Consider the following 115,343-nt stretch of genomic DNA (forward strand, 5'->3'; position numbering starts at 1 on the left):
AGAAGAGTAGATCGCCTGGTTCAACGAGTTGAGGTACAGTTTGAGCGATTTGGACTCAATGATTGCGGGCGAGGCCGCCGGGAAAACAATCTCCGCCCAGGCAACGTCCGGTAAGCCGCTTGGACGCAGCCAGGAGATTTCCCAAGCCTGCCACAGATCCTCGCCAAACCATGGCCAACGGCCATCCTCCAGACCAAGGCGGCGGCGATTTTCCTCTCTCGCCACCGGGAACAGCAGCCCAGGATCGTAGCTGTCCGGGTAGTCGCTTGTCTTGCCAAGCGGGGCGTCGTTAAGTGCCATAGTGGTTCCTGAAATCAGTGGCGAATGCCTTTACCACGCTCCAGCATTCTGAGAGCAATGAATGCCAGCACGGAGATGAAAGCCAGAATCATACCAAGAGAAACAAACGGATTAACGTCTGACACGCCCAGAATGCCGTACCGGAAGCCATTGACCATGTAGAGGATAGGGTTGACCATGGATACGCCCTGCCAGAACCCCGGCAGTAAATCGATGCTGTAGAAAACGCCGCCCAGATACGTCAGCGGCGTCAATACGAACGTGGGCACAATAGAGATGTCATCAAACTTGGTCGCCAACATAGCGTTGATAAAGCCACCCAGGGCGAACAGTGCCGAGGTCAGAAATACCGTCAGAACCATCATCGGCAAGTTGTGGATCGACAGGCGGGTAAACGCCAGTGACAACAGCGTGACAATCAGGCCGATGCCGAGGCCACGTGCCATGCCACCCGTCACATAGCCGGCCAGGATCACCCAGTTCGGTACCGGCGACACCAGAAGCTCCTCGATGCTGCGCTGGAACTTCATGGAGAAAAACGAAGACACCACATTGGCGTAAGAACTGGTGATCACCGACATCATGATCAGCCCCGGCACAATGAAAGACATGTAGTCGAAGCCGCCCATCTCCCCGATTCGGGAGCCGATGAGGTTGCCGAAAATAATGAAATACAGGGTCATGGTGACTGCGGGCGGCAACAGGGTTTGCGCCCAGATGCGGGTAAACCGGCGTATCTCCCGGACAACGATGGTACTGAAGGCGGTGAAGAGCGCTTGTGGAGTCATGCTGCACCCTCCACGGTTTGAGTTGACTCCGCAGCGTTCTCTTCGACCATTCGAATAAACAGTTCCTCCAGCCGGTTAGCCTTGGTCCTCATGCTGACCACTTTTATGCCCAACCGCTCAAGCTCCACGAACACCTGGTTGAGCCCCTGCCCTTTCTGCACTTCCACCTCGAGTGCACCTTCTCCGTCCAATCGAGTCGGGAAACCATTCAGGTCAGGCGCGTCATCAAGGCTCTTCTCGGTGTCCAGGACAAAGGTTTCCAGGCTTAGTTGCTGCAGCAGGGCCTTTTTGCTGGTGTTTTTCAGGATCTTGCCATGATCGATAATGGCAATATTGCGGCAAAGGGCTTCCGCTTCCTCCAGATAATGGGTGGTCAGGATAATGGTGGTGCCCTGACGATTCATTTCTTCCAGAAAGGTCCACATGGACCGACGAAGCTCAATATCCACGCCAGCAGTCGGCTCATCCAGGATCAACAGCTTGGGCTCATGAACCAGGGCCCGGGCAATCATCAGACGACGCTTCATACCGCCGGACAGCATGCGTGCCGGGGTGTCCCGTTTCTCCCAGAGTCCGAGCTTTTTCAGATACTTTTCAGCCGATGCCGAGGCCTGTTTCAGAGGAATTCCGTAGTAGCCCGCCTGTGTCGTGACAATGTCGAAGACTTTCTCGAACTGGTTGAAGTTGAACTCCTGCGGCACAACACCAAGGTTCAACTTGGCGTCCGAGAGATGGGTGTCGGTGTCACATCCAAACACCCGCACCTTTCCCGCTGTTTTGTTTACCAGGGAGCAAACGATACCCAGGGTGGTCGATTTGCCGGCCCCATTGGGCCCCAGCAAGGCAAAGAAATCCCCCTCGGCGACGTGCAGATCAATCCCCTTGAGAGCCTTGAAGCCGTCACCATAGGTTTTGGTGAGGCCCTCAATTTCCAGTGCATTGGTCATAACTCATCCCGATTCGGTGAAAAACGGCAAAGAACGGCCCTCGCCGCCAGCCAGAATTTAGATTGCTATTTATTGTGACAAAGTCGCTGATTTCAAGGCCCTTATCGGCCGGAGGCATCCCCGGACCAATAATGGAAACTGCGACAGGAATCCCGATATGAGGCAAATCACGCCCCTATAATGCGGTTACAACAATTTACAAAAGGGGCTGCTGCACGCTGGGTGCAGGCGCGCTGAAACGAAGGGAATGTACGACCAACCATGAGATCCGTTCACCGCACCCGACTTACGTTCACCCTGCTGGGCGCACTTGTTCTCTCCGGCTGTCTGGATGACGGCGGAGGCTCCGGCGACGACACGAGCACCGGCCGAATCAATTTCAATGGTTTTAACGGTCTTTCCTATCAGACCGCCAGTCAGTCCGGCACCACCAACACAGCGGGAGAATTCCGCTACTACCCCGGCGAAACCCTCACGTTCAGGGTTGGAGAGCTGCCGCTGGTTAGCGATGTACCGGCCAGGCAATACGTAACCCTGCTCGAATTTTTCGAGACCACCCGCACGGGGCTGCAAACGCCAATGGTGGATGATGAGGGCTTGAGCACCCACACGCTGACTGAGCAAAACGTTCTGGAGAATACAACGCTGATGAACCTGTCCCGGTTCCTGATGCTCCTGAACTGGAGCCAGAATGTTGCTGAGGGCGATGGTATCGATATCCGCGACCGGGTTATTACGCAGTTGAACGCGGCCCTTCCGGGCCTGACAGCGCCGATTGATTTCAGTGTCAGCGAATCCGAATTCACGGCCAACAACCCGATGTCTCCCGCCAACCAGCTGCTTGCCGCGATCTGTTTTTACCCCGAGGACGATGAACTCTGTGAAGAGCCGCCCACCCAGGAGGAAATCGACAACGCACCGCCACGACCGGAGAATGATGAGGATCGCGATCCTGACATTGAATACAGTGAAGACCTGCAGGCCAAAAAGGACCGAATCGAAAATGCCGTGCGAACCATGGAAGACATCGATTCGGAGGATGCCCAGACCTATCTCACTCGGGAACTCAAGGCGATAAGTACAACCGTCGCAAACCGATATTTCCTGGATGAAGACGTTGCCAGTCATCCGGCCACTGATACAGCCCTGAAGCAGGTTGCGGTTCGAAAAATAGGGGGCGGACTTTCCCTGGCGGAGCTGGAGGCCATCAGCACACGCCCGCAGGATATCCAGATAAATTCAGCCGACTGGCAGAGCGGAGAGGTGGAGTATTTTGTCGCTGGTCCCTCCGGCGGTGAGTCCGAGCTGCTGCTCAGCTTCCGTCCGGAGGATACCTATCGGTGGGTTCGCAAACAGCTGCGAGTGCTTATCCGCTGATCAGGCGCGAGAGGCTCCAGCGTGATTCCACACCGGTCACGTCGTAATAGGAAGGATCAAGCCCTTCCGTACCGTGCGGCAGACAATCGCGGACCCGCACGGTTTCTGGCGCTTCCTTGCCTTCATTGTATCTGGCCAGATCAATAATTTTGGCTGTTTTCAACGGCCTTGAGGCAGCATCGGTCATTACCATTACCCGCGGCCACAAACGGCGCTCAGGGGAATGGGAAACCACAATACCGCGCTGACCATCGGTCAGCTCGACCAGACTCCCGGTGGGATAGATACCGATTGCCTGGATGAAGTTCTCGACCAGGTCCTCCTGGAACTCGATATTGCGCATTTCATAGAGCAGCGTGACCGCTTTTGCCGGCGTCATCGGCTCGGCATGAGACCGGGGCGCTATGAACGATTCGAAAAATTCCGCGATACCGGCAACCTTGGCCAGCAATGGAATCCGATCGCCGCGGACACCCTCCGGAAAGCCGGAACCGTTATGACGTTCCCGATGCCCCTGAACCACACTCAGCACGGCACGGGAGAGCCCGCTGTTTTCAAGCATCCTGACTCCACGGCCAACGTAACTCCGGTAGGTCAGATACTCCTCTGAGCTTAACTGGCCTTCCCGCGCCAGCAACTCGGCAGGCAGCGTGGTCTTGCCCACCTGGGACAGCAGACAACCCAGGCCCAGATGGTTCAGAAGCCCCTCGTTCAACCCGAGATGGCGCCCACACACCAGGGCCCAGACAGAGGTATTCAGTGCATGCCGGTACAGGTAGCTGTCGTGAGCACGGGTGCGACTGAGCCACAATAGAGCATCTGGCTGGCGAACAACGCTACTCACCATTTTGCTGGTAATCGCAGCGATCGGCCGGAGATCGGGCACTCCATCGGCACGAAGTGTCTCGAAAAGCTGATCCAGCGCGCCTTCCATATCGTCAAGCAGGCGCTTTGAGGTTTTCATTTCCTTCTTGAGACTGGTAACGGTTTCATACGTCACTGGCTCGCGAATACTCAGAGGCGGCAACTGGAGCTGCTCCCGCCCACCCCTGCGCTTGCCTTGCAATGTTCCGAAAGCCGGCTTGCTTCCGCCTTTTACCTCTTTGGATTCCCTTGCTTCCGCCACATCGACCAGAACCCATTTGCAGTGGGATACCAGTGCACGAATGTCATCCTGGGACCGGATATGGAAACCCTGAATAGGAAAGGGGGTCTGATGCCATGGCCTGTCCAGATCAGACACGAACATGCCCACTTCCAGATCATGCACTGCGACTTTTTTCTGTTGGACACCCACGGGCCACCTCACACAACAAACTTTTCGATGGCTACCATTCTGACCGAACCGCCGGAAGACACAATTACAATATCGTATCGCCAGGTAACCCAAACGCGACAAAACGTAACGCTAATGTTCAACAGGAAACAAAATGTAGCAACGTGATGGGAGTCACATATCAACGTCAGAAAGTGTCACTCTGCGTCACATACCGATTCATCAAATTCAGGCAACCGGGAACGCATTGAACCCCGCGGCGCCTTCCGGACATAAACCGTGTATGGAACTGACGAGGCTCTCAGATAGTCAAGGTTCAGGGCGTCATCACTCTCACCCTCTGCCACGACGGCAGGGCTACAGGACACCAGCAACTCCAGTTTCCCTTCTATTTTTGCAATACGGGCATCCGGATCCGCCGGATTGATGGACATGCAACTGATTGAGCCGCTTGCCGGCTGCCCTGTCTGCGCCACCAGATCCCGGCGCGCTTCGCCACAGGCACGAATACCCTCGCCGCAGCCTCTCGCCTCTTCGTCATCGCGGAGGCGCCAGACACGGTCGCTGCACTGGGTTTCCAGTTTCACGGACGTGGCTTTATCGCCGGCAAACCACCAACCAGGATACTCCGCGCTTTGCCAGGACAGCCGCACGTGTCTTGGCTCACCGGATGAATTCTCAGCCGGAAACATCGCAAAATGTGAGTAATAGCTGGCACAGCCCGACACGGAAACCAGGACAAGGCTTGCAATAATTGGCTTGTAAGCTCTGGAAAAGACTGAAAAGATCATCTGGCTGGTGCATCCCTGACAGCGGCTGGTTGAACACTGCCATTATCCACGGCAGGCGCAATCAATCCGCCTATCAGTCACCATTTTGATCAAACTGGAGGCCATACCCGTCATTGGTTTTGCGCACTACCACCATTTCAAGTATCGGTGCGGGAACAGGTAACCCCTGTACCTGCACGGTAACTGTATCGCCAAGGCTTGGCGCAAATGGCTCAGTGTCGACAACGATAAAAACGCCGCCGTCGGAGATATCGCGGGTCGAGAATATAAACTCGCCCAGCTCCTCATGAACCACCTTTACTTTCGCACTCATTGCCGTGCGTATGTGCTCTCTTCGATCGTTCCCATCCATCTGAGGATTCCACTACTTTTTGCATAGTTTTTATAGTCTTCCGAAGCATAACACCATTTTCAGAAAAATATGCCAACGGAGAGATTGACTATGGAGTCAATGGAAATGAGAATGGTTGACGTTTTTAAAAACTTGCCAATCCTGGCAAAGGCTAATCAATACTGGAAACACCCGAAAGGATGGGATTATGCGAATGAAACTGGCTGCTACCGCAGCAATCGCCCTCTCTGCCATGCCCATGGCCGCCTCGGCAGATGGCGAGGTCAATATCTACTCATACCGTCAGGCATATCTGCTCGAACCGCTGCTGAACGCTTTTGAACAGGAAACCGGCATCAAGAGCAACGTGGTCTTTGCCAAACAGGGTCTGGCCGAGCGACTGGAGCGCGAGGGCCGCAACAGCCCGGCAGATGTGGTGATGACCGTGGACATCTCCCGTCTCAACGAGCTGGTAGAACGTAATCTGGTTCAGAACGTAGACAACGAGACTCTGGAAGAGAACATTCCGGAAAACCTGCGCCACCCCGACGGCAAGTGGTTTGCTCTGACCACCCGAGGGCGCCTGATTTTCGTTTCCAAGGACCGCGTTGAAGAAGGTGAGATCACCACCTACGAGCAACTGGCAGACGACAAGTGGAACAACCGTATCTGCACTCGCAGCGGCAAGCATCCCTACAACATCGCCCTGTTCTCCTCCATGATCGCCCACCATGGTGAAGCCGAAACCGAGAAGTGGCTGGAAGGCCTTAAAGATAACCTGGCCCGCAAACCCCAGGGTGGCGACCGTGACCAGATCAAGGCCATTGCCGAGGGCGTATGCGACATCTCCATCGGTAACAGCTACTACTACGGAAACATGCTGCAGGACGAAAACCAGCGTCCGATCGCCGAGCAGGTTCGTCTTGTATTTCCGAACGCTGAAGGCCGGGGCACTCACGTAAATATCAGTGGTATTTCGCTGACCAAGAGCGCGCCGAACCGCGAGAACGCCATCAAACTGATGGAATTCCTGTCTTCACCGAAAGCCCAGCGTATCTACGCCGAGGCCAACACGGAATACCCGGCAAACCCGGAAGTTAAGCCTTCCGGACTGGTTGCCGAGTGGGGTGACATCAATCCCGACAACCTGTCACTGCAGGAGATTGCAGATAACCGCAACGCCGCAGTCAAACTCGTTGACCGCGTCGATTACGACGGCGAGTAATCGCCAACAGTGAGGGTGGTTTGACCACCCTCACATGCCCTTCGGCGGGCGCTTCCTTCTTCCGGTATGACACCAGTCGTTGCAGGCATCAGGTCAGGTGACTACAATCTGCAGCCTTCAATTGGGCAGACTCCACATCCAGGCGCAGGGACACTATGAGCGAGGCCGCAACCAGCGTTAATCCAGGGCTATCCCAGCCCCTGCTGGCTAAGCGTACCTCTCCGAAATGGATGATCAGCGCCCTACTGACCACCGCCATCGTCGCCCTTCCGGTTCTCTCCGTTATTTTTCTGGCGTTTTTTCCCGAAGAGAACATCTGGCCACACCTGATCCAAACCACACTTCCCCGGTACCTGACAACCACGCTCAAACTGATGATTGGGGTGGGCGCGCTTACCCTGGTTATAGGCCTGGCGTCGGCCTGGGCAGTCACCATGTGCGAGTTTCCGGGCCGCAAATTCTTTGAGTGGGCGATGCTGCTACCATTTGCAGTGCCCGCCTACGTTATTGCCTATGTGTACACAAGTCTCCTGGACTACGCTGGCCCCGTTCAGGGTGCGTTGAGAGACCTTTTCGGGTGGAGCAGTGCTGCAGAATACTGGTTCCCGGAAATTCGCAGCCTCGAAGGCGCCACGCTGATGATCGGACTGGTCCTGTATCCCTACGTTTATTTGCTGGCCCGTGCTGCTTTTCTGGAGCAGTCCCCGTCTCTGTTTGCAGTCAGCCGCAGTCTCGGCCATTCCGCGCTCAGCACGTTCTTCAGGGTGGTTCTGCCCATCGCCCGGCCGGCGGTAGCCGTCGGTCTGTCTCTGGTGCTGATGGAAACCCTGAACGATTTTGGCACCGTGGACTTCTTTGCCGTTCAGACCCTGACCGCCGGCCTGTTTGATACCTGGATGAACCTGGGCAACCTCGGCGGGGCAGCTCAAATAGCCACCACAATGCTGATCTTCGTGGTAATCCTGGTTACCCTGGAACGCTATTCCCGGAGACGCCAGCAACAGTTCGCAGCCCGGGACAACCGTGAGCCGATCCAGCGTTTCACCATGTCCTTTCCGCGCCAGATGATTTGCGTGGCCGTGTGCGCATTGCCGGTGCTGTTCGGGTTTGTGATTCCCGGAGCCACGCTCGGCCTCTACGCCTGGGAATATTTTGGCGAAAGCTGGAACCCGGATTTTGTTCGCAACACCTTCAACAGCTTGTTCCTCTCTGGCACGGCAGCGCTCACCACTCTGCTGATCGGTGTCACGCTCGCCTACAGCCGACGCCTGCACAACACTCGCAAAATGCAGGTACTGATGCGTCTTTCCAGCCTGGGCTATGCCATGCCCGGAGCAGTGCTCGCCGTTGGCGTGATTGTACCCCTGGCGGGTTTTGACAACTGGCTGGATGGCCTGATGCGGGACGTATTCGGAATCAGCACGGGCCTGTTACTGAGTGGCTCGGCCTTCGCCCTGGTGTTTGCCTACACCGTGCGATTCCTTGCCGTTTCGGCGGGCAGCGTGGAGAGTGCGTTGCAGAAGATTACGCCGAGCATGGACATGGCGTCCCGCTCTCTGGGCCACACCCCGGGCAACACCCTGGTCAGGGTTCACTTGCCAATGTTGCGAGGCACACTGGTAACAGCGGCGCTGGTGGTTTTCGTGGATTGCATGAAGGAATTGCCGGCCACCCTGATACTCAGGCCCTTCAACTTCGAGACACTGGCGACCTACGTGTACCAGTTTGCCTCTGACGAGCGCCTGTACCACAGCGCCCTGCCCGCACTGATTATTGTTCTGGCCGGCATCATTCCGATTATTCTGATGAGCCGCTCAATCTCCAACAGCCGGTCAATTGCCTGACAAGCTCAGAACGTTACCCGGCTTTTCACATCCTGAACCACGAACCGCCCCTGGAAAACCGCCACAGGATCCCCCTCAGGCATTGTGTTTGGTTCACCGCAAAAAACCTCAGCCGTCAGATCCAGCCTTCCTTTGCCATGCCGAGCCAGACTTTTGCGAAAACGTTCCGGCACCTCCTCACCGGGCAGTCGGCAGATCACATAGAAATCGGAAGACACGGGCTCGAGGTAGTCGATATTCCCGCTCTGCACCACCACATTGCCCTTCAAGCCAAGATCCCATAATGCCAATTCAGTCAGGCCCCAGGCCGCAGTAACCGCCGCAGAATACACGCTGCCTCCGAACCCCGTGCCCTGGTGGTTCTTGTTGGGTTCCAGCGGCGCGCTGAGCAGCAGAGAATGGCCATCCCAGGAATGCAATTGAATCCCCAACGCCCGGGAAAGGGGAATTTCGTCCTGGATACGCTTCTGGAAAAGGGACAACTGGCTCATAACATCCTCCTGATATCCTTCCAGTTTAGGCCCGCTTCACCCTTTTCCCTATGCGACTTATGTCGGTTTTTTCCACTACAAAAAAGGCCCGGCAGAGCCGGGCCAAAACATCTTCACCTGTAATCGAAAGCTTTACTGCCAAATAACCGGCTGACGCTGCGCATACCACTTGTCGACTTTCTCCTGGTATGCGTCTTCAACCACATTACGCTTGAGCTTCATCGTCGGCGTAAGGAAGCTGTTCTCGATCGACCACTCGTCGCTCACCACCGTGATGAACGCCAACTGCTCGTGTGGATCCACAGTCTTGTTCACATCAGCTATCAGCTTTTTGAAGCTCTCTTCAATCTCCTGCCGAAACGCCTCATCCGCCATTTTTGGTCGAGCCTCTTCGCCCAGCATTATGAGGGCAAAGGGCTGGGTCTGATTGGCACCGGAGACACACACCATCTCGATGGCATCGTGGGACATCAGGCGGTTCTCGATGGGCGCAGGGGCAATGTACTTGCCCTTGCTGGTTTTGAAGATTTCCTTGATGCGACCAGTGATCTTGAGCCGGCCCATCTCATCAATCTCACCCTTGTCGCCAGTCTTCAGGAAGCCATCCTCTGTAAAGGTCTCCCGGGTTTTCTCCTCGTCCTTGTAGTAGCCCATCATGGTGGCCGGGCTCTTGATCTGAATCTCACCCTCCGGGCTGATACGGGTTTCAACCCCCGGCGCGGACTCACCAACGTAACCTGTTCTTGATCGCCCTGGCTTGCTCATGTGGGAATAGGCAAAGTTCTCGGACATGCCGTAACCTTCCAGCAATTCGAGGCCAAGGTTGCGGTACCAGTCCAGAACGTCGCTCGCCAGGGGCGCCGAGCCACTGCCCGCCAGTTTGACCTTGTCGAGCCCAAGCCCCTTGAGGATCTTCTTCTTGATCAGTTTGTTGACCACCGGAATCTTCAGCAGCCGATCCAGCTTCTTCTTCGGCAGCTTCTGGAGCACACCGTGCTGGAATTTCACCCACAGGCGCGGTACCGAAAGGAACAGCGTTGGCTGGGCCCGCCGTAAATCTTCCACGAAAGTATCCAGAGACTCCGCAAAGAACAGGTGGAAACCGGCATAGAGCGACGCCAGCTCAACAAACGTACGCTCGAACACGTGAGCCAGCGGCAGGTACGACAACATGCGCTCCTCGGAGCTCACACCGAGTACCTCCATGCCTCCCTCTGCCGCATAGGCCATGTTGTAAAAGCTGAGCATGACGCCCTTGGGTTTACCGGTGCTGCCAGAGGTGTAGACGATGGTAGCCAGTTCGTCGGCATCACGCTGAACGTTTTCTTCCAGAGGCGGATACTTGGCGACAATATCGTCCCAGGTTTCGAAATCATTGGGAGGGCTCAGCGGGAAGGAGATGCAACGCACGGATTCTGGCACGCCCGGTTTCATCATGTCCCAGTCATCCAGCTTGCCGACAAACACCACCTCGCACTCGGCGTGGTTAAGGATGTAATTAACGGTGTCGGAATTCAGGGTGGGATACAACGGAACGGAAATGTGACCGGCCATCCAGATGGCCCAGTCGGTCATGATCCAGTGGGCGCAGTTCTTGGAGATCAGGCCGATGCGGCTCTTCTCAGGGAGGTTCAGCGATTTGAGGTAAGACGCCATGCGCCGCGCCTCATCCACCGCCCGACCCCAGGTATAGTCGACCGTCTTGCCGTCGCCGATGGGCTGGGTCATGTATACGGAGTTCGCCTTGGCCTTCTCCCAGTGATAAACCATATCCAGGGGAAGCTTGTTTGTTGTGTCCATGGACCTTCCTTGCAGTTCGTTATTCGAGTTATAGATGACTTATTATTAGACTTTCGTAGGGTATTTCAACATAGTATGAGCGGTCAAAACGTGACACAAGCAAAATAATTTCCAACTGCATCTATTGCAAGCAAAACGCCGCCACCGGCAACATCCCCTACCCCTTGAACCCCTTGCCTGTGGTAAACTTCCGCCTCTTCAGATTCGCAACATATCAGTTAACCTACCCGGAGATGGGCATATGGCCAAGACAACCCTGCGCACCCTGTTCGGTGCCACCCTGCTGGCGTTGGCAACACTTGTTCAGGCACAGGAACCCCGTGTTGTAGCCATCACACAGATTGTGGAGCACCCGGCACTGGACGCCGTCTACCAGGGCATAAAAGATGAACTCGCCGAGCGCGGCTTCAAAGAGGGCGACAACCTCGAAGTGATGCACGAAAGTGCCCAGGGCAACTCTGCCATTGCCTCCCAGATTGCCCGCAAATTCGTTGGTGAAAGTCCCGACGTGATCGTGGCGATTGCAACGCCTTCCGCGCAAACCGTTGCCGCTGCGGCCCGCAATACACCGGTAATTTTCTCCGCTGTGACCGACCCGCTTGGTGCCAAGCTGGTAAGTAATCTGGAGGCGCCTGGCGCCAACATTACCGGCGTAAGCGACATGCTGCCCATCGACAAACACCTGGACATGCTGCAGCGCGTAATGCCCGATGCAAAACGCATTGGCACGGTATACAACCCGGGCGAAGCCAATGCCGTTTCCCTGGTGGAACTGCTGGAAGAGCGCCTCGCGGCTCGTGGTCTTGAACTGGTAAAAGGTGCTGCGACCAAAACTTCCGAGGTTCTGGGCGCAGCCCGCTCCCTCGTGGGTAAAGCAGACGCCATCTACCTGACAACAGACAATACCGTGATCAGTGCTGCCGAAGCCGTTATCTCTGTCGGAGAGCGCGCCAGCATTCCGGTATTCGCGGCAGACACCGCTACCGTTGAGCGCGGTGCCGTTGCAGCACTCGGGTTTGATTACTACGACCATGGCCGCCAGACCGGTGTGATGGTTGCCCGGGTATTGAATGGCGAGAAACCTGGCGAAATGGCGGTTGAAACCATGGAAAAGCTGGACCTGTTCGTGAACCCGGCCGCCGCAGAGCGCATGGGCATCACCCTGTCAGATGATGTAATCGCAGACGCGAAGAAAGTCATCAACAGCGCCAAGTAATCCCCCTGAACCCAACGGGCGGCCCTCACAAGGGGCTGCCCGTTTTATCATTGGTGATACCCGACCATGCTGAGTAACATCGCTCTTTATGGTGCCATTGAGACCGGCCTGATCTACGGCCTGGTCGCCTTCGGCATCTACCTCTCCTTCCGGGTGCTGGATTTCCCGGATCTCACTGTAGATGGCAGCTTTCCCCTCGGCGCGGCCGTTGCCGCCGTACTGATCATTGAAGGCTGGAACCCGTGGTTAGCCACAGGCTGTGCCGTCATGGCCGGCATGGCCGCAGGCGCGGTAACGGCCCTGCTGAATGTGAAACTCAACATTCTGAATCTGCTGGCCTCGATCCTGACCATGATTGCGCTCTATTCAGTCAACCTGCGCATCATGGGCCGCCCCAACGTGGCCCTGCTAACCGAAGAAACCGTGCTGACGCCCTGGTACGACCTGGATCTGGCCTACCACCAGGTACCGGTGCTTCTTTTCGTTATTGTGGTCTTTGTTGCCCTTATCCTGCTGTGGCGTTTCATGAAATCCGAAACCGGCCTGGCCATGCGAGCCACTGGCGCCAACGCCAGAATGGCCCGGGCACAGGGCATCGCCACCGGCGCCATGATTGTTCTCGGCGTCGCCGTTTCCAACGGCCTTGTCGGGCTTGCCGGTGCGCTCTTCGCCCAGAGCCAGGGTGCAGCCGATGTCACCATGGGCGTTGGCGTGATCGTCATTGGCCTTGCCTCCCTGATTGGCGGTGAAGCCGTGGTGACTCCCTCTACCGTGGTACGCGCGCTCATCGCGTGCGTGGTGGGCGCAATCATCTACCGACTGGCCATTGCCTTCGCTCTGAATGCGGATTTCCTGGGACTGCAGGCCCAGGATCTGAACCTGATTACCGCGGTTCTGGTCACCCTGGCCATCGTGCTGCCCGGCGTGCGTTCTTCGATTGCCGCCAAACTTTCCCGCAATTCTCCACGCAAAGGCGCCTGAGGAGGCAAAATGATCAGTGCAACCGATCTCCGGCTTACCTTTGGCAAGGGCACACCACTGGAAAACCCCGCGCTCCGCGGTATGAGCCTGACCGTTAACCAGGGAGAGTTCGTCACGGTAATAGGCAGCAACGGCGCCGGCAAATCCACCTTCCTGAATGCCCTGGCCGGCGAAGTGTTGGTAGACAGCGGCGAGATCATCGTGGACAACCTGGACGTAACCAAACTCCCAACCCACAAACGGGCCGGCCGTGTTGCCCGGGTATTCCAGGACCCGCTGGCCGGTACCTGCGAGGGCCTCAGCATCGAGGAAAACCTCGCCCTGGCCATCAAACGTGGCCAACGCCGCGGCCTCACCAGCGCCGTAAAGAAGCAGTACATGGAACAATTCAAGGACAGCCTCTTGTCCCTGAATCTGGGTCTGGAAAAACGTCTTGGCGACAAGATGGGCCTGCTCTCCGGGGGTCAGCGCCAGGCCGTGAGCCTGCTGATGGCGAGCCTCACGCCCTCGAGCATCCTGCTGCTGGACGAACACACGGCCGCGCTGGACCCGAAAACCGCTGCATTCGTGCTGGAACTCACCACCAAGATCATCGAAGAGCAGAAGCTCACCGCACTGATGGTAACCCACAGCATGAAGCAGGCACTGGAAGTCGGCAGCCGCACGGTGATGCTTCACCAGGGCCAGGTGGTGTTCGATATCGCAGGCAAAGACCGCGAAGGTCTGGAAGTGAAGGATCTGCTCGAGCTGTTTGAAAAGCAGCGTGGGCTGGAAGTGGACGACGACAGCCTGTTGCTGGGCTGACAGAAAAACGGGGGCCTGATTGGCCCCCGTTTTCGTTTTCCACACAAAAGTATCAGTGGCCGTAGATCCTCATCGCCGTGTTGGTCACTGCAAGATCATCGAGGAAAACACTGCCAATCGTTTGCTGCCCCACTATCACCTCACGTATACCGACATCGGCTCTGAATTCCGCCATGTCGATTGCCAACGCCGAATCCGTTCCTGAAAAACGGCTGCCCTCGTAAACATCAAGCTCGACCTCCGCAAACAGATCCAGTGGGCTTGGACGTCGGAGATCATAGTCGGCACCGGTTACCTGCAAACCGCGAACGCCAAGCGCAAGAAACGGAACGTCAAAATCCATCACCTCAATCGCAAACGCGCCACGGAAATTCAGCACATCGGTAGCCGTATCGATCTCAATGGATCCACGCCCGATCGCACCCTCAATGAACATATTGTCCATTAAGGTTGTCTGCTGATTGCTTCCATCGGTGCTCAACAGCTCCCACGCTCCCGTGGTGACACGGAAATCGACGGCAGCGAACTGAATTGGTAAAAGGTTGATTACAGCGTCGCCGTCCGAATAGACATCGATATCGATTTTGATGTTATCGAGACGATCCGTACCAGTCGGCCCGGTCAGTCCGTTGTATCCGAAGAAATCTGTCCGCTCGGCGCCGCCAATGCTGATATTACTCACGGAAAGTGAGCCCTCGTCGGTGTACACAAAACGGTCAAGATCAATCTTTGTTTCCAGCTCGATGGTCACACCGGCCTGGCCGGTGATCATGCCCATCGCCGAGTCATCCAGCATCTGGATCTCGGCTACGGCTGCAGGTGGAACACCCGCAACGCAGAGCGCTAGCAAGGTAGGTTTCAGGCCTTTCATTATTATTTCCTTGTTTTTGGTCTCTTTCACATCCTGTGGGCCACTGCAGTTTTCGACACCACGTCCATACTTTAGCGACACGTTCAAACCGGGTACGTGCAGGGGTCACAATTCATGTGACTTTCCTATCTGATCTGGGGCAGTGGCCTAGGGCCTGGTTAATTTTTAAACCACAACATGTAGTGGTTTTGAACCTTTAGCCCCAAACCGCTGTTTTAGAAAAAATTTCCCGGATTCAAGCCGGTTTTGATTGATTTTCTTTGCCTCGAAGCGTCTATCAATAGTTGCGTTCTTATTCACAGAACACTATATCCTGTTATACTCATCTCGAATTCAACCCATATCTAGTGGTTAAAAAGAAAACAGGCCCAAGGCCAAAGACACGATTCTCAAGGGGAGTGGCGCCGCCGGTACAAGGACTGGTGCCACAAAAAGAAGACATACCGGAAGACAGAGGGTGGAAATGAACGCTAAGGCACAGGCAGTGGTAACGACAATCCCGATGCAGGAAGCCTCGATCGACATCTGGCACAGCAAATACCAGCTGAAGACCAAGACTGGCGATCCCGTAGACAAGGACATCAACGCAACCTACGAACGCGTTGCCAAAGCCCTTGCCGAGGTAGAAAACAAATCCGTGCGCACCCAGCACATGAAGAACTTCATCTGGGCCCTGCAGAACGGCGCCATCCCCGCCGGCCGGATTACCTCCAACGCCGGTGCCGAAGCGCACAAGCCGGCAACGTCCACCATTAACTGTACCGTTTCCGGCACCGTTCAGGATTCCATGAACGACATCCTGGAAAAGAACCACGAAGCCGGCCTTACCCTCAAGGCAGGTTGTGGTATCGGTTATGAATTCTCCACCCTGCGCCCGAAAGGCGCTTACGTCGCCGGCGCCGGCGCGACTACGTCCGGCCCGCTGTCGTTCATGGATATCTTCGATCGCATGTGTTTCACCGTGTCCTCTGCCGGTGGCCGCCGCGGCGCGCAGATGGCGACCTTCGATGTGCACCACCCGGACGTAATCGACTTCATCCAGGCCAAGCGTGAAGATGGCCGCCTGCGCCAGTTCAACCTCTCGCTGCTGATCACCGAAGATTTTATCGAAGCCGTGCGCAACAACGACGACTGGCACCTCTCCTTCCCGGTTACCCAGAAAGAAGTGGAAGACGAGGAGCTGGACCTGAGCGACGAGAGCCAGTTTGTCTACCGTGATTTCCCGGAGCAGAAAGGCTATGTGGTGAACGGTGAAGGCAAAGTCGCCTGTCGCATCTACCGCACCCTGAAAGCCCAGTTTATCTGGGATACCATCATGACCAGCACCTACGACTACGCCGAGCCGGGTTTCATCCTGATCGACAAGGTCAACCAGATGAACAACAACTGGTTCTGCGAAGACATCCGTGCCACCAACCCCTGCGGTGAGCAGCCCCTGCCCCCGTACGGTAGCTGCCTGCTGGGCTCCGTGAACCTGACCATGTTCGTGGACTACCCGTTCACCGACAAGGCCAGCTTTAACTACGAGAAGTACCGCAAGGTTGTGGCCATCTTCACCCGTATGCTGGACAACGTGGTTGAGATCAACGGCCTGCCGCTGGCTGAGCAGCGCCACGAAATTACCTACAAGCGCCGCCACGGTATGGGCATCCTTGGCCTGGGTTCCACCCTTGCCATGCTGCGCATGCCTTACGGTTCTGCAGAATCCGTACAGTTCACAGAAGAAGTCGTGCGTGAAATGGCCGTTGAAGGCTGGCGCCAGTCCCTCGCCCTGGCCGAGGAAAAAGGCGTTGCGCCGATCATGGACGACGAGTTCGAGATTACCCCGAAAATGCTCACCAAGTGCCCGCAGCTGTCTGAAGACGGCTACAAACTGGGCGACAAGGTGAGAGGCCGCATCCTGCACGCCAAGTACAGCAAGTACATGCAGGAAATTGCCAAGGTAGAGCCGAAACTGGTGGAAGAACTGGCCGAGAAAGGTGGTCGCTTCACCCACCACACGTCCATCGCGCCGACCGGTACCATCAGCCTGTCACTGGCCAACAACGCCAGCAACGGCATTGAGCCGAGCTTCTCGCACCACTATGCGCGTAACATCATCCGCGAAGGGCGCAAGACAAAAGAGAAAGTCGACGTATTCTCCTTCGAGCTGCTTGCGTACCGCCATATGGTGAACCCGGGCGCCATGCCGTTCTCCGATGATGAGGACAAGAAGCTGCCGGCCTACTTCACCACCTCCGACGATGTAACGCCGTCGCAGCACGTAGACATCCAGGCTGCCGCCCAGAAGTGGGTAGATTCCTCGATTTCCAAGACCGCGAACGTTCCGACAGACTTCGCTTATCAGGACTTCAAGGACATTTACCTCTACGCCTACGATATGGGCCTGAAGGGTTGCACCACCTTCCGCTTCAACCCGGAAGCCTTCCAGGGCGTACTGGTGAAAGAGAAGGATCTGGAAAACACTCTTTACGAGTTCACCCTGGACGATGGCAGCAAGGTCACCCTCAAGGGCAACGAGCAGGTAGAGTACGACGGCGAAATTCACAACGCCGCCAACCTGTTTGACGCGCTTAAAGAAGGCACCTACGGCAAGTACTGATCCGGGAACCGACACAGGACAACGAACATGACAGTTAAAATCAGCAACAAAATCGTCGGCTACCGCGTAAAGAAGGCCGACCCTGAAGCAGCCGCCGAACACCAGGCACCGGTGCACGCAGAAACCAAGCCCGTTCAGATGAACGAATACATCGAACGGCCGGACTTTCTGCTGGGCACCACTTACAAGATCAAGCCGCCGGTAGCCGAACACGCGATGTACATCACCATCAACGACATCCTGCTCAACGAAGGCACCGACCACGAGAGCCGGCAGCCGTACGAAGTGTTCATCAACTCCAAGTCGATGGAACACTTCCAGTGGGTTATCGCCCTCACCCGCGTTATCTCTGCGGTATTCCGAAAGGGTGGCGACGTGACCTTCCTCGTGGAAGAGCTGCGCAGCGTGTACGACCCCAATGGCGGCTACTTCAAGAAAGGCGGCGTGTTCATGCCCTCCCTGGTCGCTGAAATTGGCGCCGTGATCGAGAAACACCTGAAGGCCATCGGCCTGTTGGAAAGCGAGGAAATGAGCGAAACCACCAAACGCATCCTCGCCGAAAAGCGCGCCGAGTTTGAAGCCAGCCACAGCACGGCAACGAACGATGAAAAGGCCAGCGACTTCCCGCCCAACGCCACCATGTGTGGCAAGTGCAGCACCAAGGCGGTAATCGTGATGGACGGATGTGCGACCTGCCTATCCTGCGGCGATAGCAAGTGCGGTTGAGGTGATTGAATGCACTAAGTGACGAGAAGGCCTGGAGTAAGAACTTCGGGCCTTTTTGTTTTCTGCGAAGTAATGATCACGCTGACCGAAACTCAGCTGACACAGGGAAAACAGTCGTAGTAATCGTTTGTATCCAGTGACTTCAATCGGGACTGGGCTTTAGGAAGTTTTCTACTTTGAGTCAGCGAGTGAGAGACATCAAATTCTTTTTGCGGTACTCGGTGGGGGTGCAACCGACTTGTTTGCGAAAAGCAGTATTGAATGTTGATTTCGAGTTGAACCCCACCTCATAACAGATCTCAGAAACACTCTGGGCTGTGTCATTCAGCGCTTCACAAGCCGCTTTGATACGGTAACCATTGACCCACTCATAGAAATTCGAACCGGCACATAGATTGATGGCAGCCGACGCCTGATGAGTCGTGGTGCCACAAGTCTCGGCGAGAGTTCTAAGGGTCAGTGTATTTTCTCTGAAAAGCCCCTTTTCCATGGCGTGCCCAAGTTCTTTGAAAAGAGTTACGTCGGTCTCGTCAACAAGCGCTGGATTGCTTTGTTCAGTTGATCCCTGTGATGCCAACGGGACAGCGGCCGTTCGCTGTATGTGCATGGGTGGGTGAGCATGGGTCAACAGCAGGTAGGTTAGATAGGCCGTGGTTGGCGCCAGTACAAAGGCGACGGAAAAGCTTTCACCAATGACAAAGTAGACAATGATTCTGAAGGTCATACTGGCAGCGATAATCAACTGGATGAGCTGAAGATGTCTCACCCACTCACGCACAGCTGCCTTGCGAGTATTGATGCCCTTTTTTCGTTGCAGCCACCAATAAAAGAGACTGGAAGCACCAATAACGGCCAGATAGGAATTGCCATAAAGCGTGATCGGTTGCCAGAGCGATTCAGCAATTCTGCCCTGAAACATCCAGTAAACCTTGAGTTCCCCCGGCATGCTCCAGAAAGGTATCGCAAGCACAGCGACCAGAATCATCGGAGCGGCATGTAGCCACCAATCCCCGGTCTTGTTCAACGCGTTATCGCCCTGAATGGCTCGAATATAGCCGAAGATACAGAAAGGCATCATCACGATAAGCGGATCGAACAGCTTGAGAAAGAACGGAAACCGTTCCATCAAATTGCTGGCCTGGTACATGAATTCCAGAGACTGAAGGATAACGAGGCACACCAGAGCAAGCAGGTATGCCATTGGAAGCCTGTCCTGCTGCCTGTTCACAAACCAGCTCAAACTGGCGAAAAGCAGGATAACCCCGATGCAAAGGCATATCAGTGCGACAGTTCCCGTCCAGTAATTCATCTCGTCTCCACGTGCGAATCGATCGATTCGAACTCACAGGCTTTTGTTTTTTAACGTTAAATAAAAAAATATTCGAATCTATCGATGCGGACGACCCAATCCGACGGATGCCGTTAAATAGACCTCGCAGAAACACAAAAACAACGAGGACTCCTCTATGGAAATTCGCTCAAGCACTGCCCTTCTCGTACTTGGCACGATTATTTTATCAGGCTGCAACGGTGGGTCGGATAACGCAAGTGCTTCGTCACCATCGGATCAGGCTCCGCCCTATCAAGCTGATATCCGCTACACCGCGTATGGGGTGCCTCACATTACCGCAAATGATTATGGCTCTCTCGGCTACGGTGTTGGCTATGATCATGCAAGAAACAATCTCTGCACACTGTCCGAACAGTTGGTCAAACTGAAATCCCAGAAGTCCCGTTACTTCGGGCCTGGCGAGCAGAATGGAAACCTGCTGACGGACGTTGGCTACAAGGCTCTCGATTATCCGGCCCAGGCCGCTGAATTATTCAAAGAACTGTCTCCCACGTCCAGCGAACTTTTGAAGGGTTACGCCGCAGGCTTTAATCGCTCTCTGGCGGAACGTCAGGGTCCCGGGGACTACCCATCACCCTGCCGCGGTGCCGAGTGGGTTGAGCCAATATCGGCCCAGGACTTGCTCGCCTACCAGTTGGATCTTGCGGGCCTGGCCAGTTCCCGGAACTTCATCAAGGCGATCGCCGCCGCGCGTCCACCGGCCTCCAATACAGCCACATTCAACGTGCAGCTGGATCCTGCCAAAGTGTTTACTTCGGAAGGCATTGGCAGCAATGGCTGGGCTCTGGGGAATGAAAAAACCGAAGGTGCCAACAGTATGCTGTTGGGGAACCCGCATTTCCCCTGGGATGGCGAGCTGCGTTTTTACCAGAACCACCTGACCATTCCGGGCGAACTTAATGTCAACGGCGTCACGATGATTGGTTTGCCGGCGGTGGTGATTGGTTTTAATGACAATCTGGGATGGACTCACACAGTCTCCCAATCCAAGCGGTTTACCCTGTATCAACTGGAACTCGATCCCGCTGACGCAACCCGTTATAAGTACGATGGTAGCTACCGTGATATGGCGACAAAAACCGTGGAAATAACGGTGAAACAGCCGGATGGTAGCCTTGCTGATTACAGTCAAACAGTCTATTTAAGCCACTATGGCCCAGTCGTGAATCTGGCGTCTTTATCGCCATCTTTGGGTTGGAGTGAACAGTCTGCAGTTGCGTTTCGGGACGCCAATCTGGGCAATACCCGGATGCTGGATCAGTGGCTTGCGATGGGCAAGGCAGACAGCCGTGAGACGTTCTTCAAGGCGTTTGAAGAGAATCAGGGCATTCCCTGGGTAAACACCCTGATGATCGACCAGGAAGGTACCGCCAATTATGTTGACGGCACACTGGTACCCAACCTCACTCCACAGGCCAAGCAATACTGGCGAGAAGCATCGCAGTCTCCGCAATTGGCGCCAATCTGGCAAGATGGTGCCGGCAGTGTCCTGCTGCCCGGAAACAGTTCCGTTTTCGAGTGGGTGGATACCGGTGAAACTCTGTCACCCGGATTAGTTCCGTTCGCCAACGCGCCGCAACAGACCCGCAACGACTATGTCTTCAATGCCAACAGCAGCCACTGGCTCTCGAACCTTGAGCAACCGCTTGAAGGTTTCAGTATTCTTTACGGGCCGGAAAAGACCATTCGCAGCACACGCACTCGTTTCAATGCAAAGCTGATCACTGACACCAGCAGTTCCGGGCTGGCCGGTTCAGACGGCCGCTTCTCCCTGGAGGAGCTCAAGAGTGTGATGACTCACAATGGCTCGCTGTTCGGTGGTGAGTGGAAAAACGCTCTGACCCAGCGTTGCACCAACTACCCGACGGTTAACTATCAGAGCGCAGCATTCAATCTCACCGCTGCCTGTCAGGTCTTGATCAACTGGGATGGCCGCTACAACACCAATAGCACGGGTGCGCACCTGATGCGGGAGTTCCTTGCAGCGTTTCGTGTGTCGGGCCACCGGGAACTGGACGACGACCTGTTTGCATCGGGCTTTGATCTCAATGCGCCGGTAACAACGCCATCCGGTCTGGCGCCGATCGACCCTGTTGACGCGACCAATGATCCGGTGCTTCAGGCGCTGGCGGCTGCGGCGGCAAGGTTAGAGGACAATGATCTTTCGCTGAATGCCTCTTTGGGTTCGCTGCAGTATGTCCTCAAAGCTGAAGGTGAGCAGCCTATTCCTGTCTCAGGGGGTTATTCGTTTGAAGGCGTGTTCAACATGGCAGAGACCAAAGCCAATTCCCGAAGCACGTCGGACCTGGCGAACACGCTGACGGGCCAGCCCATTCAGGGTAGCCCTCTGTTCGCACTGGACGAAGACGCCGATGGTCAGGATGAACTGGCTTACCGGATTAACTATGGCTCCAGCTTTGTAATAGCGCTTCAGTACACGGATGAAGGCCCTACCGCTGATATGTTCCTCAGCTATAGCCAGGACCATGATCCCGAAGCAGAACACTTCAAAGATCAGACACAGCTATACAGCGATCTGAAGTGGCGACCGATTCTGTTTAACGAAGAAGACATTGCCGCAGCGGTGGTGGAGACCATTAATTTGCGTGAGTGATTCAGGCGCCTGCGGCCCTTCATCGGGGCCGCTTCTCATAAGACTGTAACCAAAACTCCATTTCGAGGCCTTGGGGCGAGTGTTGCGAATTGCTGCAAGGACAAACGTCCGACCCAGCCAGATATCAACGGAAAGCCGAAACGATGAACCCTGAAATCTGTGCGTCAACGCCTTGGCAGCCAACGGAGTTGGTCAACACTCTGCTGTCCAGGAATGCCCGGAATGTGGTTTGGCACTGGATTAGCCAGAAACAGTTTCTGGATATTCATTCACAGCCCAGATCTCTCTTTTTTCAAAGTTCTGACGATGCCGATTTCAACAGTTTGATCAACCAGGTCCAGCCCGATCTTGCCGCCGCCGTTGTGTTTAACGAGTTATTGCGCAAAGACATTGTGGTAAAACATGATGATGGCCGCTTGCTACTTCGTCGAAGTGCTTATGTCTCCGGCGCAGCTTTCGTTGGGCTGCATGACTGTAGGTGTAATGACGCCATCAAGGGGTAAACTGAAAAGTGACCATAACTGCGGAGGCAGTGACTATTCAATTTAACCCGGCCCTTCACTCATGCAATAACCGGAAAACGCTTATGACAGCCTACGTTATCGGAAACATCACCGTAAAAGACCCCGACAAATGGGCAGAGTACCGCAGCCTGGTTCCGGAAACGCTAGCGCCCTGGGGTGCGGAACTGGTGCTTCGGGGTAAAGAGGCGAGGGTGATAAGCGGGCAATATCGGCACACCGATACAGTTGTTATCCGCTTTCCGGATGCGGGTTCCGTCGCCGATTGGCACAACTCCGCTGCCTATCAGGCATTGGTGCCGTTACGCACCAAGGCGGCGGATGTCGATCTGGTGACTTTCGAGGCCGATCAATAACTACTGCCACCGCCAGCACTCTGGCGCTTATACTGGATAGCAAACCACCAGAGAAATGCCATGGAACCCGAATCAACAACACTGAGCATGACCGTGCTGATGACGCCGGACAAAGCCAATTTCTCCGGCAATGTGCACGGCGGCACCCTGCTGAAGTATCTGGATGAAGTCGCTTATGCCTGCGCCAGCCGTTACGCGGGGACCTATGTTGTTACCCTGTCCGTCGACCAGGTGATGTTCCTTCAACCCATCCAGATTGGCGAGCTGGTCACCTTTCTGGCCAGTGTGAACTTCACCGGCCGTACCTCAATGGAGATCGGCATCAAGGTGGTTACCGAGAACATTCGCGACAAGTTGGTTCGCCATAGCAACAGCTGCTTTTTTACCATGGTGGCGGTTGATGACAACGGCAAAGCCGTCGAAGTGCCGCAACTGGTTCCGCGCACCGATGATCAGATCCGGCGATTTGCCAACGGCAAGGAACGCAGGGCCATTCGTGCCGAACTGGAGGAACGCTACAAGGCGCTGCATAAAAAATGAGTCCGGTGCAAATAACTGAAGCAGATTTATTTTTTCGAATTTGAACGTGACGTGGTCGTAGTAGATTTACTCGCTCTCACAATGATCATTTGCTAACGTGCAAAGCGTCCAGGAGGACGTTATCTCTCAGTAAACAAAAGGAATTGGATCATGGATCACAGTGACCGTGAGTATGTCTCTGCTGCCATCAACTTTTTCTGGGGCGATGGCACGACCTCACCTGAATCCGTCAATGAACGATCCGCTGAGGTCGTCTATACCGCAGTAACCGAGTCGCAATCGTGCTCAGCTTCCATGGACCTGGTTCCCAGACCGACCGGCGGCAAGCCAGGAATCTCCTATATCGTGAAGCAAGTGGCTGGCATCGGTAAAAACATCGCTTCCGGTAACAGTCAGACTTATTACATTTGCAAGCTGCAAGTCAGCCAGAATTTCCGCTCTGAAATCCACATGGCATTAAAGGGAATTTGAGATGTTCAAAATTGGATTGATCGCTGTTGTTTTAAGTTTGTCCGTTGCTGTTCATGCCGGTAACCGAATCGAGCTTGTGTACTCGGACTTGAGATTCAGCATTCCGGCGGGTTTCACCGCTGTTGGCGATATTGGCGACAGCCAGAACATGTTGATCTTCCGATACGGCGACGAGCACGGTAAACGATTCCTGGCATTCGCAGACATGACCCACGATGAAACATTGGAATACGGCTGCCCAGCGGGCACTTTCTTTGAGGCTGTCTTCTTTGAGACAGCGGCAGCCGATTGTGACCAGATGTTGATCGGGGCCATGCACGAGAATTTTGTCAGTGGCAGAGATGTTGCCACCTGGACGCAGGATTCCTATTCACTCGCCTACTCCGACCACGGGAACAAAGCCTTCCTCTTTGTGATCGGCAAAGATGCAAAGCTGCTAAAGATTGACTCCGATTTTCTTGATGGCGAATCCCTCAAGCGCATCGCTGAAGACATTTAATTCCAGCAACAAATAAATCAAGGAAGATTATGAGACTATCCCCCCTCCCCCTCATCGTTCTCTGCCTGTTTATGGGCTTCACCTTTTGGGTGATGGCCGGCGCCGAGCAATCGCTCCTGGCCTTCGGCGCCCAGTTGATGTCGAGCCCCGATACCGCACAGGTTGTTATTGATCTCTACATTCTCGCGGTATTGGCTTGCATCTGGATGTACCAGGATGCCAAACGTCGAGGCAAAGGATTGGTTTACCTGATGCCGTTTTTCGTTCTGACAGCAGTGTTTGTCTCCGCAGGGCCCTTGCTGTATCTGGCTCTTCGAGGTGGGCGCGAGACTGAAACCGGCAGGCTTTAACCGTAAGCCTCAGCCAAATCAGCGTCGGCCATCTTTGAGCACCCGAGCTACAATGCTAACGTTGAGTGGTTTCAGTCAGCCAGACTTCGGAGGGCCCCATGGCAGGCGGATGGTCTCGTGATGGTGCGGTTCAGGAACAGATCGACGCAAGCGTTGAGGATGAAATCCAGCGCGCACGCAGCCAGTTGGCCAAAGGCGAGAGTGCCGAGGAATGCGATGAGTGCGGAGCACCAATTCCAGAGGCCCGGCGCAAGGCCATTCCCGGTGTTCGTTTGTGCATTGACTGCCAGTCGGCCCATGAAAAGGAGCACAGCCAGTCTGGCGGCATCAATCGCAGGGGCAGCAAGGACAGCCAGCTGCGATAGAGATGGCCCACAAAGTAGCCTGGGCGTCGGTTAAAGAGGAATACCACAAGGGGGGCGACAGGTGGGTCAGAGGCAAATCCCGACAATGAGTCGCCATTGTATTCCCTCCCGGAGTAGCGATTGAATATGGACATTTCAATCGAACCGGGGCGGGTTGATCATCTTGATGGCATTCACGCTCTGGTCCTCGAATGGGGTTACACAGCCAGCAGGCTCCGAACGAAAGAATGGCTCGAGGCAATCGCTAACTCTCCCGACCATCAGCTTTTCGTCGCCCTTTCCGGGGGTTTGGTCGTTGGGTGGATAGCAGTGGAAAAGCGCCTGTTCCTCAGCGAGCTGTTTGTCGCGGAAATTACAGGCCTGGTTGTAGGCTCCCGCGCACGGAGGGCTGGCATCGGCCAGTTATTGGTCCAGTCTGCTGAAGACTGGTCCAGCTCTATGGGACTCCCGCGGGTGGTGGTACGCTCTAATGTAGCGCGCCTGGAGTCTCATCGCTTTTATCCGGCGGTTGGTTATACGCAATCCAAAACAACGCATGTCTACACCAAAGACCTCAAGCAGCCCGGATCGGAGCCCTGAACGCCCCGGCCTGAAAAACGGCGCGCTCCCAGCAAAGGAAACTGCATGAAAATCTATGGCGATACCCAATCCGGTAACTGCTACAAGGTTCAGCTCGTTTGCCAACTGCTGAACATCGAAAATCAGTGGATTGATGTCGACATTCTGGCGGGCGACACAAAATCCGATGATTTTTTGAAAAAGAACCCGAATGGCAAGATTCCTCTGCTGGAGCTCGATAGCCGCGAGACACTGTCAGAGTCCAACGCCATCATCAACTTCCTCGCGTTCGGCTCTGATCTGTACCCGAATGACCGCCTCGCCCAGGCCCGCGTTCTGCAATGGCAATTCTTCGAGCAGTACAGCCATGAGCCGTTTATCGCCGTTGCGCGCTTTATCAACAAGTACCTGGGACTGCCGGCAGACAAAGCCGACGAGTATGCCGCCAAGCAAACCGGCGGGCACAAGGCCTTGCAGGTGATGGAGCAGCAACTGGCACAAACGCCATTTCTCACGGGTGAGAAGGTCACTACTGCAGATATCTCACTCTATGCATACACCCACGTCGCGGATGAGGGTGGTTTTGAGCTGGAAGCCTACCCTGCGATTCGCGCATGGCTGGATCGGGTTGCGGCATTGCCGAATTTCAGGCCTATGGTTTAGGAGTACTTTGTAATTTCCTGCCAATCCCCGAATGAAACCCAAAGAGTTCGAACAGGGTCAAGACAATGAGTCTGAGAACAAATTTCGAATTGATGGCCGCCTACAATCAGTGGATGAACGAAAAGATCCATGGGGCGGCAAGGGGCCTTGAACAAACCGAGTTGGCCAAGGATCGTGGCGCGTTCTTCGACTCCATTCTCGGAACGCTGAATCACATTGTTGTTGGCGACACCATTTGGCTAAAACGGTTTGCCGTGCACCCAACGTTTAGCATTGCACTGAAGGAAGTCTCAGAGCTGCCCTCACCCAACAAACTGAACGATATCCTGTTTGAGGACTTCGCCGCACTGTCGGAGCGGAGGGCCTGGCTCGACAACCATATTATTTCTTGGGTCGGCACGTTGTCGGATGACGACCTGAACGTGGTTCTCCGTTATCAAAACACGAAGGGGGTTCCAGCGAACCGTCGGTTCTCCAGTCTTCTTCAACACTTTTTCAATCATCAGACCCATCATCGCGGGCAGGTTTCTACGTTGCTCTCACAGGCCGGGGTGGATATTGGCGTGACGGATCTACTGGCTCTGATCCCAGACCAATCTAAGGAATGAACAATGAAAGGCGAGTGCCTTTGCGGCAGAGTGAAATTCAAGATTGAGGGCAATATCCCCAACCTCTACCAATGCCACTGTTCCCTCTGCCGGAAGGTGACGGGATCGTCCGCGAATGCGGCAACTTTTGTGACGCAGAAGGATTTTCTCTGGCTGTCTGGTCAGGACAAAATCTCTTCTTTCCAGAAGCCAACAGGCTATCGCAGTGATTTCTGCTCGCTATGCGGTAGCCCGGTACCGAACCAACTGAGGGGCACGGAGTTGGTTTGGGTTCCTGCAGGACTCCTGGAGGAGCCCTTTGAAGCGGCCGTGGCCGTGAACGTGCATCTTCACATGGCCTCAGCTGCCTCGTGAGAGCGTGACTCCGGGGAGTGCGTCCGCCTGGAGGCAGGGCCCGAGAGCCTTGCTGTTTTAGAGGGCGCGCTCAACCGGACCTGAGGCCCAGAAGTCCGGGGGTAAATAACTGGTAAAAGTTTTTCCTATCGAATGGCACACGAATAGGTTGACGTTGACATGAAACAAGCCGTTGCAGTGGCATTGCTCCTGTTCCTTGCGGGCTGCGTCTCCTCAGAAGTCACGGAAAACGACTCAGGGTTCGCAGAATCGCAAGGTCTGGAAGCCTTTATTGGTTGTTACAGGAACTGCAGCAATCCTTCGGACGGCTCAGCGCCCGTATGTTTGACCTCCATCATCTGGCCCGACCAGTTTACGGCTGAAACGCGCCCCCAGGCCGTTCACATTCAGAAAGGCGATGGTAAGAGTCTGGTCGCATCTGCTATATCGGATGGCGCTGTACTCAAGCAGTCCCAATTTCGGGAAGGCGAAGATTTCGAGTTCAAGGCCGGGCACATTGAGCTGAAAAGGGACTACGTTGCCTCCGGCGCTCGGGAGCCGGGGAACCCTTTCATCGGTGTGGTCACCAGTAAAACGCTGCTGGGGTTGGATGACTCTCGCCAGGGCCGCATAAGCCAGTCGACCGCCTTCGCCGGCACTGGTTTCCTGATAATACCCGTTGCCGGAAAAACGTCGATCACACAGAAGATTGAACGGGCTCCATCGCGTCTGTGCAACGTAGACTGAGCGTGAATACGATATTTAATCTTAGAAAGGACAGTCCTCTTGCCTGAACTGAAAACCATCGGCCTTTTTCTCGTTACCGCGCTGGCTGAAATCGTTGGCTGCTACCTACCCTATCTCTGGCTTCGCGAAGGAAAGAGCATCTGGCTTCTGGTGCCCGGAGCCCTGAGCCTTGCGGCATTTGCCTGGTTACTTTCCCTGCATCCCACCGCCGCCGGGCGGGTTTATGCGGCCTACGGCGGTGTGTATATCTTCATGGCCATTCTCTGGCTCTGGGCTATTGATGGTATCCGGCCAACCGCCTGGGATCTGGTGGGATCCGGCGTAGCACTGCTCGGCATGGCGATCATCATGTTTGCGCCTCGAAGTGCATAAATTTGCATCGCGTACCCGATAATCACCACAGATCTGATTAAGCCGTGACCTCCTCTGGGCGCGCTGACGTACAGTAGTCATATGATCGACGTTCCACTTACCAAAACGAAAACGCTAGCGCCTCCTCACACTATGCAACGCTTTTCATATTGGCTTTTCGCACTGCTGCTCCTGGTGACCCCGCCAAGCCACTCAGAGACGGCCGACTGGCAAACAGAGGTGTCCAGAGAGGGTGCTAACCTTGAGCGCCTTCACTCCTTGGTTGTTGTCCATGAGGGCCAGGAAGTTCTGGCATTGGATTTGAAAAGAGCCGGGCTCGACACGCCAACCAACATCAAATCTCTCTCCAAGACAGTACTCGCCGCGCTGGTGGGTATCGGCATCGAAAAAGGTGTTTTCGAGGGAACCAATCAACCGGTTATTGAAACGCTCGGTGACCGCGTACCCGCCTCCGCCAGCGAGGGCGTAGACCGGATAACTCTGGGGCACCTGCTGTCTTTGCAGGCCGGGTTGCAGCGGACATCTGGCCGTTACTATGGCCCGTGGGTGAACAGCGATAACTGGGTGCACCATGTGCTCACCCGGCCTTTTGTGGATAAGCCAGGCGGTCGCATGCTCTACTCTACCGGCAGCAGCCATCTGCTTTCAGCCGCGCTCACCGAAAGCGCCGGACGCAGCACCCTCGACCTGGCGCGGGAATGGTTAGGCGGGCCACTGAATATAACCATTCCGGTCTGGGGCCGGGACCCACAGGGGATCTATTTCGGTGGCAATAATATGGCTCTTTCGCCACGGGACCTCGCAAAAATCGGTGAGCTTTATCGCAATGAAGGCCGCCTTGGTGATCGGCGTTTGTTTTCTGAGAACTGGGTGCGCGAATCCTGGACTGAACGCGCAAGGTCGGCCTACACAGATGATCCCTATGGCTATGGCTGGTTTCAGCAGCCGCTCGCCGGCGAAATGGGGTATTACGGGCGGGGGTACGGAGGTCAGATACTTTATGTGATGCCCGCTCGTAAACTGACCGTGGTGATGACCTCCGACCCTACCCCACCCTCGCCGGGTTCAGCCTTTTTGCGCCGCCAGTTCCAGTTAATTGAGGACCACATAATTCCTGCCCTGGAAAACTGAAGCGGCCGTCACACGTATATTTCCTCAACTATACTCACTGATGGCAAACACCAAGGAGGAAATGAAATGAACAGGATCGCAATTACTCTGTTTTCAGCTCTGTTGATCGCGCCAGTAGCAGCGATTGCAGAGAGCATGATGTCTGAGGCGCCGGCCAACGCCGACGTGTATTTCGTGCAGCCAACTGACGGCGCAACGGTCGACCAGACTTTCAAAGTCGTCTTTGGTCTGCGGAACATGGGCGTGGCGCCCGCTGGCGTGGAAAAAGCAGGCACCGGGCATCACCACCTGCTGATCGATACCGATGTACCGTCAGATTTGAGCCAACCGCTTCCGGCTACCGATCACGTGAAGCACTTCGGCGGCGGGCAAACCGAGACCGAAGTTACGCTGGCGCCGGGAAAACATACACTGCAGCTTTTGCTGGGGAACTATGCGCATGTACCGCACCATCCTCCTGTGATCTCCGAGAAGATCACCGTGATGGTCAAGTAAAGGGCGTCCGGGGAGGTATTGTGCTTTCAGGCATAGCCTCCTCGGCGATACCGGTTGAAAAAGGAACACCATGTACCTGACATGTCGCAGTCTTCTCAATGCTCTGGTTGCAGCGTGCTGCTTTGCGGTCGGTCTTAGTCACGCAAAGGAACCCCCCGAGTCTTCCATCCTGTTCGAGAACGTTCGGATATTCGATGGCAAAACGACCACGCTTTCCCCGCCGTCAAATCTTCTGGTTCGCGGTAACACGATTCAAAAGATCTCAGCCGACCCTATTACACTGGAAGGCCAGGCAGGCACGGTCGTTATCAAGGGCGAAGGCCACACCCTGATGCCCGGTCTAATCGATGCCCACTGGCATGCCACCATGGCCGCCTTGCCATTGCAGGTTCTGATGACCGCGGACATCGGCTACATCAACCTGGCGGCAGGCAAGCAGGCTCAGGCTACGTTGATGCGAGGATTTACCAGTGTTCGTGATCTGAGTGGCCCCACCTTTGGTCTCAAGCGGGCCATTGATGACGGTCTGGTGGAGGGACCACGCATCTGGCCCTCAGGAGCGATGATTTCCCAAACCGGCGGGCACGGTGACTTCCGCCTACCCTACGAAGTGCCAACCGCGCGAAACGCCCCTCTTAATCGAGGAGAAGCCATCAACGGCGGTGTGATAGCAGACGGTCCGGATGAGGTCCGAAAGCGTGTTCGGGAACAACTGATGTTGGGGGCTAGTCAGATCAAGCTTGCGGCAGGGGGAGGTGTTTCCTCCTTTTACGACCCGATCGACGTCTCACAGTACACCGAAGCGGAGTTTCGAGCTGCCGTTGAGGCGGCCGAAAACTGGGGCACTTATGTCACTGTGCATGCCTACACCCCACGCGCCATAAAAACTGCCATTGCCGGCGGCGTTAAATCTATCGACCACGGCCATTTGCTGGACGAAGAAACGGTAAAGCTGATGGCGGAGAAAGGCATCTGGTTAACCCTCCAACCCTTCCTCGACAACGAATTTTCCAACCCACAGACCGGCGAAGCCCGGGTCAAACAACTTCAGGTGTACGCAGGTACCGACAATGCCTACAAACTCGCGCAAAAACACAATCTCAAGCTCGCCTGGGGCACCGATATTCTCTTCAACCCACGTATGGTGAACCGACAAGGGGCCATTCTGGCATCCATGACACGTTGGTACGAACCGGCCGAGGTGCTGCGCATGGCCACAAGCACCAACGCGGAGTTGCTCCAGCTTTCAGGCCCCCGCAACCCCTATGCCGGAAACCTCGGCGTGATCGAGGAAGGCGCTCTCGCCGATTTATTGCTTGTCGATGGGAATCCGATAGACAACATCCAGCTTATAGCCGATCCGGACAAGAATTTTGTGGTAATCATGAAGGACGGGAAAGTCTACAAAAATTCCGTCAAGCAATAACGCCATGCAAATCATCCAGGATTTCAACATTGCGGTATCGTGATAGTCTGAGCGCCTGACTAATGGAACGGATCAAGGCATAACCGATGCGAAAGAACATTCTGATTACCGGTGCCAGCACCGGTCTTGGAGAAGGCATGGCCCGCGAATGGGCGGCCAAAGGCTGTAATCTGGCGCTCTGCGCGCGGCGGGCTGACAAGCTGGAGGCTCTGCAACGGGAATTGCAGCAGGCCTATCCAAATATCCGGGTACTGGTCCGAGGCCTTGATGTCTGCGATTACGATCAGGTGTTCGAAGTGTTCCGAGGCTTCCGGGATGAGCTCGGTAGTCTTGATCGGGTGGTGGTTAACGCAGGTATTGGCAGCTCACAGCCCATCGGCCGTGGACATTTTGCCGCCAACCGTCACACCGCCGAGACCAACTTCATCGCCGCTATTGCCCAGAGTGAGGCAGCCATGGAGATCTTCCGCGAGCAGAACAGCGGTCACCTGGTTTTGATGTCGTCAGTCAGTGGTGTTCGCGGCTTCCGCGGGCCACTGAACGTATACGCTGCCACCAAGGCCGCCGTAGCCTCTCTGGCGGAAGGCCTGCAACTGGATACCAGGGGCAAGCCCATTAACGTCAGCAACATCATGCCGGGCTACATTCTCACCGATATCAACCGCGATACGAAAAATGCTCCCTTCCGGGTGGATCTGGAAACCGGCGTGAAGGCCCTGGTAAAAGCCATTGAATCCGAGAAACGCCGGGCCTACGTGCCCTGGTGGCCATGGACGCCGCTGAGTTACGTGATCAAATCCCTTCCCTTTGGGTTATTTGCCAGAGCAATGTAAGCAGCTTGGAATCATTCAGAATGATCAAATCCTTTGCCCTGGCAGCCTTAATTGCCGTTCTGCTAGGGTTCCTCGGCTTTCAATACTACATCACCTCGGTGCCGGATCTGGCAGAGCCCATTGCAGTGGAGGAAACCCGATTCATCGAGCAGGACCAATCGCTCCTGGTAACGCTAAGGGGTGGCGAGGGCCGCCAGTTCACCGTAGGCCTGCGTGGAGACATCGCCAACGAGCCGGAACAAACCGCTTTGTTCTTCATCAGCAATCCGGATCTGGTGCCCTATGTTTACTGGCCGGGTCTTCGGAGCAACGACGAGAAACGGGTACTGGAGCTGCTGGAAGACATGGTTGAGAAACAAGAGCAGGGTGAAGCGGTCAGGCAGATTTACGAGGTGCTCAAGAACCGGAACTGAAGCCGCCGGATTCTGGGCGGGCTGGAAAAATGGCTGGGAAAGCGGGTCCAAGAACTCCCCCAGCCAGCGCCACGGTTGTGGCGACTTTCTAGCGCACTTTTGAAAGGAACTTCTGGGTGAGCGGGTTTTGCGGATCGGTAATCACCTGTCGTGCTTCACCGATCTCTGCAATCACACCCTCGTGGAAGTAAGCCACCCGATCAGAGACATCCCGTGCGAACCCCATTTCGTGGGTCACACAGATCATGGTCATCCCCTCTTCTGCCAACAGGCGCAGGGTATCCAGAACCTCGCCGACCAGCTCCGGGTCGAGCGCAGAGGTCACCTCGTCAAGCAGCATGTAGTCAGGCTTCATGGCCAGAGCACGGGCAATCGCCAGGCGCTGCTGCTGGCCGCCGGACATTTTCGTGGGATAGACGTCGAACTTGTCACCCAGGCCGACGTGCTCCAACTCTTTCTTGGCAATTTCAATTGCCTCTTCCTTGCTCATTTTCTTGACGATTCTGGGCGCCAGTGCGGCGTTCTCCAGCACAGTCATATGAGGAAAGGAATTCCATTGCTGAAAGACCATGCCCAGTTTCTGGCGCAGCTTGTCCTTATTGGTCTCTTTGGCATGGACATCCACATCATCAACGAGGATCTTGCCCTTGTTGATGGGCTCAATGGCATTGATGCAATACAGGAGGGTCGACTTGCCACTGCCGGAGCCCCCGATAACGCTCACGACCTCGCCTTTCTTTACATCCAGGCTGACGCCTTTCAGTACTTCAAGATCGCCGAAGGATTTATGGACATTCTGTACGCTGATCATATTGCCATTTTCCTCTCAACATACCGGCCGTAATGGGACAGCGGGTACGAAATAATGAAGTAAAAGATACCAACACCGATCAGGATCTCGAGCGGTTGCTGGGTTCTTGAAATCAGTTGCTCCGACGTGCGCAGCAATTCCATGTAACCGATGACCGAGACCAGGGCCGAGTCCTTGATTACACTGAGTGCAACACCCAGCCACGAGGGGAACACAGCACGCAAACCAATCGGTAACCGAATGTGGTAGATGGTTTGCCATTTGGTCATACCCAGTGAGCGCGCTGCCGTCTGCATTGAGGGACTGACGCTCTCAAAGCCACTGCGGAATACCTCGCTCATGAAGGCCATGGTATACAGCGAAAGCACAATGGAGCCCGCAACAAACGGCGCCAATGGATTCCCCATCGCACCGACAAAGGTGGAGAACAGAATAAGCTGGATGATCAGGGGAACACTTCTCAGCACGTCGAGCACGCTACCGAAAAGGACGTTTACGGCCTTGTTGCTCTCGGCACGGAGAAAGCCGACGATCAATCCCAGAATAGTGCCCACCACGATGGCGAGAACAGAGATGATGATGGTATTCCAGACGCCGGTCAGGATTAGACCGCTATCGCTCCAGGACAGGGGTGTGAATAAAGAATTCATCAGATTTCCCCCTTGAAGAGTCTACGAGCAAGCAGTGATGACCCAAACAACACGAGCTTGGTGATGATGAAGTACATCACAGCCGCCACAATGAAGAACTCCAGCGTTCGGAACGACAGTGACTGCAAACGCTGAGTCGTGCCAGAAAGCTCGCTCATGCCCACGAGGATGCCCAGAGAGCTCATCAGGATGGACCAGACAAACTGGTTGGTCATCGGGTGGTAGATGCGTCTCAGCATCTGCGGAAGGATGATGTATCGATACGTCTGGATACTGGTCATGCCCAGCGACTTGGAAGCGCTGTACTGGGTGCTCGGGATCGACTGGAAACCACCCCGGAACGTCTCCGTCAGGTAGCCCGCGTTGATGAAGACCAGTGCGCTCAGTACCGCCACGTAGGGGCTGAGGTGGATACCAAATGCTCCAAGGCCAAAATAGGCCATGTAGATCTGGAACAGAGCCGGCGTATTCCGGGCGATTTCGACCCAGACCGTAGCAACCTGGCTGAAGAACCTCGTGTTATTCATTTTGGCGATCGCCAACAGTATTGCGATCACAACGCCCAGAAGCATCGCCAGAACGGACACGTGCAGGGTAACGAAGGCACCGTTCAGCAGCTGGGGCATGTTCTGGAACACAACGTTCCAGTGAAATTCGTAGTCCATACCTTGGCCATTTTATGAATGGTAGGAAACTCGACCAGAGCCCGGTAAGAGGGGCCTTGATCAGAATTTTAGGTCAGGACACCCGAGGGTGAGTGCCCGACCCGGGAACCAATGCAATGACGGCCGCCTGTTTGGCGGCCGTCGGTTCGGCGCTTACTTGTTGTCCCGGAGGGACTGAATCAGATCGGCCGGCGCATCGGTACCGAAGTGCTTGTTGTAAGCTTCGTTCATGTTGCCGTCGCGAATCTGGCGTACCAGGAACAGGTTCAGGTAGTTGATCCAGGCAACCTCATCACGCTTGGCAATGATGCCTACAACGTCATCGTAGTTGGGAACGTAGGGGCCCGCTTCAAAGTCTTCGAACTCTTCGCTACGCAGTTTGGTCGCGATGTTGGTGTTGGTAGAGATGATTGCGTCGACCTTGCCCTGGTAAAGACCCAGGTACGCATCGTTCTCGGATTTGAAGGAGGTGTAGTTGTCCTTGCCCCAGCCCTGCTGCTCGGCATAGGCGAGGTATTCGGTTTCGTAGGTGGTGCCGAGTGCCGCGCCGACTTTCAGGTTCTTCAGGTCGTCGAAGGATTCAATGTTCTTGTCCTCGTTGGCGATAACCTGGAATTTGAACACGAAGTACGGGTAGGTGAAGCCAACGGTCTTGGCGCGCTCCAGTGTATCGGAGGTAGAACCGATAACCACATCAGTCTTGCCGGAAACCAGGGAGGGAATCCGCTCGCCCCAGGTCAGGTTGAGAACGTTGACGTCTACGCCCAGAGCCTCGCCCAGGTCGTTACAGTAATCGACGTCGAAGCCAGCCGCCTCGTTGTTCTCGTCAAAATATCCCATTGGTGGAAAATCAAGAACCACGCCACAGTTCAAAGTGCCACGTTGAATCACGGTGTCCAGCTGATCGGCTGTCGCGCTTACGGAGGTTACCGCAGCACAAGCGAATACAAGCGGTGCTAGTTTGCGAATCATAGTTATTCTCTCTTTTTCTTTCGTGGGCGAAAAGTGTGTGTCCATCATGCCTACACAATACGAGTTATGTGCAAAAAGCATACGTAAAAATACTACCGTAGATTATTTAGTGAAAATTTTTGAAATTCGCCATTTGGTAGGCAATTTTCCTTAATTTCCTCAATATAACCGGAATTTTTGAGCCTGCAACTCGTGATGACGGCCAAATAACGAACAAACGGTCATTTTTCATGTTCTTAGGTCTATGATTTAAATGATGTTTACACCTCCTTAATGAAAAAGACGAATTTATTACTATAGCAGGCCTTTTTAACTGTCTCTGAGCAACACCGCGGGATTTAACCGCATTGCCCTGAGCGTGGGCAGGAGTCCACCCAGCAGAGCCAGCGAGCTGACACCTCCGGCAATCAGCGCCCCAACCCACCATAAATCGCCGGCCGGCAGCTTCAAGGCGAGGTCAGCCACAGGTAGAGCAATTAGCGCACCAAGCGCCGTTGCGAAAACCGTTGCCAGGAAGGTCAGCAAACCGGTTTCCAGCAGCATGGATTGGCGGATCGCTCCGTGACGGGCGCCCAGGCAGTGCAACAGGTTGGCCTCGTAGAGCTGCCGCCTGCGGCTGACACTGACCACGCTGGAAAGCACAAGCAGGCTGGCGAGAAGACTGACCGATGCCACAGCCGCCAGGCCCGCGGCGGCCTTGTTCAGCAGGTCACCGGCGGTTTCCAGCCATTCAGCGGTGCGCAGCGTGATTACATTGGGGATATTCTGTGCCAGCCATTGCTGGGATTTCCTGGCCGCCTCATCGCTTTGGTAGACCGCACCAACGTGCAGGCTGATCAAGTCGTCCAGTGCGCCTTGCTGCAATATGCCCTCGAACCAGAATCGGGTCTGCAGCCCTTTTTGCCGGTAAATTGCACGGATTTCGACGTCGATGCTCTTATCCTGTGCAGTGAAGGTGAGCTGGTCGCCTACCCCCAATCCAAGCTGGTAGGCCTCCCGATCCTCCATCGCCATGTACGCGGGCTCCCCCTCGGGGGCCGGCGATTCCCACCAGTTGCCTTCTACCAGTTCCAGTGCTTCGGGATTTCCCGAGAGATAACTCAGTTTGTATTCATCCCCCATGGCTTCGCGCCGAGCTTCAGCATCATCAGCAAGAACTCTGGCAATTGGCCGCTGATTGATGGTGTCCAGGCGGGATCGGACCATCGGAAGCAGTTCAACGCGGCTGGAAGCGTCCAACGCTTCCAGGCCGTTTTGCAGCGGTTCCATCTGGTCCGGGAACACTTCATAGAGAATCAGGGCCGGCGACTGTTCCGGTATGGTGGTTTCCAGCGCCCTCAGGAGGGTGGTAACCATCAACGTGCAGGCCACCACAAGAGTCAACGCGGTTCCCAGTGACAGCAGGGTTGCCCGGAGCGGCGAATCCGGCCGATGCAGATTGGCCAGGGCCAACCGTCGGGCAAACCTGCGGTCAGCAAAACCGCCGTTTTCCAGAGCCTTGGCACCGCGGCGCAACCCCTTGATCAAACCTTCCAGAAGGCCCCAGAGCAGCATAACCGCCAGCAGGAACAGAAAGCCCAGATGAGGCGATGGGAGCCAGAACAGAGTAGCGCCGATGAAGACGGCCAGCAGCAGATAGCTGGCAATCCGCCAGCTGCGAGGCTCGTTGGGAGCCGCCTCAACCTGTCCCCGGAAAAGCCCTGCCGGCGCAGCAGCCAGGGCTCGAGCGAGTGCCGGCAGTGCAAACACGTAAGCAGTAAGAACAGCGAACAGCCAGCTCAGCAGCAAGGGAACCAACCACAAGGACAACCAGCCACCGGCCCCATCGGGCCCCGCCAAAGCAAATGCATCGCCCGCCAGGCTGATCGCCAGGGCAGAAAGCCCCAGCCCGACGCCTCCGCCAATAAGCCCCGCGAGGCTGCCCAATACACCAATCTGCAGGAGGTATATGCCGGCAAGCGGCTTGCGACGCAGGCCAAGTGTTTGCAGAGTGGCAATCGTGCCCAGCTTTTCATCGAGGTAGGCGTGGATGCTGTTGGCAACGCCGAGGCCACCGATGAACAATGTAGTGAAAGCGATAAGGATGAGTGCTGTGGCAATCTGGTCCAGACGCTCGGAAATCCGTTCGCTGCGCTCGGCAAACGTAGTGATTTCCCATCGCGCATCCGGGAATGCCTGCTCGAATTCCTCAAGCCAGGTTTCGAGATTCTGTTCGGTTTGTACCCGGTACTCGTAATCCACGCGGCTGCCCGGGCGAATCAATCCGGTTGCCTCCACGGCCTGCTCAGAAATCATGATCGGCAGACCTCGCCAATTGGCGTTCAGGCTCCGATCCGGTTGCTTCTCGATAAGGCCGCTGATTCGAAAGGTGGCGGCGCCAATCTCAATCTGGTCACCCACCGACTGGCCCAGGCGTTCTGCCAGCAAAGGATCGATGATAGCGCCCCACTGCCCTCCTCGCTGGTCTGTAAGCGCAACCAGGGGTTCATCCGGCGTTAGCTTTAGCTCGCCGTAGAGGGGATAGAGAGCATCCGGAACCAGTATCTCGGCCCGGAAGAAGCCGTCGCCGCCGCTTCCACTGACGATGGTATCGAATTCCCGAACCAGTGAAATCTTGCCGGTGGCGCGAATCCATTCGAGCGCATCATCGGGCAGCGGCTCACTGGTATCCAGCTCCACATCGCCACCGAGCAGCGCGCGGGTATCTGCCAGCAAGCTTTGCTCGATCACCCGGTAGAGGCTGGCTGTGGCCGCCACGAGGGTAACGCCAAGAATCAGGCAGGCCAGAAAAATCTTCAATGCAGAGATACGTGACCGCAGATCGGTAATCGCGAATCGGAGCATCCAGAGCGGGTTTGCGGAGCGTTCAGGAGGCATAGAGCCGCCCACCGTCCATCCGGACCCTGTGCTGACAACGCTCGGCAACACGCTCGTCGTGGGTCACCAGTACCAGCGTGGATTTGCTGTCCTTGTGCAAGTCGAACAGCAGGGAGAGCACTTTCTCACCGGCTTCGTGGTCCAGATTGCCTGTGGGCTCATCCCCCAACAACAGGCTTGGCTGGTGAACCAGAGCCCGAGCGATCGCTACCCGTTGCTGCTCGCCGCCAGAAAGCTGCCCCGGGTAGTGCTGCAGCCGATGGCTGAGACCAACTGCCTCCAACATGGCGAGAGCTCGTTCCCGCGGCCTGGCCTCGCCGGCAATCTCAAGCGGCAGACTGACGTTTCCCAGGGCCGTGAGGCCAGGCAGCAGGTGAAAGGACTGGAAAATAATGCCAAGGTGCTCACTTCGCCAGTCGGCCAGAGCATTGGCGTCCATGTCGCCCAGACGTTGATCGCCGACCAGAATTTCACCACTGGTCGGTCGCTGCAGGCCGGAAAGCAACAAAAGCAGGGACGTTTTCCCGCTGCCAGAGGGGCCTGTGATTGCCAGTGTTTCTCCCGGGGGCACCATGAGGGAGGCATTTTTGAGTACGGCGACCTTGCCGGACTCTGTGGGGTACTCGAGAAAAATGTCGGTCATTTCAACACTGGTGGACACTGGCGCTCCTCTGGTTTGATGAATTTCCTGCTCTGTTGCGTACTGGTAAATGATCGGCATCCGCATAAAGTTTAGAGTACGAACCCTTTTTAAGAGTGGCGCACTCACGTTTTTTGGCGCCTCCACGGAAAAACAGGAGTCCTGACCATGAACGGACCACTCGATGGCATCCGCATTATCGATCTGACAGCCATGATTTCCGGGCCTCTCGCAACCATGATACTGGCGGATCAGGGTGCCGAGGTTATCAAGATCGAGAATCCGGCGGGTGGCGACTTTACGCGCTCAGCAGCCAATCGGCAGGGCGATATGTCGGCGCTGTACCTCAACAACAACCGCAACAAGAAATCAGTGGCACTGAACCTGAAAGAAAAGGCGGGACGGGACGCGCTTCTTCGCCTGGTAGCGTCTGCCGATGTCTTTGTGCAGAACTTCCGGCCGGGCGTCATTGAGCGGATGGGGCTCGGCGAGGAGCAGCTGCGCAAAGTGGCCCCGGATCTCGTGATGGTATCAATCAGTGGCTTCGGTGATACCGGCCCCTATTCCCAGCGACCGGTATACGACCCGCTGATTCAGGGCCTCTCCGGATTGGCCACCGTGCAGGCGGGCGCCGATGAACTGCGTCCGCAACTGGTGAGGACCATCCTGCCCGACAAACTCACCGGTGTAACCGCATCCCAGGCGATTACCGCAGCTCTGTTTGCCCGGGAACGCACCGGGGAAAGCCAGCATGTCCGGCTGTCCATGCTGGACGCGATCATCGCGTTTCTCTGGAGCTCTGACATGGGCAGCCAGACCTTTGTTCACAGTGAGGTGCCACAGCAGGAGGCTGCGAGCCTTCAGGATCTCATCTATGAGACCACAACCGGTTACATCACCATTGCGGTTCAGAGCGATCGAGAGTGGCAAGCCCTTATTCGTGCCGTGGACTGCCCGGAGTGGGCGGAGGATCCAAGGTTCCAGACTGCCCGGCTGCGCCAGGAAAATATTGATGCGAGGCTGGAGCTGATCCAGTCGGTTATCAAAACCGATACGGCCGAACACTGGCTGGCAAGGCTTGAAGCTGAACAAGTCCCCTGTGCCCCGGTGTTGACCCGCACTCAGGTACTCGACCATGCCCAGGTACTGGCCAACGATTTGCTCTCCCACTACGACCACCCCCAGGCCGGCCGACTCCGCCAGGCCAGGGCGCCGTCGCGATTCTCGGCCGCACCAGAGCAGCACTGGCAGGGAGCTCCGCGGCTTGGCGAGCAAACCGGCGAACTGCTGGCAGAGTGCGGGTATTCCGCCGAAGAAATCCAGGCGATGTGTGATTCTGGCATCGCAGCCGTGCCTGCCAAATAACATTCTGACGTCGCAAATCCACTGCAGCCGGACGATCAAATGCCCGTACCCGTAGTTCACCATCCAGACTACAGCTTCCCATTCCCGGCAAAGCACCGATTTCCCATGGAAAAATTCGGGCTCCTTGCCGATTACGCCCGCTCGAGAGGGCTTCTCACTCAAGCCAATAGCTTTCGCCCTGCCCCATGCCGGCAGGCGTGGCTGACCCGTACCCACTGCCCGGATTACCTCGCCCGTTTCGCCGGCGATCAACTCTCGGCGCGGGAGAAACGGCAGATGAATCTGCCCTGGAGCAAGGGCCTGGTCCGACGCACTTTCCTGGCTCCTTCAGGCACGGTTCTGACAGCGCAGTTGGCCCTCCAGCATGGCATTGCCTGTCACCTGGCCGGTGGTACCCATCACGCCCATTACGATTACGCTGCCGGCTTCTGCATCCTCAACGATCTGGCGATCGCCGCCAATGTGCTGTTGCAACAGGAGGGCATTGAACGTGTGCTTATCTTCGATGTGGATGTGCATCAGGGTGACGGTACTGCTGCATTGTTGGCGAACGAGCCGAATGCCTTTACCTGCTCGATTCACTGTGAGCGCAACTACCCGTTCGAGAAAAAGATGAGCGATCTCGATGTCGCCCTACCGGATGGCCTCGACGACGGGGCCTATCTTGAAGTTGTCAGCGAAACGCTGAACAAAGCACTTGCGTTATCCCGGCCGGATATCGTGCTCTATGACGCGGGCGTGGATGTATTCAGGAATGATCCCCTGGGCCGGCTGAAAATTTCCGAACAGGGAATTTTTGAGCGGGACTTTCAGGTGCTCAGTGAATTGAAACGTCGGGACATTCCAGTAGCGACGGTGATTGGCGGCGGCTACGATGATGACCGGGTGAAACTGGCCAAGCGGCACGGGATTGTTGTGGAAGCCGCCAGCCGGGTGTTTTCAACCAACTAACAGTGTCGCTCGTGTTCAAAGCGGGCTCAGTCCTCATCACTGAAAGCAGACCGATGGAACTCCGCTGCCTCCTCGGCCTCCGGTACACCGATTTCATGCACTTCCGGCACCTCCCCTCCGGCCAGCACTTCGAGCACGGCGTGCACCCCCTTGGACAGCGAACTCAGGCTGTAGCCACCTTCCAGAACCAGCGCTAACCGTCCCTCACAGTGTTTGTCGGCAATCGCCTGAACAATACCTGTGATTACTTTGAAGCCATCGTAGGTGAGGTTCAGGGCCATGTCGTTTCGATGCGGATCAAAGCCGGCAGAGACGAGTACCAGATCCGGCTTGAAGTAATCCGCCGCCGGCATCAGGATCTCCCGGAACACTTTCTCAAAGGCAACGTCGCCAGCCGTTTCCGGCAGTGGCACGTTGATAGTGTAGCCCTCCCCGAGCCCATCACCGACCTCCTCCAGGTGACCGGAACCGGGATAGAACGGCGCCGCGCAGTGGGTATCGAAAAACAGGACATCGGGGTCTGCCCAGAAAATGTCCTGGGTACCGTTGCCATGATGGGCATCCCAGTCGATGATCAGAATCTTCTCACAGTCGAGTTTGGCCTGGGCATGGGCCGCAGCAATGGCTACATTGTTGAGCAGGCAGAATCCCCGTGCCCGAACCGGTTCGGCATGATGGCCGGGCGGGCGGATCAGGGCAAACGCGCTGTCACACTCCCCTTTTACAACGCTTTCAACGGCGGCAATGGCGTTGCCGGCCGCAGCCGTGGCGGCTTTGATGCTGTCGGGTGACACCGCCGTAGTGTCTTTATCAAGCCACGCCCGTTTACCGTCCAGTGAGAAGATGTGGTCAAGGTAGGAGGTGGTGTGTACCCGTGCCAGCTGATCGTAGGTTGCGGCAACCGCACCCGATTTGAATTGAGTACCTGCCACAGGGTTTTCATCCAGATACGTCTTGATGGCGCTGATCCGCCCCGGGTGTTCCGGGTAGCTCCATTTGAAGTCCAGCCCCTGAAGAATGGATCGCACCCGCTTTTCCACCCGGCTGGGCATGAACGGAAGGTCCACCTCGGGGTTATGCCCGAGCATGATCTCATCGTAAAACACATTCACACTGCGATCGCCGATCATGGCCTGTTTCCTTTTCTTATCCTTATGATTCCGCCAGCGCCTGCTTAACCATCGAGGTGAATGCCGCCGCGCGAACCCCGGTCGGTTTGAAACCCAGCTTGGTCCAGGCAGCCTTGGCTTCCTTGTTCGAAGCAGAGTATTCGAGGATCAGCTCCGAGGCGTGATGCTCCTCCGCAAAAGTCACAAGATCCCGCAACAGTGCCTTCAGGATACCAAGCCCCCGGAAGTCCGGCTCTACCCAGATATCATCAATAACGCCAGACTTGAATTCTGCCGCTTCCGACTGCTCCCAGATGCCCTGGCTTCTCCAGATATACACATAACCCATGCCCACGAGCCCGGCGCTTTTGCTTTCGGCCACAACGAGTCGTCTGTTGGGATCGTCCAGGGCAGAGTGCAGGGTTCGCAGAAGCCGTTTGCACTCGCTTTCCTTCAAGTCATGGGGAGGCGCACCCGAAACATGCAGGGCCAGTTTGGCGAGGAAGCCCACCATCTCGGGCAGATCCTCTTCCCGGGCCTCCCTGATCACAAATCCACGCTTCGCTTGATTTACCGCCACTTGCAACTCCCGTTCGACCTTCGCCAAAAGCATGCCAGCCCAATCCCGGAATGATCTGCATTTTCGGGGCGTATACATTTGCGCTACTCTCCAAAGCGTAGTCGCTGGTTGATCGAGCTACAAAAGCGGCAACCCCTACACGGTTCTTTTACTCATTCCTGCCCGGGGTAAGTTTCGATGAGAAAACTCCTGTTGATTCTGGGGATTTCGGTGATCCTTGCATTGTTGTCGACGGTCACATCCCGGCCCATGCTGATTGAAGAGCGGCTGATCCAGATTCAGGCGGAAGATACTCTCCGGGAATTCCCCGGGATAGAGACAGAGCCACTGGAAGTGCAGGCAGCTTTGCTGGATATGGCAGACGACGAACTGCTGCTACTGAAGGCCCGGGCAGCGTATTTGCGATACCCGGCAATGACACGCGAGGTATTTCCCCTATATGGTCCCGAACCGGAATTCCGGGAAGTTCTTCGGCTCTATGGCGAAAACATTCTTCCGCCGATTCACTATTTCCTGAGCAAACCTGTTGGCTCTATCGAGCTGATGAACGATCTGGCGAGCAGATATCAGGCGGCTCTTGAGTTCTTTACCGGAGGCGAAGAAACCGATAACAGTGCCGGCGGCCAACAAAATACCTCCCGAAAGGAAAAGCTGACTCCGGAAGAGCGCGGGTGGTACGCCGTGCGCTTTATTCAGGAAGAAGGGCACGATTTCCTGGGCCAGTTCGTATCAAACGAGCAGGGCGACGTCATCTGGGTTCGAACCGAACGGGTGCTGGAGAACATCAACCAGTTTTTCGCAAGTGGTATACGCAATCTTGAGATTCAGCACCGCACCGGTGACGACGTGACCGCCGCTGATATCGGCTGGGCGTCGGTGGATGTTCTGGTTTTTGCCAGTGCATTGAAGGTACTTCGGGTAGGACGGGCTGTCGCTGTTTCATCCAGAGGCGCTGCCAGGGGTACCCGGTCCGCAGCACTGGCCGCTCGCCTCACGACTAGCGGGCGCATGCTGATGACGACCGCCCGCTACGCGAAACGGCCCGCCGTGATTGGCGTGGGGTATCTGGTGGTCACACACCCCGGTATCATCAATGACGTCCTGGCAGAGGTAGCGGAGGTAATGGGCTACCCGGTAAAGCTGGTGCAGTTTCTCGGGTGGATGCTGATACTACTGCCGGTGTTGTACATCGGCAGTTGGGTATTCCGGTTGATTGTGCGCCCTGCCCTCGGGTTGCTCGGAACCCTGATTATTGGCCTGTCGCACATTGGCCGGAAAAAATCACTTAACACACTGGACTGATTCAGAGACCGCTATGTCCTTTTCCCGCATCTACGAACAGGCCGTTCTTCAGAAAGGCGGCGAGAGCGAGGTTCGCGCACGGCTGCCGAGAGTGGCGGCACCCGGCGAGCTTGAGGCTTTTGGTGACGATCGATACCTTTCGGAAATCACCCGGTGCATCTTCAAGGCCGGTTTCGTCTGGCGGGTGATCGAAAACAAATGGCCGAAGTTCGAAGAGGCGTTCGAAGGCTTTGTACCGCTTTACTGGCAGCAGGTTTCTCCCGAAGTGCTTGAGCGTTTGGCGAGCGACGAACGGATCGTCAGGAACGCTCAGAAAATTCAGACCGTTCCCGAAAATGCGCGGATGATTGTCGATGCCTCCCGGGAACACGGCAGCTTTGGCAAGTTCCTCGCCGATTGGCCCTGCAGTGACCAGGCCGGCCTGCTGATGTGGCTTAAACGCAACGGAGCGAGGCTCGGTGGCAACAGCGCCCAGTACTTTTTGCGGCGAGTGGGTTGGGACGGCTTTATCCTTTCACGGGATGTTATTGCCGCGCTGCATAGAGAAGAGGTTTTGGATGCCTCACCCACCAGCAAGAAAGGGCTGATGCAGGCGCAGGAAGCGTTTAATCTCTGGCATGAGGAGAGTGGCCTGCCCTACAGCCACCTCTCGAGAATCATCTCGTTTACTATCGACTGATCTTGTCACGCGATTTCACTACCTCTTGTTTATTTAATGATAATTGTTATCATTCGCCTCCGCATTAACAACGAAGGCGCATTTTTGTATGAAAGTCATCCGCTCCCGACGCTGCAGCTCTGCAGCACTGGTTTCACTCCTCGGCGCAAGCTCTATGGCCATGGCGCAATCGCAAACCGACGACGCGACCACACTCGAAGCTCTCGAAGTGGTTTCTGATGCGATTACCGCTCCGGACTATATGCCTCTGGAAAAAACGCCGGCCGTTGGAAAACTGAACGTTCCGGTTGAAGAGCAACCCTATTCAGTCTCAATCGTCGATCGCAGTTTCATCGAAGATTCCGGCGCCAAGAACATTCAGGACGCCCTGCTCTACACCCCCGGGGTTAACGCGGGCAACTTCGGTTTTGACACCCGAATCGATTCCGCAAAAGTGCGTGGAGTAGACGCCGGCCGCTACCTGGATGGCTTGCGTCAGATCTACGGTTCCTACAACACTGTTCGCACCAATGTGTACGCGCTCGAGAGCATCGAAGTGCTCAAGGGCCCCTCCTCCATGCTTTATGGCCAGAGCGATCTGGGCGGCATCATCAATGGGGTATCCAAACTCCCGGAAGAGGAACAGGGCGGCGAGATCTGGGCTCAATACGGCACCTTTAATCGCAAGCAACTGGCCGTGGATGTAACCGGCCCCGTCAACGAGAGCGGTGATTTGTTGTACCGTCTGATCGCACTGGGACGCGACAGCGACACACAGGTGGATTATGTGGAAGACGATGGCTACGTGCTCTCCCCTTCACTGACCTGGCGCGCCACCGATGATACAAGCATCACCCTGCTTCTGAACCGTCAGGAGAATAAAGGTCAGGTGTCTGCCCAGTTCCTGCCACAGGCCGGCACCCTGGAACCGGGTTCTCAGGGTTTCATCGGATCCGAGCGGTTTGTTGGCGAACCGGGTTGGGATCGTTACGACCGGGAGAAGACCGAGGCTACCCTGTTTGTCGATCATCAGCTGAATTCCAACTGGGCGGTTTCCGCTACGGCCCGTTATACCAATTCCAGCGCAGAAACTCGTGAGCATTGGATCACTATTCCAAGCGTTCCTGACGCCAACGGTGAGGTATCACGAACCATTTACACGGCAGACACTGAAACCCGCATCTTCAACTTGGACGCTCGTCTCGAGGGCGATGTTGATCTGGGCATGACCCGCCACCGTCTTATTATCGGAGCCGACCGCCAGGATGCCCTCTGGGAACAGGACAACTACTTCTACGGCTATGGTCTGGGCGGAACATTCGATGTTTACGACCCACAATACGGCAACCTGAATGACAGCATCATCAACCCATCAGACCGGCCAGACAACGAGATTGAGCAGATTGGCCTCTACGTTGCCGATCACATTGAAATCGGCCCTGTTGTCGTTTCCGCGGGCCTTCGCCACGACTGGGCCGAGAACCGCAGCCTGGCCGTCTCCGGATCAGACACCGTCAGTGATGAAGAAGCCACTACCGGTCGCGCGGGTCTGATGTACCGGTTTGAAAACGGAATTTCTCCGTACATCAGCTACGCTGAAGCCTTCAGCATGAACCTCGGTACCGACGGCACTCCTGAGGCTAATACCCTGAAACCGACAACCGGCGACCAGCAGGAAGCCGGCGTGAAGTATGTTTCCCCGGACCAGTCCCTCGGCATAAGCGCCGCGTATTTCGATATTACCCAGGAGAACCGCGTCAGTGATGGCAATACGCCAGGAGGTGTCGAGCAGACCGGCGCCGTGATCGACGGCTGGGAACTGCAGGTGAACAAACGCTGGCAGCGTTTCGAAACCCAGTTGACGTACACCGACATCAGTGCCAAAGACGATGGCACCGGCAACCGTCTTCCCTATGTGGCCGAGCGTCAGGCTTCCTGGTGGAACCAGCTCTATATCGCCAGCAACTGGCGGGTCGGTGCCGGGGTTCGATATGTGGGCGACAACGTTGGTTCTGGCGGCGGGCCCGTCGTGCCTTCCGTTGCCCTTTACGACGCCATGATTGGCTACACCTGGCAAAACTGGGACTTCACCGTCGATGCCAAGAACCTGGCCGATGAAGAGTACATCACCTGGTGTCGCTCCGAGGGCGCAGACTGTGGCTATGGCGAGCGGCGCACAGTAACAGCCAACGCAAAATATCGTTTCTAAACGACCAACTCCAAAAAGCTGACCGCAGCAAAAAGGTTTAATCTGCAGCGGTCAGCTTTTCTTTTTCTTCTTCTTTTTTGCCTTCTCGTACAACTCTCTCAACGCGGTAGGATTCTTCCCCTTACCAGAACCGTGAGATTCGAGAATGCGACTCCAGATCGCCTGCTTCTGTTCCGGTGACAGCTGTTTCCACTCTTTCTTCTCTTGACGGGTTCGGCCGCAGGCTTTGCAGATGGCCTTCTTGTTGAACTCGCAGACGTCGATGCAGGGTTTCTTGGTGACGGGTTCCATGGATCCTGGTTCCCCCTCCTTCTTTGAGAAGTGGCTCTTCTTAACACTGTAGACATCGACCCCTGGATACAAGGCGTGGCACCAGTGGAAAACCGAGACAAGCTCCTAGTAGGGAATAAACGCTTCCTCATCACCCACGACTTTGGCAAACCGCCCGGCCCTCCAGTCATCTTTGGCCGTGTCTATTCTGGCTTTGGTGGAAGAAACAAAGTTCCACTCAATAAACCGCTTACCAAGGGGCTCACCACCGATCACAGCGATACGCGTTTCTTCAGTAGCAGCGACGTCAACGCCGGAGCCTCGGGAAAAAACCGTCATGCTATGGGCAGGCAGTTCGGAGCCGTGAGCTCGCAACGCCCCACTGGCGACATAGACGGCCCGTTCGGCCGCCTCCGGCAACTCCAGGGTCTGACCGGCTTTCAGGGTCGCCTCAAGATACAGCGTGTCGCTGAATTGGCGCACCGGTGAGCTTACGCCATAGGCACTGCCGATCATGACCCGGACCGGGACACCGTTAATGTCGATAGCCGGTATCTGATCGCCCGGATAATGATGAAAGCCGGGGTCGGTTTCTTCATGGGATTCCGGCAAGGCGAGCCAGAGCTGGAGCCCATGCAGACGATGATCCTTGGCCGTCATTTCAGGACGCTCCCGCTCGGAATGGGCGATGCCACTACCGGCCACCATCAGGTTGATATCTCCCGGTCGGATGGGCTGGTAGCTACCCACCGAATCCCGGTGCAATATTTCGCCTTCAAACAGGTAGGTTACGGTGGCAATGCCAATATGCGGATGCGGCAATACGTTGATGCCCTCGCCGGCCGGAAATGCCGCCGGCCCCATCTCATCAAAGAAAATCCAGGGGCCGACCATTTTCCGTTTTGCCGTTGGCAACAGGCGGCGCACAGAAAAGCCACCCAGATCCGCAACCCGGGGGCTCAAAATGACTTCAATGGCGCTGCACGGCGCATCGGCCGAATCACAGCTCTGTTCGACAGAATTCATCAGATTGCTCATGCATCGCTCCCGTTTTTCTCTGAACCTGCTACCGGTGCTTCCTGCAGCCAATATAGAAGCCAGAATACTTCTGCGGGCATCGATATCCGCCCTGGCCATTCCCCGGCCGCTATAGTTACCGTAAGAAATTCAAGCAATCGCAACAGTCTGGGGCCTTGAGTGTTTCCATCACTGACTACCGGGATCATCGCTTTTGCCATCGCATCCGTCGTTATTGTGACAGCCGGCAGCCGGCTTGCTCAGGTAGCGGATGAGCTGGCCGATCGAACGGGCCTTGGAGAGGCGTTGTTCGGGATCTTTCTGCTGGCTGGAGTAACGTCACTACCGGACTTCGCCGCCACCCTCAGCGCTGCGCTCGATTCAAGGCCGGACCTGGCCATGAGCAATGTCATGGGCAGCATGGCTGCGAACCTGGTATTTCTGGGCATTGCCGACATCATGTACCGGAAAGCCAACCTGGAGCACGCGGCTGCATCTTCAACCAACCTGATGCTGGCTGCGTTGTTGATCGTTTTGCTCGCTTTGCCACTCCTGGCGATTGCCAGTCCACCGGTTTCCGTGTGGGGCATCCATCCAATCACTCCCGTGATTACCGCAGCGTACCTGTTCGGCCTGCATCTGGTTCGCACAACCGACAGCAAACCCATGTGGTTTCCCCGACTGACCCGCCAAACCGTTCCCGACAAGCCTGGCCATTATCTTCACGGTGGCCTTGTCCAGGCCTGGGTCAGCTTTATTATTCTGGCCGCAATTACAGGCGTCGCCGGCTGGGTATTGATGGAAGGTGCCAAGGTGATCAGCGATGAAACAGGCCTGTCGGATACACTGATCGGCGGTCTCTTCACCGCCATCGCTACGTCTTCGCCGGAGTTGGTCACCACCCTTGCGGCCATCCGCAGAAACGCGCTGACATTGGCAGTGAGCAATATATTCGGCACCAACTGTTTTAACATGCTGGTGATTGCTTCAGCCGATGTGGGCTACCCTGGCGGTTCCATATATCACGACATTACCCCGATACAGATGACCTGGGGCCTGGTGAGCATTCTGATGACGGCCACACTGCTTATGGGCATGGTCCGACGCCAGCGCTACGGAATCGGAAAGATCGGATTTGAAAGCGCGCTGATGCTGACGGTTTACGCGGTGGCGCTATCCATCGTTATGGCAAGCGGATGACAGCTTTTACATCTGCTTGAAGAGATGGGCATTGCTGCGACTGACCGGCAGTCTTCTGCCAATGCCATCCATAAACACCTCATAGTGTCCTTCTTCATCTCGTTCCACCCTGGAAATACGGCCAACCTGAACTATGATCGCCCGATGAATACGCCAAAACTGATCACCATCGAGGGTTTCCGTTAATTCTTTGATGGTTTTGCGAATGAGGAACTCCCCGTTCTCGGTCACCACTGTTGTGTACTTGTCCTCGGCGATAAAGCAACAGACGTCGTCCAACCGTATAACATGAACCTGCTGGCCGCGGGTGGCGTTAATCCAGCGAAGTTCGCTGGAGCCTGCAACCGGCATTAGGCGTTTCAGCTGCGCAGCATCCAGCTCATACTTCACTGTTCTTTCATCACGCTTTCTCAGTCTTTCAATGCACTGATACAAGCGGTCCCCGTGCACGGGTTTAAGCAGATAGTCCACCGCTTCATGTTCAAATGCCTCCAAGGCATGTTGATCGTAGGCTGTAACAAATACGAGGTTCCCGGAAAATCCCATATCACGCAGGACACCCGCTGTCTCAACGCCGCTCATACCGGGCATCTTGATGTCCAAAAACACGGTATGCACATCAACTTCATTGATTCGTTCGACCGCTTCCACGCCCGACCCCACACAGATCACCTGCTCTGCTTCATCCCAGAGATCCGTGAGCAGTTTCTGAAGGTGAAATCTGAGTAAGGGTTCATCATCAACAACCATAACGTTCATGGCGAGTCCCCGGAATTAATCGGCCACCGAACCGTAGCAACGCAACCGGTTACTGAGCCCTTTTCATCAGTATGGTTGGCCAGTATCAGCGATGCATTCTTTCCATAGAGCAGCGACAAACGCTGATGAATGTTGTCAACGGCGATTCCATGCCCGACGCCATTGTTCTTACGAGAATCCTTTCGCAATCCCAGCCCCGTATCACGGATGGTAACGCAGCACCGCTCAGGTCCAACATCTACCAGCACCCGGATATGACCGCCTTCAAGTTTAGGTTCAATGCCATGGATAACCGAATTTTCAACAAGCGGCTGCAGCGTAAATGGCGGGCAGCTCACTCCAGCGATGTCATCCTGAACGACAACTTCAAAGGTCAATCTGTCTCCCATTCTAGTGCGCTGTATCGAAAGGTAAGCTTTCACAAACTCCAACTCTTCAGACAGAGGAATGAGCTGACGCTCAGCCTTGGTCATGGAACCTCTGAGCAACCCTGTAAGGTCATCCAGAACTGTTTTCGCCGTCTCCGGTCGCACGTCAATGAGTACACGTATATTGGCGAGTGTGTTGAATAGGAAGTGCGGCTCAATTCTTGATTGCAACACCTGATAGTTGGATTCCGCCAGCTGCTTTTCCTGCTCAAGCGTCCGCATTCGTTGAGCCTGTAGTTCTCTGCGTTTACGGGTCAAACGATGTGAGTTGTAGAAAACGTAGGTCACCAACAAACTGAACAGGATCTTGAGTATAAGATCCGAAGCAGGCGCCTCCCGCACTTCTTCGAAGGAGCCATAAAGCTGATAAAACAAGTGGACGATTCCAATAACGACTCCCACCAGGTAGCCAATGACCGTGGCCACCAATATGGAAGTCCGGTTTTCAAGATAATGAACACTGACCCGTATCGCACACAGGCAAGACACCCCGAATACTAGAGCAACCTGCAGTGTCAGCCAGAACTCGCCCGCGTCCGTTAGCCAGATTACCATCGAAATTGCGTAGCAGATTGCAAGCGTCTGAAAGGTATCTCGGAGCAGGTCATGGCGCTGCCAGAGACGTTGAATCTCAGTAATCATGATGTCTGCCCTGCTCCATTAAAAGCCAGATGCATACCCGTGGCCACGAACCAGAGAATGCCGCCAAGCCCGAATACCGCACCGCAGAACCCTGCCAGTTGCGGCAGTGCAGTAGCCGTGCCGGCAAAACCGACCAACAGTGCGCTCCACTGAATAGCCTCTGGCAACGACTGTTTCTGCCGTGAGGCAAAAAAAACCAGAATCAGCCATACGCCACCTACGAGTTCGTTCCCGCCTCCTAGACCGTTGACGACTATATGGAGCGACACAAAGACCCCCGGCGCGAGTTCCGGATGGGCTTGTGCAAGAGTGATCACCATATTATGCCCTACGGTCGCCACCAGCCCCGCTGAAATCACGAGACCTGCCCACAGGTACGCCACGAGCGATGCAGCTTGGCTCAGGGTTGTTCTCGGCAACAACGCCGACAATCCGAACTGCATGTTGAGCAGCGCAAAGCCGAACACGAGGTAAATAACAAAATACCATGTATACAGAAAACCGCTGTGCTCCTGCAGGTAAATGAGCTGGGAAGTGATGTCTGCCGATAGATTCCCGAACTGAACTTCCGTCAAGAGCGCGAGGTAAAAGACCATCCCGAACAGAAACGTTAATCCGGCAAGGATACCGGCAAGCCCTCCCGTTCGTTCGCGAGAAGAGAAACACAGCTTCATGTCGTTTGCTCCTAGAACTGATAAAAGATTGCAACACCACCAGACCAGAAGCCCTTGCGCTCCACGATTGAACTTTCGCCAGCCCCGTCGCCAAGATGTTCATAACCAAACGCGAACACCGAATGCCAATCGCTACCCAGTTTCTGGACGTGAGAGACCGACGTCCGCATTACGACCGATTTCTCTCCTTCGTATGCCGCAATATTTGCAGACGCCTCTTGCTGGCTAACGCCGTAGTAGTAATCAACCAGCCTTCGCGATTGCTGACGCACGTCAATGCTTGGCACCAGCGCTCCCCCCCATGCGTGCAATTCGCGGGAAACTGCAATACCCCATTCATGACCGCCATGCCGGTCCAACACATCGGCCGACGCAAAAATGGCAAGATCAACCCAGGGGGTCGCCTGCTCCCATTTGATCAGTAATTCACCGGTGTCATCCCGGTCGTCCAATGCTGCCAGCACCTTGTTATCATCCGGGTCGAACACAGACTGGCGTAACTTCACCATCACCTTGAGCCTGCTAGAAGACGTGGGCGAGGTAACAAGCCCGATACCTTCCGGGTTTGCCATCATCATCCCCCACCGCAAATCGGCATAAGGTACGACGACATGCTGATCATTCTCCCCCTTTACATGGCGCTGGATAGAGCCGCCCGAAAGGCCAAGGCTTGCTTCCCAGTCGGAGGCGCTGACAGGGCCTGCAAGAATACACAAGACAAGTGCTGTAAAAGTGAGCCTTGACCGGAGGGCAAGGTGAGTCGCTAACGGGTTCATTTCAATGATCTCCATGTGAATGAATTCAGGGGTGGAATACCCGGAAGCACGGACTTTCACACGGATGGAGAGTCTCCAAGGAAGCGTGAGATAAACGGTTGGTATGGACGACAAGCCGGCGTAAATTGAGATGGACGGTAACGCGCATTCGACCGCACTAGACTGTGCTAGAGTCGTTGGAAACTCTGTTCTGGGATTTCATGTATGAAAACCATTGGCCTTCTCGGCGGCATGAGCTGGGAATCCACGCAGACCTATTACCGGCTTATCAACGAGGGCGTTAAAAACCGCCTGGGCGGGCTGCATTCAGCCAAACTGGTGCTCTTCAGCGTGGATTTCGCCGAGATTGAAGCGCTACAACACAAAGGCGACTGGCCGGCCACTGCCGACATTCTTGCCGGGGCCGCTTTGTCAGTGCAGAAGGCCGGCGCGGATTTCCTGGTGATCGGTACCAACACCATGCACAAGGTTGCTCCGGAGATCGAACAGGCGATCGGGATTCCATTGCTGCACATCGCCGATTCCACCGCGCAGGTACTGAAGAAAGATGGTGTGACCCGAGTAGGCCTGCTGGGCACCCGCTTTACCATGGAGCAGGCGTTCTACAGGGAACGACTGGAGGCGGCCGGTATCGACGTTCTCACCCCGGATGAAAGCCATCGGGATGAGGTGCACCGTGTTATCTACGAAGAGCTTTGCCAGGGCGAGATCAAGCCTGACTCGCGCCACACCTACCTGGATATCGTTTCGTCGCTTTCCGGGCGCGGGGCCCAGGCGGTGATTCTCGGCTGCACCGAGATCGGATTGCTGATCACCCAGGCCGACACCGAGGTTCCACTTTACGACACCACGGAGATTCACGCCGCCCGAGCCGTGGAGCTGGCGTTACATCATCCGTAGAAGACCGACCAAGACGAACACCTGCAAAAACTGGATAATGGCCGCCATTAAAAGCCATGGCGCGCCAAATTCTCCGATCCAGGACTCTTTGCAATGGAAATCAACGTCAACTTTCTCGAGAACCTCAGACTTGAAGCCAAGTTTGACGATTTCACCGTCGTAACGGACCAGCCGATTCGCTACAAAGGCGACGGTTCGGCGCCCAGCCCGTTCGACTACTTCCTGACTTCCTCTGCCCTGTGTGCAGCCTACTTTGTCCGGGTCTACTGCCTGGCGCGTGACATTCCCACCGAGAATATCCGCCTGTCCCAGAACAACATCGTGGACCCGGAAAACCGATACAACCAGATCTTCAAGATTTCGGTGGAACTTCCCGAGGACATTTCGGAGAAAGACCGCCAGGGCATCCTGCGCTCGATCGACCGCTGCACTGTGAAAAGAGTGGTCCAGACCGGCCCGACCTTCGAGATTGAAACCGTCGAAAACCTGGACGCGGACGCCCAGGCACTGCTCATGACCCAGCCGGAAGGCGGCACCCAGACCTTTATCGAAGGCAAGGACCTGCCCCTGGAGCAGACCATCGCCAACATGACTGGCATCCTTGAAGACTTGGGCATGAAGATCGAGATTGCCTCCTGGCGCAACATTGTGCCTCACGTGTGGTCCCTGCACATTCGCGATGCCGCCTCACCCATGTGCTTCACCAATGGCAAGGGTGCCACGAAGGAAAGCGCCCTGTGCTCTGCGCTGGGCGAATTCATCGAGCGGCTCAGCTGCAACTTTTTCTACAACGATCAGTTCTTTGGTGAGGACATCGCCAACAGCGACTTCGTCCACTACCCGAACGAAAAGTGGTTCAAGCCGGGCCCCAACGACGAGCTGCCGGAAGGTATTCTGGATGAACACTGCCTCGCCATCTACAACCCGGACGGCGAGCTTGGCGGCTCCAATCTGATTGATACCAACTCCGGCAGAGCCGACCGGGGCATCGTCTCCCTGCCCTACGTGCGAAAATCTGATGGAGAGGTGGTGTATTTCCCCTCCAACCTGATTGAGAACCTGTTTCTCAGCAACGGCATGAGTGCTGGCAATACCCTGAACGAAGCACAGGTTCAGTGTCTGTCGGAGATTTTCGAACGGGCGGTAAAGAAGCAGATTATCGAAGAGGAGATTGCCCTTCCGGACGTGCCCCGGGAGGTACTGGAAAAATACCCGGACATCCTGGAAGGCATTGAAGCCCTGGAAGCCCAGGGTTTCCCGACTCTGGTAAAGGACGCCTCCCTCGGCGGCCAGTTCCCGGTAATGTGCGTTACCCTGATGAACCCGCGAACGGGCGGCGTGTTCGCCTCTTTCGGCGCTCACCCGAGCTTTGAAGTGGCCCTTGAGCGAAGCCTGACGGAACTCCTGCAGGGCCGCAGCTTCGAGGGCCTCAATGATGTGCCGGCGCCCACCTTCAACAGCCTGGCAGTGACCGAGCCAAACAACTTTGTGGAGCACTTCATCGACTCTACCGGCGTTGTCTCCTGGCGGTTCTTCAGCGCCAGGTCCGATTATGATTTCGTTGAATGGGATTTTTCCGGCACCAACGCCGAGGAAGCCGAGTGTCTGTTCGGTATCCTCGAGGAGCTGGGCAAGGAAGTCTATGTCGCCGTCTATGAGGAACTGGGCGCGCCGGTCTGCCGAATCCTGGTTCCAGGCTATTCCGAGGTGTATCCGGTGGAAGACCTGATAATGGACAACACCAACATGGCTTTGGACTATCGGGAAGACATCCTCAACCTGCACCGCCTGGACGATGAGCAATTGGCCGATCTGGTGGAGCGCCTGGAAGCCAGCCAGCTGGACAACTACATGACGATCATCACCCTGATCGGCGTGGAGTTCGATGAAAACACCATCTGGGGCCAACTCACGATCCTTGAGCTGAAGATCCTGATCTGCCTTGCCCTGCAGTGGCATGAAGAAGCCCTGGAATTCGTCGACATGTTCCTTCAGTTCAACGACAACACCGTTGAGCGCGGCCTTTTCTACCGAGCGATGTATGCGGTTCTGGAAGTCACCCTTGACGACGAAATGGAGCTGGGCGACTACATCACCAACTTCACCCGCATGTTCGGCAAGGAAACCATGGAAGCTGTTGTTGGCTCAGTGGATGGCAGCGTTCGTTTCCACGGCCTGGAAGCCACGAACATGCAACTGGATGGGCTGGAGAAGCATCAGCGGTTGATCGAGAGCTACCGGAAGCTGCACGCGGCGCGTGCAGCCAGGGCGGGCCTGCAGCAGTAATCGGACGCCGAGCGAGCCGCGCCGCATTGGCGGCGCGGTCAGTCCTGATCCACACTTGATCATTACAAGTAGCCTATTTGCGTTTAATGCCCGTACACCCTTGTACATTTGTGGCATACGCCAAACAAGGAGCCTTGCAATGAGCAATCCGGTGATCGCTGATAACAAGCCCAAGAAAGTCAGCCTGAAAAAAGGCGAGGAATACGCCTTCTGCGTTTGTGGCCGTTCCAACAACCAGCCGTTCTGCGACGGTTCCCACGGAGATACGGGGTTCAAGCCCAAGGTCTTCAAGGCCGAAAAAGACGAAGAGGCGGTTCTGTGCCAGTGTAAACAGACCGGAAGCGCGCCTTATTGTGACGGCACTCACCAGCAGTTCAGCGATGACCAGGTTGGCAAGGAGGCGCCGGAGTCAGACGATGATGGCGACGAGGAATCCGGTGATGCGCCGAAGGCCAAATCCACCAAAGAAGAACCCACCGTTGAATTTATTCATCAGTTGGCCCGTGAGGGGCTGAGCAGTATGGGCCACCATGGTCCGACAACTGCCATGGGCGTGCCCCGCCACACCCTGCCCCACTGGGACGACCTCCAACTGATGGTGGCGCAGATGGCCAGTAAGCCGCTGGCAGACGACGCCGACGTCTCGACCGAACTGGTAATCGGGCCTGAAGCCCGCAAGCCACTGACACTGAGCATGCCGCTATTCGTTTCCGACATGAGCTTCGGCGCGTTGTCGGAGGAGGCCAAGATTGCCCTCGCTCGTGGCGCCGAGCTAGCCGGCACCGGCATCTGCTCTGGCGAGGGCGGCATGCTGCCCGAGGAGCAACAGGAAAATTCCCGATACTTCTACGAGCTGGCCAGCGCCAAGTTCGGTTACAAGGAAGAATTGCTCAAGAAAGTGCAGGCGTTTCACTTCAAGGGTGGCCAGGGCGCCAAGACCGGCACCGGTGGCCATTTGCCGGGCAACAAGAACACCGGCAAGATCTCAGAGGTGCGCAATATTCCTGAGGGCGAACCGGCCAACTCCCCACCCACTTTCGACGATTTGCGCTCAGTTGAGGATTTCCAGCGCTTCGCCAGCCATGTTCGGGAAGTGACCGGAGGTATTCCCGTCGGCTTCAAGCTGAGCGCCAATCACATCGAGCGGGATGTGCAATTCGCCCTGGATGCCGGCGCCGACTACATCATTCTCGACGGCCGTGGCGGCGGCACCGGCGCTGCACCCGAGATCTTCCGTGATCACATCAGTGTGCCCACCATTCCTGCCCTGGCGCGTGCGCGGCGCTATCTGGATGACCGCGGCGCAAGCGGACGGGTCACATTGATCGTTACCGGTGGCCTGCGGGTCCCTATCGATTTTGTGAAGGCCATGGCGCTGGGCGCTGACGGTATTGCCGTTGCCAACAGTGCCATGCAGTCCATCGGCTGTGTTGCAGCCCGTATCTGTAACACCAACAATTGCCCGGCAGGCATTGCGACCCAGAACAAGGACCTGCGCCAACGGTTGAACGTCGACCAGTCTGCCAAACAGCTGCGGAACTTCCTTGAGGCCTCTGTCTCACTGATGCAGGTGATGGCACGAGCCTGTGGCCACGACAGCCTGAGCAAACTGAACATAGATGACCTGTCCACCTGGCATCGGGAGATGGCCCTGCTCAGCGGCGTTCGCTACGCCGGTGTGCTTGATCCTTCTGCCTGAGGTGCTTCTTCGCTGGCCGCCAGGACTCGAACCCGTTCGAAGTCCTCCTCGGTGAACACACCGTTCACCCCGGAAATGGCGGCCAGCTTCATGCCATGCTTCAGTCCCAGCTTGTAAATCTCCCGCACTTTCTCCCACTCGATGTTCCGCCCGAGAGTGAAATTCTCGAAACGCGCTTCCAGAGCAAGCACAATGGTTTCCGCCAGACAGGCATAGGCAATGCCTTTCGGAAGCCCGATGTCTTTCATATGCACTTCACCCGGTAGCTGAATCTCGCCAGATTCGATCACCAGCACATCCGGCCGCTTGGCGACATCCTCCGCCGGGATATCCAGTGGGCGGGCGACGTCGGTTATGACGCAGCCCGGCTTCACTTTCATGATATCCAGGATACGTTTGCCGGCCCCGGAGGTGGCGGTCACGATCATGTCCATGTCGGCCAGATCGCGTTCGGCAGAGCCGGCAACATGTACGATGGCACCCGGAGTTTCCTGTTCGATGCTTTCCTTGAGAGCCAGCAGTTTGGCCGGCTCCGGTGCCGCCAGATAAATCTCGTCCACAGCCTTGGCCAGCAATCTGGCGCAGACAGACCCGATAGCACCCGTAGCGCCCACCACCATAGCCTTGCCGGCCGCTTTGCCACTGGGGCCAATACTCACCCGCCCTATTTTCTTCATGGCGTCATGGGCCGCCCACAGGGCACCGGATGCGCTGTAGCTGTTGCCGGTCGTGATCGGCAGCGGCGCCCGCTTGGCCACCGTTATACCGGCATCACCCACCACCTTGGTAAACGCACCCAGGCCCATGATCTGGGCGCCGAGTTTCTTGGCCAGTTTGGCCGCCTGCAGCAACCGGGCGTAGGTAAATTCCGGCCCGTGGGCCATGATTTCCCGAGGGGTGCCACCAACGGTAATGAGCCAGCCCTCCACCTCATCGCCATTGGGTGACCGGATTCCGGATACCTTGGAGTAGATGAACGGTGGCGAATACGCGATGGCCTTTTCCACCAGGTTCATCACCACAGGCGGCGATACGTTGGCAACCCAGTCCAGGGGCGGTGTTTTGGTGAGGTATTGCTGCGACAGGGGGTGAATGACAAACGCAAACCGGTTAACCCGGCGATAACCGTTCGGGTAAAGGATTCGCGGCTCAATCTGCAGGCTCTGAATAACATCCAGATAGTCATCGGGGCCCAACTGGTCCGGTGTCCTGGAAAGCGCCGCACTGATCATCGCCTCCATCACATTCACGCCAACGGGGCGGCCCTCCAGCCAGGGACTGTAATCCACTACCATGGCAACCTTGCGCGAACGCATCCAGTCCATGGCCGCGTCCGTTACCCGCGAGGTAATCACGGTTTTTCCATCCAGCTCTTTCGCCGTGAAATTCTCCAGGTCGCCAATCGAGGCCACGATGACATGGGCCTCGGACACCGCGTGATGGAGCGAACCTTTAACCAGGTTCTCACCCAACCGATACAGCGGTGTTCGGAGAATGGTTTCAACCGCTTTCACCGCCGCAGGCCTGAACATGATGGGTGCAGTAAGCGAGGTATAGGTTTCCAGCTGTTTCAGGGAAGTCAGCAGCCTGGGCACTCCGAAATCCGTGTAAGGATCGGCAAAGAAGAGATTCTCGGTATGTTCGGAAAGGGCTCTGGCAATCCGGTAACCGGCCTGCCCATTCAAAAAGAGCACCCGGGCATTGTCGAAGAAATGCCCGAGCTCAGACTGGGTATGACGCACAGCCCATTCCTGCAGGATAGCCCGCAACCCGGCACCGGTGGTTACCGGCTTATCCGGCACACAGGCCTCAAGGCGAGCAGTATCCGGGTGTTCAAGCTGCTCCCGGCCCACCTCGTAATGATCGTGTACCATGCTCAGACCGATGGCATCTGCCTGCGGATGCACGGACTCCAGAACCGCCTCGGCCCGGGAAAGATCGCCGTCCGTACCGATCCGGATAATCCGGAAAGGCTGCCCAAGAAACGACGTCTCGATATCATAATCGTACTCACCAGATCCCTGGCTGACGCTGACAACGGTTTTCATATTCAGGTCTTCCCGTTTTCCTGTTGTTATCATCTACAGCCTAATTCAGGAGATCGGTTTCTGCCTTAGCGCAGATCAAATTCCAGACCGCTATTCAACGTCTACAATAGAGTGGCGGGCCGAACGACCAACAGACTCTCAAGGATCAACCAGGAGCTCACCATGACCATTCAGGAAGAACTCAACTCTACCGTCCGGGAACTGGTTCAGCCCGGCAAGGGAATTCTCGCGGCGGATGAAAGCCACCCGACCATTGCCAAGCGTTTCAAGGCCGTTGGCGTGGAGTCGAGCGAAGATATGCGCCGGGAGTACCGAAGCCTTATTTTCTCGGCTTCCGGGCTCGGAGAATTCATCAGCGGGGTCATTCTGTTTGAAGAGACTCTCGGCCAGCAGAGCCTGGATAGTGTTCCCATGCCAAAGCTGCTGGCCAGCAAAGGCATTGTGCCGGGCATCAAGGTAGACAAGGGCAAAGGCCCTCTTGTGAATGCCCCCGGTGATGAAATCACCTTTGGCCTGGATGGTCTGGAGGACCGCCTGGAAATCTACAAAAACCAGGGGGCCCGGTTCGCCAAGTGGCGGGATGTGTTCCATATATCGGACACCCTGCCCTCACGGCAGGCGATCGAGGCGAATGCCGAGGTTCTCGCCCGCTATGCGGCGATCTGCCAGTCCCTGGGTATCGTGCCGATCGTTGAGCCGGAAGTACTGATTGATGGCAACCATTCCATTGAGCGCTGCGCGGAAGTCAGCGAGGCGGTGATTCGGGAGGTGTTCCACGCCCTTTACCGACACAAGGTGGCACTGGAATACATGATCCTCAAACCCAGCATGGTGACGCCGGGCAAGGAAAGCCCGAAGGCATCCCCGGAAGCCGTGGCGACAGCGACTCTCGATGTTTTTCGCAGGGCGGTACCGGCTGCGGTACCCGGCATTTTCTTCCTCTCGGGCGGCCAGACACCGGAAGAAGCCACTCTCAATCTGAACGCCATGAACAGCATGGGCGCGCAGCCCTGGGAGTTGAGCTTCTCTTACGGACGGGCTTTGCAGGAACCGGCACAGAAGGCCTGGGCAGGCAATCTGGACAATGGTCCGGAGGCTCAGGCAGCAATGCTGAAGCGGGCCCGCCTGAACGGTGCCGCTCGCGCGGGCCATTACCGACCGGAGATGGAAGACTGACCGGCAACAGCCCTGCGTGCCCGTGTTCCCTTAGTTGCAGCCGGAGACGCAGCTCGCCATGCCATTGAACGCCATGGTGCGGCCACTGAGGGGCACATGAACCGGCACTGTCACTGAATCCCGGAACAGAGCCGTGCGCGTTCCTTCCTGCACCATGCCACCGGAGGTCGCAGGTTCGTTGGCGTGGGAGGCGATAACCGCCTTCGGTTGCACGAGGTCATTGATTACGTAGGCGGCCTGTTTCGGTCCGGTGGTGAACGTATCACCGATGTTCATCACCACAAGTCCCGCACCGTAGTGATCCTTCACGACCAGCCTTTGCTCGGCAGTAATGCCAGTGTCACCGGACAGGTAGACCACCAGGCCATTGGAGAACCTGAGCACATAGCCCGTGGGTGGTCCAACACTGGCGCCAACACCCGCGGCAGCCAGATACTCTGCCAGTGGCCCGGTGAGGAACGAAGGCGATACGCCATTGCTGTGCACAGCTGGCACGGTCGTAATTGCCACGCCGCCAACCTCACGCTCGCCACCGAACCGAACCAACAGCGAGTTTGCAGGGTCACCGCCGGCATCTTTCAGCTTGGCAGCAAAGAAGGCGGGCATTTCGCTACCCGTAACAATTTTTGAACCGTGTTTTACCGCAATATCAACAGTGTTGGATTGTGGCAATGTTGAAACGCCGGTGTCCGGAGACCCGCAAGTGCCCTGATTGGTCTTGCTGATGCGCTGATCACCCACATGGTCCCCATGCATGTGGGAAACCAGAACAACATCAATTTTGCCCAGTCGGGGATCATCCGGACCGGCGACCGTTCTGCCGGCGTCATAGAGAATTCGGGTGCCGTTGGGATCTTCAAAGACCAGCGCCCGGTCCCGGCCACAGAACTCACCATCGTGGCTACCCAGGGGTGTGACTTTTACCACGTGGTCGTCTGCAGCAGCCGGCATAGCGGCGCCGAATAGCATACAGACAGACACTCCGGCAGAGGCCATCGTGTTGCGCAAACCTGCTCTGAACATGTTGTTCGTCCTCCCACTCGTTTTTTGTTGGTACCGGTATTGATACGAACGACAAGCCCGTTGATACCAGTTTAGGCGGCGGGAAGGTCAACGCGTGGGGATTGAGTGAGTGCGCTTGAATGAGAATCAGGCAGCGCGGGAGTCCGTCAGGATAACCCGCTGTTCCAGGCATGCCATCATGGGCCCCACCTGACGGATTTTCCGGGCCTCGGGCCAGAGCGCCTCTGCCTCGGCGAAACCCTGGCGGAGAAAGTTAAGCCATTGTTTGATTCGACCGGTCACATAGCGGTCCTCAAGCCAGCCCTGCAGAACCGTAGCGTACTCACGAACCAGGGCGACAGCTTCCGGCCAGGTCATATCCGGCACCGTTTCGCCCTGCTGGCTGGCCTTGATCTGCCGGGCGAGGTCTGGCCGGGCGATCAAGCCACGCCCAATCATCACGTCATCGCAGCCAGACACCTCACGGCAACGCCAGTAGTCCGCGACACTCCAGATTTCGCCATTGGCAATTATGTGGGTTTTGACAGCTTCCCGGGCCCGGGCGATTTCCTCCCAATAGGCCGGCGGCTTATACCCGTCTACTTTGCTGCGGGCATGAATGACAATCTCCGCCGCGCCTGCCGCTTCCAACGCCTGGGCACAAGCCACACCCATGGATCGGTCGTCATACCCCAGCCGCATCTTGGCTGTGACCGGCACATTCGCTGGCAAAGCCTGACGCACAGCAGCCACGATCTCATGCATGAGCTCCGGCTCGCGCATCAACACACAGCCACCCTTGTGCTTGTTTACCGTTTTGGCCGGGCAACCAAAGTTGATATCCACCTGGGTGGCGCCGAGTTCTGCCGCACGCACACCGTGGCGCGCCATCTGGTGAGGGTCTGAGCCCAGCAGCTGAACGGCAACGGGAGTGCCCACTTGAGTGAGCGACCGGTTGTATAATTCGGGGGCGTATTTGTAGAACACTCTCGGTGGCAGCATGCCATGGGTGACACGAACGAATTCCGTTACGCAACGGTCGATGCCGCCTACCCCGGTCAGGGTTTCACGGATGGGTGCGTCAACCAGCCCTTCCATCGGGGCGAGAATGATGCGCATGAGTGCTCCAGCAATTACAGGGTCTGTTCGGGGTGAGACTGATCAAAAATCAGACGGAGCGGATTGTAAGGAATTTGGCGGGAAGTTGATAGACGGACACCCCGAAACCGGGGTGTCCAATCGCTTGCTTGCAGGTCTTATTCGACGTCGAACCGGTCGGCGTTCATGACCTTGGTCCAGGCTGCAACGAAGTCTTTCACGAACTTCTCTTCGTTGTCGTCCTGGGCATACACTTCTGCGTAGGCACGCAGGATCGAGTTGGAACCGAACACGAGATCAACACGGGTCGCAGTGAACTTGGTATTGCCACTGTTGCGATCCACGATGTTGTACGAGTTCTTGCCAGTCGGCTCCCAACGATTCGACATATCAGTCAGATTTACGAAGAAATCATTGGTCAACTGGCCAACGCGATCGGTGAATACGCCGTGCTTGGTGCCGCCGTAGTTGGTACCCAGCACCCGCATGCCACCCAGCAGGACGGTCATTTCAGGCGCAGTCAGTCCCATCAGCTGGGCACGATCCAGAAGCATTTCTTCCGGCTTGACCACGTAGTCCTTCTTCTGCCAGTTGCGGAAGCCATCAGCCAGCAGCTCCATCGGATCGAAGGATTCGGCATCCGTCATCTCGTCGGTGGCATCGCCACGGCCCTTCAGGAAGGGAACGTGAACCTCGTGGCCGGCTGCTTTGGCTGCCATCTCGATGCCAAGGTTACCGCCAAGCACAATCACGTCAGCAACGCTGGCGCCAGTGTCAGCCGAAATCTGCTCGTAAACCTTCAGCACCTTATCCAGACGATCGGGCTCGTTACCCTCCCAGTCCTTTTGGGGCGCCAGGCGAATCCGAGCACCGTTTGCACCACCACGCATGTCTGAGCCGCGGAACGTACGGGCACTGTCCCAGGCGGTGCAGATCAGCTCGTTCAGGCTCAATCCGGCCCCGGCAATCTTCTGCTTGACCACTTCCTCAATATAATTGGTCTCGCCCTGGGGAACAGGATCCTGCCAGATCAGATCTTCATCAGGCACACCCGGTCCGATGTAGCGGGACTTGGGCCCCATGTCGCGGTGGGTCAGCTTGAACCAGGCACGGGCGAAGCAGTCTTTGAAGTACTCGGGATCTGCCATGAACTTCTCGCAGATTGCGCGGTACTTCGGATCTACCTTCATTGCCATGTCGGCATCGGTCATCATCGGCTTGCGACGGACGGACGGATCAGTCGGATCAACCGGCATGTGCTCTTCTTTGATGTCGATCGGCTCCCACTGGTTTGCACCAGCCGGGCTCTTGGTCAGCTGCCACTCGTAGCCAAACAGCAGATCAAAGTAGCCCATGTCGAACTTGGTCGGATTCGAGGTCCAGGCACCTTCGATGCCAGAGGTAACCGCGTTGGTCGCCTTGCCGTCGAGGTTCGGGTTCATCCAGCCAAAGCCCTGGGTTTCAACGTCAGCCCCTTCCGGCTCCGGGCCGAGGGCATCGGCGTCGCCATTACCGTGAGCCTTGCCCACCGTATGGCCGCCAGCGGTCAGCGCTGCGGTTTCTTCATCGTTCATCGCCATGCGGGCAAAGGTCGTTCTCACCTGCTCCGCGGTCTTCTGCGGATCCGGCACACCGTTCACGCCCTCAGGATTCACATAAATCAGGCCCATCTGCACTGCAGCGAGCGGGTTCTCCATGGTGTCGGGCTTGTCGACGTCTTCATAACGGCTGTCAGACGGCGCCAACCACTCTTTTTCCGCACCCCAGTAGATGTCTTTTTCCGGATGCCAGATGTCCTCGCGGCCATAAGAGAAACCAAAGGTCTTCAGGCCAAACGACTCATAGGCAACATTACCGGCCAGGATAAACAGGTCGGCCCAGCTCACCTTGTTGCCGTATTTTTTCTTGAGCGGCCACAGAAGGCGGCGTGCCTTGTCGAGGTTGCCGTTGTCGGGCCAGGAGTTCAGCGGAGCGAACCGCTGGTTACCGGTGCCGGCACCACCACGACCGTCGGCCAGGCGATAGGTACCAGCGGCGTGCCACGCCAGTCGAATCATCAGGCCGCCGTAATGCCCCCAATCGGCAGGCCACCATTCCTGACTGTTGGTCATCAGCTCGTGCATGTCTTTTTCAAGGGCTTCGTGATCAAGCTTTTTGACTTCTTCCCGGTAGTCGAAGTCTTCACCGAGAGGATTGGTTTTGCGGTCGTGCTGATGAAGGATGTCGAGATTGAGGTTCTCAGGCCACCAGCCGGCTACATCGGCTTTTTCCTGAGTGTTTGAACCGTGCATTACGGGACACTTTCCGCCCGCACTGTTGTTGTCTGTCATTTTTCTCTCCTCATTGGGGTTGGCAAAACGACACTGCTTTGATTCAGGCACTTCTAACTATAGGACACACCCAATAATCTGCTCTGAGTATTTCTTATGTCCCGGATAGCGTGCGCCTATAGGATTTCCCGCAATGCTTGCGGGTTCTCTGCCTTACTGGGCACAAGCGTAATCACTTGAATATCTCGCCAGAATGTCTAGAAAGTCCGGCCATGCGATTGAACGACTGAGTGACATTACATTGGACATGGATCTGCTCCTGCCTAACGAGAACAGCTCCACCGTAGCGCGGGACCGATGGCGCAATACAATTAATTAAAAATAAATTTGTGAGAGTTTTTATTTATGGATGAAGCTCTGGGCGGTCAGAGCCGCTCAATGGATGAAAACTTGCCGGCGTCGTCAAAGACGATGCGGAAACTGCCGCGAATGCCATCGCGAAGGTAAAAACGGGAAAGGATACGGGCCGGGAATCGGACAGAGCGTCCGTCCCGGGCCGTGGTGTGAACATCTGTGGCAACGCCCTGATAGAGCTTGATCCACTCATCAGGGCTGATGCTGATATCCACAATAATCTGCTGCATTGGCGATCAGTTCGCCAGTTCAAGCAGCAGGCGGTTCAGACGGGTGACATAGGCACCGGGGTCCGGGAGTTGCTCACCGCTGGCCAGGGTGGCCTGGTCCAGGATAACGGCAGAGAGCTCGTTGAACCGCTCTTCGCCCTTCTCGCTTTCCAGTCGCTGGACCAGCGGATGATCAACATTGATCTCGAAGATCGGTTTGCTGTCCGGTACTTTCTGGCCGGCCGCTTCCATGATCTTCTTCATCTGGGCGCCCATATCGAAATCGCCCACCACCAGACAGGCCGGTGAATCGGTCAGGCGGTTGGTTACACGCACCTCCTGCACCCGGTCGCTCAGGGCATTCTTGATGCGCTCCAGCAGGTCCTTGTGCTCTTCAGCCGCCTCTTCCTTGTGCTTCTTGTCTTCCTCGGTCTCGACCTCGCCCAGGTCCAGGTCGCCACGGGCAACATCCTGCAACTGCTTGCCGTCGTATTCGCTGAGGTAACCCATCATCCACTCGTCGATGCGATCTGTAAGGATCAGCACCTCAATGCCCTTCTTGCGGAACACTTCCAGATGCGGGCTGCTCTTGGCGGCTGTGAAGTTGTCGGCGGTGATGTAGTAAAGCTTTTTCTGCCCTTCCTTCATCCGGCCGATGTAGTCATCCAGCGACACGTTCTGTGTGCTTTCCCCGGTGTGGGTGGAGGCGAAGCGCAGCAGGCCGGCAATTTTCTCGCGGTTGCTGAAATCTTCCGCCGGGCCTTCTTTCAATACCGTGCCGAACTCCCCCCAGAACTTCTGATACTGCTCGGAATCCTTCTTGGCCAGCTTGGACAGCATATCGAGGACCCGCTTGGTGAGCGCGGTGCGGATGCTTTCCACGGTGCTGTCGTTCTGCAGGATCTCACGTGACACGTTGAGGGACAGATCGTTGGAATCAATCACACCCTTGGCAAAACGAAGGTAAAGCGGCAGGAACTGCTCGGCGTCGTCCATGATGAACACGCGCTGCACGTACAGTTTCAGGCCACGAGGCGCTTCACGGTTGTACAGATCAAACGGTGCACGGGCCGGGATATACAGCAGGCTGGTGTAATCCAGCTTGCCTTCCACCTTGTTGTGGGACCAGGTGAGCGGGTCTTCAAAATCGTGGGCGATGTGCTTGTAGAACTCCTTGTACTCCTCGTCCTTGATCTCGGTACGGGGGAGTGTCCAGAGCGCTGTCGCATCGTTAACGGTTTCGTACTCGTCCTTCTTCTCACCTTCGTCGGATTCGGCCTTCATGACAACCGGGAAGGAAATATGATCCGAGTACTTCTTCACCAGACTGCGCAGCTTCCAGCCGTTGGCGAATTCCTTGGCGTCTGGCTTCAGATGCAGGACGATCTGGGTGCCGCGGTTATCCAGATTGACCTGCTCGATGGAAAACTCGCCGTCACCCTTGGACTCCCAATGCACACCTTCTTCTGCAGGCGCACCCGCGCGGCGGGTAAATACATCCACCTTGTCGGCCACAATAAACGCCGAATAGAACCCAACACCGAACTGACCGATCAGCTTGCTGTCCTTCTTCTCATCGCCGGACAACTGCTGGAGGAATTCAGCCGTACCGGAACGGGCAATGGTACCCAGATTCTGGATAACATCGTCACGGGTCATACCGATACCGTTGTCGGTCAGCGTGACGGTATTCGCCTCTTCGTCAAAATCCAGGCGAATCTTCAGCTCAGGATCGCTTTCATACAGGCTGTCATCCTTCAGCGCTGCGAAACGCAGTTTGTCTTCGGCATCTGAAGCGTTGGAAATCAGCTCACGAAGGAAGATTTCCTTGTTGGAATACAACGAGTGAATCATCAGGTGAAGCAGCTGCTTCACTTCGGTCTGGAATCCAAGCGTCTCTTTATTGGCTTCAACCGTCATGGCGTTTATGTCTCCTGATACAAATAAACGGGCGAATAGGGGCGCCCGAGTTACCTCATGATTCGTGGAGCGGCACGGGCAGGAAAGGCTTTCCAAAACACGCTGTGAATACATCCATGTACGCTCGGCTCCGCCATCCATGGCTCCGCACGGTTTTGGAAAGCCTTTCATACCCGCGCCACCAGGCTATTGAGCTCTCGCTGTCCAAAAAAATGGGGGCACACCGGGGCATTTCAAGCCCCGGAGTATGGGCAAGATCAGTCTTCGAGGAGGAAGTGCGCCCTTGCAGTCGCAATGGGTTGCGAACGAGATTTCTGCCAGGCGCTGACCATCACGTTGGCAACGCGGTTGCCCTGCCGTGTCAGGCGACATTCGGCGTAGGTTTCCCGGTTGAGGCCCGCCCGGAGATAATCCAGGGAAAAGTCGACGATACGGGGCATGCGCAGACTTTCCTGGGACATGATCAGGTAGATATTGGCAGACATCTCCATGAAGCCACCGATCACGCCACCGTGGATGGCCGGCAGGATGGGGTTACCCAGGTTGGAGTCTTTGCAGGGCAGACGGAAAATCAGGTCGTCTCCAAACTGCTCACACTGAAGACCTATCCAGGTGGCGTAGGGAATGCTGCTGAGCATGCGGCTGAAGTCACCGGTCTCCTGGGTGTAACGCAGGATTTCAGGATCGGTCATTCTTCACCTCCGGTAATCAGGTCCCGGTAATGTTTCGGGCTGGCATCCTTCCCGATGCGCATGAAGGTCGCCACGCAGTTGGCGATGGTTTCACCGCCTTCCTGGTACGCCTCACAGCGGGTAAAAATGATGTTCCGGGTTACCCGGTAGGTTTCAGCCCGGGCATAAACCGGCTTGCGGGGCTGGGCCGGGCGCATGTAGTCCACGCGCAGGTCCAGCGTCGGGCAGAGTTCAAAATCTTCCAGGGCACAGAGGATCACGCACCCTGACGTGGTATCCATCAGGGTGGTGATGGCCCCGCCATGAATCACACCGGTATCCGGGTTACCGATAATGCGATCACTGTAGGGCAGGCACAGTGTCAGGCTGCCTTCTATGGCTTCGGTAACCGACAGGCCAAGCTCTCTGGCCTGGTTGAGGGTGGCTATAAAACGGCTAACCCGTTTCCGTCGGATATCATCGTTCATTCGGATTCAACCTGTGGATCAGCTTTTGGGTTTTGGGCTGTTTTCCGCCTTGCCAGGCAGTGGCTCCTCGAACACCTTCCCTGCTCTCAATGCCTCCAGCGCCGTAGAACAGAACTCGCGTCGATAGAGAACAATAACAACCAGCGTGGACGCCCCCATGAAGACAATCGGGTGGATAAACCAGCCTACCACGGCAAGTGCGTAATAGTAGGACCGCAGCCCCAGGTTAAAGGCATCGCCGGCAAGATTGCAGATGTTGCCGGCACTTCGTGCAAACGCCTCCCTGCCAGCGGGGCTGGTTTTAGTGTCGTCTGGCGGAGGAGCACTGCCCACCATCACCGACACAAAGTTGTACATCCGCATGGACCAGGTGAATTTGAAAAAGGCGTAGATAAAGACCACCAGCAGCACCACCATGCGAAGTTCCCAGATTTCACGGGTCGGCAATGTGCCGAAGGGCATGGTACTGAATACTTCCATTACTTCCTGGGTGTAGCCCAGGGCAGTGATAATACCCGCGAGAATCAGCAGGCAGCTGGAGGCGAAAAACGCACCGTTGCGCTCCAGGTTTCCGACCACAGACGCATCGGCAATCCGGTTTTCCCGCCGCAACATGACGCGCATCCAGTCCTCCCGGTACAGGTCGAGGGTGTTGGACAGGCAGGGACGGTCCGCGGCGCGGCGTTTGGAGTATTCGGTATAGCCCAGCCAGCAGACGAGGAACCAGAGCAAAGCGATCAGTTCGAGTAAATTACTCATGGGTTGCCTTGGGTGCGAAGTTGGTGAAACAGAGCGGGAACAGTCGCTTATGATACGCCAAGGGCCTGCTCGTCACCACCGCCGGGCAGGTTGCGGTCATCCACTGATAGCCGATCATGTGCTATAAACTGCCCATTCAGGAAGCGGGCAACTGTTTTGAACGTACCCGACATCGCATCATCCAAAAGGGAGCTTACTGTGAACCTGTCTGCCATTAAAAACAGCCTGGTAGCCATTGCGCTGGCACTGACACTCAGCGGCTGCTCGGTCAATCCGGTTACCGGGGAAAATCAGCTTTCGCTGATCGGTGAAAGCCAGGAGCTCGCCATGGGCGCCGAGCAGTACGTGCCCACCCAGCAAACCCAGGGCGGTCGGTTTTATGTGGACCCGGAGCTGACGCTCTATGTGAGCGAGGTTGGCCAGAAAATGGCCAGGGTCAGCGACAGACCGGACCTGCCCTACGAATTCGTGGTTCTGAACAGCAGTGTACCGAATGCCTGGGCCCTTCCCGGAGGCAAGATCGCCATTAACCGTGGCCTTCTGACAGAGCTTGACGACGAGGCTCAGCTTGCCTCGGTTCTGGGGCACGAGATTGTTCATGCGGCAGCCCGGCACAGTGTTCAGCGCATGCAGCAGGGAATGCTGATCAGCGCCGGCGTTGCCGGACTTGGCTTTGCCCTGTCGGACAACGAATGGGCTGGTCTGATCATGGGTGGTGCTGCCCTTGGGGCGCAACTTGCGCTGGCGCAATACAGCCAGGGCGATGAACTCGAATCCGACCACTACGGCATTCTCTACATGAAAGAAGCTGGCTATGACCCACAGGCAGCAGTGGAGCTTCAGGAGCTGTTCCTGAAACTATCCGAAGGGCGTCAGTCCAGTTTCATTGATGGCCTGTTCGCGACCCATCCCCCCTCAGCGAAACGCGTGCAGGAGAACCGCGAACTGGTGCAGAAGGTTGGCGCGGGCGGCTACCGCGGTGAGGACGTCTATGAACGCAAGATGGCCAAACTCCGCTCGCTGCAACCGGCTTACGATGCCCATGACAAAGCCATGGAGCTGGCCTCCAAAGGCGAGATGAAGCCTGCGCTGGACAAGATCAACGAAGCCATCCGTCTGCTGCCACGGGAAGCCATGTTCTATGCCCTTCGCGGCCGCATTTATCAGGACCAGAAGGAAACAGAGAAGGCCGCGGCCGACTTTGAAAAGGCGGTGGAGCTCTACCCCGAGATGTTCAAGTATCGCCTTTACAATGGCCTGAATGCTCTGAGGCTCAACAATCTGGACAAGGCCAGGGAGAATCTGACCAAAGCCAATGAAACCGTCCCCACTTCCATTGCCTTCCTGCGACTGGGCGATGTTGCGGTAAAACAGAATAACCGGAATGAAGCCATTGCCTATTACAGCAAGGCCGCCGAAGCCGGTGGAGACGTAGCTGAAGAGGCCAAACGTAAACTGGCGGCACTCACGCAATAATTGCCGCCGGAATCGTTGACTTTAGAAGGCCGGAGTCCCGAGGGGTTCCGGCCTTTTTATTGCCCGGGATCAAGATTGCCGGTCTGACGCACATCTTCTGTCATCGCCTCCATTGACTTTTAGAGCAATAACTCTAAAAATCAGATGACATCAACAACGATTGGATGACGGACATGCTAGCGAAACGTATCCAGCCCATGGTCTTCCAGGCGCGCCGACTGTACGTGGAACTGATGTTCCAGGTGATGGGGCGAGCCCTGCAAGCTGTGAGCGAGGTGGACGAGAAGGTTCAGAACGAAGCCCGGGCACTGCCTGACGGTTTCCTGTTCGAGATGATGGTGATGCCGGATGGCTCAAAGCTGATCGTCGAGCATACCGGCCAGGGGCGTTTCCGTTACCACGGTGACAAGGCCCCACGGCCGATCGACCTGTCGATTCAGTTCAAGCACATCGCCCACGCTTTCCTGGTGCTGTCTTTCCAGGAAAAAACATCAGTGGCTTTCGCCAATGACCGCATGCTGGTGGATGGCGACATCAGCTATGCCGTGCGGATGACGCGGGTACTGAACCGGCTTGAGTCCTTCATCCTGCCGAAAATGGTCGCCGAGCGCGCCGTAAAGGAATACCCGGCCGACCTCCACCTGCCGGAAAAGCTGATCAGCGCCGCGCGCATTTACCTGAAAGTTGCCACCAATTTCGTTGAGACAGTGAGAGCGTGATGACCAATAAATACTATGAGTTCTTCTGCCCGGTAAAAGTCATTGCCGGCAAGGCTGCCCTTGAACACATCCCTTACGAGCTGACCGGAATGGCTGCCAAGCGGCCAATGATCGTAACCGACAAGGGCGTGCGGGCTGCGGGCCTCCTGGAACCCGTGATCGCAGCTTGCGAGGAAAGCGGGCTGGAAATAACCACCATCTATGATGACGTTCCGCCCGACTCCTCGACCACGGTGGTACGCGATATCGCCGGCATCTATCGTCAGGAAAAGTGCGACTCCATCATCGCCGTGGGCGGCGGTTCGGCGATCGATACCGGCAAGGCCGTCAACATCCTGGTTTCCGAGGGTGGTGACGATATCGCCAAGTACAGCGGTGCCGGTGTGCTCAAGCATCCGCTCAAGCCCTTCTTCGTGGTGCCGACAACAGCCGGGACCGGTTCGGAAGTTACATCGGTTGCGGTCATCACCGATGAAGCCAAGGGCGTCAAGCTGCCCTTCACGTCGTCGTTCCTGCTGCCAAACGCGGCCATCATTGACCCGCGCATGACCCTCACCCTGCCGCCGCACATTACTGCCGCGACAGCCATGGACGCCATGACCCACGCAACCGAAGCGTTCACCTGCATGGCGAAAAACCCATTGAGTGACGCTTACGCGACCGCGGCCATCAAGAAAATCAGCCAGTCGCTTCTTCAGGTCATGGACAACCCGAAAGACAGCGATGGACGACTGGAACTGGCGCAGGCGTCGACCATGGCGGGCATCGCCTTCTCCAACTCCATGGTGGGTCTGGTGCACGCCCTGGGGCACGCCACCGGTGCCGTCTGTCACCTGCCCCACGGCCTTTGCATGAGCCTTTATTTGCCCTATGCGCTGGAGTACAACCTTGAAACCATCCGGGAACCCCTGGGTGAACTTTTGCTGTACCTCGAGGGCCCCGAAGTCTTTGCAGCAACACCGGCAAGCCGGCGTGCAGAGGCCAGTATTTCCGCGATCCGGAAGTTGCGGGATGCTTTGTACAAGCGCTGCCAGCTGCCCCGGACACTCAAGGAAACCGGTAAGGTGACCGAGGCACAGCTGGATCATATCGCCGAAATGGCGTTGGATGATGGTTCCATCATGTTTAATCCGAAGGAAGTAACGCTGGAGGATGCCCGCTCGGTTCTGCGCCGCGCCTGGGCGTGACCGTTTCGCCGGGGGCCTTGCCTGGTCCCCGGCGTTTTCGTTGGGTGAAGATAGAATTCATATCATTGAAATTGATCAAGCAAGAGAGGAGAATCAAGCAATTCTGGCAGGGATGATAGCCGGGTTCATTATCCACCTACAGTACCGTTCCGTAGAGAGCCCCATCACATGCAAAACCGATATCCCCGCCCCATTAGTGCCACTTTTGGCATCCTTCTTCTTGTACTGACTGCACTTTCCTCGTCAGTTTTTGCTTCACAGGATGCCCCTGGCGAACAAAAGGTTTTCCGTTTCAATATTTCGCCCAATGGTTACCCGCCCTATCTCATCGGTAACCAGAGCCAACCATCAGGAATCATGTGGGATGTGGTGTCCGAGGTAGCCCAGAGGCTCGGATACCGGGTAATCGCTGAGCAAATCCCCCGTAAACGTGTAGATCAGATGCTCCTTGATGGATACATCGATGCCACACCAAGGGCTCGCGAGTGGGCGGACGACCCGGAGAAATTCCTGTTTACCGATGCGATAGTCGACATCGAGGAAGTGTTTTTTGTACCAGCACAATCCAGCTTTTACTTCGAAAGCCCGGACGATCTGATCTCCAAAACCATTGTCACCCATCTCGGCTACCGATATCCGCTGCTTGAGCCCTACTTCCAGGAAGGTCGGATTCGCCGCTTTGATGTTTCCAGAGACAAGGACATGTTCACCTTCGTACTGCACGGTGACCGCTTCGACGCCGCGGTCGCCGACCGGCTCGTCGGAAAGTGGATTCTCAGAAACGAGGGGCTGCGGCAGCATTTCGACATCAGCAACGAAAGCATCAGCAATTACGGGTTCCGGCTGATGCTGCGGAAAGACTGGCAGTCCTTTGCCAGCCAGTTCAACGAAGAACTGGCGAAGATGAAGGCGAATGGCGAGCTGGATGCGATTCTCGCCAACTACCGCTGAAGCCGCCCGGCGCTACTCGAGGCGTCGCAACAACAGCATCGGCGATACACTCAACACCGGCCGTAGCTGCCAGCGGCCGAACAGGGCAAGAACAACGGCGCTGACGATTGGAATCGGCAGCACCACGTGCCAGTGCCACTGGAACGTGCCCTCGAACATCCTGAACTGAAGCGCCCAGACTGCCGCCTCGGCGGCGACCACTCCGAGCACACCTGCGAAACCACCCAGCAACGCAAATTCGAGCATGGTACTGCGAACCAGCAACCTCTGGCGTCCGCCCAGGGTTCGCAGCAGCGCGCCTTCCCGCTGTCGATCCTGAAGCGTCGCACTGACGACTGCAGCCATCACCACAAGCGCGGCGGCAAGGATCAACGCCAGAATGGCTTCAATCGCCTGGGTGACCTGCCGGACGATCTCCTGGATCCGCTCAATCACATGATCAATTTCCAGAACGGAAACCGTCGGGAACTGCCGGGAAAATTCATTCAGGGCATCTTTCTTGTCCTTGGGCAGGTAAAAACTGGTAATCCAGGTCGCGGGCATCTCGGTGAGCCCGCCCTCCGGCGGGAACGCCATGTAGAAATTGGGCTTCATGCTGTCCCACTGGACCGTCCGAATACTGGTGACGGCTTCTGTCACCTTTTCCGAGCCAATGGTGAACGTCAGTTCGTCGCCCAGTGACAGTCCCAGCTTTCCGGCCAGCTCCGCTTCCACCGAGACACCTTCCTTCTGGTTTTCACCAAACCAGGCGCCCTCGACTATCTCGTTGTCGTCCGGCAAGGCCGACATCCAGGTCAGGTTCAGTTCACGGTTGAGAGCGTTAACATTCTCATCCTTGCTGACCGTTTCCTTGACTGGCTGACCATTGAGTTCGGTCAAGCGTCCTCGAACCATCGGGTAAAGTTTGTCCAGTGGCTGGCCACGCTCCTGCCAGAACGAATCGACGTCCTCGACCGCTTCCGGTGCAATATTGATCAGGAAATGATTGGGTGCGTCATCCGGCAACTGGGCCTGCCAGTCTGTCAACAAAGAGGTACGCACCAATATCAGCGTGGCCGCCAGCATCAACGTCATCGCAAATACAGCAATCTGGGAAAGACTGGCCCGGCGATGCCGGTACAGCCCCACCAGGGCCAAACGCCAAGCGTTACCACCGCCGCGAACCTTGCGCAGTGTTGCAACCAACAGCCAACCCAACAGGCCAAGTGCCCCGAGCAGCAACGCAAGCCCCCCCAGAAGGGAAACCACCAGGGCAAGTTCGCCCGCATACATCCACACAAGCCCGAAAACCGCCACAATGGCAATTATCATATCCGGCAGGGCCTCGCGCCCGGTTTCACCGGGCTGGCTGCGCAGTACACGCATCGCCGGAACATTGCGAAGCCTGCGAACGGGAGGATAGGCAAACGCAAACAGAGAGACCAGTGCCGTCAGCAAGGCGGGCACCAATGCAGACGGATCGAGCTGAAATTCCACCGGGCGCTCAAGCACCTGGCTCAGCATGTGAATCAGCAACCAGTACAGCGGCATCGCGACCAGCAGTCCGCCCACGATCCCGGTGACACCCCAGAGCGCGAGGCGCTTGAGGTACAGACCGCCAATACCTGCACCGCTGAGCCCCAGCGTTTTCAGAAGTGCCACGGTATCGCGCTGGGAAAGGGCATACTGACGACTCGCCACAGCCACGGCCACGGCGGCAAGCAGGACTGCAAGACTGCCACCCAACAGCAGGAATCGCTCGGCTCGCTCGAGTGAGCGCGAGAAGGTCTCGCCATCCCGGACACCCGCCCATTCATGACTGGGTTCGAGTCTGGGTTCCAACCATTGGTAGTACGATTCCAGCGCAGCTTCATCACCGGCAAACAGGTAGACGTATTCAACCCGGCTGCCCTCCTGGATGACCCCGGTGGCGGCCACATCATCCACATGCATCATCACGCGGGGGGCCAGTGCCGACAGCCGGAAACCGCCGTCCGGCTCCCGGATGAGCAGGCCGGACACGGTAAGATTCAGATTACCAACTTCAAGCGACTCGCCGACTTCGAGATCCAGCAGCCTGAGCAAGCGCGGGTTGATCCAGACCTCTCCCGGCCCGGGCCCCTGATCTACCAGCTCCCGGGTACCGGTCGGGTCCCGCTGGATTTCGATATCGCCGCGAAGCGGATATTCATTGCTCACGGCCTTGACTGACACCAGCTGGAAATTCTCGTCACCGAACACCATGGTGGAGAATTCCACCATTCGACCGGTTTTCAGGCCCTGATCGGCGGCTTCCTGAAGCCAGGCGTCCGGAATCGGTCGGCCATTCTCTGCCTCAAGCTGGCGATCCGCTGCCAGGAACGAGCTGGCTGAAGAAACCAGGGTGCGTTGAAGCTGACTGGCAAACAGGGCAATGGTGGCGACAGTGGCAACGGCGATGATGAGAGCGGCCAGAACGACGCGAACATCCCGTTCCCGCCAGTCCCGGCGAACCGACATGAGTTTTTTTGCAGCAGCCATCAGTGCGCCATCTCCTGCGCTGCTTCCGGTTCGGTCAGAACGCCGGCTTCAATATGGAACTGCCGATTACAGCGAGCCGCCAGGTGTTCATCGTGGGTTACCATCACCAGCGTTGTGCCCTGCTCCCGGTTCAACGCCATCAAGAGATCAGACACTGCCTGACCGGTGCGGTTATCCAGATTACCCGTCGGCTCGTCAGCGAACAGGATCAGCGGCTCAGACGCAAATGCCCGCGCGATGGCAACCCGCTGCTGCTCACCACCGGAGAGCTGTCTGGGTGTGTGGGTCAGCCGTTCGCCAAGCCCAACCCGTTCCAGTAGCTCACGGGCCCTCTTCTCCGGCGACGCCATGCCGGCAAGTTCCAGCGGCAACATAACGTTCTCGAGCGCGGTAAGCGCCGGCAAAAGCTGGAAAGACTGGAATACAAAGCCAACCCGGTGTGCGCGGAGTTTTGCCCGCTCATCCTCGCTGAGCTTGCTGATCACCGAGCCGTCCAGCTCCACCGTCCCCTCGCTGGGCGTATCAAGACCCGCCAGCAAACCCAACAGGGTGGTTTTACCAGAACCGGAGCGCCCGACAATGGCTACGGATTCTCCCCGATTGATTTCGAGAGTGACCCCTTGCAAGATCGTGAGCGTATCGGTTTCAACACTGACGCGGTGGGTCAGGTTATCTACCCGTAACATTGGGCTCTGGCTATCCGGGTTAACATTGGTCATCTGATTCACGGAATCTCCCGATCCTGGGTCTCGAAAACGGCTTAAAGGTGTATTGGTTGTCTATGCATACGGCATTGGTGTACGTCAGATCAATTCTTTTTCTCGTGTTTGCCGTGCTGGCGCTGCCGGCAGTGGCCAGTCAGAACACGCTGCTCATCGTCGGTGACAGCCTCAGTGCGGCCTATGGAGTGCCCTCCGAAACTGCGTGGGTGCAGTTGCTGAGAAACCGGCTCGAGAGCAAAGGGTTGAACGACTGGGAAGTGGTCAATGCCAGCATCAGCGGAGAAACCACGGATGGGGGTGCCCGCCGGCTGCCTGATCTCCTTGAGGAGAACCAGCCCGACGTCGTGGTCATTGAATTGGGTGGCAACGATGGCCTTCGCGGCTTTCCCCCCAACGTTATCGAATCCAATCTCGCCTCCATGATCGAAAAGGTCCAGACCTCGGGTGCTCGCGCCGTACTGGTGGGCATGCAGATACCTCCCAACTACGGACAGCGCTACACGGAGATGTTTGCCGACATCTATCCGAAGCTGTCTGACCGATACGACACCGCATTGGTTCCGTTTTTCCTGGACGGCATCTACAACCAGGCCGGGTTGATGCAGGACGACGGGATTCACCCGACCGAGGAAGCCCAGGGCAAACTGCTGGAAAACGTCTGGCCGGTGCTCAAACCGATCCTGAAATAAAGCTGGTTCAGGTCAATCCCTGGAGGAATGCCAGCGCACGGCGCTCTGACCAGTAAAAGCCATCTTTCGAATGCTCGACAAACCCGACGTGGCCGCCCCAACGAGGAGCTTCGAGGCGCACATGAGCGCCCAGCTCCCGCCGGGATTCCGGGAAACAGCGCGCCGAAAGAAACGGATCGTCGGCGGCGTTCACCATCAACGCCGGCACGCGGATATCTCGCATGCGCCCCAATGCTGAACACTGGGCCCAGTAATCCCGGGCATTGCGGAAACCGTGCAGAGGCGCGGTGTAGCGGTCATCGAACTCGTGAAAGCTGCGAATGGCATCAAACCCCGAAATATCAATCCGGTCCGGAAACCTCTCCGCCTTTTCCTCCATTTTTACCTTCAGATCCCGGAGAAAGCGCTGCATGTAGATCTTCCTGCTGGGCAACGCCAGCATATCGGCGCTGCCGGCCAGGTCGCAGGGAACCGAATAGGCAACGGCTCCGCAGATCCGGCTATCAACACGCTCGCCCTGTTCGCCCAGATAAAGCAGCGTCAGATTGCCCCCCATGCTGAACCCGGAGAGAAACAGGGTGTCGTAAGCACCTGACAAACCGTGATTGACCACCAGGCCGAGATCCTCGGTGGCGCCGCTGTGATAGAACCTGGGTTGCCGATTCATAACCCCGCCACAAGAACGGAAGTTCCAGGCAAGAACATCCCAGCCTTCCCGAAGCAGGGCGCGAGTTAAACCGAGCACGTAGGGCCGCCTGCTGTGACCTTCCAGACCGTGAGACACGATGGCCAGGCGATCGCTACCCTGCCGGTACCAGTCCAGGTGCAGTTCGTCGTCATCCGGTGTGGCGATCACTTCCGGCTCCGGTTCCACCATCGGGACTTTGCGAAACAGTGTGGGCCAGACAGACTGAACGTGGCCATTGCGCAACCACGGCGGGGGCCGGTAGTGAAGAGTCCTGCTTTCGTACAATTTTTAGCCTTTCATATCAGGGGCTTGACCCCGTAAACCAAAGCGCTTAATATGCGCGCCACTTGATGCTGTTCCCCGATAGCTCAGTTGGTAGAGCAACGGACTGTTAATCCGTTTGTCGCTGGTTCGAGCCCAGCTCGGGGAGCCACTTATTCCGAAATGCCGCTGATTCTTCTGAACCAGCGGCATTTTTCGTTTACGGCCTCAGAAAATCTGCTCGCGCTGCATGAATTCGGTCAGCACGCGGAACAACGTGAACCCATCCTCGGTGCCAATCAGCTCCCGAATGGAATGCATACCGAACTGGGGCACGCCAATATCCAGCGTGGTTACACCCAGGTTCCCCGCCGTCAGAGGCCCAATGGTGCTGCCACAGCCCATATCGCTCCGAACCACAAACGTCTGGTGAGGCAACCCCAGCTCGTCACTGATGTGCCGGTAAACTGCTGCCGATCGACTGTTGGTGGCGTACCGCTGGTTATGGTTGACCTTGATCACCGGCCCCTGATTTAGAATCGGGCCATGATTCTCATCATGTTTATCCATGTAATTCGGATGAATGCCATGGGCATTGTCCGCCGACACCATCATCGAGTTGGCAATAGCACGAGCCTTGCCAGCGCCGACCCAGCGATCCAGAACCGCTGTCAGGAACGGCCCTTGTGCACCTTCGGCAGACATACTGCCAACTTCCTCGTGATCGTTGCAGACCAGCAACGCGGCTTCGTCCCCGGAGGTTTTCAGCAGCGACTGGAGGCCAATGTAACAACTCAGAAGGTTGTCCAGGCGAGCCGAGGCGATGAAATCATCACGCAATCCGACAAACGAGGCTTCACGGGCATCGTAGAAGCTGAGCTCGTAGCCCAGGACCTTGCGGACACTGAGCCCGGATTCGGTCTTGACCTGTTGCGATAGCAGATCCACAAAGCTTGTCGTGTCGCTTTCGGGGACCTGCATCAGAACCGGTGGCAGATCGGTCTGGGGGTTAACCGTGCGATTGCTGTTGGCTTCGCGGTCGAGATGGATGGCCAGGCTGGGAATAAATGCCACAGGCTTACGGAAATCCACCAGGGTGTCCCGTACCTTGCCGTCTTCGTCCAGCACCGTCACCCGACCGGCCAGGGAAAGATCCCGGTCAAACCAGGGATTCAGCAGCACACCACCGTATACTTCGACACCTAACTGGAAGAAGCCCTTGCGGCGGAGCTCAGGGTTCGGCTTGACCTTCAGGCAGGGGCTGTCGGTATGAGCACCCACCATGCGGATTCCCGAGGTGGTGACATCTTTGCTGCCGGTTCGGAAGGCGACGATTGAGGAGCCGTTGCGGATAACGTAGTAGCCCTGGTTGCTCACCAGCGACCAGTCTTCCCGCTCATCCAGCTCCTGAAACCCGGCCGCACTCAGCCGTTGTTTCATGGTGTCGACTGCATGCCAGGGTGTGGGGGAAGTGTTCAGAAACTTCAATAAATCTTTGTTAAATTCAGCGTGTTCCATGATGTCCCTGATTAAAAGATAATTGCGCCAACAGTATGGCATGAAGCCTTAAAGCCTCATACTGGGTCAACGGACATTCCCTATAACCGGGTCACAAATCAACCACCACCGGGAGCCCAACGTGCCTGCACCGAGATTTCTCGACATTGAATACTGCCAGACCGACGACGCGCTTTTTCCCACTGCCATGGCCTGGTCGCTGGAAGACGGCCGAATGAAAACCGTGGTCATCGCTCCTTCCGACGATTGGCTCCCGGAAGACGGTGACCTGGGTGATGTCGACCTTCTCTACCTCGAAGAACAGGGCGTGCCCCTGATCGAGCTGGCCCGGGAACTGCACCAGGACCTCCCAGACCAGACCGTCTTCGTGGACGGCCTCGATCCGGACGAGATTCTGGTAGACCTCATCTTCACGGCCGTGGCACAGGAGGCCCCGTTCGAAATCGCACCCATCAGTGAGCTGATCACCGGCCTGGACAGAGAAACCCTGGAAGATCGTCGCCGCCAGCTCCTGTTCGAGGAAAGCCTGGAACCCCAGTTGCCTGAAAATGGCGTCTACGCACTGCTGCTGATGGCGCGGGAAGAAGGCCTGTTCGACGAGGATTGAGAAACAGCAGGAATTGACAGGGGGAAGTGTGACACGGGTCGACGTAACAAACGGTTACACGAGGCAGAATCAGCCCGTATTCGCCCATGTCAGGAAGCCCGATAACAATGAACAAGGTTGTGCGAACGCCCCTCATCTGTCCGCTTGTCCCTGCCCTGCTCCTCGCATCCCAGGCCGCCCTGGCCCAGGAAACTCCAAGGGCCGACAAACACTACATCGGGCTGCTGGCAACCACCTATAACCACCGCACCATCGGTGAAAACACCCAGGAAACCGCCTGGGGCACCGGCGGAACACTGGTGTTGGGTGGCCACATAACCGATCTGTTTCACGCCGAGCTGCGGGCCGGTGGTGGCTTCAAAGACGCCGAGGTACCAGACAGTGACCTGACGCTGAGCGTTGACTACTACGCCAGCTGGTACATGGGCCTGCACTACCCGATCACCGACTATGCAAACCTCTACGGCCAGTTCGGCTTTTCCTATATCCACGGCGAAGGCGAAATTAGCGATCCCGCAAATGATCGCAACAACCCCTACCTGGATCTCGAAGGCGAGTTTCCGGACAGCGGCTTCAGCGTAAGCTGGATTGCCGGTCTCGACTTCGAAGTGATGGACAACACCTTCCTGGTGTTTGAGGGCGGAAAGCTCTTCGAAGACACCGGAACGGATGTGAATACCTTCCAGTTCTCTGGCGGCGTACGTTACGAATTCTGAAGTCGCTGATGCTGAACGTAGGTCGGATTAGCGAAGCGTAATCCGACTATGTGCTGATACTTGATGCCAATGATTACTTGTCGGATTACGCTGCGCTAATCCGACCTACTATTCGATACCCGTCACGCCTTGTGGCGAATGTGCCAGCACCGGTGTATCCGGGCGTTGCGCTGAAAATCCTTGTCCAGGGTATCCCGCGTCACTTCAGCAACCTCGAACTCGCTTTCCAGTGTCTCGTCCAGCTTGAAGCGTCGGAAATTGTTGGAAAAGATCAACAACCCGTCGGAACTCAACCTTGCCATGGCCTGCCTGACCAACGTCGGATGATCCTTCTGGATATCCAGAACACCGGCCATGCGGGCGGAATTCGAGAAGGTCGGCGGATCCATGAAGATCAGGTCAAACCGTTGGTCCGCCGTTTTCCGGTCTGCCAGCCAGGCCAGGCAGTCTGCCTGCTCTACCCGATGCTTCTTGGGGTCGGCTCCGTTCAGCGCAAGGTTCTCCTCGGCCCAGCCGACATACGTCTTTGACATATCCAGACTGAGCGAGCGGCTGGCGCCTCCAACAACAGCGTGAACAGTGGCCGCGCCGGTATAACAGAACAGGTTCAGGAATCGCTGGTTTGCCGAGTGCTGCTGAATCCAGTGCCGCACCGGCCGATGATCCAGAAACAGACCCGTGTCCAGATAATCCTTGAGGTTCACCTTCAACACGCAGCCGTGTTCGTGAACCCTGAAAAACTCGCCACTGACTGCCTGCTTCTCATACTGATTGGTGCCGGTTTGCCGCTGGCGCTGCTTGCACACCATATCCTCACGCTCCACGCCCAGTGCCTCGGGAATCACTGCAAGAGCCTCCGCAAGGCGTTCTCGAGCAGCGCGCTCATCCACCGATTTCGGGGCCGCATACTCCTGCACGTGCACCCGCCCCTCATAGATATCGATCGCCAATGCAAACTCCGGCATGTCGGCATCGTAGAGGCGGTAGCAACCAATGCCCTGCTTTCTTGCCCACTGCCCAATACTCTTTACGTTCTTCTTGAGGCGATTGCGCAACATGGCCGCACGTTCGTCATTGGCAATCCGAGGGGTGACCTCACCGGGAATATCCGGGGCCCTCGGTGTCATGGCGCTCACTTCATTGATCTCGAACAGCAGCAGCTGGGCGGGCAGCTTGCCGTTGAAAAGCCGGTATTGCTTGTAACTTCTCAACCCGATGGACTTGCCGAATTCCGGGGCCCCGGTAAATACCCCGAGGCGCCAGCCTGGAACGCAGCGTTTAACCGCGTCGCCCAGGGCCTGGTACAAGCCACCCAGTTCCCTGCGCTCACTCAACCGCTCACCGTACGGGGGATTGGTCAGCACCAGCCCCTGATCAGACCAGTCGCCCTCCAGCTCCAGGGCATCGACCGCACGAGCCTCAACGTGCACAACATTCTCCAGACCTGCCCTCTGGATGTTTTTCCAGGCGGTCCCGATGACCCGGCTGTCCTGGTCAAAGCCCGCCATTCTGGGGATCCGCCCTTGCTTGCCCTCGTTGGCGCGACGCTCCGCCTCCTGGCGCAGCGATAACCAGAGCTCCGGCTGATGGCCCGGCCACTTCTCGAAACCGAACCGTTCCTGCTTGCGGCCGGGCGCCATATCCAGCGCCATCATGGCAGCTTCAACCACAAGGGTGCCTGAACCGCACATCGGGTCCACGAAATCGCCGCCGGCGGCGGCGATCTCCGGCCAGCCCGCTCGCATCAGCAATGCCGCGGCCAGGTTTTCCTTCAGGGGTGCCATGCCCTGATCCGTACGATAGCCGCGCATGTGCAGGCTGTGCCCGCTCAAATCAATGCCCAGGGACAAGCGGCCACGATTGAGTCGCGCGGAGACAATGACATCCGGGTTCTTGGCATCCACCGAGGGCCGCGGTCCGCCATTGGCCTGAAACCGGTCCACAATGCCGTCCTTGACCCTTTGAGCGCCATATTGCGTATTGCGGATGGCCTCGTTCTGACCGAGGAACGTAACGCGGAAACTGCCATGCACAGGAATATGCTGCTGCCAGTCCATGTGAACAACGCCGTCATAGAGCTGATCGCCGCTGTTGGCATCCACTTCATCAATGTGAAGGATCACTCGGTTGGCGAGACGCGACCATAGACAGGCGCGATAACCACCCTCCAGAGAACCTTCCACCCAGACCCCGGCCGGAGCATTGCGTACGGTATCCAGACCAAAGGTGCTGAGCTCGTCCGCCAGTAGGTATTCCACTCCCTTCGGGCAGGTTACGAAAAATACAGATTTGGACAAGTTCAACTCCTGGTTCCTGGACGGCTTGAGGTAAGTTTCCGAAATAAAGGCTATTCCGAAAATCGCAGCAAAATTTTTAGTTCATATAACTATAAAAAACGCGTCACATAGATGAAATAATTAGTGTACATCCGCTAAAGGTTCGACTTACCTTGTAAGTGACGCGTCGTTCCGGAAGGGTACAAACCTTCCGTTAACAGGATCCTGACTGCTCTGGCTTGAGCTGACAATAGTGGGTTATCCCGGAGCGGATAGCACTGGTCGCAGCCACTGCAGATGTGTACACGCTTGTTCTGTTAATCCATCAGTGAGGAACGGCATGAAAAGACAGAAAAGAGACATGTACGCTCGTGCATTCAAGCGGGGTTATCTCGCTGGCGTGTCCGGAAAATCCAAAGACAGCTGCCCGATCGAACAGGCGGAAGTTCGCCAGGAATGGCTGAACGGGTGGCGAGAAGGCCGCACAGATCAATGGGAGGGCATGACCGGCGTATCCGGCATCCATAAACTGGCTAACGTTACGACAGCGTGACGCCTTAACTAACCCCGATTCTTAATCTGATCTTTTTACACACAATTTGACGCAGTACTCAGAGCAACCCAAACGGGGCCTCCCGCCCCGTACCATGCGATGAAGCGCCACGGGGTTCATTCCCCGCTCGGGCCCGCTAAGCGGGCCCATCTTCGTTATGGGGCGCGGTAAATCACTTGACCTGCCGGATCGCCTCAACAGCCTCTTTAATAAGTTCAGGCCCCCGGTAAATAAAACCGGTGTAGATCTGGACCAGCTTGGCACCGGCCCGGACTTTCTCGGCCGCACTTTCACCGTCCATAATGCCGCCGACACCAATAATCGGTAGTGATTCCCCCAGTTCCGCATAAAGCCCCCGGATAACCCTGAGAGAAGCCTCCCTCACCGGTGCGCCGCTGAGGCCACCAGCCTCATCGGCATGGGTATGGCCTGATACGGCATCCCGACTGATCGTTGTATTGGTGGCAATCACGCCATCAAGCCCCGTTTCACGAAGGGCGGATGCCACGAAGCGGATACCATCATCATCCATGTCCGGGGCTATCTTCACCGCCACAGGCACATAACGGCCATGTTCCTTCTCACACAGGAGTTGTTCGTCCTTGATGGCCTCCAGGAGGCCCTTCAGGGAATCACCAAACTGCAAATCCCGAAGGCCAGGCGTGTTGGGCGAGGACACGTTCACCGTTATGTAATCGGCCCGACTGTATACTGCCGATATCCCCTTCCGGTAATCGGACTCGGACTGCTCGTTGGGCGTGTCCTTGTTCTTGCCAACATTGATTCCAAGCACGCCCTTATAGCGGCGCTGATCCACACGGGCCAGCAAGTGGTCCAGCCCCTCGTTGTTGAAACCCATCCGGTTAATAATAGCCTGATGCTCCGGCAACCGGAACATCCGCGGCTTGGGGTTGCCGGGCTGCGCCAGAGGCGTCACCGTACCGACTTCAATAAACCCGAAGCCCAGGGCGCCAAGCCCATCGAGGTGATCGGCGTTCTTATCCAGACCTGCAGCAAGCCCGACGGGGTTCGGAAAATCCAGCCCCATAACATTCACTGGCAATGAATCTATCTTTGGTGAGAAAGCGTTCAAAACGCCTAATCGGTGCGCAAGATCGAGACCATTCAATGCAACATTGTGAGCCTGCTCCGCTGGAAGGCAGAAAAGCAGATTGCGGATAACGCCGTACATCTGAAAAAACTCCACTGATCCAAGTGGGCGGAGTATACCGGAAGTTTTCCACAGCATCCCGGGATAGAACCAAATCAGCTGTAAATGACTGTATCATGGCACTCTCATGACCTTTTCCACGGAATCTGTGGATAAACCTGTTGAAAATCGCGGGGCAACGGTTGCCATCCCTTGATAACTGCGCCAATCTACAAATTGATCATTTTTTGACCAGTTATTTTTATGTTTATTTTCAATGGTTTATATATTTTTCTCATGGCTGTCGACAAATACTAAACAAAATGTTACCCAGTCATCGTTCTGCAATGATGTGCATAAATCACTTGAAATCCCCTCTTTGAGTCGCCCCTGCCAAAGCCCGTGAGAATAACGTTATACTGGCACCTGTCTTCTTATCTGGAGTGCATCAATGCAAGAGCCGATTTCCCCCGCCCAACAGCACCGGGAAAACCTCGCGGGCGAAATGAAGGCGGCCTCGCGCGTGACCATTATCGGAATGATTCTCGATGCCGTACTCGGGGTCATAAAAGTCATTGGTGGTGCTCTTTTTAACTCCCAGGCCCTGCTGGTGGATGGCATTCACTCCTTTACGGATGTCGCCTCTGATCTGGTTGTTCTTGGCGTCATGAAGGTATCCCGCCAGGAGCCGGATGACGACCATCCTTACGGCCATCAGCGAATCGAAACCTTCGGCACTCTGGTTCTGGGCAGCATCCTGATTGCCGTTGGCGCCGCCCTGGCCTGGGAAAATACCCTACGCCTGATCGAGGGCGGCGTGGATACCGTACCTGGCTGGCCGGTTCTGGTGGCAGCTGCAGCGTCTGTTGCGGGCAAGGAATGGATTTTCCGATACACACGCCATGTCGGTCTGAAGATCCGCTCAGACCTGATTATCGCCAACGCCTGGCACAGCCGAACTGATGCGTTCTCCTCAGTCGTGGTTCTCGTGTCCACGGCCGGCGCCATGCTTGGTATGGTCTGGCTTGATGTGTTCGCAGCGGTGGTGATCGCAGTCATCATTATCCACATTGGCTGGAAGTTTACCTGGGACAGCGTCAAGGAGCTTGTGGATACAGGCCTTTCCCAAGAGGACACAGAGATGCTCAAGAGTATCGCCCGGGACACAGACGGAGTGCGCAACGTGCACGAACTTCGCAGCCGTCGTATGGGTCACGACATTCTGCTGGATATACACTTGGTGGTTCGCCCGGAAATCAGCGTATCGGAAGGACATCAGATCGGCATGCAGGTTGTCTCGGGAATGCGGGATGCCCTGGACAACATCCGGGACATCAACTTCCATATCGACGCCGAAAACGACGAAGATCAGCCGCTAACCTCCGAGCGCCTGCCCTCCCGTGAAGACATCCGTGCCTTCCTGGCCCGACACCTGGGAGAGTTGCCGCAACACAGCCGGCTTCGGCTGCACTATCTGAAAAACAAGGTGCATCTGGAACTGTTCCTGGATGGCCCCGAGGGTGAGACCGTCTTCTCATCCTCAAACATCAGGGAAGAGCTCGGTGATTACCCGTGGTTTGGGAGTGTCCGGGTCTGGGTGGCCGGCCCCTGAAAGCAGCCGGCCATAGGGCTTAGCGACGCCTGTTCTCTTCCATCCTTGAGAGAAATTCCTGCATGATCAGGGTATAGAGCTCGCCCCCCAGGAAGCGGTCTTCCACGCCGGCATCAATGCTCGGATTGTCGTTGACTTCGATGACGGCAACCCGATTGCCCGACTGTTTGATATCCACACCGTAAAGCCCGTTGCCGATCAGTCTGGTGGCATTAAGGGCCGCCTGAATGACATTCCTTGGCACCTCATACGTGGGCATGGTCTCAAAACCACCGCTCTCACTCTCCGATTCGCTGTGCTGATAGATCTGCCAATGGCCTTTAACCATCATGTACTTACAGGCGTAGATGGCCCGTCCACCAAGCACACCAATGCGCCAGTCGTAATCGGTGTAAAGATATTCCTGAGCCAGCACCAGGGCGGACTGCTTGAACAGGTCTCTCAGGCCGGCGCGAAGGGTCTTCTCGTCCTCGGCCTTGGTTACACCCCGGGAAAACGCGCCATCCGGGATCTTGATGACCACCGGAAAGCCCAGCTCACTGATGACCTGCTCAACAGCGTTCTTCTGATCTTTCGACAGGATGAGTGTTTTTGGCGTGGGGACCTTGTTGTTCTTCAGGAGATCTGCAAGGAACACCTTGTTGGTGCACTTGAGGATCGACACCGGGTCATCAATGACCACCATGCCCTCAGCGGCCGCCTTGCGGGCAAACCGGTAGGTGTGATGATCAATGGCAGTGGTCTCACGAATGAACAACCCATCGTATTCCGGCAGGCGCATATAATCCCGGCGGGTAATCTGCTCCACGTTAATGCCCAGTTTACGGCCCGCCTTCTCGAAGCGCTTCAGGGCAACTTTGTCACTCGGCGGCATCTCCTCATCGGGATTGACCAGTACAGCCAGATCATAGCGGTAACGGCGTCGGGTCCGTGGCTTACGCCAGACCATGCTGCTGAAACGATCAAGGGCCGCCGCGAATACGTCCTGCTCCTGCTCACCGAGATCCGCCGGAGCTGCCGGCTTCATGGACTCGATTTGCCACTGCTTGCGGCGTTTGAAAACGATTTCAAGAATCGGACACGGGAACCGCTCGAACAGCGCTCTTGCGACCGGCTTCAGATCAGGATGCTCGGCCTGGCCAAAGTAGGTCCGGACCCGCACTTCGTGGGTGGCCGCGCGCTCATCACTGGCCGGATCGATTGCTGAGCCGGCCGCTTCCAGCCAGTTGATGACGCTTTCATCAAGCTCTTCCAGCTCAAGGGAAAACAGGCCTTTGCGTCCGAGGTCATTGAGCGTCATTACCGAAGGCACCACATGGTGGCCACGGGCTTCTGCCAGGAGCGAACAATAATAGCCCTTGCTGAGGTACCGGGCACTCTGACACAGGTTGATGACCCTTACCCGGCTGGCAGGCGGCGCTGAGAACTGGAGGTACTGATCAAATGTCAGCACATCTTCACTGGGGTAATAGGGCGCCCAATCTTTGGCACGGTCCACTACGATAAGCAATCGGGACATTAAAGGCATTCCTCCCTGAAAGGTCTTGCCTGTGGTAATTGAGGCCACAATACGCCGGTCACGATCGGTGCACAATCGGCGAATAATGCGTGCTTTTACGCATCCTTGCGGTCTTTGCGTTACTCTGACTCTCACACATAATAGCGGAGTATGGGAAGCCCACCAGCATGCCCTCATCGCGTTTCTCAAGGCCGTATCTCAATGCCTGACTTCCACCTCCGACAAGCCTCCAGCAAGGATCTCGATGCACTGGTCAGGCTCGAAAACCGGTGCTTCAGCGAAGACCGCCTCTCCAGGCGGAGCTTCCGTCGTTTTCTGGAAATGCCCAGGGACCGGTTGATTGTGGCCGAGGCCGATGGCGACCTGGTGGGCTACTGCCTGGTTCTGATGAGCGCTGCTACCCGGCTGGCCCGGATCTACTCCATCGCCGTATCACCGGCTGTCCGGGGCCAGGGTGTGGGCGAAAAGCTGGTTCGTGAGGCGGAATCGGAAGCTGCGGAAGCGGGCCGAATCGTCATGAGACTGGAAGTACGTGAGGATAACCGGGGCGCCATCAGCCTTTACAAACGCCTGGGCTATCGACAGTTCGGAACCTATCGGGACTACTACGAAGACCACGGCACTGCCCTGCGTTTTGAGCGGCGAATTCTGTTCTACGAGCCGTCCCGGGAATTCCCCGCGGTACCCTACTATCCGCAGACCACGGATTTTTCCTGCGGCCCCGCCGCCCTGATCATGGCCATGGCCGCCCTGGATGAACAGCAACCGCTGACAACTCTGGAAGAACTGAGATTATGGCGAGAGGCGACCACCATCTTCATGCTCGCCGGCCACGGCGGCTGCGGCCCCCACGGACTAGCACTCGCCGCCTGGAACCGGGGCTTTGAAGCCAGTGCGTGGATCAGCATGGAAGGTGCCCTGTTCAAGGACACCGTCAGAAGCGAGGACAAAAAGCGGGTCCTGGAACTGGTCCATGAGGGCTTTCTGCATGACATCGGCCAGACCGGCATCCAGTTGCACCATGACCCGCTGACCCTGGAAGCCATGGAAGAAGCCCTTCACGAGGGGCGCGTTCCGGTCATCCTGATCAGCACCTGGCAGTTGAACCGCAGCCGGGTTCCCCACTGGGTAACCGTGTGCGCCATCGACGATCAGTTCGTGTACCTGCACGACCCGGAGATCGACGTGGAGGTCGGCGAAACCGTGGCCGACAAACAATACCTGCCGGTCGACCGACGGGTATTCAGCCAGATTTCACGCTATGGCAGAAACCAGCCATTGCAGGCTGCGGTCATCGTGGGGCCGAAACGGCCGGCCTGATTACCCGGTCCGCAAGGCCGCCTCTTTCAACTCGGCGATATCGTCCCTCAGACGGGCCGCGGTTTCGAAATCCAGCTCGGAGGCGGCTTTGTACATTTCGTCCTCCAGACGGGATACTTCCTTGAGGACCTCTTCGGGGGACCGGTTGCCAGCCTTGGCCCGATACTGTTCCGCCTCCTCTGCTGCTTTCTGCCCCGGGCGCTCGGCCTTGCGACGGCCACGACCGCCGCCTCCGGCACCTTCCATGATGTCGGCAATCTTCTTGTTCAGGCCCTGCGGGGTAATGCCCTGCTCCAGGTTGTGAGCTTCCTGCTTGGCCCGGCGACGTTCCGTCTCATCAATGGCCCGCTGCATGGAGCCTGTAATCCGGTCGCCGTAGAGTATGGCCTTACCGTGAACATTTCGCGCTGCACGCCCCATGGTCTGGATCAATGAACGCTCGGAGCGCAGGAAACCTTCCTTGTCGGCATCCAGGATGGCCACCAGCGAGACCTCTGGCATGTCCAGACCTTCCCGCAAGAGGTTTATGCCCACCAGCACATCGAATTCACCCCGCCGGAGGTCCCGGATGATCTCAACCCGTTCCACAGTGTCGATGTCCGAGTGCAGATAGCGAACCTTGATGTCGTGTTCCATCAGGAAGTCCGTGAGGTCCTCTGCCATACGCTTGGTCAGCGTTGTCACCAGAACCCGTTCCTTTACCTTCACCCGTGTGTGGATTTCGGAGAGCAGATCGTCCACCTGGGTAGAGGCCGGACGCACTTCGATTTCCGGGTCCAGCAGGCCGGTGGGCCGCACCACCTGTTCCACCACCTGCCCCGCATGCTCGGCCTCGTAAGTCGACGGGGTGGCCGACACGAAGATCATCTGCGGCGCAATTCGCTCCCATTCCTCAAACTTCATGGGCCGGTTATCCAGCGCCGATGGAAGGCGGAAACCATACTCAACAAGGGTTTCCTTCCGGGATCGGTCGCCCTTGTACATGGCGCCGATCTGGGGAATCGTCACATGGGATTCATCCACCACCAACAAGGCATTGGGCGGCAGGTAATCAAATAGAGTCGGCGGTGCCTCACCGGGGCTGCGCCCAGAAAGATAACGCGAGTAATTTTCGATGCCGTTGCAATAGCCCAGTTCCAGCATCATTTCGATGTCGTACCGGGTGCGCTCTTCCAGGCGTTGAGCTTCCACCAGGCGGTTGTTGTCCCGCAGCTGCTGTAGCCGTTCATCCAGCTCCACCTTGATATGCTCAACTGCGTCGAGCACCTTCTGCCGGGGCGTCACATAGTGGGATTTCGGGTAAATGGTTACCCGTGGCACCCGGCGCAGAACCTCACCGGTGAGCGGGTCGAAATAGCTGAGATTCTCCACCTCGTCATCGAAGAGCTCGATGCGGATAGCTTCCTTCTCGGATTCCGCCGGGAATACATCGATCACATCGCCCCGAACCCGGTAATTGGCCCGGTGGAACTCGATATCGTTCCTGGTGTACTGAAGTTCGGCCAGGCGCCGGAGGATGTATCGCTGATCGATCTGGTCGCCACGATCCAGATGCAGCATCATCTTCAGGTAGGACTGGGGATCACCCAGACCGTAGATAGACGAAACGGTCGCCACAATTATGGCATCCGGTCTTTCCAACAATGCCTTGGTAGCAGACAAACGCATCTGCTCGATGTGCTCGTTGATGGAGGCGTCTTTTTCGATAAACGTGTCCGACGAAGGCACGTACGCTTCCGGCTGGTAGTAGTCGTAGTAGGACACGAAATACTCTACCGCATTGTCCGGAAAGAACTCCTTGAACTCACCATAGAGCTGGGCGGCCAGGGTCTTGTTATGGGCCATGATGATGGTGGGCCGCTGGATCTGCTGGATGACATTGGCGATGGTGAAGGTTTTACCGGAGCCGGTTACCCCCAGCAACGTCTGGTGTGCCAGACCGGAGTGAATGCCATCCACCAGCCCCTCGATTGCCTTGGGCTGATCGCCCGCTGGCTGGAACGGTGAATCAACCTGGAACACACCCTCTCTGGCGGAAACGTTTGCCTGATTACTGGCCATAACTGGCGGAAACCTCCGGTAAAACCGACGCACGGGCAAAACAGCCCCTGCCATTCGAGAAATTTAGCGATACACTGGCTTCATGATACCATCACTGCGATCGACGGCTGGGCGTAAATCAGCCAGAAGCTCTGGCACCCGGCGGTCGCAGCCCTATCAGACGCAGCTTTAAGGAGCGCAAGTTTGGACCTTCAACTTTCCAGCCGAGTACAGGCTATCAAGCCCTCTCCCACCCTCGCAGTCACCAACAAGGCCGCGGAACTCCGCGCAGCAGGCCAGGACATTATCGGCCTGGGGGCCGGCGAGCCGGACTTCGACACACCTGATCACATCAAACAGGCAGCCATTGAAGCCATCAATAACGGCCAGACAAAATACACTGCCGTGGATGGTACGCCAGCCCTGAAAAAAGCGATTATTGCGAAGTTCAAACGGGACAACGGCCTGGATTACGAAGCCAATCAGATACTGGTAAGCAGTGGTGGCAAACAGAGCTTTTTCAACCTCGCACTTGCCACACTGAACCCGGGTGACGAAGCCATCATCCCCGCTCCGTACTGGGTGTCCTACCCGGATATGGTGCTGGTGGCTGAAGGCAAACCCGTGATTATCGAAACCGGTGCTGAAACCCGCTTCAAGATCACTCCGGAGCAGCTGGAAAACGCGATTACCGAGCGTACCCGCCTGTTCGTGATCAATAGCCCCTCGAACCCGAGCGGCATGGCCTACACCCTGGAAGAGCTGCAGGCCATCGGCGAGGTGCTGAAGAAGCACCCGAACATCATGATCGCCACTGACGACATGTACGAGCCGATCCTGTGGACCGGCAAGCCGTTCTGCAACATCCTGAACGCGACTCCCGAACTGTATGACCGCACCTTCGTCCTGAACGGCGTATCCAAGGCCTATTCCATGACTGGCTGGCGTATCGGTTACGCCGCTGGCCCGGCGAAAATCATCGGTGCCATGAAGAAGATCCAGTCCCAGAGCACCTCCAACCCGGCCTCCATCTCCCAGGCAGCGGCACAGGCTGCGCTGGATGGCGATCAGGGCTGCGTGGGCGAGATGGTCAAGGCATTTAAAGAACGCCACGACTGGCTGGTAGAAGCCCTGAACAAGCTTCCGGGCGTTGAGTGCCTGAACGGCGACGGTACCTTCTATGTGTTCCCGAGCTTCCAGGGTGCCATCGATGCCGATTCCAGCGTCAGCACCGACGTTGAATTCGCCGAGAAACTGCTGACCGACGCCGGCGTGGCACTGGTTCCAGGCTCCGCCTTTGGCTGCCCGGGCCACATGCGCCTGAGCTTCGCCACCAGCATGGAAAACCTGGAAAAGGCTGTCGAACGTCTTCAGAAAGCGCTTGGCTAAAAAGTTCTGGCCAGGGGTTGACGGGGCGGTATTGCCAACTTAATATACGCGCCTCGTCACACGACGACGTTCCCCGATAGCTCAGTTGGTAGAGCAACGGACTGTTAATCCGTTTGTCGCTGGTTCGAGCCCAGCTCGGGGAGCCACTATTCTGAAAGCCCGCTAATTCTTTGAGTTAGCGGGTTTTTTATTGCCTTCTTTTTTGCATTACGTTTTTAACCCCATCATAGGTGGTAATGCATGCTCCTGCCCTAGCCTGCTGCATTCCAGGCTGGTGGTGTGGGGTCGCCCTCCCAAAAACCGCTACGAGCACGTCCATGTGCGCTTGACTGTGGCCATCCATGGCCACAGACATTTTTGGGAGGGCGACCCCACACCACCGATCCAGCCTCAACGATATACTCACGACCTATTCGCTGAGTTTCCACAAGGTACCTAAGGATATGCGACTTGAATTTGCACCTAAATGTAGGTCGGATTAGCGCAGCATAATCCGACCTACGCCTGCCTTTGTCTTTCGGGAAAAGGCGGTCAACTGGAAGGTCCAAACGGGACAGCTGGCAGGGCTTTCCAAAACTGTAGAGGGCCATGGACGGCCCGAAACAAGCGCACACGGACGTGCTTGTAGCGTGTTTTGGAAAGCTCTGCCAGCTGTCCCTGCCACCATTAGTCAAAGGCTAGGTCAGGATTCGAAGGCCGGTTAGAACTAGAGTCCGATCACCTCGGAGTGAATAGCCTCCAGGGCAGCCAGCGGATCCGACGCCTGAGTAATCGGGCGGCCAATCACGAGATAATCTGAACCGGCTTTGAGGGCATCTGTGGGCGTCATGATGCGCTGCTGATCGCCTTTGTCGGCAGTCAACGGACGGATACCCGGTGTGATCAATTTGAAGTCGGCGCCCTGCTCCGCTTTGAGCTTCGGAGCTTCCTGCGCTGAGCAGACGACACCGTCTAGACCGCAGTTTTTTGTGAGGGTTGCCAGGCGGGATACCTGGGCTTCCGGGGAATCGGTGATGCCGATGCCGGCCAGGTCTTCGGCGTTCATGCTGGTGAGGACGGTGACGGCGATCAGAAGCGGGCGATCCGCGCCAAAGATTTCCAGGCGTTCCCGGCAGGCAGTCATCATTTTCTCGCCGCCGGAGGCGTGCACATTGACCATCCATACACCAAGGTCGGCGGCGGCCGCAACGGCGGCTGATGTGGTGTTCGGGATGTCATGGAATTTCAGGTCCAGGAATACGTCGAATCCACGCTTCTGAAGTCCTTCCACCAATTGCGGGCCGGAGCGGGTAAACAGCTCTTTACCCACTTTCAGGCGGCATTTGGTCCGGTCCAGTTTGTCGACCAGCTCAAGGGCCGGATTCTGGGAAGGAAAATCGAGGGCGACGATAATCTTGGGGTCGTTAGCGGTTTGCACGTTCACTTGTCCTGCAGAAATTCGGTGAAGGTTTATTCGGCTTCAACACCCTGGATCGGGCGGACGGTTTCCCAGTGCTTGCAGCTTGGGCAAAGCCAGTGCAGCTGACGACCGGAGAAACCACAGCTGACACAGCGGTAGACGGGACGATTGGCGAGAATCAGGTGGCCAATACGGCTCACCAGCCTGCCCTCATCGGTGGTCATGCCCTTTTCATAGCCGGCCATTTCCACCAGCCTGAGCAGGCCACGGACACTCGGGCGGGTTTCCAGTTCCTGCCTGAGCAAGTCGATGGCAGCCGGTCGCCCCGAGGCACGCTCGACGGACTCCACCAGGGCCAACAACAAACTGGTGCTTGGGTGGTTTTCGTAAAGCTTGCGCAGTTTTTTCGCCAACCGGCCAATGTCGCCGTGCTCGTGTTCAAGTTTCATTAGCCGGTCGATGGCTTCCGGCCCGAACTCGGGGTTCTGTTCGAATACTTTCAGGCACTGGCTGCCTGCCTCGCGATAGCTGCCCTGCCGAACCAGCAGCTTCATCAGAATCAGGTTAGCCCGAACACAGGAGCGGTCGTATTCGAGCGCTTCCTTGGCCAGCTTCTGGGCGGCCCATCGGTCGTCCTGCTTCAAAGACTCTTCCGACAGCTCGCAGGTCAAATAGGCAAGAACCTTGAACATGGCCGGGTCGGCGTCCCCACGGGTCAGCGTCCGGGCAACCTCGGCAGCCTTGGCCCATTCCTTTTCCTGCTGATAAAGGTCGATAAGCTGCTGGGAGGAGTGCCGTCCGTAATCCTTGTCGCCCATCAGCTGGTGCAACAATGCCTCTGCGCGGTCAAGTAGGCCTGCATTCAGGTAATCGCGGGCAAGCTCGAGAGTCACCTGTGGGGAGAATCTCGGGGGTAATTCGGGCCTAGCCAGCAAATTCTGGTGAATCAGTATGGCGCGATCGGTTTCGCCCTTGTTGCGGAAATGACTGCCAATGGAGAGGTGGAGGCTGACAGTGTCCTTGTTGACCGCAAGGGACTGGACGAAATTCTCAACTGCCTGGTCGGAGTAGTTCGTGAACAGGAACTGCAGACGGTCCTTCACCGATTCCTCATCGGAAATCGTTTTGCCGGATCGCCCGTCACCGCTTCCCAGCCGGCCCACAAGCCAGCCAACGGCGACTGCAACTGTCAGCAGCAGCCACTGTAATACGATATCCATTAAAGAGTCCGGTCGTTCTGGGCCCTGGATTTCTCCAATGCCTGCTCGGCGCGATCAAGTCGTTTCTGAAGGGTTCGCCGGGACACCGAGGTGCGGAAGGTGGCCAGCATGGTCATCAGCACGCCAACCAGGGCACCGACAACAAATGCCATGATAATCCAGACGGCAACGCCATGAGGTTGGGTTTCAAACAGCAGGAAGTTGAGGGAGACTGCCATTTGATTGTTGAGTGAGAATACCAGTGCCAGCAGAACCAGGACCAAAACCAACAGAATAATGAGGATCTTCTGCAATCCTGCCATAGCGATAGCACTCCCAAAGGGCATTGATGCCCGAATTATACGCGTTCCCTGAGCAGCTGTTAAAAGCCTTTCTTCAAGCTGTCGTTGACCTGCTCTCTCAATTCCTTGCCGGGTTTGAAGTGCGGCACATATTTGGCTGGCAACTGAACAGCCTCACCGGTTTTCGGATTGCGCCCGGTACGCGCGGCCCGGTGATGAAGGGAAAAACTGCCAAATCCCCGGATTTCTATTCTCTGACCATCGGCAAGCGACTGGGACATGTGCTCGATGATGGTTTTTACAGCCAGTTCGACATCTTTAACGGAGAGCTGAGTTTGCTTGGAAGCAATCAGCTCGACCAGTTCGGACTTCGTCATGAGGCGTTTCCCTCTTTCATTTTTATTCGGCCGTCGGTTACCGGATTCCCATGACTACCTAGTTTAGCCAAACCAGAAAAAAACACAAAAAAAACGGGCTCTTAGAGCCCGTTTTTTTCGTACCAACCGGAAGATTAGTCCTTGTTGGCGTTTTGCTGCTGCATCTGCTCCTTGATGAGATCACCGATGGTGGTCGCACCAGAGGAAGTTTCCGCAGTTTTGGTCCGCACGTTTTCCAGTGCCTGCTTGTCGTCCTCAACATCTTTGGACTTCACAGACAGGTTGATGATGCGGTTCTTGCGGTCGATGCTGATGATCTTCGCTTCAACTTCTTCGCCTTCCTTCAGCGCGTTGCGTGCATCTTCAACACGGTCACGGCTGATTTCAGAGGCTTTCAGTACCGCTTCAACTTCGTCGTTCAGAGCAATGGTAGCTGCCTTGGCATCAACTGCAGACACGGTGCCCTTAACAATAGAGCCCTTGTCGTTCAGCTGTACAAACTCGGCGAACGGATCGCTCTCGAGCTGCTTGATACCCAGGGAGATACGCTCGCGCTCCGGATCAACAGACAGGATAACGGTTTCAACTTCGTCACCCTTCTTGTATTCACGAACCGCTTCTTCGCCAGTCTCGTTCCAGCTGATATCAGACAGGTGAACCAGACCGTCGATGCCGCCATCCAGACCGATAAAGATACCGAAGTCAGTGATTGACTTGATCTTACCGGAGATGCGGTCGCCCTTGTTGAAGTTGCTGGAGAAATCTTCCCACGGGTTGGATACACACTGCTTGATACCGAGGGAGATACGACGACGCTCTTCGTCGATATCCAGAATCATCACGCCCACTTCGTCGCCTACCTGGACAACCTTGGACGGATGGATGTTCTTGTTGGTCCAATCCATTTCAGATACGTGGACCAGACCTTCAACACCTTCTTCCAGCTCAGCAAAGCAACCGTAGTCAGTCAGGTTGGTAACACGTGCGGTAACTTTGCTGCCTTCCGGATAACGACCCTTGATATCAACCCAGGGATCTTCGCCCAGCTGCTTCAGGCCGAGGGAAACACGGTTGCGCTCACGATCGAACTTCAGCACCTTAACGCTGATTTCGTCGCCAACATTGACGATTTCGCTCGGATGCTTGATGCGCTTCCAGGCCATATCGGTAATGTGCAGCAGGCCGTCAACACCACCCAGATCCACGAACGCGCCGTAGTCGGTCAGGTTCTTGACGATACCCTTGATTTCCATACCCTCGGTCAGGGTTTCCAGCAGAGCTTCACGCTCGGCACTGTTCTCAGCTTCCAGAACGGCGCGGCGGGAAACAACCACGTTGTTACGCTTCTGGTCGAGCTTGATAACCTTGAATTCGAGTTCTTTGTTCTCCAGGTGCGCAGTGTCGCGAACCGGACGAACGTCTACCAGCGAGCCAGGCAGGAAGGCACGGATACCGGCCAGATCGACGGTGAAACCACCCTTGACCTTACCGTTGATGATACCTTTAACCACTTCCTCAGCTTCGAAGGACTTCTCGAGTACCTTCCAGGCTTCTGCACGCTTGGCCTTTTCACGGGACAGACGGGTCTCACCGAAGCCGTCTTCAACAGCGTCGAGAGCTACATCGACAACGTCGCCGATAGCAATTTCCAACTCGCCTTTTTCGTTAAGGAACTGGGAGGCGGGGATAACGCCTTCGGACTTCAGTCCGGCGTTAACGGTGACCCAGTCGTTATCGACGTCTACAACGGTTCCCTGGACGATGGAACCCGGTTGCATGTCAATTTCTTTTAGGCTTTCTTCAAAAAGATCCGCAAAGCTCTCGCTCATTATGAGTCCTATATGATCAACGCAAGTGTACTCCGTGCCACCAGCAACACGGTCTGTTAACAAGTTCCGGATTAAGCCTGTGGCTGGCAGATAACGCTACATCCGGCATTTCAACGACAAAAGGGTGTAGTCAGGCCTGACCCGCTGCGGCCATACACCTGTCCAACACCTCTTCTATACTCAATCCCGTAGAATCAATGACTTGCGCATCATCTGCGGGCTTGAGAGGGGCTGCGGAACGGTTCATATCCCGTTCATCACGAACCCGTATCTCCTCTAAAAGGGCGTCAATATTAACATCGACACCCGCGTCCTTCAACTGGCTATAGCGCCGCTGAGCTCTCTCCTCGGCGCTTGCCGTCAGGAAGATTTTTACCGGCGCGTCCGGAAACACCACGGTCCCCATATCACGGCCATCGGCCACCAGGCCCGGCGCCTGCCGGAAATCACGCTGGCGCTGCAAAAGGGCGTCACGGACCGGCTGGATCACAGCCACCTTTGAAGCATTGTCGCCCGCCGATTCTGTACGTATATCTGCGGTCACGTCCTGCCCTGCGAGAATGACTTTTACCGGCTCGCCTGCCGGCGTGGGCTCAAACGCCACATCCAGTCCGGCGGCGACTTTTACCAGCCCGTTCTCGTCATCCAGGGACACGCCCTGGCGAACCGCGGCCAGCGCCGTCAGCCGATAAAGTGCGCCACTGTCCAGAAGATGCCAGCCCAGCTTTCGGGCCAGCATCTGGGTAATCGTGCCCTTGCCGGAACCCCCGGGACCATCCACGGTGATCACCGGCGTACTGCTATCAACCATTATTCAGTCCCCTCGGCTGAGATATTGATTCCCGTTCCTTGCGCAAGTTCCACAAATCCCGGGAAAGACGTTGCCACGTTGGCACAGTCGGTCACCGTAATTTCGCCCGCGGCGCGCAGGGATGCGACTGCAAAGGACATCGCGATCCGGTGGTCGCCGTGACTGTTCACAGTACCGCCGCCAATGGTCTGGCCGCCATCAATAATAATGCCGTCCGGGGTTACGGTAGTGTCCACGCCCAATGCAGCAAGGCCATCTGCCATCACCTGGATCCGATCGCTTTCCTTGACCCGGAGTTCCTCAGCGCCCCGCAAAACCGTGCGACCATTGGCGCAGGCCGCGGCGATGAACAGCACCGGGAATTCGTCAATGGCCAGGGGCACCTGATCTTCAGGAATATCGATACCCTGCAGCTCCGCCGAGCGGACCCGCAGATCAGCAACCGGCTCGCCACCGATTTCGCGCTCGTCCAGAATCTCGATGCTGGCGCCCATCTGGTTCAGGATGTTGATCACACCTACCCGGGTCGGGTTCATGCCAACGTGCCGAAGGATCAGGTCCGAACCCGGGGCAATACTGGCCGCGACAAGGAAAAACGCAGACGAAGAAATATCGGCAGGCACATCAATATTTGTCGCCGTCAATTTGCCGCCGCCACTAACACTGGCTGTCGCGCCGTCCCGGTGAACGTGGTAGCCAAAGCCGGCCAGCATGCGCTCGGTATGATCGCGAGTAGGCGCCGGCTCGGTGACCGATGTACTGCCCTCTGCATAAAGCCCGGCCAGCAGGAGGCACGATTTTACCTGGGCGCTGGCTACAGGCATTTCATAGTGAATACCGGACAGCTTCTGGCCACCACGGATTTTCAGTGGCGGGCGACCGCCTTCCGCAGTGTCAATTACGGCACCCATGGCCCTGAGAGGATCGGCAACCCGCCCCATCGGGCGGCCGGAGAGACTCGCGTCGCCGGTCAGCTCGGAATCAAAGGGCTGGGCTGCCAGCAATCCTGCAAACAACCGCATGGCCGTTCCGGAGTTCCCCAGATACAACGGCCCCCTTGGGGCCTGCAGCCCATGCATGCCAACACCATGGATGCGAACAAAGCCGTCGTCCGGGCCTTCGATGGTTACGCCCATATCGCGAAATGCCTGGAGCGTGGCCAGGCTGTCCTCACCTTCCAGAAATCCTTTCACTTCGGTTACGCCGTCCGCCAGCGCACCCAGCATTATCGAACGGTGCGACATCGACTTGTCGCCGGGCACCCGGATATCACCGGTAATCGCGCCACCGGGCTGAAGACGGAACGTCACCTGCTTTTCACTGTTGTTTGTCACGTAAGCCTGTCCTGAGAGCATCTTCGAAAAGTGTTCACGCGCCGCCTTGGCGCGACTGAAAACCCGCAACAACGTGGCACTGTCCTGATTGGCAATGGCAGTACGCAGTTGCTCGAGATCGTGGGTAAAGTGGTCAATGACACGCAGAACCGCATCGCGGTTCGACAGAAAGATATCGTGCCACATCACCGGATCACTGGCCGCAATCCGGGTAAAGTCCCTGAAGCCACCGGCGGCATAGCGGAAAATGTCCATGTTCTCATCTTCACCCGCCAGGGTATCCACCAGGGAGAAAGCAATAAGATGGGGCAAGTGGCTTGTGGCTGCCAGCACCTCATCGTGATACGCCACCGACATGGTCAGCACCGTGGCACCGCAGCCCTCCCACAACGCTTTAAGCCGGGCAAGGTGTGGCTGGCTGACGTCATCAGGCGGCGTAAGAATGACCTTGTGGTTAGCAAACAGCTCGGGATTGGCCGCCCGAATGCCGCTCTTCTCGGAGCCGGCAATAGGATGGCCGGGAATGATCCGGGGCGACAGGCTGCCGAACACTGCCTCAACATCGTTCACGAAACTGGACTTGGTGCTACCGACGTCGGTGAGGATCGCGTCCGCTTCCAATGTCGGACGAATCTGCTCCAGAACCGCGCGGGTTGCCCTTACCGGCACAGCCAGCACAACCAGGTCCGCACCCCGGACAGCCTCGGACACGGTTGATGCTGCGTGATCGATCACACCCAGCTCTTTACCGAGTTGCAGTTCCTCACTGCGCTGGTCGGCGCCAACAACCGTGCGCGCCAGTCCGTTGCGACGGATTGCACAAGCCAGCGAGCCACCGATCAGCCCGAGGCCAATCACCGCTACCCGTTTGAACAGAGGCTCGGAAGACGCCATATCAGTCGCTGAGCCCCGATGCGGTCAGCGACTGGGCCAGCGCTTCGATAAAGCGCTCATTTTCTTCCGGAAGGCCGACGGACACCCGGAGATGCCGTGGCATGCCGTAACCCCCAATGGGCCGGACAATCACTCCGTGCGCCAGCAGGGACTGGTACACGCCCATGGCCTGCTCCCCAACTTCCACTGCAACGAAGTTTCCCGCCGACGGAATGTAGCTGAGCCCCATCCGGTCGAATGCCTCCTGCAACTGACGCAGACCGGCCGTATTCACATCCCGTGACCGCTGGAGGTAATCCTCATCCTCAAGTACAGCCGTGGCTGCAGACAGGGCAACCGTATCGACGTTAAAGGGCTGGCGCACACGGTTCAGAATATCGGCAATGGCCGGCGAACTGATGCTGTACCCGACCCTCAGGGCCGCGAGCCCCCAGGCTTTGGAAAATGTGCGGCAAACAATGAGATTCGGGAAGCGGGCCAACAGCTCGACCCCGTCCGGGTACTGATCACCGGTCAGATATTCGCAGTAAGCCTCATCCAGGGCTACAAGCACATTCTCCGGGATCTTCGCCAGGAACGCCTCGATGGCATCTGCTGTGTGAACCGTGCCCGTGGGATTGTTGGGATTGGCAACAAACACCAGGCGGGTGCGATCGGTAACTGCCGCGGCCATGGCATCCAGATCGTGCCCCCACTCCCGCGCAGGTACAGAGATGCCCCTGGCGCCGATCGCTTGGGTCACCAAAGGATAAACGGCGAACGCATATTGAGAGAAGACGACTTCGGAATCTGCATCAGCGAAGCAACGGGTAATCACTTCCAGAACATCGTTGGAGCCGTTGCCAAGGGTAATCTGGTCCATCCCAACGTTCAGTCGCTTCGACAACGCCTGTTTCAGATTGAATCCATTACCATCGGGATAAAGACACAGTTCGGATAACGCTTGGCGCGCTGCCGCAAGGGCCTTTTCGCTGGGCCCGAGCGGGTTTTCGTTGCTGGCGAGCTTGATGATTTCCGCCGGGTTGAGGCCCAGTTCACGGGCCAGCTCTTCGATCGGCTTGCCCGGCTGGTAGGGTGAGAGCGCCTGCACGCCGCGAACCGCCAGACTCTGGTAATCAATGGCCATAAATAGTCCTCGACACTCTTTATTCAAAAACGCAGGTGCGGATACTCAAAGCACGCCAATCGGGTAGGAGCCCAGGCGTTTGAGCTCAACGGCCTCTTCGTCCACGTCTGCCAACACTTTCCGGACCTGCTCATCTTCCATATGCCCCTCGAAATCGATGTAGAAAACGTAGGCCCAGGTACCACTTGGCGACGGCCGTGTTTCGATCCGGGTCAGGCTGAGGCCATGGCGGTGGAACGGCTCAAGCAGCTGATAAAGGGCCCCCGGCTTGTTGCGCATGGACACCAGAATGGATGACTTGTCGTGACCGCTGGCCGGTACTTCCTCCCGGCCAATGATCAGGAATCGGGTGGTATTGTCCGGGCGATCCTCAATGCTGTTCGCCAACTTCTCCAGACCGTAGAGCTCCGCTGCCATACCACCAGCAATGGCTGCCGTGCCAGGCTCCTCGGCGGCCCGACGGGCGGCTTCCGCATTGCTGGAGACAGTGACCCGCTCAATACCGTAGCGATGGGTATCCAGCCATTGCCGGCACTGGGCAAAGGACTGCTGGTGCGAATAAATCCGGGTAATTTCCTGGTCACCGTGCTTAGGACACACCATCAGGTGATGGTGAATCCGCAACTGAACCTCGCCACAGATCTTGAGCGGCGAGGACATGAACATATCAAGGGTGTGGTTGATCATACCCTCGGTAGAGTTTTCGACAGGCACCACGCCGTAATGGGCTGCGCCGGATTCCACTTCCCGGAACACCGCATCAATGGCTGGCAGTGGCACACTGACGACCGAGTGACCGAAATGCTTCAGCGCTGCCGCCTGGGTAAAGGTGCCAATCGGCCCCAGGAAGGCAATGTGCATGGGCTTTTCCAGCGCCAGGCAGGCGGACATGATCTCCCGGAACAGGCGGGCCATTTCCTCACCGGACAGCGGCCCCGGATTCTGTTCCTTGATGCGCCGAAGCACCTGGGCTTCCCGCTCGGGGCGGTAGAAGAAAACATCCTGCCCGGGATTGGCGGTCATTTTGACGTGGGCCACTTCCTGGGCACAGGCAGCCCTGGCACTGATCAGCCCCATGATCTTCTGATCAATCTGATCGATCTCGTCACGCAGCTCTCCGAGCCGAACCTGCTCATCACTCATGATCAGCCACGCTCCTTCGCAAATTCGGTCATGTAGCCAATCAGCGCATCAACACCCGCCTCAGGCATCGCGTTGTAAATACTTGCGCGCATTCCGCCAACCGAGCGGTGTCCGGCGAGGTTCAGCAGACCACGGGCATTGGCGCCCTTCAGGAACTCGCCATTCAGGCCATCATCAGCCAGGGTGAACGGCACGTTCATCCAGGAGCGGAAGCGCGGGTCGATCGGGTTGGCGTAAAACTCGTTGGTATCGATAAAATCGTAGAGTTTGCGGGCTTTGCGCAGGTTGATCTCACCCATGGCCTTCACGCCGCCTTGCTCCTTCAGCCACTTGAACACCAGACCGGCCAGGTACCAGGAGTAGGTGGCCGGGGTGTTGTACATGGAGCCGTTATCCGCAATGACCTGGTAGTTCATCATGGTCGGGGTCTCCTTGCGGGCCTTGCCCAGGAGATCCTTGCGAATAATGACCACCACCAGTCCTGAGGGACCGATGTTCTTCTGGGCGCCGGCGTAGATCAGACCGAACCTGGAAACGTCCACCGGCCTCGAAAGCATTGATGAGGACATGTCGGCAACCAACGGTGTGCCCGGGCTCTCGGGAACAAAATCGAACTCCAGACCACCGATGGTTTCGTTGGGCGTGTAGTGCAGGTAAGCGGCATCGGCACTGGTCTGCCAGGAGGACTGGTCCGGAATGGTGGTAAAGCCACTGTCTTCCGAACTCGCCACCACGTTCACCTTGCCATAGCGACTGGCCTCGGCAATGGCCTTTTTGGACCAGATGCCGGTGTTCACGTAGTCAGCAGAGGTTTTTTCGCCCAGCAGGTTCAGAGGAATGGTGGAAAACTGGCTGGACGCCCCACCCTGCATAAACAGAACGGCGTAGTCATCCGACACGCCGGCCAGTTCACGCAGATCTTTTTCTGCAGTTTCGGCAATCTGGACAAACTCGTCGCTTCGATGGCTCATTTCCATCACCGACATGCCGGTGCCGCGCCAGTCGAGCATTTCATCCCGCGCCTGACGAAGCACGCTTTCCGGCAAAGTTGCCGGACCTGCACAAAAGTTATACGCCCTGCTCATGTTGCTGATTTCTCTCAAGTCTTTCTGGATCTGTCTGGGGCAGTGCCGGCTTATTCGTCGCCGGCACCCTCACCTTTTTCGCCTTCTTCCGCGCTGCTGTCTGCGGCATCGACTTCACCGTCGATTTGCTCACCGTCGATTTCTTCAGCGTCGGTTTCCGCAATCCGCTCAACACCCACCAGGCGTTCATCTTCCTGGCTAAGCTTGATCAGGCGGACGCCCTGGGTGTTACGACTCAGGACAGACACCTCATCGGTGCGGGTACGTACCAGCGTGCCCTTGTCAGAAATCAGCATCATTTCGTCCCCGTCGAACAGCTGTAGCGCTGTTACCAGGTTGCCGTTCCGCTCAGAACACTGCATGGCGATGACGCCCTGACTGCCGCGGCTATAGGTCGGGAATTCGTCGATGGTGGTCCGCTTGCCGTACCCATTTTCAGACGCAGTCAGGATAACCCCGCCTTCCTGCGGAATGATCAGAGACACCACGTGGTGACCTTGCGGCATCTTGATGCCACGAACACCACGGGCAGTCCGGCTCATCGGGCGCACTGCCTCCTCGTTGAACCGCACGGCCTTGCCAGCGGTCGAGAACAGCATTACCTCGGCGTCGCCCTTGGTAATGGCGGCACCGATAAGGGTATCGCCTTCATCCAGGGACAGCGCAATCAGGCCGCTGCTACGCGGACGTGAGAAGTTCGGCAGCGGGGTTTTCTTGACCACACCGGCAGACGTCGCCATCAAAACAAACTGGTCTTCCGGATAGTCACGAACCGGCAGGAAGGTGGTGATACGTTCACCTTCTTCCAGCGGCAGAATGTTGACCATTGGACGACCACGGGAAGCCCGGCTGGCCCGCGGAATTTCGAACACCCGCAACCAGTAGACCTTGCCGCGGTTGGAGAAGCACAGAATGGTGTCGTGGGAATTGGCAACCAGCAACTTCTCAACGAAATCTTCATCCTTCATAGAGGTCGCAGCCTTGCCCCGGCCACCACGGCGCTGGGCCTGATAGTCTTCCACAGCCTGGGTCTTGGCGTAACCACTATGAGAAATGGTCACCACCAGATCTTCTTCATCAATCAGGTCGGCAATCGTCAGATCACGCTGGGAGCTGGTGATCTCGGTACGACGCTCGTCACCGAACTCGGAAACAACCGCTTCGAGTTCTTCACGGATAACCTGCATCAGACGGTCCGGGTCACCCAGGATTTCGAGCAGACCAGCAATCTTCTCAAGGATGTCCTTGTACTCGTTCTGCAGCTTCTCGGTTTCCAGACCGGTCAGGCGATGCAGACGCATATCCAGGATCGCCTGGGTCTGCTCGGGAGACAGGTAGTAGAGGCCATCGCGCAGGCCATAGATTTCCGGAAGATCGTCTGGGCGACAGGCGTCCTCACCGGCACGCTCCAGCATCGCCAGAACATCACCGGGAGCCCAGCCACGGGCCATCAGTTTTTCTTTCGCTTCCACCGAGCTGGGCGACGCCTTGATCAATTCGATCATCTCGTCGATGTTGGCGAGGGCAACCGTGAGGCCTTCGAGGATGTGGCCACGTTCGCGGGCCTTGCGCAGCTCATAGATGGTCCGGCGGGTAACCACCTCACGGCGGTGACGTATGAACGCATCCAGCATCTGCTTCAGGTTCAGTGTTTTCGGCTCGCCGTTAATCAGCGCGACCATGTTGATACCGAACACCGTCTGCAACTGGGTGTGCGCAAACAGATTATTGATCACCACATCCGGGTTTTCACCCCGGCGCAGCTCGATCACGACACGGATACCTTCCTTGTTGGATTCGTCCCGCAGCTCGGTAATGCCCTCAAGCCGCTTCTCTTTCACCAGCTCGGCGATCTTCTCGATCAGGCGCGCCTTGTTCAGCTGATACGGCAGCTCGGTGATAATGACGGCATCGCGATTGGTCTTGTTGTCGTGCTCAATTTCATGGCGGGCACGGATATAGATCCGACCCCGGCCAGTGCGATAGGCCTCAACAATGCCTGCGCGGCCATTGATGATGCCCTCGGTCGGGAAGTCCGGACCGGGAATGAATTCCATCAGCTCGTCGACCGTCAGGTCCGCATTGTCAATCAGCGCCAGGCAGCCGTTGACCACCTCCGTCAGGTTGTGCGGCGGAATATTGGTGGCCATGCCCACGGCGATACCGGAGGAACCGTTCACCAGCAGGTTCGGAACCCGGGTAGGAAGCACCTCGGGAATACGCTCGGTGCCGTCGTAGTTATCGACAAAATCGACGGTTTCCTTGTCCAGATCCGCCAGCAGGGAGTGGGCAATCTTCTCCATGCGGATCTCGGTGTAACGCATGGCAGCCGCGTTATCGCCGTCAATGGAACCGAAGTTACCCTGACCGTCGACCAGCGGATAACGCAGGGAGAACGGCTGGGCCATACGTACGATGGTGTCGTAGACCGCAGAGTCACCGTGGGGGTGGTATTTACCGATGACGTCACCCACCACACGGGCGGACTTCTTGTAGGCCTTGTTCCAGTCGTTGTTCAGTTCGGACATGGCGAACAGAACACGGCGGTGAACCGGTTTGAGGCCATCCCTCACATCCGGAAGCGCCCGCCCGACGATTACACTCATGGCGTAGTCGAGGTAGGACTGTTTTAACTCGTCTTCAATATTGACCGGCAGGATCTCTTTGGCTAACTCACCCATCGAGAAAGGTTCCTTTGCGTTACTGGAAGTCGTATCAGGGCCGTGTCCGGGCCCCATAGTTATTCTTCAACAAGCCGCCAAGTCTACCACAGTCGCGCCCTTTCCGGGGCAACTGTGAGGCAGCCTTAATCAAACACCACTGTCTTGTTTTCGTAGGTAATCACCCGGTCTTCGATGTGCGAACGCAGGCCCCGGGCCAACACGTTCTTTTCCACATCCTTGCCCAGGCGAACCATATCCTCGATAGAGTCGCTGTGGGTGATCCGGATAACGTCCTGCTCGATGATCGGGCCCTCGTCGAGGTCCTGAGTCACATAGTGGCAGGTAGCACCAATCAGCTTTACACCCCGGCTGTAGGCCTGGTGGTAAGGGCGGGCACCGGCAAACGATGGCAGGAAGCTGTGGTGGATGTTGATGACCTTGCCCGAGTATTTCTCGCAAAGTTCGCCCGGAAGAATCTGCATGTAGCGGGCCAGCACAACCACATCGGCCTCGTATTTCTGGAACAGCTCATCAATGTGGGCGAAGGCGTCCGCCTTGTTTTCCTTGCTCACCGGCACATGGTGATAGGGAATCTCGTGCCACTCCACCATCCTTCGAAGGTCATCGTGGTTGGAAATCACGGCAACAATCTCAGCGTTGATTTCCTTACTGTGCCAGCGATACAGCAGATCAGCGACGCAGTGGGATTCCTTGCTGCACATCAGAACGACTTTTTTCGGCTGGGCCGAGTCGGCGATGTGCCAGTGCATGTTGAATTCACGGGCAATGGGCTCGAACGCGGCCCGGAACTGGTCCAGGCCAAACGGAATCGAGTTGGCCTTGATTTCGTGCCGCATGAAAAACCAGCCGGTATGGGTATCCGAATGGTGACTCGCTTCGGTAATCCAGCCATTGTATGTCGACAGAAAATTACTCACCTTGGCGACAATTCCGACCCGATCGGGGCAGGAAATCACAAGACGATAGGTATGCTCCATGAAAGCCTTTCCTTAACTGAAATCCGGGAAAGCAGGTGCGTCGGGGAATCACCACCGGCATTAACGGCAGGTTAACGGTACGCACCTATGAAAATGACCGGCTATGATAGCCTATCTGAACGCCAGAAACGAGGAATGGAGACATGGGCAGAGACCTATACCAACACAGTGCCAAAAACCTCGCCACGGGGCGCTCAGGCCGCCTTTCGATTGCGGCCGCCCTGGCCTTTTTCATCACCACCGCGCCGGCCTTCGGACAGGCCATTCTAGAGGGTGAGCGGTTTCACCCGGTTACCGCAACCCAGGGCATGGTTGCCACCAGCCATACACTGGCCACCGAGGTGGCTCTGGAAGTGCTGAAAAACGGCGGCAATGCAATCGATGCGGCGGTAACAGCCGGTTTTGCCCTGGCCGTCACCCAACCCCGCTCCGGCAACATTGGCGGCGGTGGCTTCATGCTGATCTCTAAAGGCGACGGCTCAGAGCCGGAAGCCATTGATTACCGCGAAAAAGCGCCCGCCGCCGCCACGGAAACCATGTTCCAGGACGAAACCGGAGATGTGGTGAAAAACCGCAGCCGCTTCACCCACCTCGCCGCAGGCGTGCCCGGAACCGTTGCTGGTCTGGCTCTGGCGCTGGAGAGACATGGCACCATTACCCTCAAACAGGCATTGGCGCCGGCCATTAAACTTGCCGAAGACGGTTTCGTGGTGCCTCAGCGTTTCACTGAAGGACTGGAGCAGGCCCGTGAAAGACTCGAGCGCTGGCCCGCCACCCGCGAAACCTTTTATAAGGAAGACGGAAGTGCCTGGCAGGCCGGCGAGCGCTTTCGCCAGCCGGAATTGTCGGCAACGCTGCAGCGCATAGCCGACGGCGGCGTAAAAGGCTTTTACGAGGGCAGAACTGCCGAGCTGATTGCCAGCGAGATGGACCGGCACGATGGGCTGATCACCCTGGAAGATCTGAAAAGCTATCGCCCCGAGGTACGCACACCGGTGCACGGCACCTACCGGGGTTACGACATTTTCTCCATGTCACCGCCCTCTTCCGGTGGCACCCACATTGTCCAGATCCTGAATATTCTGGAAGGCTTCCCAATGGCCGACTTCGGCCACAACTCGGCTGATGCTATCCATCATATGGCCGAGGCCATGAAGCTGGCCTACGCCGATCGCTCGAAATACCTCGGTGACACAGATTATGTAAACGTGCCGCTGGAGGGGCTGACCAGTAAAGGTTACGCAGAAGAGCTCCGCAAAGGCATTGATCCGGGCAAGGCAAGGCCGGCCGGCGACATCAATGCCGGGGAGCCCGGCGCCTGGGAAAGCCCCGAGACCACCCACTTCTCCGTGGTGGACAAATGGGGCAACGCGGTGTCTAACACCTACACCATCAATTTCAGTTACGGGTCCGGCATTACGGTGGAAGGCGCCGGATTCCTGCTTAACAACGAAATGGACGATTTCAGCGCTAAGCCCGGTGTGCCCAACGCCTATGGCCTGATCGGCGGCGAAGCCAACAAGGTCGAGCCCGGCAAGCGCATGCTGAGCTCCATGTCGCCCACCATCGTGAAAAAGGATGGCAAGAACGTTCTGGTTACCGGCAGCCCCGGGGGCTCCCGGATCATTACCACCACCTTGCAGGTGATCCTCAATGTGATTGATCATGGAATGAACATCCAGACCGCCGTGAGCGCTCCGCGCATGCACCACCAGTGGCTGCCGGATGAAATCCGGATCGAACAGGGCATCAGCCCCGACACCATCCGGCTTCTGCAGGAACGGGGGCACACGGTGGTCGGTGGATCAGCCATGGGCGCCATCCAGAGCATCCTGATTGACGAAGACGGTGTTCTCAATGGTGGTGCGGACCCGAGGAGGAGCACTTCGTCGGCCATGGGCTATTAACGGGCAATTGACCAGGGTCACTGACCTGAATGGAGGCTTTATGTATCTTTCTGTACAACTGAGCTGCTATCCCCTGAAAGAGGAGTACAAGCAGCCAATCAAAGACCTGATCGCGCGCCTGGAGCAGACCGGGCTGGAAGTCTACCCGGGGCGAATGAGCACCGAGATTTTCGGCGACTATGATGAGGTTATGGGCGTGCTCTCGGACACCATGAAATGGTCGTTCGAGACCTACGGCAAATCTGTCTTCGTGGCGAAGATCATGGAGGGCGACCGGAGACCGAAATGACAGCACCGAGTGGGCCAGACAACCAGCAACAAAAACCGGACCAGAACCAACAACCGGTCATTCCGAACCAGTATGCGTTCCTTTGGCTGAGTGCTGCCATCTTCCTGATGGTGCTATGGCTTCAGGATGGCGGACAGCCTCGGCTTCAGGACCTCGCCTACTCGGAATTCAAGACGGCTGTTGTTAATAATCAGGTGGCAGAAGTCACTTTGAAAGAAGAAGCTATTACCGGCTTGTTTACCGACAGCGGTGCAGCAAATTTCAGCTCCGACAGCCCACCCCACACCAGCACGCCCGGTTTCCAGACCATCCGCCCGCCCATGGAAGATCCGTCGCTGCTCACCCTGCTGGAAGAGCACAGTGTCACCATCCGGGCCACAACCTCCGGACTTCCCTGGTGGCAGGAAATGATCCGCGGCTTCTTGCCCTGGATCCTGCTGCTGGCGCTGATGTTCTGGTTTTGGGGCGCGGCCCAGAAGCGGATGACCCAGGGTGGCGGCCCGTTCGATTTCAGTCGTTCCAAAGCCAGGCGGGCCCGCAAGGAAACCTCTACAGCAACCCTCGATGACGTGGCCGGCATTGAATCCGCCAAGCGGGAAATTGCCGAGATCATCGATTTTCTGAAATCCCCCGAGAAGTACCGGGCCCTCGGTGCCGTCATGCCCAAGGGCGTGCTTCTGGTCGGCCCACCGGGCACCGGGAAGACCCTGCTGGCCAGAGCTATCGCCGGCGAAGCCGAAGTGCCCTTCTACAGCATCAGCGCCTCAGAATTTATCGAGATGTTCGTGGGCGTCGGCGCGGCGCGCGTTCGGGATATGTTCAAGGAAGCCCGGAAAGACGCACCCGCGCTGATTTTCATCGACGAACTGGACGCAATCGGCCGTTCACGAGGCGCAGGCCTGGGTGGTGGCCACGATGAAAGAGAGCAGACACTGAACCAGATCCTGACGGAGATGGACGGTTTCGAGGCCCACGAGAATGTTCTGGTACTGGCAGCCACCAACCGGCCGGACGTGCTCGACAGCGCCCTGCTCCGCCCGGGCCGTTTTGATCGCAAGATCACTCTGGATCGCCCACACAAGGAGGCACGATCGGCGATCCTGGCCGTTCACGTACGAAAAGTACCACTGGCGAATGATGTCGACCTGGATCAACTGGCCGCGCGCACCATCGGTTTTTCCGGAGCGGATCTCAAGAACCTCGTAAATGAAGCGGCGCTCACCGCAGCCCGCGAAAGCCTGCATGAGGTGAATGCCCATTGCTTTGAGCTGGCCCGGGACAGAATTATTCTCGGCGAGGAGCGGGACACCAAGCTTAACCCGCAAGAGCGCGAAGCCGTTGCCTACCACGAATGTGGTCACGCCATCATGGCCTACTACATGCCGAACGCAGACCCACTCACTAAACTAACGATCATCCCGCACGGTATGGCCATGGGAGTGACCGAGCAAACGCCCAAAGAAGACCACTATACGTACACCGAGAGCTACCTGAAGGATCGGATCAAGGTGATGCTTGGCGGTCGCTGTTCGGAAAAACTGATCTATGGCGAAGTCAGCACCGGCGCCCAGAATGATCTGAAGGAAGCCACGGCGCTGATACGCAAGATGATCGGCCAATGGGGCATGAGCGAAAAAATCGGCCCGCTGGGCCTGAACATCGGCGAGGAACATGTCTTCCTGGGCCGGGAGATGGGTATGCCGAGGGAATTCAGCGAAAAGATGGCTGAGATGATTGATGCGGAAATCCAGTCCCAGCTACTGGCCCTCGAGAAGGCGACCCTGGACTTTCTGACCGAGCATCGTAACCAGCTGGAAGCACTGGCCAAGGCCGTACTGAAACAGGAAACCCTGTCCGCCGAGGACGTCGAGGAAATCCTGCGCAAGGAAGATTCACGGAAGATTGCCTGATACTCAAGTCATGGCCTAGATCACCAGGTCATGACTGAACAGCGTGATACAAAATCCAAGGACCGCTCCCAGAGGTGGACCCCAATGCCGGTCAAGCCTCGACTGAGGAGCGATGTCCTGGAAAATCAGGTACAGAATACCTCCGGAAGCCATCAGCATCAGTGAGCCCAGTAACACGGGGCGCTCGGATAAGAAGAAATATCCAAACAGGCCGGCCACCGGGCCCGTGATCACCAGGCTACTCATAAAGACCAGCGTCTTTCGGGAGCTGTGGCCTTTCAGGTAAAGCAACTCCCGATAGGCGTTGAACCCTTCCGGCAGATTCTGCAATGCAATGAGTAACGCCATGAGCAGTGCAATCTCGGTGTTCACCACGGCGAGCCCGCCCAGCGCGGCAGCTTCCGGAATAAAATCGAGCATCACACCCAGAAGCTGCGGAGATTCACGGCGTTTCAACCCGAGAATCCGCTCTATCAGGAAGAAGATGAGCCCGCCCGCAAGAATAGCCGGAATCGCAAGAAGGGATTCCCCCATGCTGGATCGGCCTTCCGGAATAAAAACCACGGCGACCGCGCCAAGCAGGATGCCCCCACCGAGCGCGATCACGAAATGGCGAAACTCCTGCTCCAGCCAATTGGGTCGGATCCGTTCGAAGCTGGCGAGCAGTCCGCCCAACGGAATGCAGGCGCCGGCAAGGACGGTCAGCCCAACAATGGAGAGAACATCTATAAACATCAGCTAATCAATACCTTAGGAGCAACCGATGGGATTCAGGGCGTGACCGTGACGGGAAGATTCAGGGCCACCAGCAACCGCTCTGCGCCGGGCTCCTGGAGCAGTGTGCATTCCCGGCTTAGCACCAGCTCTACCGCCCTTTCCTGTCGTAGAATTCCGGCCACAACAGCCGGATCCGTTGATGGCAGGGACCTTACACGAAGCTCCGACTCCTGAATACCCAGGTCCTGCGCAACGCCTTTAAGGTCGTCGGCTGAGACCGTCGAGTCAGCGCCCAGCAGCAGTGTCACGGGCCGATGGGAATGGCGAACCACATCAGCGGTTGCCTGCACAGCGCGGCTGTTAGCGCTGTGATGGTCATTGAGAAACACCACAACCCTGCCCAAAGTCTCCGCCCGACCCTCACACCAGAGCAAAACTCTTCCCCGGGAACGGCGAACCAGCCCTTTTGCCGTCGAGCCCAATCGCGCACCGGGCTCGGAGGACCAACCAACTCGGCCTAAAACCAGAAGATCCTGAGGGCCGGCGAGCGCCAGCACCTCATCAATCACATGGCCCCGGGCGACACTCAAGGAATGCCTGCCACCGTATGACGCTACGGCACCGGCAAGGGCCCGACGGGCCTCGTTCGCCAACCTTTGCATTCGCTGTTCAACGTCGCCAGCAGCCAGGGGCCGACTGATACCGGAAGATCCCCCCACCTCGCGGGCAAAACCATAGCCGGCGCTTCGCAGCTGGTTCAGTTCCTCAACAAACACGCCCAACACATCAGCACCTGTATTCGATGCAATCCCGGCCGCAGCCTGCAGGGCGGCGTAACTCATTCTGGAACCATCGAGAAGCACCAGTACACGTCCAGTTGTGTTGCCAGGATCAGCCTGGTCTGCTGGCGTATCAGTCACGATCTTTGCCTCCGCTGTCGTTCGCTTCTCCGTTCTC

Annotated in this window: 109 protein-coding genes and 2 tRNA genes (2 of these 111 only partly in view); 54 read left to right on the forward strand and 57 right to left on the reverse strand. The window is 56.7% G+C overall.

The window, feature by feature from the left end:
- The 3 genes in view from queF to J3362_RS08015 are tightly spaced (at most 14 nt apart) and all read right to left on the reverse strand, a layout consistent with a single transcriptional unit that may run on beyond the window.
- Positions 1-300, reverse strand: the 5' end (the start) of a protein-coding gene (gene queF, locus J3362_RS08005; protein ID WP_349519042.1) for an NADPH-dependent 7-cyano-7-deazaguanine reductase QueF. 519 nt of this gene lie to the left of the window's left edge; 300 of the gene's 819 nt are visible here — the first part of the coding sequence; its start codon is at positions 298-300; the stop codon falls past the left edge of the window.
- A gap of 14 nt (positions 301-314) precedes the next feature.
- Positions 315-1,088, reverse strand: coding sequence for an ABC transporter permease (locus tag J3362_RS08010; RefSeq protein ID WP_349519043.1), 774 nt, complete (start codon positions 1,086-1,088; stop codon positions 315-317).
- Positions 1,085-2,035, reverse strand: a complete 951-nt coding sequence (locus J3362_RS08015; RefSeq protein ID WP_349519044.1) for an ABC transporter ATP-binding protein — start codon at positions 2,033-2,035, stop codon at positions 1,085-1,087. Before J3362_RS08015 ends, J3362_RS08010 begins: the two co-directional genes overlap by 4 nt.
- Before the next feature lie 261 nt (positions 2,036-2,296).
- Between J3362_RS08015 and J3362_RS08020 the strand changes: the two genes are divergently transcribed.
- On the forward strand, positions 2,297-3,412 hold the full coding sequence (locus tag J3362_RS08020) for an organic solvent ABC transporter permease (RefSeq protein WP_349519045.1): 1,116 nt from the start codon (positions 2,297-2,299) through the stop codon (positions 3,410-3,412).
- Here the strand turns inward: J3362_RS08020 and J3362_RS08025 are convergent.
- The 3 genes from J3362_RS08025 to J3362_RS08035 form a co-directional block, all read right to left on the reverse strand.
- On the reverse strand, positions 3,402-4,709 hold the full coding sequence (locus tag J3362_RS08025) for a cyclic di-GMP phosphodiesterase (RefSeq protein ID WP_349519046.1): 1,308 nt from the start codon (positions 4,707-4,709) through the stop codon (positions 3,402-3,404). The genes J3362_RS08020 and J3362_RS08025 overlap by 11 nt on opposite strands.
- Before the next feature lie 176 nt (positions 4,710-4,885).
- Positions 4,886-5,341 carry a hypothetical protein gene (locus J3362_RS08030; RefSeq protein ID WP_349519047.1) on the reverse strand — a complete coding sequence of 152 codons (456 nt, stop codon included), beginning with the start codon at positions 5,339-5,341 and terminating at the stop codon, positions 4,886-4,888.
- Positions 5,342-5,552: 211 nt separating this feature from the next.
- Positions 5,553-5,831 (reverse strand): PilZ domain-containing protein, encoded by a 279-nt coding sequence (locus J3362_RS08035; protein ID WP_349519048.1) that lies wholly within the window; start codon positions 5,829-5,831, stop codon positions 5,553-5,555.
- A 187-nt stretch (positions 5,832-6,018) separates the two neighbouring features.
- On the opposite strand from J3362_RS08035, the gene J3362_RS08040 reads away from it, so the two are divergent.
- Both J3362_RS08040 and J3362_RS08045 read left to right on the forward strand, forming a co-directional pair.
- Positions 6,019-7,035, forward strand: a complete 1,017-nt coding sequence (locus J3362_RS08040) for a Fe(3+) ABC transporter substrate-binding protein (protein WP_349519049.1) — start codon at positions 6,019-6,021, stop codon at positions 7,033-7,035.
- Between the two features lie 155 nt (positions 7,036-7,190).
- Positions 7,191-8,879: an ABC transporter permease gene (locus J3362_RS08045; RefSeq protein WP_349519050.1), complete on the forward strand. Its 1,689-nt coding sequence runs from the start codon at positions 7,191-7,193 to the stop codon at positions 8,877-8,879.
- Between the two features lie 5 nt (positions 8,880-8,884).
- Here the strand turns inward: J3362_RS08045 and J3362_RS08050 are convergent, their stop codons facing one another.
- Positions 8,885-9,370 carry a thioesterase domain-containing protein gene (locus tag J3362_RS08050; protein ID WP_008174272.1) on the reverse strand — a complete coding sequence of 162 codons (486 nt, stop codon included), beginning with the start codon at positions 9,368-9,370 and terminating at the stop codon, positions 8,885-8,887.
- Between the two features lie 132 nt (positions 9,371-9,502).
- Positions 9,503-11,170: an AMP-binding protein gene (locus J3362_RS08055; RefSeq protein ID WP_349519051.1), complete on the reverse strand. Its 1,668-nt coding sequence runs from the start codon at positions 11,168-11,170 to the stop codon at positions 9,503-9,505.
- Positions 11,171-11,411: 241 nt separating this feature from the next.
- Here J3362_RS08055 and J3362_RS08060 point away from each other — a divergent pair, with 241 nt between their 5' ends.
- The 3 genes from J3362_RS08060 (at position 11,412) to J3362_RS08070 (ending at position 14,171) form a co-directional block, all read left to right on the forward strand.
- Positions 11,412-12,386: an ABC transporter substrate-binding protein gene (locus J3362_RS08060; protein ID WP_349519052.1), complete on the forward strand. Its 975-nt coding sequence runs from the start codon at positions 11,412-11,414 to the stop codon at positions 12,384-12,386.
- 66 nt (positions 12,387-12,452) lie between these two features.
- Entirely contained in the window at positions 12,453-13,367 is a 915-nt protein-coding gene (locus J3362_RS08065; RefSeq protein ID WP_349519053.1) for an ABC transporter permease, read from the forward strand.
- A 9-nt stretch (positions 13,368-13,376) separates the two neighbouring features.
- Positions 13,377-14,171, forward strand: coding sequence for an ABC transporter ATP-binding protein (locus J3362_RS08070; RefSeq protein ID WP_349519054.1), 795 nt, complete (start codon positions 13,377-13,379; stop codon positions 14,169-14,171).
- Positions 14,172-14,223: 52 nt separating this feature from the next.
- Here J3362_RS08070 and J3362_RS08075 read toward each other — a convergent pair whose 3' ends face one another.
- Positions 14,224-15,042 (reverse strand): DUF6160 family protein, encoded by an 819-nt coding sequence (locus tag J3362_RS08075; protein WP_349519055.1) that lies wholly within the window; start codon positions 15,040-15,042, stop codon positions 14,224-14,226.
- Positions 15,043-15,505: 463 nt separating this feature from the next.
- Between J3362_RS08075 and J3362_RS08080 the strand changes: the two genes are divergently transcribed.
- Positions 15,506-17,644, forward strand: a complete 2,139-nt coding sequence (locus J3362_RS08080) for an adenosylcobalamin-dependent ribonucleoside-diphosphate reductase (RefSeq protein WP_349519056.1) — start codon at positions 15,506-15,508, stop codon at positions 17,642-17,644.
- A gap of 27 nt (positions 17,645-17,671) precedes the next feature.
- Positions 17,672-18,370, forward strand: coding sequence for a TSCPD domain-containing protein (locus J3362_RS08085; RefSeq protein ID WP_014576864.1), 699 nt, complete (start codon positions 17,672-17,674; stop codon positions 18,368-18,370).
- Between the two features lie 181 nt (positions 18,371-18,551).
- Here the strand turns inward: J3362_RS08085 and J3362_RS08090 are convergent, their stop codons facing one another.
- Complete coding sequence (locus tag J3362_RS08090) at positions 18,552-19,679, reverse strand: helix-turn-helix domain-containing protein (RefSeq protein WP_349519057.1); 1,128 nt, start codon at positions 19,677-19,679, stop codon at positions 18,552-18,554.
- A gap of 157 nt (positions 19,680-19,836) precedes the next feature.
- Here J3362_RS08090 and J3362_RS08095 point away from each other — a divergent pair, with 157 nt between their 5' ends.
- The 20 genes from J3362_RS08095 (at position 19,837) to J3362_RS08185 (ending at position 33,016) form a co-directional block, all read left to right on the forward strand.
- Complete coding sequence (locus tag J3362_RS08095; RefSeq protein ID WP_349519058.1) at positions 19,837-22,335, forward strand: penicillin acylase family protein; 2,499 nt, start codon at positions 19,837-19,839, stop codon at positions 22,333-22,335.
- A gap of 143 nt (positions 22,336-22,478) precedes the next feature.
- Positions 22,479-22,838: a hypothetical protein gene (locus tag J3362_RS08100; RefSeq protein ID WP_349519059.1), complete on the forward strand. Its 360-nt coding sequence runs from the start codon at positions 22,479-22,481 to the stop codon at positions 22,836-22,838.
- Positions 22,839-22,921: 83 nt separating this feature from the next.
- Entirely contained in the window at positions 22,922-23,212 is a 291-nt protein-coding gene (locus J3362_RS08105; RefSeq protein ID WP_349519060.1) for a DUF1330 domain-containing protein, read from the forward strand.
- A gap of 60 nt (positions 23,213-23,272) precedes the next feature.
- Positions 23,273-23,752, forward strand: a complete 480-nt coding sequence (locus tag J3362_RS08110; protein ID WP_349519061.1) for an acyl-CoA thioesterase — start codon at positions 23,273-23,275, stop codon at positions 23,750-23,752.
- Between the two features lie 150 nt (positions 23,753-23,902).
- Positions 23,903-24,223, forward strand: coding sequence for a hypothetical protein (locus tag J3362_RS08115; RefSeq protein WP_349519062.1), 321 nt, complete (start codon positions 23,903-23,905; stop codon positions 24,221-24,223).
- 1 nt (position 24,224) lies between these two features.
- A complete protein-coding gene (locus J3362_RS08120) occupies positions 24,225-24,722 on the forward strand; it encodes a hypothetical protein (protein WP_349519063.1) in 498 nt (165 codons plus the stop codon).
- Between the two features lie 29 nt (positions 24,723-24,751).
- The gene (locus J3362_RS08125; protein ID WP_349519064.1) at positions 24,752-25,072 is read left to right on the forward strand and encodes a DUF2834 domain-containing protein; all 321 of its coding nucleotides are present in this window, start codon (positions 24,752-24,754) and stop codon (positions 25,070-25,072) included.
- A gap of 98 nt (positions 25,073-25,170) precedes the next feature.
- Positions 25,171-25,437 (forward strand): DksA/TraR family C4-type zinc finger protein, encoded by a 267-nt coding sequence (locus tag J3362_RS08130; RefSeq protein WP_041645172.1) that lies wholly within the window; start codon positions 25,171-25,173, stop codon positions 25,435-25,437.
- Between the two features lie 2 nt (positions 25,438-25,439).
- On the forward strand, positions 25,440-25,526 hold the full coding sequence (locus J3362_RS19815; protein WP_502882424.1) for a ChaB family protein: 87 nt from the start codon (positions 25,440-25,442) through the stop codon (positions 25,524-25,526).
- A 37-nt stretch (positions 25,527-25,563) separates the two neighbouring features.
- Positions 25,564-26,016, forward strand: a complete 453-nt coding sequence (locus J3362_RS08135) for a GNAT family N-acetyltransferase (RefSeq protein WP_349519065.1) — start codon at positions 25,564-25,566, stop codon at positions 26,014-26,016.
- A 45-nt stretch (positions 26,017-26,061) separates the two neighbouring features.
- On the forward strand, positions 26,062-26,658 hold the full coding sequence (locus tag J3362_RS08140; RefSeq protein WP_349519066.1) for a glutathione S-transferase family protein: 597 nt from the start codon (positions 26,062-26,064) through the stop codon (positions 26,656-26,658).
- A gap of 65 nt (positions 26,659-26,723) precedes the next feature.
- Entirely contained in the window at positions 26,724-27,266 is a 543-nt protein-coding gene (locus J3362_RS08145; RefSeq protein ID WP_349519067.1) for a DinB family protein, read from the forward strand.
- A gap of 3 nt (positions 27,267-27,269) precedes the next feature.
- Positions 27,270-27,620 (forward strand): GFA family protein, encoded by a 351-nt coding sequence (locus tag J3362_RS08150; RefSeq protein WP_349519068.1) that lies wholly within the window; start codon positions 27,270-27,272, stop codon positions 27,618-27,620.
- Positions 27,621-27,779: 159 nt separating this feature from the next.
- Positions 27,780-28,346 (forward strand): hypothetical protein, encoded by a 567-nt coding sequence (locus J3362_RS08155; RefSeq protein WP_349519069.1) that lies wholly within the window; start codon positions 27,780-27,782, stop codon positions 28,344-28,346.
- A 39-nt stretch (positions 28,347-28,385) separates the two neighbouring features.
- Positions 28,386-28,718, forward strand: coding sequence for a YnfA family protein (locus J3362_RS08160; RefSeq protein WP_349519070.1), 333 nt, complete (start codon positions 28,386-28,388; stop codon positions 28,716-28,718).
- Positions 28,719-28,850: 132 nt separating this feature from the next.
- On the forward strand, positions 28,851-29,849 hold the full coding sequence (locus tag J3362_RS08165; RefSeq protein ID WP_349519071.1) for a serine hydrolase domain-containing protein: 999 nt from the start codon (positions 28,851-28,853) through the stop codon (positions 29,847-29,849).
- Between the two features lie 75 nt (positions 29,850-29,924).
- Positions 29,925-30,344: a DUF4399 domain-containing protein gene (locus tag J3362_RS08170; RefSeq protein WP_502882425.1), complete on the forward strand. Its 420-nt coding sequence runs from the start codon at positions 29,925-29,927 to the stop codon at positions 30,342-30,344.
- A gap of 70 nt (positions 30,345-30,414) precedes the next feature.
- Positions 30,415-31,770 carry a metal-dependent hydrolase family protein gene (locus J3362_RS08175; protein ID WP_349519073.1) on the forward strand — a complete coding sequence of 452 codons (1,356 nt, stop codon included), beginning with the start codon at positions 30,415-30,417 and terminating at the stop codon, positions 31,768-31,770.
- An 86-nt stretch (positions 31,771-31,856) separates the two neighbouring features.
- Positions 31,857-32,603, forward strand: a complete 747-nt coding sequence (locus J3362_RS08180) for an SDR family oxidoreductase (protein WP_349519074.1) — start codon at positions 31,857-31,859, stop codon at positions 32,601-32,603.
- A gap of 20 nt (positions 32,604-32,623) precedes the next feature.
- On the forward strand, positions 32,624-33,016 hold the full coding sequence (locus tag J3362_RS08185) for a hypothetical protein (RefSeq protein ID WP_349519075.1): 393 nt from the start codon (positions 32,624-32,626) through the stop codon (positions 33,014-33,016).
- 88 nt (positions 33,017-33,104) lie between these two features.
- Here J3362_RS08185 and J3362_RS08190 read toward each other — a convergent pair whose 3' ends face one another.
- The 6 genes from J3362_RS08190 to J3362_RS08215 form a co-directional block, all read right to left on the reverse strand.
- Entirely contained in the window at positions 33,105-33,827 is a 723-nt protein-coding gene (locus J3362_RS08190) for an amino acid ABC transporter ATP-binding protein (protein ID WP_014576841.1), read from the reverse strand.
- Positions 33,824-34,477: an amino acid ABC transporter permease gene (locus tag J3362_RS08195; protein WP_349519076.1), complete on the reverse strand. Its 654-nt coding sequence runs from the start codon at positions 34,475-34,477 to the stop codon at positions 33,824-33,826. The genes J3362_RS08190 and J3362_RS08195 overlap by 4 nt, the downstream gene beginning before the upstream one ends.
- Positions 34,477-35,142, reverse strand: a complete 666-nt coding sequence (locus tag J3362_RS08200; protein ID WP_349519077.1) for an amino acid ABC transporter permease — start codon at positions 35,140-35,142, stop codon at positions 34,477-34,479. Before J3362_RS08200 ends, J3362_RS08195 begins: the two co-directional genes overlap by 1 nt.
- A 153-nt stretch (positions 35,143-35,295) precedes the next feature.
- Positions 35,296-36,114: a transporter substrate-binding domain-containing protein gene (locus tag J3362_RS08205; protein ID WP_349519078.1), complete on the reverse strand. Its 819-nt coding sequence runs from the start codon at positions 36,112-36,114 to the stop codon at positions 35,296-35,298.
- 309 nt (positions 36,115-36,423) lie between these two features.
- On the reverse strand, positions 36,424-38,991 hold the full coding sequence (locus J3362_RS08210) for an ABC transporter permease (protein ID WP_349519079.1): 2,568 nt from the start codon (positions 38,989-38,991) through the stop codon (positions 36,424-36,426).
- On the reverse strand, positions 38,981-39,634 hold the full coding sequence (locus J3362_RS08215; protein ID WP_349519268.1) for an ABC transporter ATP-binding protein: 654 nt from the start codon (positions 39,632-39,634) through the stop codon (positions 38,981-38,983). Before J3362_RS08215 ends, J3362_RS08210 begins: the two co-directional genes overlap by 11 nt.
- Before the next feature lie 165 nt (positions 39,635-39,799).
- On the opposite strand from J3362_RS08215, the gene J3362_RS08220 reads away from it, so the two are divergent.
- Together J3362_RS08220 and J3362_RS08225 are read left to right on the forward strand one after the other, a co-directional pair.
- Positions 39,800-40,996, forward strand: coding sequence for a CaiB/BaiF CoA transferase family protein (locus tag J3362_RS08220; protein ID WP_349519080.1), 1,197 nt, complete (start codon positions 39,800-39,802; stop codon positions 40,994-40,996).
- Between the two features lie 39 nt (positions 40,997-41,035).
- On the forward strand, positions 41,036-41,947 hold the full coding sequence (locus J3362_RS08225) for a histone deacetylase family protein (protein WP_349519081.1): 912 nt from the start codon (positions 41,036-41,038) through the stop codon (positions 41,945-41,947).
- 26 nt (positions 41,948-41,973) lie between these two features.
- Here J3362_RS08225 and J3362_RS08230 read toward each other — a convergent pair whose 3' ends face one another.
- Positions 41,974-43,077, reverse strand: a complete 1,104-nt coding sequence (locus J3362_RS08230) for a histone deacetylase family protein (RefSeq protein WP_349519082.1) — start codon at positions 43,075-43,077, stop codon at positions 41,974-41,976.
- A 22-nt stretch (positions 43,078-43,099) separates the two neighbouring features.
- On the reverse strand, positions 43,100-43,636 hold the full coding sequence (locus J3362_RS08235; RefSeq protein WP_349519083.1) for a GNAT family N-acetyltransferase: 537 nt from the start codon (positions 43,634-43,636) through the stop codon (positions 43,100-43,102).
- A 177-nt stretch (positions 43,637-43,813) separates the two neighbouring features.
- On the opposite strand from J3362_RS08235, the gene J3362_RS08240 reads away from it, so the two are divergent.
- The 3 genes from J3362_RS08240 to J3362_RS08250 all read left to right on the forward strand — a co-directional run bounded on the left by J3362_RS08240 (position 43,814) and on the right by J3362_RS08250 (position 47,805).
- The gene (locus tag J3362_RS08240) at positions 43,814-44,938 is read left to right on the forward strand and encodes a hypothetical protein (RefSeq protein WP_349519084.1); all 1,125 of its coding nucleotides are present in this window, start codon (positions 43,814-43,816) and stop codon (positions 44,936-44,938) included.
- Between the two features lie 13 nt (positions 44,939-44,951).
- Positions 44,952-45,617: a DNA-3-methyladenine glycosylase I gene (locus J3362_RS08245; RefSeq protein ID WP_349519085.1), complete on the forward strand. Its 666-nt coding sequence runs from the start codon at positions 44,952-44,954 to the stop codon at positions 45,615-45,617.
- An 88-nt stretch (positions 45,618-45,705) separates the two neighbouring features.
- The gene (locus tag J3362_RS08250) at positions 45,706-47,805 is read left to right on the forward strand and encodes a TonB-dependent siderophore receptor (protein WP_349519086.1); all 2,100 of its coding nucleotides are present in this window, start codon (positions 45,706-45,708) and stop codon (positions 47,803-47,805) included.
- 51 nt (positions 47,806-47,856) lie between these two features.
- Here the strand turns inward: J3362_RS08250 and J3362_RS08255 are convergent, their stop codons facing one another.
- Both J3362_RS08255 and J3362_RS08260 read right to left on the reverse strand, forming a co-directional pair.
- On the reverse strand, positions 47,857-48,096 hold the full coding sequence (locus J3362_RS08255; protein ID WP_349519087.1) for a DUF1289 domain-containing protein: 240 nt from the start codon (positions 48,094-48,096) through the stop codon (positions 47,857-47,859).
- Positions 48,097-48,201: 105 nt separating this feature from the next.
- Positions 48,202-49,113: a pirin family protein gene (locus J3362_RS08260; protein WP_349519088.1), complete on the reverse strand. Its 912-nt coding sequence runs from the start codon at positions 49,111-49,113 to the stop codon at positions 48,202-48,204.
- A 159-nt stretch (positions 49,114-49,272) separates the two neighbouring features.
- On the opposite strand from J3362_RS08260, the gene J3362_RS08265 reads away from it, so the two are divergent.
- Complete coding sequence (locus J3362_RS08265; protein WP_349519089.1) at positions 49,273-50,292, forward strand: sodium:calcium antiporter; 1,020 nt, start codon at positions 49,273-49,275, stop codon at positions 50,290-50,292.
- 6 nt (positions 50,293-50,298) lie between these two features.
- Here J3362_RS08265 and J3362_RS08270 read toward each other — a convergent pair whose 3' ends face one another.
- The 4 genes from J3362_RS08270 to J3362_RS08285 are packed head-to-tail and all read right to left on the reverse strand — an operon-like array spanning position 50,299 to position 53,631.
- Positions 50,299-51,051, reverse strand: coding sequence for a LytR/AlgR family response regulator transcription factor (locus J3362_RS08270; protein ID WP_064226838.1), 753 nt, complete (start codon positions 51,049-51,051; stop codon positions 50,299-50,301).
- On the reverse strand, positions 51,048-52,121 hold the full coding sequence (locus J3362_RS08275; RefSeq protein ID WP_349519090.1) for a sensor histidine kinase: 1,074 nt from the start codon (positions 52,119-52,121) through the stop codon (positions 51,048-51,050). Before J3362_RS08275 ends, J3362_RS08270 begins: the two co-directional genes overlap by 4 nt.
- Entirely contained in the window at positions 52,118-52,795 is a 678-nt protein-coding gene (locus J3362_RS08280; protein ID WP_349519091.1) for a hypothetical protein, read from the reverse strand. Before J3362_RS08280 ends, J3362_RS08275 begins: the two co-directional genes overlap by 4 nt.
- 11 nt (positions 52,796-52,806) lie before the next feature.
- Positions 52,807-53,631, reverse strand: a complete 825-nt coding sequence (locus tag J3362_RS08285) for a MipA/OmpV family protein (protein ID WP_349519092.1) — start codon at positions 53,629-53,631, stop codon at positions 52,807-52,809.
- Between the two features lie 144 nt (positions 53,632-53,775).
- Between J3362_RS08285 and J3362_RS08290 the strand changes: the two genes are divergently transcribed.
- The 3 genes from J3362_RS08290 to J3362_RS08300 all read left to right on the forward strand — a co-directional run bounded on the left by J3362_RS08290 (position 53,776) and on the right by J3362_RS08300 (position 58,456).
- A complete protein-coding gene (locus J3362_RS08290; RefSeq protein ID WP_349519093.1) occupies positions 53,776-54,471 on the forward strand; it encodes an aspartate/glutamate racemase family protein in 696 nt (231 codons plus the stop codon).
- Positions 54,472-54,564: 93 nt separating this feature from the next.
- Positions 54,565-56,757 (forward strand): OsmC domain/YcaO domain-containing protein, encoded by a 2,193-nt coding sequence (locus J3362_RS08295; protein WP_349519094.1) that lies wholly within the window; start codon positions 54,565-54,567, stop codon positions 56,755-56,757.
- Positions 56,758-56,896: 139 nt separating this feature from the next.
- Entirely contained in the window at positions 56,897-58,456 is a 1,560-nt protein-coding gene (locus J3362_RS08300; RefSeq protein ID WP_008171991.1) for a glutamate synthase-related protein, read from the forward strand.
- Here the strand turns inward: J3362_RS08300 and J3362_RS08305 are convergent.
- On the reverse strand, positions 58,426-60,504 hold the full coding sequence (locus tag J3362_RS08305; RefSeq protein ID WP_008171993.1) for a DUF8754 domain-containing protein: 2,079 nt from the start codon (positions 60,502-60,504) through the stop codon (positions 58,426-58,428). The two genes, J3362_RS08300 and J3362_RS08305, sit on opposite strands and share 31 nt — an antisense overlap.
- A 162-nt stretch (positions 60,505-60,666) precedes the next feature.
- Here J3362_RS08305 and J3362_RS08310 point away from each other — a divergent pair, with 162 nt between their 5' ends.
- On the forward strand, positions 60,667-61,680 hold the full coding sequence (locus J3362_RS08310) for a class I fructose-bisphosphate aldolase (RefSeq protein WP_349519095.1): 1,014 nt from the start codon (positions 60,667-60,669) through the stop codon (positions 61,678-61,680).
- Between the two features lie 30 nt (positions 61,681-61,710).
- On the opposite strand, the gene J3362_RS08315 is transcribed toward J3362_RS08310, so the two are convergent.
- The 9 genes from J3362_RS08315 to J3362_RS08355 all read right to left on the reverse strand — a co-directional run bounded on the left by J3362_RS08315 (position 61,711) and on the right by J3362_RS08355 (position 70,684).
- Positions 61,711-62,703 (reverse strand): MBL fold metallo-hydrolase, encoded by a 993-nt coding sequence (locus J3362_RS08315; protein WP_349519096.1) that lies wholly within the window; start codon positions 62,701-62,703, stop codon positions 61,711-61,713.
- A gap of 126 nt (positions 62,704-62,829) precedes the next feature.
- The gene (locus J3362_RS08320; RefSeq protein ID WP_349519097.1) at positions 62,830-63,801 is read right to left on the reverse strand and encodes a tRNA dihydrouridine synthase; all 972 of its coding nucleotides are present in this window, start codon (positions 63,799-63,801) and stop codon (positions 62,830-62,832) included.
- 137 nt (positions 63,802-63,938) lie between these two features.
- The gene (gene katG, locus J3362_RS08325; RefSeq protein WP_349519098.1) at positions 63,939-66,110 is read right to left on the reverse strand and encodes a catalase/peroxidase HPI; all 2,172 of its coding nucleotides are present in this window, start codon (positions 66,108-66,110) and stop codon (positions 63,939-63,941) included.
- A gap of 365 nt (positions 66,111-66,475) precedes the next feature.
- On the reverse strand, positions 66,476-66,694 hold the full coding sequence (locus J3362_RS08330; RefSeq protein ID WP_008172004.1) for a DUF2835 domain-containing protein: 219 nt from the start codon (positions 66,692-66,694) through the stop codon (positions 66,476-66,478).
- Positions 66,695-66,700: 6 nt separating this feature from the next.
- Complete coding sequence (htpG, locus tag J3362_RS08335) at positions 66,701-68,593, reverse strand: molecular chaperone HtpG (RefSeq protein ID WP_014576818.1); 1,893 nt, start codon at positions 68,591-68,593, stop codon at positions 66,701-66,703.
- Positions 68,594-68,850: 257 nt separating this feature from the next.
- The gene (locus J3362_RS08340; RefSeq protein ID WP_008172009.1) at positions 68,851-69,285 is read right to left on the reverse strand and encodes a PaaI family thioesterase; all 435 of its coding nucleotides are present in this window, start codon (positions 69,283-69,285) and stop codon (positions 68,851-68,853) included.
- A complete protein-coding gene (locus J3362_RS08345) occupies positions 69,282-69,752 on the reverse strand; it encodes a PaaI family thioesterase (protein ID WP_349519099.1) in 471 nt (156 codons plus the stop codon). Before J3362_RS08345 ends, J3362_RS08340 begins: the two co-directional genes overlap by 4 nt.
- Positions 69,753-69,770: 18 nt before the next feature.
- On the reverse strand, positions 69,771-70,511 hold the full coding sequence (locus J3362_RS08350; RefSeq protein ID WP_349519100.1) for a DUF599 domain-containing protein: 741 nt from the start codon (positions 70,509-70,511) through the stop codon (positions 69,771-69,773).
- A 47-nt stretch (positions 70,512-70,558) separates the two neighbouring features.
- Positions 70,559-70,684: a hypothetical protein gene (locus J3362_RS08355; RefSeq protein ID WP_349519101.1), complete on the reverse strand. Its 126-nt coding sequence runs from the start codon at positions 70,682-70,684 to the stop codon at positions 70,559-70,561.
- Between the two features lie 25 nt (positions 70,685-70,709).
- On the opposite strand from J3362_RS08355, the gene J3362_RS08360 reads away from it, so the two are divergent.
- The 4 genes from J3362_RS08360 (at position 70,710) to J3362_RS08375 (ending at position 74,844) form a co-directional block, all read left to right on the forward strand.
- Entirely contained in the window at positions 70,710-71,987 is a 1,278-nt protein-coding gene (locus J3362_RS08360) for a M48 family metalloprotease (protein ID WP_008172015.1), read from the forward strand.
- 173 nt (positions 71,988-72,160) lie between these two features.
- Entirely contained in the window at positions 72,161-72,706 is a 546-nt protein-coding gene (locus J3362_RS08365; protein ID WP_008172020.1) for a hypothetical protein, read from the forward strand.
- The gene (locus tag J3362_RS08370; RefSeq protein WP_014576813.1) at positions 72,706-73,893 is read left to right on the forward strand and encodes an iron-containing alcohol dehydrogenase; all 1,188 of its coding nucleotides are present in this window, start codon (positions 72,706-72,708) and stop codon (positions 73,891-73,893) included. Before J3362_RS08365 ends, J3362_RS08370 begins: the two co-directional genes overlap by 1 nt.
- A 168-nt stretch (positions 73,894-74,061) precedes the next feature.
- A complete protein-coding gene (locus tag J3362_RS08375) occupies positions 74,062-74,844 on the forward strand; it encodes a substrate-binding periplasmic protein (RefSeq protein ID WP_349519102.1) in 783 nt (260 codons plus the stop codon).
- A gap of 12 nt (positions 74,845-74,856) precedes the next feature.
- Here the strand turns inward: J3362_RS08375 and J3362_RS08380 are convergent, their stop codons facing one another.
- The gene (locus tag J3362_RS08380) at positions 74,857-77,343 is read right to left on the reverse strand and encodes an ABC transporter permease (RefSeq protein ID WP_349519103.1); all 2,487 of its coding nucleotides are present in this window, start codon (positions 77,341-77,343) and stop codon (positions 74,857-74,859) included.
- Positions 77,343-78,062, reverse strand: a complete 720-nt coding sequence (locus J3362_RS08385; protein ID WP_041645164.1) for an ABC transporter ATP-binding protein — start codon at positions 78,060-78,062, stop codon at positions 77,343-77,345. Before J3362_RS08385 ends, J3362_RS08380 begins: the two co-directional genes overlap by 1 nt.
- Before the next feature lie 62 nt (positions 78,063-78,124).
- Here J3362_RS08385 and J3362_RS08390 point away from each other — a divergent pair, with 62 nt between their 5' ends.
- Positions 78,125-78,754, forward strand: a complete 630-nt coding sequence (locus tag J3362_RS08390) for an arylesterase (RefSeq protein ID WP_349519104.1) — start codon at positions 78,125-78,127, stop codon at positions 78,752-78,754.
- Between the two features lie 7 nt (positions 78,755-78,761).
- Here the strand turns inward: J3362_RS08390 and J3362_RS08395 are convergent, their stop codons facing one another.
- Positions 78,762-79,727, reverse strand: coding sequence for a YheT family hydrolase (locus tag J3362_RS08395; RefSeq protein ID WP_349519105.1), 966 nt, complete (start codon positions 79,725-79,727; stop codon positions 78,762-78,764).
- Between the two features lie 72 nt (positions 79,728-79,799).
- On the opposite strand from J3362_RS08395, the gene J3362_RS08400 reads away from it, so the two are divergent.
- Positions 79,800-79,875 (forward strand) — tRNA-Asn (locus J3362_RS08400).
- 56 nt (positions 79,876-79,931) lie between these two features.
- Here J3362_RS08400 and J3362_RS08405 read toward each other — a convergent pair.
- Complete coding sequence (locus J3362_RS08405) at positions 79,932-81,221, reverse strand: M18 family aminopeptidase (protein ID WP_349519106.1); 1,290 nt, start codon at positions 81,219-81,221, stop codon at positions 79,932-79,934.
- A gap of 121 nt (positions 81,222-81,342) precedes the next feature.
- Between J3362_RS08405 and J3362_RS08410 the strand changes: the two genes are divergently transcribed.
- Positions 81,343-81,828: a hypothetical protein gene (locus tag J3362_RS08410; protein WP_349519107.1), complete on the forward strand. Its 486-nt coding sequence runs from the start codon at positions 81,343-81,345 to the stop codon at positions 81,826-81,828.
- Positions 81,829-81,935: 107 nt separating this feature from the next.
- Positions 81,936-82,544, forward strand: coding sequence for an outer membrane beta-barrel protein (locus J3362_RS08415; protein ID WP_349519108.1), 609 nt, complete (start codon positions 81,936-81,938; stop codon positions 82,542-82,544).
- Positions 82,545-82,666: 122 nt separating this feature from the next.
- Here J3362_RS08415 and rlmKL read toward each other — a convergent pair whose 3' ends face one another.
- A complete protein-coding gene (gene rlmKL / locus J3362_RS08420; protein WP_349519109.1) occupies positions 82,667-84,841 on the reverse strand; it encodes a bifunctional 23S rRNA (guanine(2069)-N(7))-methyltransferase RlmK/23S rRNA (guanine(2445)-N(2))-methyltransferase RlmL in 2,175 nt (724 codons plus the stop codon).
- Positions 84,842-85,160: 319 nt separating this feature from the next.
- Here rlmKL and rmf point away from each other — a divergent pair, with 319 nt between their 5' ends.
- Entirely contained in the window at positions 85,161-85,373 is a 213-nt protein-coding gene (gene rmf / locus J3362_RS08425; protein ID WP_008172042.1) for a ribosome modulation factor, read from the forward strand.
- A gap of 172 nt (positions 85,374-85,545) precedes the next feature.
- Here rmf and J3362_RS08430 read toward each other — a convergent pair whose 3' ends face one another.
- Entirely contained in the window at positions 85,546-86,565 is a 1,020-nt protein-coding gene (locus J3362_RS08430; RefSeq protein ID WP_349519110.1) for a quinone-dependent dihydroorotate dehydrogenase, read from the reverse strand.
- A gap of 409 nt (positions 86,566-86,974) precedes the next feature.
- Here J3362_RS08430 and J3362_RS08435 point away from each other — a divergent pair, with 409 nt between their 5' ends.
- A complete protein-coding gene (locus J3362_RS08435; protein ID WP_349519111.1) occupies positions 86,975-88,135 on the forward strand; it encodes a cation diffusion facilitator family transporter in 1,161 nt (386 codons plus the stop codon).
- A 19-nt stretch (positions 88,136-88,154) separates the two neighbouring features.
- On the opposite strand, the gene J3362_RS08440 is transcribed toward J3362_RS08435, so the two are convergent.
- The gene (locus J3362_RS08440; RefSeq protein ID WP_092031815.1) at positions 88,155-89,654 is read right to left on the reverse strand and encodes a RimK family ATP-grasp domain-containing protein; all 1,500 of its coding nucleotides are present in this window, start codon (positions 89,652-89,654) and stop codon (positions 88,155-88,157) included.
- Between the two features lie 201 nt (positions 89,655-89,855).
- On the opposite strand from J3362_RS08440, the gene rimI reads away from it, so the two are divergent.
- Positions 89,856-90,974, forward strand: coding sequence for a ribosomal protein S18-alanine N-acetyltransferase (rimI, locus tag J3362_RS08445; RefSeq protein WP_349519112.1), 1,119 nt, complete (start codon positions 89,856-89,858; stop codon positions 90,972-90,974).
- Here rimI and uvrB read toward each other — a convergent pair whose 3' ends face one another.
- Positions 90,975-93,035, reverse strand: coding sequence for an excinuclease ABC subunit UvrB (gene uvrB / locus J3362_RS08450; RefSeq protein WP_349519113.1), 2,061 nt, complete (start codon positions 93,033-93,035; stop codon positions 90,975-90,977).
- A gap of 183 nt (positions 93,036-93,218) precedes the next feature.
- On the opposite strand from uvrB, the gene J3362_RS08455 reads away from it, so the two are divergent.
- The gene (locus J3362_RS08455; RefSeq protein ID WP_014576796.1) at positions 93,219-94,403 is read left to right on the forward strand and encodes a pyridoxal phosphate-dependent aminotransferase; all 1,185 of its coding nucleotides are present in this window, start codon (positions 93,219-93,221) and stop codon (positions 94,401-94,403) included.
- 70 nt (positions 94,404-94,473) lie between these two features.
- Positions 94,474-94,549, forward strand: a tRNA-Asn gene (locus J3362_RS08460).
- Positions 94,550-95,109: 560 nt separating this feature from the next.
- Here J3362_RS08460 and pyrF read toward each other — a convergent pair.
- From pyrF to purU, 12 genes are all read right to left on the reverse strand, one after another.
- Positions 95,110-95,820, reverse strand: coding sequence for an orotidine-5'-phosphate decarboxylase (gene pyrF, locus J3362_RS08465; RefSeq protein WP_349519114.1), 711 nt, complete (start codon positions 95,818-95,820; stop codon positions 95,110-95,112).
- 32 nt (positions 95,821-95,852) lie between these two features.
- Entirely contained in the window at positions 95,853-97,022 is a 1,170-nt protein-coding gene (gene lapB, locus J3362_RS08470; protein WP_349519115.1) for a lipopolysaccharide assembly protein LapB, read from the reverse strand.
- Complete coding sequence (locus J3362_RS08475; RefSeq protein WP_349519116.1) at positions 97,022-97,324, reverse strand: LapA family protein; 303 nt, start codon at positions 97,322-97,324, stop codon at positions 97,022-97,024. The genes lapB and J3362_RS08475 overlap by 1 nt, the downstream gene beginning before the upstream one ends.
- Positions 97,325-97,383: 59 nt before the next feature.
- The gene (locus J3362_RS08480) at positions 97,384-97,680 is read right to left on the reverse strand and encodes an integration host factor subunit beta (protein ID WP_008172061.1); all 297 of its coding nucleotides are present in this window, start codon (positions 97,678-97,680) and stop codon (positions 97,384-97,386) included.
- A gap of 134 nt (positions 97,681-97,814) precedes the next feature.
- Complete coding sequence (gene rpsA, locus J3362_RS08485; RefSeq protein ID WP_008172063.1) at positions 97,815-99,509, reverse strand: 30S ribosomal protein S1; 1,695 nt, start codon at positions 99,507-99,509, stop codon at positions 97,815-97,817.
- A 130-nt stretch (positions 99,510-99,639) separates the two neighbouring features.
- The gene (cmk, locus tag J3362_RS08490; RefSeq protein ID WP_349519117.1) at positions 99,640-100,320 is read right to left on the reverse strand and encodes a (d)CMP kinase; all 681 of its coding nucleotides are present in this window, start codon (positions 100,318-100,320) and stop codon (positions 99,640-99,642) included.
- Positions 100,320-102,548 (reverse strand): bifunctional prephenate dehydrogenase/3-phosphoshikimate 1-carboxyvinyltransferase, encoded by a 2,229-nt coding sequence (locus tag J3362_RS08495; protein ID WP_349519118.1) that lies wholly within the window; start codon positions 102,546-102,548, stop codon positions 100,320-100,322. The genes cmk and J3362_RS08495 overlap by 1 nt, the downstream gene beginning before the upstream one ends.
- A 1-nt stretch (position 102,549) precedes the next feature.
- The gene (hisC, locus tag J3362_RS08500; protein WP_349519119.1) at positions 102,550-103,674 is read right to left on the reverse strand and encodes a histidinol-phosphate transaminase; all 1,125 of its coding nucleotides are present in this window, start codon (positions 103,672-103,674) and stop codon (positions 102,550-102,552) included.
- A 45-nt stretch (positions 103,675-103,719) separates the two neighbouring features.
- Entirely contained in the window at positions 103,720-104,817 is a 1,098-nt protein-coding gene (gene pheA, locus J3362_RS08505) for a prephenate dehydratase (protein WP_349519120.1), read from the reverse strand.
- A 2-nt stretch (positions 104,818-104,819) separates the two neighbouring features.
- Positions 104,820-105,902, reverse strand: coding sequence for a 3-phosphoserine/phosphohydroxythreonine transaminase (gene serC / locus J3362_RS08510; protein ID WP_349519121.1), 1,083 nt, complete (start codon positions 105,900-105,902; stop codon positions 104,820-104,822).
- A 50-nt stretch (positions 105,903-105,952) separates the two neighbouring features.
- A complete protein-coding gene (gene gyrA, locus J3362_RS08515; RefSeq protein ID WP_349519122.1) occupies positions 105,953-108,583 on the reverse strand; it encodes a DNA gyrase subunit A in 2,631 nt (876 codons plus the stop codon).
- Between the two features lie 125 nt (positions 108,584-108,708).
- The gene (gene purU, locus J3362_RS08520) at positions 108,709-109,563 is read right to left on the reverse strand and encodes a formyltetrahydrofolate deformylase (protein WP_349519123.1); all 855 of its coding nucleotides are present in this window, start codon (positions 109,561-109,563) and stop codon (positions 108,709-108,711) included.
- 143 nt (positions 109,564-109,706) lie between these two features.
- Between purU and ggt the strand changes: the two genes are divergently transcribed.
- From ggt to ftsH, 3 genes are read left to right on the forward strand one after another with little or no spacing between them, the layout of a single operon-like run.
- A complete protein-coding gene (gene ggt, locus J3362_RS08525) occupies positions 109,707-111,470 on the forward strand; it encodes a gamma-glutamyltransferase (RefSeq protein WP_349519124.1) in 1,764 nt (587 codons plus the stop codon).
- Positions 111,471-111,510: 40 nt separating this feature from the next.
- Positions 111,511-111,759: a thiamine-binding protein gene (locus J3362_RS08530; protein WP_014576785.1), complete on the forward strand. Its 249-nt coding sequence runs from the start codon at positions 111,511-111,513 to the stop codon at positions 111,757-111,759.
- Complete coding sequence (gene ftsH, locus J3362_RS08535; protein ID WP_349519125.1) at positions 111,756-113,669, forward strand: ATP-dependent zinc metalloprotease FtsH; 1,914 nt, start codon at positions 111,756-111,758, stop codon at positions 113,667-113,669. Before J3362_RS08530 ends, ftsH begins: the two co-directional genes overlap by 4 nt.
- A gap of 15 nt (positions 113,670-113,684) precedes the next feature.
- Here ftsH and J3362_RS08540 read toward each other — a convergent pair whose 3' ends face one another.
- The 3 genes in view from J3362_RS08540 to J3362_RS08550 are tightly spaced (at most 35 nt apart) and all read right to left on the reverse strand, a layout consistent with a single transcriptional unit that may run on beyond the window.
- Positions 113,685-114,404, reverse strand: a complete 720-nt coding sequence (locus J3362_RS08540) for a ZIP family metal transporter (RefSeq protein WP_349519126.1) — start codon at positions 114,402-114,404, stop codon at positions 113,685-113,687.
- Between the two features lie 35 nt (positions 114,405-114,439).
- Positions 114,440-115,306, reverse strand: coding sequence for a universal stress protein (locus tag J3362_RS08545; protein WP_349519127.1), 867 nt, complete (start codon positions 115,304-115,306; stop codon positions 114,440-114,442).
- Positions 115,299-115,343 carry the 3' end of a Lon protease family protein gene (locus J3362_RS08550; protein WP_349519128.1) on the reverse strand. 2,355 nt of this gene lie beyond the right edge of the window, so 45 of the gene's 2,400 nt are visible here — the last part of the coding sequence; its start codon lies beyond the right edge, outside the window; it ends in the stop codon at positions 115,299-115,301. Before J3362_RS08550 ends, J3362_RS08545 begins: the two co-directional genes overlap by 8 nt.

Source organism: Marinobacter sp. NFXS11, assembly GCF_040148675.1.
GTDB lineage: Bacteria > Pseudomonadota > Gammaproteobacteria > Pseudomonadales > Oleiphilaceae > Marinobacter.

Bases quoted from the DNA above. Each gene is read 5' to 3' on its own strand.
- J3362_RS08010 (WP_349519043.1), bottom strand. From the start codon at position 1,088: ATGACTCCACAAGCGCTCTTCACCGCCTTCAGTACCATCGTTGTCCGG.
- J3362_RS08015 (WP_349519044.1), bottom strand. From the start codon at position 2,035: ATGACCAATGCACTGGAAATTGAGGGCCTCACCAAAACCTATGGTGAC.
- J3362_RS08020 (WP_349519045.1), top strand. From the start codon at position 2,297: ATGAGATCCGTTCACCGCACCCGACTTACGTTCACCCTGCTGGGCGCA.
- J3362_RS08035 (WP_349519048.1), bottom strand. From the start codon at position 5,831: ATGGATGGGAACGATCGAAGAGAGCACATACGCACGGCAATGAGTGCG.
- J3362_RS08040 (WP_349519049.1), top strand. From the start codon at position 6,019: ATGCGAATGAAACTGGCTGCTACCGCAGCAATCGCCCTCTCTGCCATG.
- J3362_RS08045 (WP_349519050.1), top strand. From the start codon at position 7,191: ATGAGCGAGGCCGCAACCAGCGTTAATCCAGGGCTATCCCAGCCCCTG.
- J3362_RS08050 (WP_008174272.1), bottom strand. From the start codon at position 9,370: ATGAGCCAGTTGTCCCTTTTCCAGAAGCGTATCCAGGACGAAATTCCC.
- J3362_RS08055 (WP_349519051.1), bottom strand. From the start codon at position 11,170: ATGGACACAACAAACAAGCTTCCCCTGGATATGGTTTATCACTGGGAG.
- J3362_RS08060 (WP_349519052.1), top strand. From the start codon at position 11,412: ATGGCCAAGACAACCCTGCGCACCCTGTTCGGTGCCACCCTGCTGGCG.
- J3362_RS08065 (WP_349519053.1), top strand. From the start codon at position 12,453: ATGCTGAGTAACATCGCTCTTTATGGTGCCATTGAGACCGGCCTGATC.
- J3362_RS08070 (WP_349519054.1), top strand. From the start codon at position 13,377: ATGATCAGTGCAACCGATCTCCGGCTTACCTTTGGCAAGGGCACACCA.
- J3362_RS08075 (WP_349519055.1), bottom strand. From the start codon at position 15,042: ATGAAAGGCCTGAAACCTACCTTGCTAGCGCTCTGCGTTGCGGGTGTT.
- J3362_RS08080 (WP_349519056.1), top strand. From the start codon at position 15,506: ATGAACGCTAAGGCACAGGCAGTGGTAACGACAATCCCGATGCAGGAA.
- J3362_RS08085 (WP_014576864.1), top strand. From the start codon at position 17,672: ATGACAGTTAAAATCAGCAACAAAATCGTCGGCTACCGCGTAAAGAAG.
- J3362_RS08090 (WP_349519057.1), bottom strand. From the start codon at position 19,679: ATGAATTACTGGACGGGAACTGTCGCACTGATATGCCTTTGCATCGGG.
- J3362_RS08095 (WP_349519058.1), top strand. From the start codon at position 19,837: ATGGAAATTCGCTCAAGCACTGCCCTTCTCGTACTTGGCACGATTATT.
- J3362_RS08100 (WP_349519059.1), top strand. From the start codon at position 22,479: ATGAACCCTGAAATCTGTGCGTCAACGCCTTGGCAGCCAACGGAGTTG.
- J3362_RS08105 (WP_349519060.1), top strand. From the start codon at position 22,922: ATGACAGCCTACGTTATCGGAAACATCACCGTAAAAGACCCCGACAAA.
- J3362_RS08110 (WP_349519061.1), top strand. From the start codon at position 23,273: ATGGAACCCGAATCAACAACACTGAGCATGACCGTGCTGATGACGCCG.
- J3362_RS08115 (WP_349519062.1), top strand. From the start codon at position 23,903: ATGGATCACAGTGACCGTGAGTATGTCTCTGCTGCCATCAACTTTTTC.
- J3362_RS08120 (WP_349519063.1), top strand. From the start codon at position 24,225: ATGTTCAAAATTGGATTGATCGCTGTTGTTTTAAGTTTGTCCGTTGCT.
- J3362_RS08125 (WP_349519064.1), top strand. From the start codon at position 24,752: ATGAGACTATCCCCCCTCCCCCTCATCGTTCTCTGCCTGTTTATGGGC.
- J3362_RS08130 (WP_041645172.1), top strand. From the start codon at position 25,171: ATGGCAGGCGGATGGTCTCGTGATGGTGCGGTTCAGGAACAGATCGAC.
- J3362_RS19815 (WP_502882424.1), top strand. From the start codon at position 25,440: ATGGCCCACAAAGTAGCCTGGGCGTCGGTTAAAGAGGAATACCACAAG.
- J3362_RS08135 (WP_349519065.1), top strand. From the start codon at position 25,564: ATGGACATTTCAATCGAACCGGGGCGGGTTGATCATCTTGATGGCATT.
- J3362_RS08140 (WP_349519066.1), top strand. From the start codon at position 26,062: ATGAAAATCTATGGCGATACCCAATCCGGTAACTGCTACAAGGTTCAG.
- J3362_RS08145 (WP_349519067.1), top strand. From the start codon at position 26,724: ATGAGTCTGAGAACAAATTTCGAATTGATGGCCGCCTACAATCAGTGG.
- J3362_RS08150 (WP_349519068.1), top strand. From the start codon at position 27,270: ATGAAAGGCGAGTGCCTTTGCGGCAGAGTGAAATTCAAGATTGAGGGC.
- J3362_RS08155 (WP_349519069.1), top strand. From the start codon at position 27,780: ATGAAACAAGCCGTTGCAGTGGCATTGCTCCTGTTCCTTGCGGGCTGC.
- J3362_RS08165 (WP_349519071.1), top strand. From the start codon at position 28,851: ATGCAACGCTTTTCATATTGGCTTTTCGCACTGCTGCTCCTGGTGACC.
- J3362_RS08175 (WP_349519073.1), top strand. From the start codon at position 30,415: ATGTACCTGACATGTCGCAGTCTTCTCAATGCTCTGGTTGCAGCGTGC.
- J3362_RS08180 (WP_349519074.1), top strand. From the start codon at position 31,857: ATGCGAAAGAACATTCTGATTACCGGTGCCAGCACCGGTCTTGGAGAA.
- J3362_RS08185 (WP_349519075.1), top strand. From the start codon at position 32,624: ATGATCAAATCCTTTGCCCTGGCAGCCTTAATTGCCGTTCTGCTAGGG.
- J3362_RS08190 (WP_014576841.1), bottom strand. From the start codon at position 33,827: ATGATCAGCGTACAGAATGTCCATAAATCCTTCGGCGATCTTGAAGTA.
- J3362_RS08195 (WP_349519076.1), bottom strand. From the start codon at position 34,477: ATGAATTCTTTATTCACACCCCTGTCCTGGAGCGATAGCGGTCTAATC.
- J3362_RS08200 (WP_349519077.1), bottom strand. From the start codon at position 35,142: ATGGACTACGAATTTCACTGGAACGTTGTGTTCCAGAACATGCCCCAG.
- J3362_RS08205 (WP_349519078.1), bottom strand. From the start codon at position 36,114: ATGATTCGCAAACTAGCACCGCTTGTATTCGCTTGTGCTGCGGTAACC.
- J3362_RS08210 (WP_349519079.1), bottom strand. From the start codon at position 38,991: ATGCCTCCTGAACGCTCCGCAAACCCGCTCTGGATGCTCCGATTCGCG.
- J3362_RS08215 (WP_349519268.1), bottom strand. From the start codon at position 39,634: ATGACCGACATTTTTCTCGAGTACCCCACAGAGTCCGGCAAGGTCGCC.
- J3362_RS08220 (WP_349519080.1), top strand. From the start codon at position 39,800: ATGAACGGACCACTCGATGGCATCCGCATTATCGATCTGACAGCCATG.
- J3362_RS08225 (WP_349519081.1), top strand. From the start codon at position 41,036: ATGCCCGTACCCGTAGTTCACCATCCAGACTACAGCTTCCCATTCCCG.
- J3362_RS08230 (WP_349519082.1), bottom strand. From the start codon at position 43,077: ATGATCGGCGATCGCAGTGTGAATGTGTTTTACGATGAGATCATGCTC.
- J3362_RS08240 (WP_349519084.1), top strand. From the start codon at position 43,814: ATGAGAAAACTCCTGTTGATTCTGGGGATTTCGGTGATCCTTGCATTG.
- J3362_RS08245 (WP_349519085.1), top strand. From the start codon at position 44,952: ATGTCCTTTTCCCGCATCTACGAACAGGCCGTTCTTCAGAAAGGCGGC.
- J3362_RS08250 (WP_349519086.1), top strand. From the start codon at position 45,706: ATGAAAGTCATCCGCTCCCGACGCTGCAGCTCTGCAGCACTGGTTTCA.
- J3362_RS08255 (WP_349519087.1), bottom strand. From the start codon at position 48,096: ATGGAACCCGTCACCAAGAAACCCTGCATCGACGTCTGCGAGTTCAAC.
- J3362_RS08260 (WP_349519088.1), bottom strand. From the start codon at position 49,113: ATGAGCAATCTGATGAATTCTGTCGAACAGAGCTGTGATTCGGCCGAT.
- J3362_RS08270 (WP_064226838.1), bottom strand. From the start codon at position 51,051: ATGAACGTTATGGTTGTTGATGATGAACCCTTACTCAGATTTCACCTT.
- J3362_RS08275 (WP_349519090.1), bottom strand. From the start codon at position 52,121: ATGATTACTGAGATTCAACGTCTCTGGCAGCGCCATGACCTGCTCCGA.
- J3362_RS08280 (WP_349519091.1), bottom strand. From the start codon at position 52,795: ATGAAGCTGTGTTTCTCTTCTCGCGAACGAACGGGAGGGCTTGCCGGT.
- J3362_RS08290 (WP_349519093.1), top strand. From the start codon at position 53,776: ATGAAAACCATTGGCCTTCTCGGCGGCATGAGCTGGGAATCCACGCAG.
- J3362_RS08295 (WP_349519094.1), top strand. From the start codon at position 54,565: ATGGAAATCAACGTCAACTTTCTCGAGAACCTCAGACTTGAAGCCAAG.
- J3362_RS08300 (WP_008171991.1), top strand. From the start codon at position 56,897: ATGAGCAATCCGGTGATCGCTGATAACAAGCCCAAGAAAGTCAGCCTG.
- J3362_RS08305 (WP_008171993.1), bottom strand. From the start codon at position 60,504: ATGAAAACCGTTGTCAGCGTCAGCCAGGGATCTGGTGAGTACGATTAT.
- J3362_RS08310 (WP_349519095.1), top strand. From the start codon at position 60,667: ATGACCATTCAGGAAGAACTCAACTCTACCGTCCGGGAACTGGTTCAG.
- J3362_RS08315 (WP_349519096.1), bottom strand. From the start codon at position 62,703: ATGTTCAGAGCAGGTTTGCGCAACACGATGGCCTCTGCCGGAGTGTCT.
- J3362_RS08320 (WP_349519097.1), bottom strand. From the start codon at position 63,801: ATGCGCATCATTCTCGCCCCGATGGAAGGGCTGGTTGACGCACCCATC.
- katG (WP_349519098.1), bottom strand. From the start codon at position 66,110: ATGACAGACAACAACAGTGCGGGCGGAAAGTGTCCCGTAATGCACGGT.
- J3362_RS08330 (WP_008172004.1), bottom strand. From the start codon at position 66,694: ATGCAGCAGATTATTGTGGATATCAGCATCAGCCCTGATGAGTGGATC.
- htpG (WP_014576818.1), bottom strand. From the start codon at position 68,593: ATGACGGTTGAAGCCAATAAAGAGACGCTTGGATTCCAGACCGAAGTG.
- J3362_RS08340 (WP_008172009.1), bottom strand. From the start codon at position 69,285: ATGACCGATCCTGAAATCCTGCGTTACACCCAGGAGACCGGTGACTTC.
- J3362_RS08345 (WP_349519099.1), bottom strand. From the start codon at position 69,752: ATGAACGATGATATCCGACGGAAACGGGTTAGCCGTTTTATAGCCACC.
- J3362_RS08350 (WP_349519100.1), bottom strand. From the start codon at position 70,511: ATGAGTAATTTACTCGAACTGATCGCTTTGCTCTGGTTCCTCGTCTGC.
- J3362_RS08355 (WP_349519101.1), bottom strand. From the start codon at position 70,684: ATGTCGGGTACGTTCAAAACAGTTGCCCGCTTCCTGAATGGGCAGTTT.
- J3362_RS08365 (WP_008172020.1), top strand. From the start codon at position 72,161: ATGCTAGCGAAACGTATCCAGCCCATGGTCTTCCAGGCGCGCCGACTG.
- J3362_RS08370 (WP_014576813.1), top strand. From the start codon at position 72,706: ATGACCAATAAATACTATGAGTTCTTCTGCCCGGTAAAAGTCATTGCC.
- J3362_RS08375 (WP_349519102.1), top strand. From the start codon at position 74,062: ATGCAAAACCGATATCCCCGCCCCATTAGTGCCACTTTTGGCATCCTT.
- J3362_RS08380 (WP_349519103.1), bottom strand. From the start codon at position 77,343: ATGGCTGCTGCAAAAAAACTCATGTCGGTTCGCCGGGACTGGCGGGAA.
- J3362_RS08385 (WP_041645164.1), bottom strand. From the start codon at position 78,062: ATGACCAATGTTAACCCGGATAGCCAGAGCCCAATGTTACGGGTAGAT.
- J3362_RS08390 (WP_349519104.1), top strand. From the start codon at position 78,125: ATGCATACGGCATTGGTGTACGTCAGATCAATTCTTTTTCTCGTGTTT.
- J3362_RS08405 (WP_349519106.1), bottom strand. From the start codon at position 81,221: ATGGAACACGCTGAATTTAACAAAGATTTATTGAAGTTTCTGAACACT.
- J3362_RS08415 (WP_349519108.1), top strand. From the start codon at position 81,936: ATGAACAAGGTTGTGCGAACGCCCCTCATCTGTCCGCTTGTCCCTGCC.
- rmf (WP_008172042.1), top strand. From the start codon at position 85,161: ATGAAAAGACAGAAAAGAGACATGTACGCTCGTGCATTCAAGCGGGGT.
- J3362_RS08430 (WP_349519110.1), bottom strand. From the start codon at position 86,565: ATGTACGGCGTTATCCGCAATCTGCTTTTCTGCCTTCCAGCGGAGCAG.
- J3362_RS08435 (WP_349519111.1), top strand. From the start codon at position 86,975: ATGCAAGAGCCGATTTCCCCCGCCCAACAGCACCGGGAAAACCTCGCG.
- J3362_RS08440 (WP_092031815.1), bottom strand. From the start codon at position 89,654: ATGTCCCGATTGCTTATCGTAGTGGACCGTGCCAAAGATTGGGCGCCC.
- rimI (WP_349519112.1), top strand. From the start codon at position 89,856: ATGCCTGACTTCCACCTCCGACAAGCCTCCAGCAAGGATCTCGATGCA.
- uvrB (WP_349519113.1), bottom strand. From the start codon at position 93,035: ATGGCCAGTAATCAGGCAAACGTTTCCGCCAGAGAGGGTGTGTTCCAG.
- lapB (WP_349519115.1), bottom strand. From the start codon at position 97,022: ATGGATATCGTATTACAGTGGCTGCTGCTGACAGTTGCAGTCGCCGTT.
- J3362_RS08475 (WP_349519116.1), bottom strand. From the start codon at position 97,324: ATGGCAGGATTGCAGAAGATCCTCATTATTCTGTTGGTTTTGGTCCTG.
- J3362_RS08480 (WP_008172061.1), bottom strand. From the start codon at position 97,680: ATGACGAAGTCCGAACTGGTCGAGCTGATTGCTTCCAAGCAAACTCAG.
- rpsA (WP_008172063.1), bottom strand. From the start codon at position 99,509: ATGAGCGAGAGCTTTGCGGATCTTTTTGAAGAAAGCCTAAAAGAAATT.
- cmk (WP_349519117.1), bottom strand. From the start codon at position 100,320: ATGGTTGATAGCAGTACGCCGGTGATCACCGTGGATGGTCCCGGGGGT.
- J3362_RS08495 (WP_349519118.1), bottom strand. From the start codon at position 102,548: ATGGCGTCTTCCGAGCCTCTGTTCAAACGGGTAGCGGTGATTGGCCTC.
- hisC (WP_349519119.1), bottom strand. From the start codon at position 103,674: ATGGCCATTGATTACCAGAGTCTGGCGGTTCGCGGCGTGCAGGCGCTC.
- pheA (WP_349519120.1), bottom strand. From the start codon at position 104,817: ATGAGTGATGAGCAGGTTCGGCTCGGAGAGCTGCGTGACGAGATCGAT.
- serC (WP_349519121.1), bottom strand. From the start codon at position 105,902: ATGAGCAGGGCGTATAACTTTTGTGCAGGTCCGGCAACTTTGCCGGAA.
- gyrA (WP_349519122.1), bottom strand. From the start codon at position 108,583: ATGGGTGAGTTAGCCAAAGAGATCCTGCCGGTCAATATTGAAGACGAG.
- purU (WP_349519123.1), bottom strand. From the start codon at position 109,563: ATGGAGCATACCTATCGTCTTGTGATTTCCTGCCCCGATCGGGTCGGA.
- ggt (WP_349519124.1), top strand. From the start codon at position 109,707: ATGGGCAGAGACCTATACCAACACAGTGCCAAAAACCTCGCCACGGGG.
- J3362_RS08530 (WP_014576785.1), top strand. From the start codon at position 111,511: ATGTATCTTTCTGTACAACTGAGCTGCTATCCCCTGAAAGAGGAGTAC.
- ftsH (WP_349519125.1), top strand. From the start codon at position 111,756: ATGACAGCACCGAGTGGGCCAGACAACCAGCAACAAAAACCGGACCAG.
- J3362_RS08540 (WP_349519126.1), bottom strand. From the start codon at position 114,404: ATGTTTATAGATGTTCTCTCCATTGTTGGGCTGACCGTCCTTGCCGGC.